We start from the raw sequence: 109432 nt of genomic DNA on the forward strand, positions 1-109432 counted from the left end.
AGATGCCGTAGATGCTGCCGCGCTTGTCGCTGCCGGCGATGACCAGGGCGCGCTGTACGCCGGGCAGCGGGTCCTCGACTGCCTGGATCAGAAAACCTTCCCACTGGCCGGCCAGCGCGCGCGTATCGATCCTGCCCTGTCTGGCCAGTTCGTCGATGAGGGGGTGGCGGCCGAGGGTGCCGACGATGATGACGTCGCTCGCAGCAGCGCTGGTGTGCCACTGCGGCGCCTTCCCGGTCACCTTCTGGATGTCGCGCTGCAGGTCGCGCGCCGCGCGCAGCACGCCGGGGTAGTCGTCCTTGCCCACCACGATCGGGGCGGCGTGCTTGCCGGCGACGAGCTGGACGCCCTCTCCGCCCGCACGTCGACGAAGCGCGCGGTGCCAAGCGCCTGGACCTCGGCCGGCAGCGACAGGCACAGGCCGAGCGCCAGGCAGCACAGCAGCCGTTGCATGATGCGTGTTCCGATCCCGCTGCCGGGCCTCGCTGGTGCTGCCATGTCTCCTCCGATTGTTATAGCCAACAATTAATGTTAGCGCAATCATCAGAGTCTAGTATTGTCCGGGCAAGGAGTCAAACGAAAGCCGGGTTAACGAAAAAGGCCGGCGCCGCTTGCGCGGGCCGGCCTCGTAACGAGGTGACGATATTTACGCTGCGACGCCCGCTTCGTGCGCCTGCTGGTCGGCGTGGTAGGACGAACGCACCATCGCGCCCACGGCGGCGTGCACGAAGCCCATCTCGTAGGCCTTCTCTTCGAACATCTTGAAGGTGTCCGGGTGCACGTAGCGGCGCACCGGCAGGTGCGAGTTCGACGGCGCCAGGTACTGGCCGATGGTCAGCATGTCGATGTCGTGCTCGCGCATGTCGCGCATCACTTCCAGGATTTCCTCGTCGGTCTCGCCCAGGCCCACCATCAGGCCCGACTTGGTGACCGCGGTCGGGTACATCTTCTTGAAGTCGCGCAGCAGCACCAGCGAGTGCTTGTAGTCGGCGCCCGGGCGCGCTTCCTTGTACAGGCGCGGCACGGTTTCCAGGTTGTGGTTCATCACGTCCGGCAGGCCGTCGGCGAAGATGTTCAGGGCCTTTTCCAGGCGGCCGCGGAAGTCCGGCACCAGCACTTCGATCTTGGTGTTCGGGCTCAAGGCGCGGGTCTTGGTGATGCACTCGACGAAGTGGCCGGCGCCGCCGTCACGCAGGTCGTCGCGGTCCACCGAGGTGATCACGACATAGGACAGGCGCAGGTCGGCGATGGTCTTGGCCAGGTTGCCCGGCTCGTTCACGTCCAGCGGATCCGGACGGCCGTGACCGACGTCGCAGAACGGGCAGCGGCGGGTGCACTTGTCGCCCATGATCATGAAGGTCGCGGTGCCCTTGCCGAAGCATTCGCCGATGTTCGGGCAGCTCGCCTCTTCGCACACGGTCACCAGCTTGTTGGCGCGCAGGATGTCCTTGATCTCGTAGAAGCGCGACGAGGCGGTCGCGGCCTTCACGCGGATCCAGTCCGGCTTCTTCAGGCGCTCGGTGTCGGCGATCGGAACGATCTTGATCGGGATGCGCGAGGTCTTGCTGGCGCCCTTCTGCTTTTCGGTGGCGTCGTAGGCTTGGGCCGCGCCGTTGCTGGCATTGCTGGTTTCGGTAGTCATTGGCTCGTGCCCTGGCGGGCTTCCATTCAGAGATTGTTCGGTTCCGGCTCGACCGCTTCGGTCGATGCCAGTTGGCGCACCAGTTCCTGCGCCAGCGCCTGCTGGACATCCGCCAGCGGGGCTTCCACACCCATGGTGCGCATGTCGACCGTGGCCAGCCCCGAATATCCGCACGGGTTGATCCACGTGAACGGGGCCAGGTCCATCGCCACGTTCAGCGACACGCCATGGTAGGTGCAGCCGTTGCCGCGCACCTTGAGGCCGAGAGCGGCGATCTTCGCGCCCTTGCGCGGGCCTTGCGCGATATAGATGCCGGGCGCCCCGGCAACGCGTTCGCCCGCAAGATTATACGCCGCCAGCACCTCGATGACCGCCTGTTCGATTTTTGCCACAAACTGGCGGGCATACAGCTTGCCGCCAGGCTTGTTGCGGCGCAGGTCCATCAGCAGGTAGATCACGACCTGGCCGGGACCGTGGTAGGTCACCTCGCCGCCGCGGTCGGTCTGGACCACGGGAATATCATGGGGCGCCAGCACGTGGGCGCGGTCGGCGCCCAGGCCCAGCGTGTAGACGGGAGGATGCTCGACGATCCACAGCTCGTCCTGCGTGTCGGGCGTGCGCGCATCGGTGAAGGCGCGCATCGCGGCGAAGGTCGGTTCGTAGTCGGCGCGGCCGAGCTCACGGATCAGGGGCGTGGCGGGACGGATAGCGGACATGTGGGTATAGGGCGGGAATATGGACAGCCCTGTGATTATAAGCCAGCGCGATGCATCGTGCCCGCCGGCCGTCCATGCCGCATGGTCTTCAAAGGACCATTTTCACCATATGGTGCGAGGACAGGGCACGGTAGACGTCGTCCAGCATCTCGCGGCTGGTGGCACGTACGGTGACGGTCAGACCAGTGTAGTTGCCCTTGGATGATGGACGGCTTTGCATCTTGCCAGCATGAAAAGTCGGATCCAGTTGCGTAATCACTTCGACGATTGTCGAAGCGAAATCGACATGCGTCGCGCCCATCACCTTGATCGGGAAGTCGCTCGGGTATTCGATGAGGGATTCTTTCTGGTCCATGGTATTTGTCCTGTGCAAAGCGGCATTGTAGCCAATCCCATATGGCGCTGCAGCGGCGAAATAAAAGGCCGGCGCTGTGGCCGGCCTGAACTATTTCTTTGGAATGGGAAGAATAGCGGGACATGGGGTCGCTCGGAGCGCCCCCTCGCGTCAACGCTCCCTTTCGTGGGGCCGGCCATGGTCCAAGGTCTCGGACCGCTGTTCCAGCCTGGCGCGCGCCGGCGGCGCCGCGGGCGGGGCCGCCATCGGCGCAGGCGGCGGGGCCATCACGCGCGCCGGTGGGGGAGCAAGCGCCTGTGGCGGCGGCATGCTGGGCGCGGCCGGCTGCGGCATCGCCATCGGCTGGGGACGCTCGCGGCGGCCCTCGAATCGCTCGCCGCGGTCCCAGCGCTCGGCGCGTTCGGGCCGCTCGGCGCGTTCGGGACGTTCGCGGCGCTCATCGTCGCGTCCGCGTCCCCACTGCGGACGGGCCGGTTCCTGCACCACCGCCGGCGCAGGCGCAGGCGCAGTCGTGATCGCACCCGGCTGAAACGGCTGCTGGCCCGGCGTCGCCGCCACCGGCGGACGCGGCGCCGGGTTGGTCGTCAGCACCGGCGGACGCTGGCCGCGTTCGGCGCGGTCCCGGCCCCAGCCATCGCGGTCGAGCCGGTCCGGAATGCCGTCGCCGTCGCGGTCACGCAATCCCTGGCTACGCTCGACACGCTGGCGCATGCCGTCGGCGTCACGGTCGGCACGGTCGCGGATGCCGCCCGGCCGGCTGTCGACCCGGTTCGGAATGCCGTCACCGTCGCGATCCCGGTCGACGCGGTCGGGAATGCCGTCGCGGTCGCTGTCGCGGCGGGCCGCCCGCTCGCGCCAGGCCAGCGGCGCCGGCGGCGCGGCGCCCGGACCGCCCGGGATGACGCCCGGCAGGGTGGCGCGCGGCGCGTCCGGCACCACGACCTGGCCGCGCTGGCCGAAGTTCGCATGCGGGACCACGGTCAGGCCGCGCTGGCGGTAGTCGGGCACACCGTCGCGGTTGCGGTCGCGGTCGCGGCGGCCCGGTCCGTCGCCACGGTCGTTGCGGTCGCGCCAGCCCCAGCTGTTGAGGCGGCGCAGGCGCTCGTCCGACAGGCGGTAATGCGGCACATAGTGGTCGCGCGGGCCGAGCGGGTACCAGCCGGTGGCGGGGCGCGAACCGTGCTGGTGGAAGCTCGCGCTCCAGCCGCTGCCGCCGACCCAGCCGACCAGCGCCGGCGCCCAGATCGGACGGCGGCCATAGTGTTCCTTGCGGCCCGGGGCCCAGGCCCAGCGGTTCCTGACCTGCACCCAGCGGCCGTAATGGAAGGGCGCATAGCCCCAGGGCGCATTGTCGACCTAGGTCCAGCCCCAGGGAGCGATCCAGCTCCAGCGGCCGTCGCGGTAGGGCACCCAGCTGGCGGTGACCGACGGGATCCACAGCGGACCGTACTCGAGGTCGTCCTGCCAGATGCCGTAGCGGTCCAGCTCTTCATAGCCGGTCATCTCGGTGGTGACGTACTGCGCCGAACGCGCACCATCGAGCTCCCGGTCGCGCGCCAATGCCCAGTCGTCGAAAGCGTCGCGCTGCGCCTGCAGGGTGCGCACGTCGTCGTCGCGCAGCTCGGCGCTGCGGCCGGCGCGGATCGTCAGGCTGGCGCCGCCGCCCTCGACCTGGGCTTCGCCGTCGAACACGCTGACCACGCTGGTATCGCGCACGCGCTCGGCATCCACGCGCAGGCGGCCGGGCCGGAGCATGCGCACGCGGCCCTGGGGCGTGCTCAGTTCGAATTCCGGCAGCACGTCCTCGCTCAGGATGCGGATGCTGGCGCTGCCGTAGTGCAGGCGCAGGCGCAGGCTGTCGTCGTCCAGTTCGGTCACTTCGAGCGAGCTGTCGCCGTCGATGCGGATCGCGGTCGAGCCGATCCGCACTTCGGTGCGCCCGTTCACCTGGGTGGTGATCAGGTTGCGGCTGGTGACCGGCCAGTTGACCAGGGCATCCTGGGCGGACTCGCCCACGTCGCCGCTGATGCTGACCTTGCCCTGGGCGAGCGAAACGCGGCCGACGCGGCCGGGCGGCTCGGTCTCCAGCGTGCCCTGCGCCAGGGCGGCAGTGGATAGAGCCGTGAGCGCGAGCATCACGGCGGTACGGGCGAATCGCTTGTTCATGGGGGCTCCGCTAGGTGGACGAAGAACGGCTACCTGATTACAACGCACGACCGCGTGCGGGGAATACGTAACTTACAGAAAGTTGCAACTGCCGTGTAACGGACACAGCAGGATACATGGCTCAAGCGCGGCGGCCTGGCTCGACCAGGAACAACAGGGTGCCCATGACGACCAGCACGGCGCCGAAGATGCGGTTCTGGAGCTTCACGGCGCGCACGTCGCGCAGGAAGCGCTGCATCATCGATGCCATGCCGGCATAGCCGTGCATGACGATCGAATCGATGGTCACCATGGTCACACCAAGGATGGCCAGTTGCGGCAGCAGGGGCGCTTTCTGGTTGATGAACTGGGGCAGCACCGCGACCATGAAGATGATGCCCTTGGGGTTGGTGGCATTGGTGAGAAAGCCGGTCATCACGCGCTTGCCGAAGCCCGGGTGGGCGGGCAGGCCGGCACTGCCGAGCGCGCCGGCATCGGCGGCCGGCGCCGCCGGCGCGCGCCACTGTGCAATGCCCAGGTAAATCAGGTACAGCGCGCCGACGATCTTCACGGCGGTGAAGGCCACCGAGGAGGCCAGCAGCAGCGACCCCACCCCGGCGCCGGCGATCACCAGCACCAGGATCAGGCCGAGCTGCAGGCCGAGCACGGTGGCGCTGGCTTTCTTCAGGCCGTAGGCGAGGCCGTGCGACATCGACAGCACCGCGCCGGAACCGGGCGAAATGGCGATCAGGGAACCGGCGATGACGAAGGCGATCCAGGTAGCGAAGCTCATGCTGCTAGGGGAAAAGGAAGGGAAAGGGGAGGAGGGTAATGCGAAACGGGCCAGCGCGCGCGTCCGGATCAACCGGAGCGCGGCGCAAGGCCAGGGTACTGCTTACTTCTTCTTTGGGTTGACGGCTGCTTTCAGCGTCGCACCGGCAGCGAAGCGCGGGGTCTTCGATGCTGCGATCTTGATGACATCGCCGGTTGCCGGGTTGCGGCCCTTGCGTGCAGCGCGCTTGGTGACCGAGAAGGTGCCGAAGCCGGTGATGCCGACCGTGTCACCCTTCTTCAGGCGCTCGGTGATGATCTCGATGATCGTGTTGACGGCGGTGTTGGCAGCCGCGCCGGACATCTCGGTGCGCTTCGCGAATTCCGCGATCAGTTCGCCTTTTTTCATAAGTCCCTCCGGGGTTAAAAGAGCGGGAAGATTAGCACAAAAGAATTGCTCTATGTAATCCCGTCCGGAGGCAAACCCTGATGGAGACTCAGGCCAGGCCGTTTTCGACGCCCGACGCCGCCAGGCGGTGACGCAGCGCGGCGTTGATCAGGGTCTGGTAGCCGGTGCCGCAGCGTTCCGACAGGTTGCGGAATTCGTTCAGGACTTCGTCGTCAAGGTAGATCGTGATGCGGGTCTTGCGTTTCGGCGGACGGGCACGGCGCACTGGTGCCGCGATCTTTGCTGCTGGCAGGGTCGATTCGGTATTCATGGCATCTCCTTCGGTGGCGAGGCTGCAGTACCGCAGCCAACAGCCTGCACTATACGTACGCGGTTTTGCGGGCGCCCGGCAAAAGCGACGAGATGCAGATTTACGCGACTGAAATGCATAAAGCCGCGCTGAACCGTGTGACCGGCTTTACGGGCTCGGGTAAGATGTGGTGAACTTGACATGATTGGAGTATGAACAATGGCTGCAGGCAGTTTGCTGGCGTTACTAGACGATATCGCGACGATCCTCGACGACGTCGCGGCGATGAGCAAGGTGGCGGCAAAGAAGACCGCCGGCGTGCTGGGCGACGACCTGGCGCTCAACGCCCAGCAGGTCACCGGCGTCAAAGCCGAGCGCGAATTGCCGGTGGTGTGGGCGGTGGCCAAAGGCTCGTTCAAGAACAAGGCGATCCTGGTGCCGGCGGCACTGGCGATTTCCGCCTTCGTGCCCTGGCTGATCACCCCGCTCTTGGTGATCGGCGGCGCCTTCCTGTGCTACGAAGGTTTCGAGAAGATCGCGCACAAGTTCCTGCACAGTAAGGAAGAAGACGAGCAGCGCCGTGCCGAGCTCGCCGCTGCCGTGGCCAACCCGGCGGTGGACATGTGTGCGATGGAGAAGGAAAAGATCAAGGGCGCGGTGCGTACCGACTTCATCCTGTCGGCAGAGATCATCGTGATCGCCCTCGGCACCGTGGAGAACGCGCCGTTCAGCCAGCAGGTGCTGGTGCTGACCGCCATCGCGCTGGCGATGACGGCCGGCGTGTACGGCCTGGTCGCCGCCATCGTCAAGATGGACGATGCCGGCCTGGCCCTGAGCCAGAAGGCCAGCGGCCTGGCACGCGGCATCGGCAAGCTGCTGCTGGCCTCGGCGCCGAAGCTGATGAAATTCCTGTCGATCGCCGGCACCGCGGCCATGTTCATGGTCGGCGGCGGCATCATCGCCCACGCCTGGGAGCCGCTGCACCACTTCGCCGAAGGCGCGGCGCAGGTAACGGCCGGCGTGCCGGGCATCGGCGGCGTACTGGCGGCGATCACCCCGACCATCGTCGACGCGCTGGCCGGCGTCGTGCTCGGCGCCATCGTGCTGGGGGTCGTGACGGTCGTGCAGCGCATGCGCGGCAAGAAAGCCGCCCACTAAGCACCAGGGCGCATCTCGGACAGTCTACTGGGCTGTCCGGGCCGATCTTCTCTTCCCTGTGGCCTCCCCGGCCAGCCACCCCACATACACGGGCGGGAGGCTGCGCTGCGCCCTGTCGCTTCCCTGCATCAAAGCGCACGCACGGCGCATGATATTTACAGAACATGCTACATACATAGACAACTTCTTGACGAATAGTCAGCATGGATACTCCACCAACAAGTCATTCGCAGTAGCAATATACCTACGGCGACTGATACAACAATATCTATAACCAGGAGCATCTATGCGTTTCTCATCCGGACGCTGTCAGCTTAGCGTCGCCGCAATTGCAGTGGGTATGTTGATTTCCTCTGTCGCCGTCGCACAGAGTTCCGAAGGCTCGATTTATGGCCGCGGCAAGCCCGGTGACAAGGTCACGATCACCAGCATCGAGAACGGCGCGACGCGCCAGATCACCGTCGATGCGAACGGCACCTATACCGCCGCCAAGCTCCAGCCGGGCTCTTACCGCGTCGAAGGCGGCGGCCTCACCCGCGACGTGAACGTCGCGATCGGTTCCGGTACCGCGGTCGACCTGGCGGCCGACAATGTCTCGCGCGTGGTCGTGAAGGGCGTGCGCAGCGTGATCGACGTGTCGAGCGTGGAATCGAACACGGTGTTCACCGCCGAACAGATGGCCGCGCTTCCGGTCGGGCGCGACGCGAACTCGTTCGCACTGCTCGCCCCTGGCGTGATCAAGGGCGACGCCGACCGAGGCGCCGGCGGCCTGCCGTCGTTCGGCGGCTCATCGGTTGCAGAGAACGGCTACTACATCAACGGCTTCGACGTCACCAACATCCGCAACTTCCTGTCCTATGCCGACCTGCCGTTCGACGCGGTCGGGGCGCAACAGGTCAAGTCGGGCGGCTACGGCGCCGAATTCGGCCGTTCGCTGGGCGGCGTGGTGAGCCTGGTGACCAAGCGCGGCACCAACACCTGGAAGGGCGGCGCAGCGGTGTACTAGGAACCGCAGGGACTGCGTTCGAAAGGCAGGAACATTCCTGACCTGAACCATCCGGGCGCCAACAACTACATTTCCTTCCGCAAGGCGCGCCAGGAGACCGACCTGTCCTTCAACGTCTACGGCGGCGGCCCGATCATCCAGGACAAGCTGTTCGTCTTCGGCCTCGTCGAGGGGCGCCACGACCGCACCGACACATTCTCGGAAGCGATGAGCAGCCGCACCACCTCGCGCAAGCCGAACGGCATGATCAAGGTCGACTTCATGCCGACCGACGCGCACCGCCTGGAGCTGACCGCGATCTCGAACGAGCGGGAAGAAGAGATCCTCGACTACAACCGCGACATCGTCACCCGCCCCAACCAGAAGAACCTGACCTACCACCTGGGCGAACCGGCGATCAGCAAGGTCACCTCGGGCGGCGAGATCCTGATCGGCAAGTACACCGGCTACCTGACCGACAACCTGACCGTGTCCGCCCTGGTCGGCGCGGTGAACGACCAGGTCGCCCATACCGTCGGCGCGCGCAACGCGGGCCAGGATTGCCCGGTCGTGCTCGACGTCGACCAGACCGAGATCGGCTGCTGGGCGATGCCGTTCCCGGGCGCGCCGGTGCGCGACGCGAAGGCACGTCCGACCGATGAAGACAAGCGCCGCGCCTTCCGCTTCGACGTCGACTATTCGCTCGGCAGCCACACGCTGCGCGCCGGTGTCGACCACCAGAAGTTCACCTCGTATGCGGGCGGCCAGTCGTCGTACTCGGGCGGCTACTACTGGCGCTATTTCGTCTCCCCGAACGGCACCGTCAACGGCGTGCCGAACGTCGTCGCGCCGGGCGGCCAATACGTGCGCCGCCGCGAGTCGGTGACCACCGGCGGCAGCTTCGAGGTCGAGAACAGCGCCTACTACGAGGAAGACAACTGGAAACTCACCCAGAACGTCCTGCTGTACGGGGGCCTGCGCTCGGAATCCTTCGACAACAAGAACGGCGACGGCGTCAGCTTCGCCAAGGCCGACCACCTGCTGGCGCCACGCCTGGGCTTCGCGTGGGACGTGCAGGGCGATGCGACGCTCAAGGTATATGCCAACGCCGGCCGCTACTACATCCCGATCGCGTCGAACACCAACATCCGCGCTACCCAGGGCGAACTGTTCGAGCAGCGCTTCTACACCTTCACCGGCCGCGATCCGCGTACCCAGGGTCCGGTGGGCGTGAGCGCCAACGACTTCGGCGTGCCGCAGATCGTCGGTGACGGCTCGCTGCCGCACCCGGCGACCATCGCGGACACCAAGCTCAAGCCGATGTCGCAGGACGAATTCATCCTCGGTTTCCAGAAGGCGCTGGCCAGCGGCTGGAGCATGGGCGTGAAGGCAAGCCACCGCAAGGTCCAGAACGGCATGGACGACTTCTGCTCGCACATGGGCTTCGAGCGCTGGGCGGCCGATAACGGCCACAAGAACTTCGACTCCAGCACGATGGCGCAATGCATCCTGCTCAACCCGGGCAACGACGTCAACCTGCAGATGGACCTCAACAACGACGGCAAGCTGACGGAAGTGGTCGTTCCGGCCAAGTACCTCGGCCTGGAGCGGTACACCCGCAACTACTCCTCGCTCGAGTTCACCGCGGAGCGTCCGTTCAACGGCACCTGGGGCGTGGCCGCCTCGTACACCCTGTCCAAAGTCAAGGGTACGGCCGAGGGCTATGTGAACTCGGTCATCAACCAGGAGGATGCCGGTATATCGCAAGACTTCGACTTCGCGTCGCTGACCCACGGCTCGCACGGCTACCTGTCCAACGACCGCCGCCATATGTTCAAGATGTACGGCAACTATGCCCTCACCAGCGAACTGCGCCTGGGCTTCAACGCCGTGCTGTCGTCGGGTCGTCCGGTCAGCTGCATCGGCTTCGTGCCGGAGTCGGCAGACGACTACGCCGACGCGGCCAACTACACCACCGCGTCGTCGTACTACTGCCTGAAGTCGGGCGGCACGTCCACGCTGGTGCCGCGCGGTACCGCGGGCCGTACCCCATGGACCGGCTCGCTCGACCTGCAACTGGCCTACATGCCGCGTATCGGCCAGGGCAAGCTCACCCTCCAGGCTGACGTGTTCAACGTGTTCAACAGCCAGAAAGCGGTCGAGTTCGACGAGCGCCGCGACTATTCGCGCGACACCGTCGGCGAGGGCAAGCTGAACCTGAACTACATGCAGCCGACCTCGTTCCAGATCCCGCGTTCGGTCCGCGTGACCGCACGTTACGAGTTCTGACGCCTCTCGGATAGGGGAATCGGGGGCCGCCTTCGGGCGGCCCTTTTTGTTTCAGGAAGAACGTCGCGTCCAGAAAGCCGATGAGCTCATGTGCTATTAACGCAAAGACATAGGGCGGCACGTTTTTCGCGCCTGCTCTAGACTACTTGCGGCGCATTAGCGCGGCGCCCGCGGCCAGGCCCAGCGCAAAGCCGGCATACACGACGGCCAGCGACGGCTTGGACAGGTGCTTTTCGTAGCCGGGGCGGAAGCGCTTGGGCGTCAGCTTGTAGTCGGCGAAGCAGGCGAAGGCCGAGGTGGCCGCCGCCGCCGTCAGCATGCCGACCGGCGTATTGCGGTCGAGATACTTGCCGGCGAAGCGTTCGAACAGGATCGACCAGAAGGTGGCGCTGGCGTGATGGATCAGGTAGCCCGGCACGGTATAGCGCATCGAAGGTCCGCTGTGGCGCGCCGCCTTGTCGCCATAGATCCAGTGGCTGACCGCATTGGTGGGGGCGAAGGCGCTGCCGGCTTCCTTCTTGCCGAGGGCCGCCAGCGCCACCGTCGACAGGATGCTGGAGGTGGCGCCACCGATGAGGCCGCGCTGTAGTACCGAGTTCCAGGTGTGCGTTTGCATATGGTCCTCTTGCCTGATGGCTCGAACTTTGAATTGCGTGAAAGGAAGCATGGATGCGGATCTTGCTGACGGGAGCCAGCGGTTTCATCGGACAACACCTGTTGCAGGCATTGCTGGCCGAAGGCCACCACGTCGTCTGCGCGGTGCGCCGGCCCAAGACCAGTACCGAACCGCGCCTCGCCTACATCCATGCGGACTTCGCCCAAGATACCGATAAATCCGTCTGGCTGGCGCGCATGCATCAACTGGGCGGCGTCGACGTGGTGATCAACACCGTCGGTATCTTCCGCGAAAGCGGCAGCCAGACTTTCGCGCGCCTGCATACCGACGCCCCGCGCGCCCTGTTCGCCGCCTGCGCCGAATCGCACGAGGTGCAGATGGTGATCCAGCTCTCGGCCCTGGGAGCCGACCGTGGCGCCGACACCCGCTACCACCTGTCCAAGAAGGCGGCGGACGACTACCTGGCCGCGCTTCCCATCCGCGCCTACATCGTGCAGCCCTCGCTGGTATACGGCAGCGAGGGCACCAGCGCCAAGGTATTCCGCACCCTGGCCAGCATGCCGCTCACGGTGCGCTTCGGCAATGCGCCCCAGCTGGTGCAGCCGATCCACGTCGACGACCTGGTGGCGGCCATCGCCGGCCTGCTCAAGCATCGCCTGCCGCTGCCGCCAGGCAACGGCACGGCCCTGCGCGTGCCCCTGGTCGGACCGCAGGCGATGCCGTTCACCGACTATCTGCAGGCGCTGCGGACCAGCATGGGGATGGGACGCCAGCCGGTATTGCCGCTGCCCGGCGCGCTGGCGCGCCTGATGGCGAAGTTCGGACGCGTGCTGCCGGGCGGACTGCTCGACGAGGAGGCGCTGCGCATGCTCGACCGCGGCAATGCCGGCGACGTGTCGATGACTACCCAGCTGCTCGGCCACCCGCCGCGCCCGGTGCAGGACTTCATCCGCCATCCCGGCGCCGAGCGCACCCAGGCCAAGCTGGGCTGGCTGCTGCCGGTCCTGCGCCTGTCCATTGTGGCGGTCTGGATCGTCACCGCCATCGTCTCCTATGGCCTGTACCCGGTCGCGGCCAGCTACGAGCTGCTGGCCCGTACCGGCATTCCGCCCGCCCTGCAGCCCCTGATGCTGTACGGCGCCGCCACCTTCGACCTGTTGCTGGGCTTAGGGCTCCTGCTGCTGGCGCGGCGCCGCTGGTTGTGGCTGGCGCAGCTCGGCCTGATCGGCTTCTATACCGTCGTCATCGCCATCAAGCTGCCGGAATTCCTGCTGCATCCCTACGGGCCGCTCACCAAGAACCTGCCCATGCTGGCGGCCATCTGGCTGCTCTACGAACTGGAGGAAAGATAAATGGACTACGTCGTGGTCAAGTGGCTGCACATCCTGTCGTCCACCTTCCTGTTCGGCACCGGCATCGGCTCGGCCTGGTACATGCTGTTCGCCAACGTCAGCCGCGACGTGCGCGCGATCGCCGTGGTGGCCAAATACGTGGTGATCGCCGACTGGCTGTTCACGGCCACCACCGCGGTCGCGCAGCCGCTGACCGGCTTCTACCTGATCCACCTGGCCGGCTACCCGCTGCACAGCAAGTGGATCATGTGGTCGATCGCCTTGTACGTGCTGGCCGGTGCCTGCTGGCTGCCGGTGGTGTGGCTGCAGATCCGCATGCGCGACATCGCCCAGGAAGCGGCGCGCACGGGCACCGAACTCACGCCGCAGTACTGGCGCTATTTCCGCATCTGGGTCACGCTCGGCGTGCCGGCCTTCATCGCCTTCGTGGTGATTTTCTGGCTGATGGTGGCCAAGCCGATGTGACCTTTCATTCTCAGGAGACCCCCATGAAGGCATACCAGATTCTCCCCGGCGCAAACATCGAGGCGCTGCAGTGCATCGACTACCCCGACCGCGATCTCGGCCACGGCGAAGTGCGCATCCGCGTGCATGCGGTGTCGCTGAACTACCGCGACCTGATGGTCGCCAGCGGCAACTACCTGGTTACCGTGGACGATCCCATCATCCCCTGTTCGGACGGCGCCGGCGAAGTGCTGGAAGTGGGGCCGGGCGTCACGCGCGTGCAGGTCGGCGACCGGGTGGCCGGTTCCTTCTTCCCCTACTGGCAGGACGGCATGACCTCGCCGGAAAAGATCCGCCATGCCCTGGGCGGCGACATCGACGGCATGCTGGCCGAGGAAGTGGTGCTGCACCAGGATGCGCTGGCGAAGATCCCGGCCTCCCTGAGCTTCATCGAGGCCGCCACCATGCCTTGCGCCGGCGTCACCGCGTGGAATGCGATCTTCGTGTCCAGCAACGGGCTCAAGCCGGGCGACACCGCGCTGTTCCTGGGGACCGGCGGCGTCTCGGTACTGGGCATGCAGCTGGCCAAGGCGGCCGGCCTGCGCACCATCATCACCTCCTCGAGCGACGAGAAGCTGCAGCGCGCCCGCCATCTCGGTGCCCACCACACGATCAACTATGGGGCGATCCCCGAATGGCACGAGGAAGTGCTGGCCATGACCCAGGGCCGGGGCGCCAACGTGGTGCTGGAAGTCGGCGGCAAGGGCACGGTGAACCGCTCGGTGTCGGCGGCGGCGATGGGCGGGACGGTGGCGATCATCGGCGGCGTCAGCGGCTTCGGCGGCGAGGTGAACCCGGCTTCGCTGCTGGCCACCGCCAAGCGCATGGTCGGCATCTTCGTGGGCAGCCGCGCGATGCTGGAAGACGTGATGCGCTTTGCCGACGTCACCGGCATGAAGCCGGTGATCGACCGCGTGTTCCCGTTCGCGCGGGCCCAGGAAGCCTACCGCTACATGGAATCAGGCTCGCACTTCGGCAAGGTGGTCATCGACGTGACCAGCCAGGATCACTGACGCTTCTGCGGCACCAGTTCGATCTCGTACAGCCTGGGCCACAGCTTGCCGGTGACGAACAGGCGCTTGCCCTTGGCGTCCCAGGCGATGCCGTTCAGGACCGCGTCGGGGTCGGCGGTGCCGCGCTGCGCGGGCGGCAGCAGGCCTTCGAGGTTGATCACGCCCTTGACCTTGCCGCTGCCAGGGTCGATGCGCAGGATCAGGTCGCTGCCCCAGACGTTCGAGAACAGCTCGCCCTCGACCATCTCGAGCTCGTTCAGCTGGGCGATCGGCGTGCCCTGGTGCGTCACCTGGATGCGCCGCAGTTCCTTCATGCTCTTCGGTTCCAGGACGCGGATGAAGGAGCTGCCGTCGCTCATGTAGACCGCCTTGGCGTCGCTGGCCAGGCCCCAGCCTTCGCCGGCATACTTGAAGGTCTGCTTCAGCTTGAAGGTCTTCATGTCGAACACGTAGCCGACCTGCGAGGTCCAGGTGAGGGCAAGGATGCTGTTGCCGACCGGGGTCGAACCTTCGCCGAAGACATCGGCAGGCATGTCGGCCTGTTGCAGCACCTTGCCGCTCTTGAGCTCCACCTTGCGCAGCGAGGAGCTGCCGTTGCGGCCCGTCGTCTCGTACAGGTGGCCGTCGCGGAAGAACAGCCCCTGGGTGAAGGCCTTGGGATCGTGCGGATAGGTGTTCTTGACGACGAAGCCGTAGACCGGGACGGCTGCCTGGGCCGGGACGGCAATGGCGGCGGCGAGAGCGAAGGTGGCGAGTGGTTTCAGCATGGTACAGAAACTGTACCATGATCGTAGGGTGGGCGGCTTGCAACCCGGGCCACTGGCCCGGGTTACCCCATGCGGTGATAGTTCGCTGCGAGATCATCCGGCACGACAACGGAGCCGTTAGCGATCACCGCGTGGGCGGGAGACCCGCCCACCCTACTAAAACAAGGACAGGTTCGGCGACGGCTCGGGGGTTTTCCTGACCGTCTGCGGCGCCTCCCAGGTCTTCATGCGCTCCGCCGGATAGTGGCGCAGAAAGCTGCGCGCCGTCTCGACGTCGCGGCAGGCCAGCCAGTCCTCGAGTTCCTCCGGCCCGAGCACGACCAGCGAGCGCTTCTCGTCGCCCGGCTTGTGCATGCGCGACATCAGGGGGTGCTCGTCGGCGTTGATCGTGATCTGCGTGAAGGAGGACTCGATCCGGCCGTCGGCCTCGGTCCATTCGCGCCACAGGCCGGCGACAAAGAAGGGGCGGTCGTCGTGCATGCCGATCGCATGGCGCAGCGCACGGCCGCTTTCGTAGCAGGGCTCGTAGAACCAGGTCATCGGCACCGCGCACAGCTGCAGGCGGCGCCAGCTCGATGCGAACGAACGCCGCTCGCCCAGCGATTCGGCGCGCGCATTCATGGTGTCGAAAGGCTTGACGCCGGGCGGGATGTGGCGGCGCGGCACCATGCCGTAGCTGGCCAGGCAGACCGCGGGACTGCCGTCGCGGCCGCGGCGCACGATCGGCGCGCTGTAGTCCTTCCAGACTTCGTCGGGCCAGCGCCAGTCGGCCGGCAGCTCGCTGAAGGCGCCCAGCGTGCCGAACTGTTCACGGGTGGGGGTATGGTAGTTGACGCACATGATCCATCCAGCATAGTGCAAGTGCTAGAAATAGGCCAGCAGACGCCCGCAGGCGATCACGCCGAACCACAGGCCGAGCGAGAGCAGGGCGTGCAGCATGGCGCGCCGGGGCGCGCGCTCCGGCCAGGCGTCGGCCTGGCGGTAAGGTCCGGCATGGAAGGCGAGCGCATTCAGGCCGGCCAGCACCATCAGGCCGAGCTTGAGCAGGAATACCCGGTTGGCCAGCAGCGCCAGCGGATCGGCCACGAACAGCAGCAGGCCGGTGGGAACGACCAGCAGCATGCTGCCGGCCGACCACGGCAGCAGGTGGCGCGCCAGGGCCGTGACCGGCAGCTGGCGGCCGCAGCCGAGCACACGCAGGTCGAACATCGCCACCGCGCCCACCAGCACCGCGAAACCGATGATGTGCAGCGTCTCAACGCCTGGATACAGCCAGGCGCTTTCGCGCAAGGCCTGCGCCAGCGGCATCAGCGCAGTTCCGTGGTCTTGTCCTTGATGGTGATGCGTTCGGCGCGCAGCTCGCTCGCATGGCTGCGGTGTGGATAGCCATAGACCGTGGCCTGGCCACCCACCGCCAGGTTTTCCTTGGGCAGCCCGCGGTTTTCCATCCGTCCCGGCGGCGCCAGCACCACCAGCCAGGTCTTGTCGGCGGTTTTCAGGCGCACGAAGCCGTGCGGCTGCATGTACCCGGACTCCTCGATCGTGCCGGACAGGGTGAGCGGCTTGTCGGCATTGTATTCGCTCCAGCCGTGGTGGGCGGAAGCGGTGGTAGCTACCAGTGCAGCGAGTAAAAACCAGCGTTTCATGGTCAGTCTCCCGTCAAGGAAAAGGCAAATTATTGTACGCCCAGATCTGATGAACCCAGCCTCCCGACCACGTCCAGCCGGTCCGGTCCAGGCCGTGCCACCACGATCTCTCCCTGCGCCACATACTCGTTCACCAGCGCACGGATGTTGACGTCATGCGTGACCAGCACCAGGTTGGCCTTGTTTCCACGCCATGCGTCGGTTTTGTCCAGCACTTCGCGGACCTTGGCGCGTGCCTCGGCCTCGCTGTCGCGGAACATGGAATCGAGCATCGGCGCTTGTTCCACCCGGCCGAAGGCCAGGCGGGCGGTGTCGAGGCAGCGGCACCAGCGGCTCGACAGCACCGGGCCGAGCGGGATGCCGCGCCTGCGGAAGGCTTCGCCGAGCGCGCGCGCCTCGCGCTTTCCCCGGTCCGACAGGTTGCGCTGGGTGCTGCACACGGCCAGCCGGAAGCCGGGCGGATCGCCGATGCCGGGATGGGTGGCGGCATGGCGGATCAGCAGCACGTAGCTGCCGTCCTGCAGGCGCTGCCACAGGTCGCGGTCGGCCGCGGCCAGGCGGCCGCTGGCCAGCAGGGCAGGTATTGCCAGGAAGCGTCGTCGCAGCATGCTTGTCCCCTCGGATCGGCTGGGGGCATTATCCTGCCCCAGCACATGGACGAGCGCACGGCTGCGGGGTAAGCTGACTGACATGGACGGTAGCGGGGCGTCCCGCTACACTGGATCGACGATGAACTGGAGAACACGATGCGCCTGACTGCCACCCTGCTCGCCGCCTGCCTGGCCTTGCCGCTGTCGGCTCTTGCCGAAGAGTCCTGCGACGGTCTTGCCGACGACCTCGCGGTCATGAAGGAGGCCGGCCAGGCACTGCGCAAGCGCATCGACTACCTCGACCCCGAGAGCCCCGTTCAGCAGAAGCTGATGCGGCACATCGAGCTGGTCGATCGCGTCAACACCGGGCGCCTGAAGGACCTGGTGATGCATTGCGGATGGCCCTCGACAGCGACGCATGGCGCGCGGGCGGCGGCGGACGCCTGGCTGCTGGTCGAGCATGCGGAGCGCGACCGCGCTTTCCAGAAGCAGATGCTGGTCCTGGTCGAGCGGGCGGCCGGCGCGAACGGCGAAGGCCTGAACCGGCCCTTCGCCTACCTCGACGACCGCATCGCGGTGGCGGAAAAGCGTCCCCAGCGCTACGGGACACAGCTGTCGGCGCGCGGGGACGATCACTGCGCGCTCGAGTTCGCGCCCTTCGATAACCGGGAGCAGGTCGAGGCGCGTCGCGCGCAGCTCGGCCTGCCTCCCCTGGACACCTACAGACGCATGGTGCTGGACATGCAGAAATGTCCAGGCCTGCTACCGGTTCCCCCAGTTCACTACGTAGGCTCGCAGCCGCTTACACGAAAGTGAAGGTCAGCTCTTCCGGCAGGCGCGACTTCGGCAGGCCGGCATTGAAGTCGGCGCCGGAACGGTAGCCGAAGCTGGCCAGCACCACGCTGGCCAGGCCCTGTTCGTGCAGGCCGAATTCCTCGTCCAGGATCTTCTGGTCGAAGCCTTCCATCGGCGTGGCGTCGATGCCGAGCGAGGCCGCGCCCAGCAGGGCGGTGCCCAGCGCCAGGTAGACCTGCTTTTCCAGCCACTGCGGCAGGTCGCGGGTGGTGTAGCGGTGGGTGCGCACGTAGCTGCGCCGGCCGGCATCCTGGCCCGCACGGGCGGCATCGTCGCGGAAGCGCCCGTCGCGCGCTTCCTGCGCCAGCAGGCGCTCCAGGTGGGCGTCGTCCATGTCGATGCGCGAGCAGAACACGATCACGTGCGACGCATCGAGGATTTTCGACGCGTTGTAGCCATAGCCGCCCTGCGCCGCCTTGGCCACGCGCGCCTTGCCCTCGGGGGTATTGGCGACGATGAAGTGCCAGGGCTGCGAGTTCACCGACGAAGGGCTGTGGCGCAGCAGGCTGTAGACCTGCTGCATGAGTTCCTCGGGGACGCGGCGTTCGCTGTCGTAGGCCTTGGCGGTGTGGCGCTTGCGCGCTGCTGCGAGAATATCCATCTTGTTGACTTCCTTTACTGACTTAACAATGTTCGAGCACGATCTTGCCGACCGCGCGGCCGCTCTCGATCAGGGCGTGCGCGCGGCGCAGGTTCTCCGCCGAGATGCTGCCGTAATGCTCGCCGAGCGTGGTGCGCAGGCTGCCCTCGTCGACCATCTGGGCGACCAGGTTCAGGAGCTTGTGCTGCTTGATCATGTCGTCCGTCTCGAACATCGAGCGCGTGAACATCAGCTCCCAGTGCAGCGAGATCGACTTGCGCTTGAGCGGCACGGCGTCCAGGCTGGCCGGGTCGTCGATCAGCGCGAACTGCCCCTGCGGCGCCAGCACGTCGACGATGGCGGGATAGTGCTTGTCGGTGTGCGTCAGGCTGATGACGATGTCCGCCGCCGGGAATCCCAGCGCTTCGAGCTGCGGACGCAGCGGCTGCGCGTGATCGATGACGTGGTGGGCGCCGAGCTCGCGCACCCAGTTGCGGGTTTCCTCGCGCGAGGCGGTGCCGATCACGGTGAGCGCGGTGAGCTTGCGTGCCAACTGTAACAGGATCGAGCCGACTCCGCCGGCGGCGCCAATGACCAGCAGCGACTTCCCGCTACCGCCGCCCTCGGCGATACGGAGCCGGTCGAACAGCAGTTCCCAGGCCGTGATCGCGGTCAGCGGCAGGGCGGCCGCCTGGGCGAAGTCCAGGGACGCCGGCTTGCGCCCGACGATGCGCTCGTCCACCGCCTGATACTCGCTGTTGGAACCGGGGCGCAGCAGCGAGCCGGCATAGAACACTTCGTCGCCTTCCTTGAACAGGGTGACGGCGCTGCCGACGCCGCGCACGATGCCGCTCGCGTCCCAGCCCAGCACGCGCGGTTCGGTGACCGGGGCGCCCAAGCGGATCTTGGTGTCGACCGGATTGACCGAGACCGCGCGCACTTCCACCAGCAGGTCGTGCGGACCGGCCAGCGGCATCGGCAGCTCGACATCCTGCAGGGATTGGGGGTCACTGATGGGCAAGCCGTGCTGGGTATACACTACTGCTTTCATGTTGAATCTCCGGTAAGTTTTACATTCAATGACGATTCTATGCAGGAGCCCGGCAATGAAAAACCCGGCTGGAGCGATTTCACTTTCTCAGCTGGAGAGAAAATGATCAGGCTGGATGATCTGGCGCTGTTCGTCCGTTCCGCTGCCCTGGGCAGCTTTTCGAAGGCCGCGCGCGAAGTCGATCTGCTGCCCGGGCAGGCCAGCGCGGCGATCGGGCGCCTGGAGCGCGAGCTCGACATCCGATTGTTCGCGCGCTCGACCCGCAGTCTACGCCTGACCGAGGAAGGCAAGCGCTACCTGCCCTTCGCGCAGGACGCGCTGGATGCCTTGCGCGAGGGCTACGAGGGCATCCGGGGCGACGCCGACTGCCTGACCGGCACCCTGCAGATCGCGGCGCCTTCCGACTTCGGGCGCAACCTGCTGCTGCCCTGGATCTCGGAATTTCGCCGCGCCCATCCGGGGCTCGACATCCAGCTCCTGGTGTCCGACCAGGTGGCGGATGTGTTCCGCGACCCGGTCGACATCGCCCTGCGCTACGGGCAGATCATTGATGCCAGCTACGTCGCCCTGCCGGTCGCGCCCGGCAACCGCCGGGTGCTGGTGGCCTCGCCGGCCTACCTCGCCCGGCATGGGCGCCCGGCCTCGCTCGACGCGCTGGCCGATCACAACTGCCTGCAATACCGGCTGCGCGGCCGCACCTACGACCGCTGGTCCTTTCCGGCGGCGGAGGGCGCGCGGCTGGTGCCGGTAGCAGGGCGCCTGGTGAGCGACGATGCCGAGGTGGTGCGGCGCTGGGCGCTGGCCGGCGAGGGCATCGCCTACAAATCCTGGCTCGACGTCAGCCAGGACGTGGCGCAGGGGCGGCTGGAGGTGTTGTTGCCGGAGCTGCCGGGCGAACCCACGCCGTTGAACCTGGTCTGCCCGCACCGCAGGCAATTCTCGCCCGCGGTGAAACTGCTGCACGCTCTGGTCGAGGAGCGCTGCCGGTCATTGGCGCGTGAAACCTAAACGGCTTTGTCCAGCTCCGCCGCCAGTGTGGCGACCAGTTCGCCCGCCGGCATGGCGCGCGCCTGGGCGAAGTTGACGCCGCCCCAGTTGACCGAATAATCCTGGCTGCCCTTGCTGGACGCAGCCGCATGCAGGGCCTTGGCGGCGTCGTAGGCGATCGGATAATTCGGCAGCGGAGGATGGCCGTCCGCGCCGACTTCCAGGAACAGCCTGTTGACGATGCCGCGTGCCGGCCGTCCGGAGATCACGGCCGTGAGTTCGGTCTGCAGGCTTCCTCCTTTCGTGATCAGCGCGCGGTGGTGCGGCGGGGCCGAGGACTCGGGACAGGCGATGAAGGCGCTGCCCATCTGGACCGCGCTGGCGCCGTGATGCAAGGCGGTGCGGATCTGTCTACCGTCCATGATGCCGCCGGCCGCGACCAGCGGCAGCGTCACCTTGTCGCGCAACTGTTCCAGCAGCTCGAAGGTGGGCAAGGCCGGATCGGGCGCGGAAGGATCGAAGATGCCGCGGTGACCGCCCGCCTCGATGCCCTGGGCGACGATCACGTCGATGCCGGCGGCCTCGATGCGTTGCGCCTCTTCCAGCGAGGTCGCGGTGGTGAACAGGGTGATGCCGGCGCCTTTCAGCGCGTCGATCCAGTCCTGCGGCGGCAGGCCGAAGTGGAAGCTGACCACGGCCGGGCGTGTTTCCAGCAGCAGCTCGAGCATCGCCTCGTCGGCCAGGAAGCTGCGGTAGATCTCGGACAGCGCGGCGGGTGGCTCGGCGCCGAACTGCGCGAAGTGCGGGCGCAGCCAGGCGAGCCAGGCGGCTTCGCGCGCCGGATCGGCCTGGGCCGGCGCATGGGTGAACACGTTGGCGTTGAAGGGGCGGCCGGTCCGCTCGCGCACCGCCGCGATGGCGGCGCGCGCCGCCTGCACGGTCGAGGTGCCCAGGGCGATCGAGCCGAGCCCGCCCGCTTCCGAGACGGCGGCGGCCAGCGCCGGGGTGGAGACGCCCGCCATGGGGGCCTGGATGATGGGGTAGCGGATGTCCAGCTTCGACAGCAGGTCGTGGCGCATGATTGCGGCTCCGTCAAGGTGACATCATGAGTATAGCGAGCGCCGCGCGTTCACGCTCCGCGTACCAGCAACCAGGCCAGCACCAGCATCAGCGTGCCGGTCAGGGCTTCGATCGCCCGCCACACCGAGGGACGGCCGAGCACCGTCGCGAAACGCCGGGCGCCCAGGCCGAGCGCCGAAAACCACAGCACCGAGGCCGTCATCGCACCGAGCGCAAAGGACAGGCGCGCCTCGCCCGCCAGGCTGCTGCCGACCGCGCCCAGCAGCACCACGGTATCGAGGTAGACGTGCGGGTTGAGCAGGGACAGCGCCAGCACGGTGGCCAGGGCGCGGCCCAAGGTCTGGGCCTTCTCGTCCGGCGACGCCGCAAGCGACGCGCCGCCGCGCAGGCTGCTCTTCCAACAGCGCCAGCCATACCAGACCAGGAAGGCCGCGCCGCCGTAGCGCGCCACCGCCATCGAGGTGGGCGAGGCTTCCACCAGCGCGCCCAGGCCCGCGATGCCGAGCCCGATCAGCAGCACGTCGACCGCGATGCAGGCGGCCACCGTCGCCAGCACGTGCTGGCCGCGCACGCCGGTACGGATCACGTGCGCGTTCTGCGCGCCGATCGCCATGATCAGGCTGGCCCCCAGGCCCAGCCCCTGCAGGAAAACCTGTTGGGAAAACATGATGCACCTCGATGAAAACCGCCATGTTTGCTTACCCAACAGCAAAATTCAAATATATTCATGTTTTCTAAACTTAGTTAAGCAAAACTGATCCATGCAGATCGATCCCCGCCGCAGCGCGGCCTTCATCGCCGCCGTCGATACCGGCAGCCTGGAAGCGGCGGCCGTGCAGCTGTCGCTCAGTCCCTCGGCCGTCTCGCAGCGCATCTCGGCGCTGGAGCAGGATTTCGGCACGCCGCTGCTGGTGCGCAGCCGGCCCTGCCGGCCGACCGGGCCGGGCACGCGCCTGCTGCAGTACCTGCGCCGTTCCACCCTGCTGGAATCGGAATTCCTGGCCGAGATGGGCATGGACGACGGGCCGGCCCGGGTGGCGATCGCGGTCAACAACGACACCCTGGCCACCTGGCTGCTGCCGGTGCTGGCGCCGATCCTGGCGCAGGAAGCACTGCTGGTGGAATTCGTGCTCGACAACCAGGGCCATACCTTCGCGCTCCTGGCGCAGGGTCGCGTGGTGGCCTGCGTGGCGGGCGAGGCGATGCCGATGCACGGCTGCAGCGTGAGTCCGCTGGGCCAGATGCGCTACCGGATGGTGGCGTCGAAGGACTTCGCGCGCCGGTGGTTCGCCGACGGTTTCAACCGCGAGACGGCGCGGCGCGCGCCGGTGGTGGTGTTCGACCGCAAGGATTCGCTGCAGTCGGCCTTCCTGCTGAAGCATTTCGGCCTGCCCGAGGGTTCCTACCCGTTCCACTACGTGCCGGCCAGCGACCCTTTCGTGGCGGCGATCCGGATCGGCATGGGCTACGGCATGCTGCCGCTGGAGCAGTGCGGCGCCATGCTGGAGGACGGCAGCCTGGTGGACCTGGCGCCCGCGCTGCACGTGGACGTGCCGCTGTACTGGCACGCCTGGCGCGTCCAGCCGCCCCGGCTCGAGCGCATGGGAGCGGCACTGGTCAAGGCCGCGCGCGCGGTGCTGCTGCCGGCTTAGGACGCGTGCACGAGCTTGAGGCCCGGCCGGTTGCCGCGCCGGGCGCTGCGCGAGGGCGCCACCGGCCACCATTGCGCCACGCCCCACAGCAGTTCCGGCACCAGGAACAGCCAGACCAGCGGCAGCCCGCCCTGGGCCAGCGCCCACAGCATCCAGGTCGCGAACAGGAAGCGCCCGGCGCCGTCGTAGCGCCCCAGCGCCAGGCTCGGTTCCAGCAGGCGCCGCACGGACCACAGCAGCACCAGGCTGCCCATCAGGCAGGTGATCAGGATGTGGAGCTGCGCGAAAGGCGGCAGCGCCGCGCCGCCCATCGACAGATTGAGCCGGTCCAGCTGCGGGTACAGCAGCTGGAAGCTCCAGGGCGTGGCGAACGGCGCGACGACGAGGACATCGAACAGGGCGCTGGCGCGCGTGATGCGGAGATAGGTGGACAGCGTGACGGTCGGCATGGCGTGCTCCTGCGGCGTGGAATGGCGCATCCACGATGCTGGCATGCCTGGCGCTCACAGTCCTTGCGATGGACGAAAAAAAGGCTGGACGCTTGCGCGTCCAGCCCCAAAGGATGGAGAAGCTGCCTGGCTCAGGTGCCGATCCTGCCGCCGTCGTTCTTGGTGATCACGATGGTCGCCGAGCGCGGACGCTTGCCGGCGCCGTAGCCGGCGTTCGCCGGCCACTGGCTGGTGTACTTGCTCGGGTCGGCGATGCTGCTTGCGGCCGTGGTCTCGCCCGGGTGCTGGATGTTCACGAACAGCGCCTTGCCGTCCGGGGTCTCGGCGATGCCGGTGATCTCCGAACCGACCGGGCCGACCAGGAAGCGCTTGAGCGTGTCCGTGGTGGCGGCCAGGCCGACGTAGGTGTCCACGCTCAGGGTGCTGCCGTTGGCGCGCGGATAGTTCAAGGTGACCTTCTTGCCGTCGCCCACGCGGCCCGGCACGCCGGCCAGCATCATGCAGTTGGTGACGTCGGTGTAGGCGCCGTCGTCGGTCTGGATCCAGCAGATGCCGGTGGAGGCGCTGAAGGCCAGGCCGTCCGGGCTCGAGAAGTCCTGGTCGGCGGTGAGGCCCGACAGGTTCACGGTTCCCGCCGGCGCACCAGACTCGGCGCCAAACAGGTAGACGTCCCAGGTAAAACCGGTCGCCGTGGAACCCGCGCTGCCTTCCTTGACGCGGATGATGTGGCCGTTCGGGTTGCCCACCTGCGCGCTCGTGCCCTTCATGTCGGTGTAGACGCGCGGATTGACGGCGTCCGGCGCGGCCTGGCTCGCGCTGCTCGGCTCGACGCGGCGGTTGCTGTTGTTGGTCAGCGTGAAGTAGATCTCGCCGGTGCCCGGATGCACCGAGCACCATTCCGGGCGATCCATCTTGGTCGCGCCCACGGCATCGCCGGCTAATCTAGCATTCACCAGCACGTCGGCCTGGTCGGCGAACTTGTAGCCGGCGTAGGCGGCGATGGCCGGATTGCTGATCGACAGTTCGATCCACTGGCCGCTGCCATCGGCGGCAAACTTGGCCACGTACAGCTTGCCGCTGTCGAGGTACTTGTCGCCGGTGGCAATGCGGTCGGCCGCGGTGGCATCGGACGCGCTCCACACTGCGTTCGAGACGAACTTGAAGATGTACTCGTTGCGCGAATCGTCGCCCATGTACACGGCCAGCGGCTGGCCGGCGACCGGCTTGCCGAACACGGCGCTCTCGTGGGCGAAGCGGCCCAGCGCGGTGCGCTTCTTGATCGACTTGGTCTTGTCGTAGGCATCCATCTCGACGATGTAGCCCATGCCGTTCATCTCGTTGCGGTAGTCGTCGCTGCCGTCGCTCGACGCCCCGCTCTTGCTGATGTTCCAGCGCTGGTACTTGTCATCGAGACCGCCGGTTTCCCAGCCGTGGCGCGAGCTGGCGCCCTGGCTGCGGCCGTAGCGGTTGAGCGAGACCACGCTCTTGTCGGCGCGCGCGGCATCGTCGCCGGCGGCGCGGGTGAAGTAGCCGGCCCAGTTCTCCTCGCCCGACAGGTAGGTGTTCCAGGGCGTCTTGCCGGTGCCGCAGTTGTTCAGGGTGCCGCGGATTTTCGTGCCGTTGGTCGAGTATTTGGTCACCACCAGCGCGTTGCCGCGCACCGGGCCCGAGATCTCGACCTCGGTCTGCTGGTGCACGCGGCGGTTGAACGACGAATCCTTCTGGTAGGCCCACTTGCCGCCGCTCTGGCGCACTTCGACCACGGACAGGCCGTGCAGCGCCATTTCCTTGTCCACCTCAAGCGCCGGGCGCGGCAGGGTCATGGTGCCGCCGTTCGCGTGCACGAAGAACGAGGACAGCTTTTCGTCGGTGGTGGCTTCATGGTTCATCGCCAGCAGGCCGCGGTCGCTCACGCTGGTGGAAGCGCCACCGGTGGCGGACAGCGGGAAAAATTCCATGCCGTCGTGGTGGTCGCCGGCGCGGTTTTCGAAGTCGCCGTCGGTGCCGTCGTTCTTGTAGGCGGCGGTATTCGCAGTCAATGGATCACCCAGCGCATACAGGACGCTGGCGGTATAGCCGGCCGGGACCACGACCGTATCGGCCAGGCTCTTGGAGACGGCGCCGAAGGCGAGCAGCTTTTCGGTCGGGGGCGGATTGGACGTGACCGGCGGCGTGGGGGCGGTGACGACGTCGTTGTCGGAGCCGCCGCATCCGCTCAGTCCGATGGCGCCCAGCAGGGCGGAGGCAGCCGTCGCGGCGCCGCCGCGCAGCAGGCTGCGGCGGCTCAGGCGGGCTTCGAGCACGGTGCTGAAGTGTTCGTTCGACGAAACGTTCGTATCGATGTCGTCATGGTCGACAGGGATGCGGGCGAGGTCGGTCGGCTTGTTCACGGTGGATCCTGTTGGTTGTTAGGAAAAGTCAGTGCATGGTAGGAAGCGAACATGACTCCTTTGTGACGATTCGGTAACAGTTCCGTGACATCCGGAAAGCTTGCGACGAGCGCTCATGTATGCAGATCATGTATGCAGATATACTGCCGAGACTCAAACAGGATCCCACCATGCAGGACAGCCGTGACGCCTTCCAGGCGCTCGACCCCGCCACACTCGGCTACCAGCTCTTCGAAGCCAGCCCCGACTGCGTCAAGCTGCTCGACGCGGCGGGCCATATCGTCGCGATGAACGGCAATGGCCTGCGCGCCCTGGAACTGGGCAGCATCGACGCCGTGCGCGGCCAGCCCTGGGCCTCGCTATGGCCGGAGGCGAGCCGGGCCGAGGTCGACGCCGCGATGGCGGCGGCCCGCAGCAGCGGCGTCGGACGCCTGCGCGCGTCCTGCCCGACCGCCGCCGGCACCGTCAAATGGTGGGACGTCACGGTCAGCCGCGTCGGCCGCGACGGCCTGCTGGCGAACTCGCGCGATATCACCGACCAGGTGCGCGCCGACGCCGAGCGCGAAGGCCTGCTGGCCCAGCTGCGCAGCGCCAAACAGCGCCTGGACGACGTGTTCCGCCAGGCGCCGGCCTTCATGTGCGTGTTCAGCGGCCCGGATCACGTGTTCGAGCTGGAAAACGAACGCTACCTGCAGCTGGTCGGCGGCCGCTCCAGCATCGGCGTGCCCCTGCGCGAGGCGCTGCCGGAACTCGCCGGCCAGGGCTTCCTCGAACTGCTGGACGGGGTGTACCGCAGCGGCGAGCCGGCATTCGGCAACGATGTGCCGGTGATGCTGCAGCGCCGTCCGGATGCGCCGCTGGAGCGCCGCTTCGTCGACCAGGTCTACATGCCGTTGCGCGACCCCGCCGGCCGGGTGACGGGCATCCTGGTGCATGGCATCGACGTCACCGACCGCAAGCTCGCCGAGATCGAGCTGTACGAAAGCCGCGAACGCTTCCAGAAGATCGTCAGCCAGGCCGCCACCGGCGTGGTGCAGTTGGACCACGAGGGCCGCATCAGCCTGGTCAACCAGAAGTACTGCGAGATGGTCCAGCGTAGCGAGGCGGAACTGCTGGGCCTCAGCGTGCTCGACGTCACCGCCCCGGATTCGGTGCCGGTGACGCTGGAGGCGGTGCGCCTGCTGGCCGGCGGCGAGGCGGGCATCGTCATGGACAAGGAATACCTGCGCCGCGACGGCAGCCGGATGCCGGCCACCAGCAGCGTCAACGCGCTGCGCGGCCCGAACGGCGAATTCCAGGGCCTGGTGGCGATCGTGGTCGACACCACCGAAAGCCGGCGCGCCGCCGAGAAGCTGCGCGCCAGCGAGGAACGCTACCGCACCCTGTTCGAATCGGTCGACCAGGGCTTCTGCATCTTCGAGATGATCTTCGACGCGCAGGAGCGGCCGGTCGACTACCGTTTCCTCGAGATGAACCCGATGTTCGAGTCCCACACGAGCCTGCGCGACGCGGTGGGCAGGACGGCGCGGGAAATGATCCCGACCCTCGACGCGTTCTGGTTCGAGACCTACGGCCGGGTGGCGACGACCGGCGAGCCGGTGCGCTTCGAGAACGCGGCTCCCGCGATGGGACGCTGGTTCGACGTCTACGCCACCCGCCTGGGCGGGCCGGACAGCCGGCGGGTGGCCCTGCTGTTCAGCGACATCACGGCGCGCAAGCAGTCCGAGGAGACCCTGCGCAAGCTGGCCCGGGACCTGGAAGAAGCCGACCGGCGCAAGACCGAATTCCTGGCCACCCTGGCGCACGAGCTGCGCAACCCGCTGGCGCCGATCCGCAGCGGGCTGTCGGTCATGCGCCTGAAAGGCGACAACGCGGCCTCGGTGACGCGGGTGCGCGAGATGATGGAACGCCAGGTCGGCCACATGGTGCACCTGATCGACGACCTGCTGGACGTCGCCCGCATCAGCGGCGGCAAGCTGGAACTCAAGAAGGAACGCGCCGACCTGCGCGGCGTGCTCGCCAGCGCCGTCGAGACCAGCCTGCCGCTGATCGAGACCGGCCGCCACGAGCTGTCGGTGGACGTGCCGGCGCATGCGGTGCCGGTCGAGGCCGACGTCACCCGCATCGCCCAGGTGGTGGCCAACCTGCTCAACAACGCCGCCAAGTACACCCCGAGCGGCGGGCGCATCGGCCTGTCGCTGCGCACCGACGGCGCCGAGGCGCTGGTCGCGGTCTCGGACAACGGGATCGGCATCCCCCGGGAAGAACTGTCCTCGGTGTTCGAGTTGTTCAGCCAGGTCGGACACCACCTGGAACGCGCCCAGGGCGGGCTGGGGATCGGCCTGTCGCTGGTGCGGCGGCTGGTGGAGATGCACGGCGGATCGGTGACGGCAGCGAGCGGCGGGCCGCAGGCGGGCAGCACCTTCACCGTGCGCCTGCCGCTGGCCGAGGACGCGCAGGACACGCCGCAGCCGGCCGCCTCGGACAACGCGGACAACGCGGATGACGGCGCCGGCGGCACCCGGATCCTGGTGGTGGACGACAACGTCGACGCGGCGATGACGCTGTCGATGATCCTGGAAGCCTGCGGCCACGTGACGCAGGTGGCGCACGGCGGCAGGGAGGCCCTGGCGGCCGCGCAGGCCTTCCGGCCGCAGGTGGCTTTCCTCGACATCGGCATGCCCGGCATGGACGGCTACGACACCGCGCGCGCGATGCGCAAGCTCGACGGTCTGGAAGACATCACCCTGGTGGCCCTGACCGGCTGGGGCGCGGAAAGCGACCGCCGCAAGTCGAACGAGGCCGGCTTCGACCGGCACCTGACCAAGCCGGTGCAGCTGGACGTGGTGCAGGAGCTGCTGGCGAAGCTGGCCGCCTGAAGCCCTACCCCTGGCGCTGGCCCAGCGCGATGCAGGCGGCGCCCGTGAGCGCCAGCGCCACGCCCAGGTAATCGCTCCACACCGGCTTGATGCCGTCCACGATCCACAGCCAGGCCAATGCGGTGGCGATGTAGACCGCGCCATAGCTGGCGTAGACACGCCCGCTGGCGGCCGGGTGCAGGGTCAGGAGCCAGACGAAGACCGCCAGGCTGAGGGCCGCCGGCAGCAGCAGCCAGGCCGAGCCTTTCCCGGTCAGCCACAGCAGCGGCAGGTAGCAGCCGAGCAGCTCGGCGATGGCGGTCAGGAAGAACAGGCCGGCCATGCGGCCGAAGGGCAGGAGATCGAAGGGCATCGGGAACGCGCTTGTGGAAAACGCCCATCTTATCCTCAGTTCACCACGTGGCGCCGCCGATCCGCGATCCGGCGTATCCTGCGGGGACGGATCTTGTTTCGGCGGTGGTTACATGAGCGAGCAGACACTTTCAGCAATCAAGCTCGGCGCGCAGCAGCTGGCGGACGTGGTCACCCTGCCGGCCCGGCAGCGCTATGCGCGCTTCGTGCAGCAGGTGACGGAGTCGGGCGAAGTATGGGGACTGTACCGCGACGGCTGGGCGCTGGCCAAGGCCGACGACGGCACCCTGGTGTTCGCCATGTGGCCGGCCAGCGAATTCGCCGACCTGTGCGCGGAATACGAATGGGACGGCTACGAGCCGCAAGCCTTTGCGCTGGACGACCTGATGAGCGATTTGCTGCCCCAGCTGGAAGAGGACGGGGTATTGCCGGGCATTTTCTACACCCCGGGCGACCGCGGGCTGACGCCGACGGCCACCGCCTTGCGCATGGACCTGGAGCGCGAGACGAGCCGGCGCTGAGCGGCGCTAAAGACTGAGCTCGTAGCGCACGTCGCGCCGGTCCGCGGTCTGCAATCCTTCGACCAGGTAGGCATCCCAGCCCAGCCGCCCCGTATCCCCCTCCAGCCGCACGTTGCGCACGTCGGCCGCCAGCAGCACCAGCTCCACCTCGTACTCGAGCGACAAGCCGGTGAACATCGCCAGCATGCTGCGCAGCGCCCGCGCGGCCAGGCCGCCCGGCAGGAAATCGTTGAAGCCGGCCCGGTCCAGCGGCCCCACCACCAGGCGCAGGCGCAGGTCGCGCTGCCAGACGCGCGCGCCGGCAATGGCGCCGGCGCCGAGCACCGCATTGTCGCTGCCCAGGATGGTCTGCTGGCTTGGGGGCACGTCGTACCAGCAGCCGACGAACTGCTCGGCATGGATGCGCTGCCCAAAATATTCCGACAGCACCCGCCCCAGCTGCACGCTCGAGGCCGGGCGCTGGCGCATGACGCCGGCAAAGTAGGCGATCGACTCGTCCAGCACCGCCCCGTCCTCGGTGCCGGCCAGGCGCCGCCGCAGCGCGCCGCTGCCCAGGCCGGCCAGGCTCAGGAGCAGGGGCAGGAAGGCGTCCTGGCCGTCGAGCTGGTATTGCAGCGCCAGCCGGTACTTGCGCCAGGCGCCATAAAACAGGGCCAGCGTGCGGTTCGAGAAAGTGTCGAGGAAGGCACGCGCGCCTTCGGCTTCCGGTTCTCCCTTTTCCAGCGACTGGTGCTCGGCGATGCGCTCGGTGTAGTGCAGGGGCAGCACGCCCTGGCCGCCCAGCAGGCCCATGAAGGAGGGCGTCAGGCGCACGTACGCCAGCCTTCCCTCCTGCAGCGCGGCCGCCAGTGCCGCAGGCCCGGTATCGATATCGCGCGGCTCGGCCTGGATCGCCTCCAGCTGGCTGGCCGGAAAACCGAGCGACACCGAATTCTGGAAGCGCAGGTAGTGCGCCACCAGCTCGCGCGAGGGCTTGCCGCGCCGGCGCAGCCACAGTTCGAGCATGCGCACCGCCTGAACGTATTCGAAGCGGTAAGGCTCGCGGAACAGGCGCTCGATTACAGCAGGCTCAAATCGCCGCTGCGGGGCTGGCATGTCAATATCTCTTCTCCGGTTTTGCTCGATGCGATCACCAGCTGGGTGAAGCTGTTGGCGTGCACGTACAGCGCCAGGAAACGCTCGACCACCTGGGCAAAGGCATGGATGCCACTGCCGACAAAGGCTTCCTCGTCGATGCTCAGCCGGACTTCGACGCCGCGCACCAGGCAGGTAAAAGGATTCCCGGCCAGCCAGGCGGTGGCAGGACGCTGGGCGATCGCCTTGATGCCGCCGATCTGGCGCTGCGAGGACGGCGAACGCGGCAGGTCGTACAGCGCCAGCATCTCGCGGAAGGCATCGACGCCGCCGTCGGCCAGCGACAGGTGGTTGAGCGCCAGGTGCGAGATCAGGCGCCAGTGCGCGCCGCGTCCGCTGGCGAAGCGGTGGGAAGCCGTGGGCTTGCGCAGGAAGGCGATCGCGCGCAAGTTCGAGCCGCCCTCCAGGAACAGGTCGCCGCCTTCCTGGCCATAGCTCAAGCTGGCCGGCAGGTCGCGGTTGGTGCAGGTGAGTTCGATGTTCAGGGTATCGGTTTCCACCTCGCCCGCGTCGAAGTCGATGTCGACGATCGATACCTGGGTTTCGAAACCGGGACTCTTGTCCGCCAGCGACTCGTCGCGCCGCACCGCGTAGTAGTGGCCGGCGTCGTCCGGCATCTGCGCGTGCTTCAGCGCATAGAAGGGACGGAACTGCACCAGGGTCTCGCCCTGCGGGGTCTGGCGGATCAGGCTCAAGGACTCGATCGCATAGACCTCGTAGGCAAACGCGCGCCGCGCGTCGGCCAGCACCGGGTAGCTGGCGCTGGTATGCGTCACGCGAATCGGTTCGCCGCGCTGGCGGAACAGGTTGATCACCGGGGTGCAGCCCAGCAGCACGTTGTTGGTGGACAGGGTGCCGAGCATGCGCGCCAGGTTCGAGTCCGACCGTATGCCGCTCAAGGCCAGGTGCAGGGTCAGGGTGCGTGCGCCGGGCGGCGCATGCGCGGCCAGCGCCCGCAAGTCGATGTCGACGAAGTTGAACTTCTCGGGGAAACAAAAATATTCGGTCAGCAGGCGATAGGCCGCATGCGAGCGCGCCGGGAAGTCGATCAGCGCTTCCTCTTCGTCGAAGCCGGCCGGCTGCACCGGAATGGCCGGCAATGGCGTCCAGCGGCCGCTGTTGTCGGCTTCGACATACGCCGCGACGCCGCGCATGAAGAGCGCATCGCGCAGGGCCGCGCAGAACGAGGGTTCGCCGTCGATGAAGACGCGCAGCAGCGGCAGCGCGAGCTGGGCAATCGAACCCTGCTCGGCGGTACTGGACACGGTGAGGCTGATGCCGGAGGACGCATTGCCCGGCAGGCGCACGGCGTCGGGCGCGTCGATGATGGCCGAGAAGGCGGCGCGGGTGAGCGCCAGCGGCGCCACCGTGACCGGGTAGACCGTGCGGAAGGTGCAGGCTGCGCCGCGCACCGGGCGCGTGTTCAGCTGGGTGCCGCGCGCGATGATGCTGGTCCCCGGCTGCTTGCCCGCGCCGCCGAAATCCATGTGCGCGATCGAGCACGAGGGAAAGGGGCGCAGGTAGTGCGGATACAGCACCTCGAACAGCGCTTCCGTGAACTCCGGATAGTCGTCGTCGAGGCGTTTGGCGATGCGCGCGTTGAGCAGCGCGCAAGATTCGATCATGCGTTCGGTATGCGGGTCTTCGCACACCTCGCCGCTGATCAGGAGGCGCCCGGCGATGCGCGGATAGCGTTCGGCGAACTCGCGCAAATCGCGCCGCAGGAAGCCAAGCTCGCTCTCGTAATAGGGCAGCATCTGGTCCATCGTCACGCTCCCAGCGGCGCGCTGCGCGCTGCCTTGCCTGATGTCTTGCCGGCCTTGCTGATGCTGTATTGCAGGGTCGACGGCGTCAGGACGGCATCAAAGTTGACCGGCTCCTGCGACACGCTGGCCACCAGTACCGCCGTGATCGAAAAATTCAGCCGGTTGACCGAATCGCCGTGCAGATCGAGCATGGCGCGGATGTTGCGCAGGCGCGGCTCGTGGCAGGCGATGGTCTTCTCGATGCTGGCGCAGATGGCCGCGCGGTCGGTGGGACTGGACAGGCAGCGGTCGGCGAAGTCGTTCAGCCCGTAGGTGACCATCGAGCGGCTGCATTCGGGATAGGCCTTCAGTGCTCCGTCCGGAATGCTGGAACGCGTGTTGAGCAGGGACTCGAGGTCGCGCGCCACGGTGTCCTTCAGCTCTTCGATCGTCAAGCGCTGCGCCGCGTTCTTGCCTGGCCCGCGGTTCGGCATGCCCAGCAGGCGGTCGAACAAGCCTGGCGTGTATCCCTTCATCAGCTTCCCCTCTCAGCCTTGCCTGTGGACGGCAAAAAACGAAATCCGATGTTGCCATGGCAGGCAGCGCCAACCTTTGATCAACTTCACATGGCAACCCTTTCCAGTTGTTATGGTTTCGCGGGTAGGGTCCACCAAATTCGACAAAACCTTGAGGGAAGGCAGAGATGACTACCAAAGTTCTCTGGGGCGAAGGCCTGTTATTGCGTCCACAGCACTTCCAGCGGCAAGACCACTATCACGAGCAATGCCTCCACAAGAGCATCAAGGCCGTGCACCCCTACGCCTGGGGCGTGGAGGCGCTGCAGGTCGACCGCGAGGCGCTAGCCAACAGCGTGCTGCGGCTGCTGTCCCTGGCGGTGCGCTTCCAGGACGGCGAGCTGGTCGACGCGCCGGACGTCGATGCGCTGCCCGAGACGGTGGACCTGAGCCTGCTGCCGCCATCGCAGCAGACCATCACCTATTACGTCGCCCTGCCCGGCATGAAGCCGTTCAGCGGCAACTTCACCCCGCCCGGGCAGGCCAGCAACACGGCGCGCTTCGTGCAGGCAAACCAGGAAACGCCCGACCTCTACACCCAGGCCGCGCCGGTGCAGCTGTCCTACCTGAAGAAGTCGGTGCGGCTGGTGTCGGAGGCGGAGCCGCGCGACTCCTACATCCACTTCCCGCTGCTGCGCCTGCGGCGCGCCTCCACCGGCGGCTTCGAGATGGACGAGAGCTTCGTGCCGCCGACACTGTCGACCGGGGCCGCGCCGGTGCTGTTCCAGCAGTTGCGCCGCCTGCTCGATGCGCTGCAGGCCAAGACCGCCGCCCTGTACGGGCACCAGCGCGAGCCGAGCCGCAACGTGGTGGAGTTCCGTTCGGGCGACATGTCCTCGTTCTGGCTGCTGCACACGGCCAGTTCCGCCTATGCGACGCTGACCCACCACTTCAACCATCCGGCCCTGCACCCGGAGCGCCTGTACGAGCAGCTGCTCGACCTGGCGGGTGGCCTGATGACCTTCTCCAAGAGCTGGCTTCTTTCCGATTTGCCGCCCTACCAGCACAACAACCCGGGACCATCGTTCGCCAAGCTGCATGCGATCATCCGTGAACTGCTCGACACGGTGATCTCCTCGAAATACTTCGCGATCGCGCTGAGCGAGGTGCGGCCGTCCTACCACATCGGCGCCCTCGATTCGGGCAAGATCGACGAGCGCACCACCTTCTACATCGCGGTCTCGGCCGCCATTCCCGCGGTGGAGCTGGTGGACGTGGTGCCGCTGCGCTTCAAGGTCGGCGCGCCGGACGATGTCGAGAAGTTCGTGCTGTCGGCGCTGCCGGGCGTGCGGCTGCAGTACGCGCCGCAACTGCCGGCGGCGGTGCCGGTGCGTCCCGAAACCTGCTACTTCGTGCTGGAGGCGAAAGGGCCGATGTACGAGCGCATGCTCAAGGCCCAGTCGATCTCGATCTACGTTCCGGCCGGCCTGAAGGAGCTGCGGCTGGAGCTGCTGGCCGTCGCCGCATGAACGGCCCTCTGGGCATCTTTGGCACAGGGCTGAGCCAGCACGCGCGGCTCATCACGCTGGCGAGCAGCCAGGAAAGCGGCCTGCCGGAATCCCTGGCCGCGGAAGCGTTCAGCGGCCTCGAGGCGGTCAACGCACTGTTCGCCTTCGACATCGATGCGCTCAGCACCTCGACCGACCTCGACCTGGGACCGTTCATCGGCGAAGAGCTGAGCATCGGGCTGCTGCAGCCGGATGGATCGCGGCGCATGTGGCATGGCCTGTGCACGGCGGCCTCCTGGCTGGGCGCGGATGGCGGCGTGGCGCGCTACCGCCTGCGGCTCGAGCCGGCGCTGTCCATGCTGGCGCTGCGGCGCGACAGCTACCTCTTCCAGGACAAGAACGTCCGCGACATCGTCTGTGAATTACTCGCGGATTATCCACAAGTGCGCTTTGATTTCGACATCACGCAGGAGCTGCTGCCGCGCACGGTCTGCACCCAGTACCGCGAGAGCGATCTCGATTTCTTCACGCGGCTGCTGGCATCGGAGGGCCTGAACTGGCGCTTCGAGCACGACCAGGCAGAGGATGCGGGAGAGGGCGCGCACGGCCAGGCAAAGCACCGGCTGATCGTGTTCGACAGCAGGGCGATTGCACCTGCCACGCCGGGCGGCGAGGTCCTGCGTTTTCACGGCGTGCGCGCTACCGAGCAGGATGATGCAATCGACGGGTTCCGGGCGCGCCGCACCGTACAAGCCAACAGCGTCGCCATCAGCAGCTGGGATCCGGCGCAGCTGCTGGCGCCCGCCTACGAACATGCCTCGCACCTCGACGCGGGGAACCTGCCGGCGCTGCACCTGTACGACGGCAGCGGGGAACGCATCGCCACCGGGCGCGGCGCGGCCGATACGCACAGCGAATTGATGCTGCAGGCGCTGGAGCTCGATAACAAGGTGTTCGAGGGGACCGGGGCGGTGCGCAGGCTGGCGGCAGGGCATGCGTTCTACCTGAGCCATCATGACCGTTATCCCGACGGCGAGAATGCCTTCAAAGTGCTGTCGGTGCGCCACGAAGCGCGCAACAACTTCCGGACCGGCGTCCCCGGCGCCGTCTCGGCTGGTGTCGAGCATGGCACCTACCGCAATACGTTTTCCTGCGTGCGCGAAGTGGTGCCGCTCGTTCCCCGCATGACAGCCCCGCCGCATCGCACCACGGCGCCGGGGCCGCAATGCGCCCTGGTGGTCGGGCTGGCGGATGCGGTATCGACCACCAACCGCGATCACCAAGTCCGGGTGCAGTTCGCCTGGTAGCGGCGCATGCGTCCGAACCCGGGCGGGACGGCACACAACACGGACGGCAAGGGCTGCGCGCCGGGGAACGAGAGCTCCGGCACCTGGGTGCGCGTGGCCGAGGCGCTGGCCGGGCCGAACTGGGGAACGGTGTTCACGCCGCGCATCGGCACCGAGGTGCTGGTGGACTTCATCGAAGGCGATATCGATCGCCCCGTCATCGTGGCGCAGCTCTACAACGGGGTGGATCTGCCGCCGTTTTCGGCCGGCGTCGATTCCGGCGCCAACCATGCGGGCGTGCTGTCGGGGATCCACACCCGCAACTTCGACGGCAGCGGCTACAACCAATGGCAGATCGACGACACGGCCGGGCAGCTGCGCATGCGCTTGGCGAGCAGCGTCGGGCTTAGTCAACTCAATCTGGGTTACCTGATCCATCAGGAGCCAGGCACCGCGCAGCGTGGCACTTATCGCGGCAGCGGCTTTGAACTGCGCACCGATGCCTGGGCGGTGATTCGCGGTGGAGAAGGTGTGTTGTTGTCGACGCGTGCACGGCCTGCACTACCCTGATCATCGACGGTAAACCAGCCGCCCGCCACGGCGACAAAACCGCCTGCGGCGCCACCCTGATCGCCGGCCAACAAGCAACGATCGACAAGGTCTGAGACCAACATGACAACAACTACAATGACACCGGCACGCTTGCCTGCCGAGTGGTTCAAACTGGGTGCGATCTTCATCACGATCTTCATTGCCTGCTGGGCCATCGCGCTATGGTATTGGCGCCGGACGGATCACAGTCCCGGAACCGGTGAACTGGCACTGGGCCTGCTCGTTTTCCCTCTGGGTGTCCTGTTCGCGTTATGGGGCAGCCAGAAAGCCATTGTGGCGCGTGCCGCGTCCATCCCAGCGAGTAGCTCCAAGCCCGCTTCCTCCACGCCGCGCGCTGATGCGGCACCAGGCACGCCAGTGCTGGCCATCCTCGCCACGGCACTGCGCTCCCCGCACGGCAGCTCTGCCGAAGAACTCGCCAGCGCCATCGCCGATAACGAAGCGCGCGCCGACCTGGACAAGGAGCTCGTCGATGACAACGGGTTCCCGGTCATGACGGCACGCAGCGACGATGCGCATGACGAGCGCTGCAGGACGAGATCGCCGACTGGCTGTCGAGCCAGGGCTTGCTAGTCCATCTCTCCGAAGAACAATGGCGTGCACTCACGCTCGCTAGTGGTGTAACGGCCGAACTCGGCAGCATCGCCGCGAGCGACTTGCTGCCCTGCGAGGAAAACCTGCCAACGCTCCAGCTCAGCTTGATGCTGCCCATGGATTGGCCGGCCGACATCCGTCGCGCGGCGACCATGTGGATCAAGCGTACGGTTAGCCAGTACGGCTGGCCGGAAGCCGGCATCGCCGTCCCTGAAGCGCCTGAATACGATCACACTTCGCCGGCAAGCATCGTCACGCGACTGATGCCAGGCACATCAGAGGGTAACGCCCCAACGGTGGCCCTCGTCATCGCCTGCGCTTCGCTGATCGGACAGGAAAGCGTCGACCGCCTGGCGGCGCAGTCGTCCCTGTTCACCTCCTCGCAATCAGGCGGCCAGATTCCTGGCGAAGGCGCTGCCGGATTGCTGTTGATCGACCTGAAACTGGCGCATGCCTGCGGCGCCGAGTTCAGCTTGCTCGACCCCATCACCGAGCGCCGCCGCGACACCTCGGCCGACGACAGCAAACGCGTGGATGCAAGCCTGCTGCTCGCGCTGGTCGAGCAGGCAAGCAAGGCGGCTGCAGTGGATATCTCCCAGATCAGCATGGTTGTCGCGGACACCGCGCACCGCCCCAACCGCGTACTGGAACTGATGGGCCTGAGCGCGCCGGCGATCGCGCAAGTCGATGCCGCGGACGACATCGTCCGCGTCGGTCTCGGCAGTGGAAGCTGCGGCGCCGTGCCTTTCGTGACGGTGCTGGCACTGGCACGGCACTATGCGCTGGAGCGCGGCGCGCCGGTCCTCTGCATCGGCAACGAAGATCCTTACCTGCGCACTGCGGCCCTGGTGCGTCTCCCGGCATAAGCCGCCGGGAGTCGCGATCAGGTCGTGAGCGAATTCACCACCAGCTTGCGCTTGCCGTTCGGCGCCAGCGGAATGTCGCTTTCTTCCTGCAGCGAGATGTCGAAGAAACCGCCCCAGCGGCGTTGCTGGGCATCCAGCACGAAGGCGCGCTGTTCGTCGTTCAGGCTGCCGTGGCGCGGCACCACCGCCAGCGTGATCTCGCCCGCCTTCTTCTGGCGCACCTGGTACAGGCGCACGAAGTCCCAGGTGACTTCGTCGATGACGATCGACAGCCCCGGAATGCGCTTGCCGGAGCGGTCGACCAGGTATTCGTGGCCGCGGCCATCGATGCCGGCGCAGCGGCCGTCAGCATCGATCAGCCCGTAATCATTGGTCCGGTAGCGGATCAGCGGCATCACGTCATTCCACAGCGAGGTCCCGACGATCTCGGGCCGGTCTCCATCCATGCGGTTCTCGTTCCACCCGTACAGCGGCTGGAACTGGTAGTCCGAGGTGCCGCGATCATCGACCTGCAGGAAGGCCAGGTTGGTTCGTTCCGACAAACCATAGTTGAGCGACACGGGCGCACGGAACAGCCGGCGCATCGATGCGAGCTGCGCCGGCGTCGCCGGTTCGGAAGCCAGCAGCACCGCCTTTACCTGTACGTCGAGTTCCCCGGCATCGACCAGCTCGGCCAGTGCCGTCACCGAGCTTGGGTAACCGTGCACATATTCTGGTTGGAAGCGCTTGATTGCTTCCACGATGGCAGCCTTGTGCTGTTCATGCACGTGATAGGGCGACAGCATCAGACGGTTGCCGACCACGCGCGCCGGTTCTTCGTGGGCCAGGCGGCGCGCGTCGGCGCCGATGCGCAGGATGCGCGACTTGTCGAAAGAAAAGCCGAGCTTGCCCCATTCATGGGTAAAGAAGGCTTTCTCGATGTCGGCCAGGCGCTTGGTGCGCCACAGGCCGATACCCTGTCCGGACGAGCCGCCGCTGGTTGCATACATCAGCTTTTGCGGATCGAGCCGGCGGTCGAGGAAGTCGCGCTGCTGCGACATCACGTCTTCCTTGGCCAGGAAGGGGAAGGCCGCCAGCACGTCCTGCACCGGCTCGTTGTTCGCCTCGTCGATGCTCAGTTTCACGGTGCGCCCGTAGTAGGGCACGTGCTCGAGGGCATGGACCAGGATCTTGCGCAGGCGCTGCTGGGCCAGTTCGGCAATCGCGGCCTGGTCGCGTGCCAGCATGTCCTGCACGCTGAAGAAGTCCGGGTGGTACAGCACGCGGCTCGGGATGTAGCGGCGCCAGGCGTAATAGGGTTTGGCGAGCAGGTCGTGGATGCTCATGGCCTCACCCGTTGAGTACGCGCTTGAACTCTTCCGGCGACTTGTCGCCCAGCCCGAGCTTGTCCAGGGTCCGTGCCTCGGCGGCGAAGTCGCGGTCCAGCAGGCCGCTGGCGATGACGGTCAGGGCGTCGGCGGTCGGCGTCGGCACGTTCATCAAACGGCCGATCGAGGACAGCAGCGCCAGGCCCATCGGCACGTCTTCGGTGATGAAACGCGTCTGCAGGGTGGCCGGCCCCTTCGGCCCGCCCTCGCGCGCATAGCGGCGGAACACGGAGATCGACGGTTGCGACAGGTCTTCCTCGTTGCGGAACTTGCACTCGTCAAAATAGGGCGAGGGCTTGCCGCCGGTGGCGGCGATGACCGCGTTCTTCTCGGCATCGAGCTTGTACAGGAGGTTCAGCACCGAGGGCGTGAAGGCTTCGCGGTACATCCAGAATTCGCCTTCCGCATGCTCGATGCGGCTGGCCGACAGCAGGGTGCCGATGGTGTGCACGATCAGGTTCGGATTGTGCATCGCGGACTCGACCACGTTGGTACGGGTCGCGACATAGGTCGGGAACAGGCGCGCGGCGCGTTCCAGCCCTTCGGCGGCGCGCTCGCGCGGCAGGAAGGCCAGGGCGTTGCGCGTGTTGCGGAACAGGACGTTGACGACGCCCGGCTCGACGATGCGCGCGTCGTAGGGCAGGCTTTCGCCTTCCGCCAGCAGGAAGGCTTCCTTTTCCTGGTAGGGCAGGAAGTAGCAGGACCCCATGTAGCCGGGCGCCAGCAGCACCAGCTGGTGCGCTTTCAGATAAGGGCCGATCAGCGCGGCGATCTCGGCATGGCACTGGGTCTGGGTGGTGATGATGATCGCGTCCGGCGTCTCGGCGAACGCCTCGTCGACGTCGCGCGTGGCCAGGGCAATCGATGCCGTGCTGGTTTCGCCGCCTTTGGGATTGCTGATGAGTTTGATCGTGCGGGTTTCGCGCACGATATCGAAATTCTGGTCGTGCAGCGAGTGCGAGGTTTTCAGCAAGGCGACCCGGTGCCCGTCCTGTGCAAGGATCGCGCCGAGCGCGCATCCCGCATTGCCTGCACCTACCATTAACACATTCATGCGTCCTCCATTGGACCGGCCCAAGCGGCACAACGCGGCGAGCGTCAGTGCCAGGTCCACCAGAGGCGGCGGCCCGGTCATCGGGTTCATCAAGGCGGCAACAGCGTCATGGAATGTCGCGCAAACGCTTCCCCAGGAGAAGTCGCAATGCCTCTCTGCGTCACCGCACGAATCGAAAATTATCAAACGAGCACGAATATGGGCTGCTCATCGATGAAATTAAGATAAGTTTGTTTAATTGGGAAGTCAACCGAATTCCCGCTTGGGTGAGGCTGCAAGAAGCGCACAGATCGTCAACAAAGAACACATTTGCCGATTATTAACAATCTTTAGTGCAACTTTCCAATTGAAGGTTTGGCCGTTGTTTCGCTCTGCAGGTAGGGTGGAGGCAGACAGCTGAGCAGTAACACGCGGCATCGTTCATCTGCGTGAACGTGTCTTTGTGAAGCGCGGCAGCAGGATTTAGGAAACGGCACCCATACACATCTTGTTACACTTTTGCTCATGTTTTGGCAGCGTCCACATGTGCTGTGCTTCACCCAACCAACTTGCTAATGAGAAAAATGGCGGGGTAGTATATGAACACCTTCTTATGTCCTGCCCATCCATGTCCACTTCCACGCCTTGCGTTTTCTGCTCACTTTCTCAAGAGCGAATAATCGACAGCAATGAATTGGCAATGACGATCCGGGACGCTTATCCCATAACGCACAGGACACGTGGTGCCGCTGGACGAAGGATATCGGCGGATTCTTCAGGAACGCTCCCCAACTCCCCCGGATGCGGCGGCGACGGCAGCCTGAGCAGCGCCGTTGCTGTTGCGAAGTGGCTCATCACGAGCCACCACTCGTCGGCGATGCCGGAAAAATAAGCCGACCCGCTTACTCCACCGTCACCGACTTCGCCAGATTCCTCGGCTTATCCACATCAGTACCACGCGCCAGCGCGGTGTGATAAGCCAGCAGCTGCAGCGCCGCCACGTGCAGGATCGGCGACAGGTCGCCATAGTGCTCCGGCAGGCGGATCACGTGCAGGCCGTCGCCCGAGGTGATGCGCGAGTCGACGTCGGCGAACACATACAGCTGGCCGCCTCTAGCGCGCACTTCCTGCATGTTCGACTTCAGCTTTTCCAGCAGCGCATCGTTCGGTGCGATCGTGACCACCGGCATCTCTTCGGTCACCAGCGCCAGCGGGCCGTGTTTCAATTCGCCCGCCGGATAGGCTTCGGCGTGGATGTACGAGATTTCCTTCAGCTTCAGCGCACCTTCCAGGGCGATCGGATAGTGCATGCCGCGGCCCAGGAACAGGGCATTTTCCTTGCGCGCGAATTCTTCGGCCCAGGCCATGATCTGCGGCTCCAGCGCCAGCACCGAACCCAGCGCGACCGGCAGGTGGCGCATCATCTTCAGGTGTTCGGCTTCTTCGGCGTCGGTCAGGCGGCCGTTCACTTGCGCCAGGGTCAGCGTCAGGAGGAACAGCGCGGCCAGCTGGGTGGTAAAGGCCTTGGTCGAGGCCACGCCCACTTCGACGCCGGCGCGGGTGATGTAGGCCAGCTTGCATTCGCGCACCATGGCGCTGGTGGCGACGTTGCAGATGGTCAGCGTGTGCGGCATGCCGAGGCTGCGCGCGTGCTTCAGTGCGGCCAGGGTATCGGCGGTTTCGCCGCTCTGCGAGATGGTCACGACCAGGGTCTGCGGGTGCGGCACGCTGTCGCGGTAGCGGTATTCGCTGGCGATCTCGACGTTGACCGGGAGCTTGGCGATGCATTCGATCCAGTACTTCGCGGTCAGGCCGGCGTAGTAGCTGGTGCCGCAGGCCAGGATCAGCACGCGGTCGATTTCCTTGAACACGCCATAGGCGCCGTCGCCGAACAGTTCCGGCATGATGCCGGTCACGCCTTCCAGGGTGTCGCCGATGACGCGCGGCTGTTCGAAGATTTCCTTCTGCATGTAGTGGCGGTACGGGCCCAGCTCGGCCGCGCCGGTGTGGGCGTGCACGGTCTTGACTTCGCGCTCGACCGGACGTCCTTCGCTATCGACGATCCAGTAGCGCGCCAGCTGCAGGTCGACCACGTCGCCTTCTTCAAGGTAGATGATCTGGCTGGTGGTGCCGGCCAGCGCCATCGCGTCCGAGGCCACGAAGTTCTCGTTCTCGCCCACGCCGACGATCAGGGGCGAACCCTGGCGCGCGGCAACCACGCGGTGCGGCTCTTCGCGCGAGAACACGGCGATGGCATAGGCGCCGTGCAGGCGCTTGACGGCCTGCTGGACGGTGTCGAACAGGTCGCCGTTGTACATGTGGTCGACCAGGTGGGCGATGACTTCGGTGTCGGTCTGGCTGGTGAATTCGTAGCCGAGGCCCTTCAGTTCGGCACGCAGCTCGTCGTGGTTTTCGATGATGCCGTTGTGGACAAGTGCGATGCGGGCATTGGTCTCGCTCGGCGAGAAGTGCGGGTGGGCATTGTGCGAAGCCGGCGCACCGTGGGTGGCCCAGCGGGTGTGGGCGATGCCGGTGAAGCCGTCGAGATGGGCTTCGCGCACCTGCTCTTCGAGCTCGGCCACGCGCGAGGTGCTGCGCGCACGGGTCAGTTTGCCATCGAGGTGCACGGCCACGCCGCAGGAATCATAGCCCCGGTATTCGAGACGCTTCAGGCCCTCGATCAGGACTGGGGTGATATTACGCTTGGCAACTGCACCGACGATACCGCACATGGTTGGACCTCATCTAAAAGATTTGCAATGAAATCTATCGTAGAGCAACACTGTTGAAATAAGCTTTCAGAATTCAGTAGTATTTGATAGATTATTTCATGCTCCTAAAAGCATGAAATTTTCTTTCATTTACGGCTAATTTATTAATTTTTATTTCACTCGATGTCAGAACAACCACTTCTTGACGAGCTAGATCGTCGCATTCTGAATACATTGCAGACTGATGCATCGCATACGAATGCGGAATTGGCGGAACTCGTTCACGTCTCCCCACCAACCTGTTTGCGCCGGGTGAAACAGCTGACCGACAGCGGCGTTATCGAGCGCCAGGTGGCGATCGTGAACCCGGCCAAGGTCGGCGCACGCCTGAGCGCCATCGTCGAGATCACGCTCGACGTGCAGGCGGCCGAGCGCATGGACGAGTTCGAAGCCCTGGTGGCGCAGGACGCCGCGGTCCTGCAGTGCTACCGCGTCAGCCCCGGGCCGGATTTCGTGCTGATCGTGCAGGTGGCCGACATGCCGGCCTACCACGCGCTGGCGCACCGCCTGTTCACGGCGCATGCCAACGTGCGCAACGTGAAAGCCTATTTTTCCACCCATCGCTCCAAGTTCGACACCCGGATCGCCGTGTAAGGCCTGTGGATAACTTTGTGGATTGGCACTAGGAGAAGCACAGGATAAGCATGTGATTAGCCTGTGTTTATCCTGTGTCTTTCCTGTTGTTATCCTGTCGATACCCGGTGGATTACTTCTTCGTTTTCACGGGACGCGACCAGCCTTCCACCGTCAGCTGCTTCGATCGCGAAATGGTCAGCTTGCCTGCCGGCGCATCCTTGGTCAGCGTCGTGCCCGCTCCCAGCGTGGCGCCTTTGCCCACCGTCACCGGCGCCACCAGCTGGCTGTCGCTGCCGATGAAGGCGTCGTCCTCGATCACGGTGCGGAACTTGTTGGCGCCGTCGTAGTTGCAGGTGATGGTGCCGGCGCCGATGTTGACGCGCGAACCGACCGTGGCATCGCCGACGTAGGCCAGGTGGTTGGCCTTGCTGTGCGCGGCGACCTGGCTGTTCTTGATCTCGACGAAGTTACCCACATGGACGTCCTCGCCCAGCTCGGTACCCGGGCGCAGGCGCGCGTAGGGGCCGATCTGCGACTTGTCGCCGACTACGGCATCCTCGATGTGGCAGAAGGGCTTGATCTGGGCGCCGGCGCCGATCTTCGCGTTGACCAGCACGCAGTGCGGGCCGACCGTCACGCCGTCGGCCAGTTCCACGCGGCCTTCGAACACGCAGCCGACGTCGATCACGACATCGCGGCCGCACACCAGTTCACCGCGCACGTCGATGCGGGCCGGATCCATCAGGGTCACGCCCTTTTCCAGCAGCGCGTTGGCGATGTTCAGCTGGTGGCGGCGCTCGAGCTCGGCCAATTGCACTTTGCTGTTGACGCCGGCTACTTCCCATTCCGCGGAAGGGTGGGCCGACACGACCGGCACGCCGTCCGCGACGGCCTGGGCCACGATATCGGTCAGGTAGTATTCGCCCTGGGCATTGTTGTTCGACAGCGCCGCCAGCCAGCGCTTCAGATGGACGGTCGGGATGCACATGATGCCGCTGTTGATTTCGCGGATCGCGCGCTCGGCTTCGCTGGCGTCTTTTTCTTCGACGATGCGCACGATGCTGCCGTTCTCGCGCACGATGCGGCCCAGGCCGAAGGGGTTGGCCTGCTCGACCGTCAGGATGGCGAGCTTGTCCGTACCGGCGGCCTCGACCAGGCGGCCGAGCGATGCGGCCGTCGTCAGCGGCACGTCGCCGTACAGCACCAGGGTCGGTACGTTTTCATCGAGCTCCGGTACGGCCTGCATCACCGCGTGGCCGGTGCCAAGCTGCGGCTGTTGCAGGGCGGTGTCGATGCGGATGCCGGTTTGCTCGGCCAGTTTGCCCACCATCTCGGGCACCGCTGCGCCTCCATGGCCGTAAATGACGCATAATTTACTCGGCGATAAGCTGCCGGCGGTATCGATGACGTGCCGCAACAGCGGTTTCCCCGCCAATGGATGCAGGACTTTCGGCAGCGCAGACTGCATGCGCTTTCCCATGCCGGCGGCAAGGATTACAACGTTCATAAAGCCGTCCTCAAAAAGTTGATAATATGAAAAATTTTATCACGCCGGACTCGGTGTTCCGGCGCACTATTGCGTTATGCCTGATCGCACTGTTCGCCCTCGTCGCGGGCTGCAGCTCCGTGCGTTTTACTTATAACCAGGGTGATACCTTACTGTATTGGTGGTTGGATTCCTACGCCGATCTGGAAGGCCAGCAGGCCGACATTGCCAAGCGCGACATTGACAAGTTGTTCCAGTGGCACCGCCAGACCCAGCTGCGCGACTACGCGGCACTGCTCGGCACCATGCAGAAGGAACTTGCCGGTAACCCGACCCAGGCCGACCTGATCGGCATCTACAAGGAAATTCGTGTCCGCGGCGAGCGGCTGGCCGCCCGCGCCGTGCCGGAAATGACCACTCTCGCACTGTCCATCAAACCGGAGCAGATCGCCGATATCGAACGCAAGTTCATTTCAAAAAACGCGGAGTATCGCAAGAAATTTGTTGAAGGCAGTGTCGAGAAGCGCCAGCGTGCCCGCTACAAGAAGGCCATGAGCCAGCTCGAACTCTGGTTCGGCGGTTTCAACAATGAACAGGAAGCCATCCTGCGCAAGGCATCCGACGCCCGCCCGCTCGACAGCGACATCTGGCTGGAAGAACGCGTCTGGCGCCAGCGCCGCATCCTCTCCTTGCTGCGCAAGTTTCAGCAGGAAAAGCCAAACCGCGAGCAGGCCACGGCCCAGATCACGGCGATGCAGCGCGAATTCTTCGGCCGCACCGAATCGCCCGAGCGCAAGGCTTTTTACGACAATTATCTCGATCAGACCACCAAATTCATGCTGACCGCGATCCGCATCGCCACGCCGGCGCAGAAGAAGCACGCGCACGAGCGCATGCAGGGCTGGATCAATGATTTCCAAGCTTTGGCATCTGGCAAATAGCGCCATGAAACAAGGCCGGGCAGGGCGGGGCGCCAGGGTGCTATAGTGCCGCCCATGCAAAAGAAGTCCTCCAAACCCTCCAAACCAGCCCATGGGGCTCCCCGTCTGGCGCCGCGCCAGGTGCGCATCATCGGCGGCGCCTGGAAGCGCGCCCTGCTGCCGGTGCTCGATGCCGACGGCCTGCGCCCGACGCCGGACCGCGTGCGCGAAACCGTCTTCAACTGGATCAACCACCAGCTCGGCGGCGACTGGGACAGCGCCAGCTTCCTCGACCTGTTCGCCGGCTCCGGGGCCCTCGGTTTCGAAGCGGCCAGCCGCGGCGCGGCCTCGGTCACGATGGTCGACAGCCATGGCGCGGCGGCGCGCCAGCTGGAAGCCAACCGCGACAAACTGAAGGCCGGCAATGTGAAGGTGCTGCGCGCCGACGCGCTGGTGCTGGTCAAGGACCTGGCCGCACGTGGCCAGCGCTTCGACGTGATCTTCCTGGATCCGCCCTATCAGCTGGGACTGCTCACCCAGATCCTGCCGCTGTGCCCGGCCATCCTGAATGAAGGCGGCCTGGTCTTTGCCGAGACGGGAGAAGCCTTGCCGCTGGACGCCGAACTGCCCGACTGGCTGGCCGGCTGGGAGGCGATTCGCGCCGACAAGGCCGGCATGGTCTATTACTACCTGCTGAAATTGAACCAGGCCGATACCTGAGCGTCCCGCGGCGATAAAACCTGCACAAAGATTGGGCAAAAACCGCCCCAGGCTGGGGCGGTTGCCGGATTTTCAGGCATAATGCGCGTTCTAACAGCGAGGGTGTGAAAAACCGGCACGGCAAGGCGCCGAGTCGAAGACAGTACGCTAGTACGGCGAGACGAGGCAACGCCGCCGTGGCGGAATTTTCATACCCTCAGGATGATTCTCCAGGGAGCCGCAATGGTTGTAGCCGTATATCCAGGTACTTTCGATCCGCTCACGCGCGGGCACGAAGATTTAGTGCGCCGCGCATCGGGTTTGTTCGAGCGCCTGGTAGTAGGTGTAGCCGACAGCAAGAACAAGAAACCCTTCTTTTCGCTCGACGAACGTCTGGAAATCGCCAACGAGGTGCTCGGCCATTATCCGAACGTGCAGGTCGAAAGCTTCTCCGGTCTGCTCAAGGATTTCGTGCGCCAGCATGATGCGCGCGTGATCGTGCGCGGCCTGCGCGCGGTGTCGGACTTCGAATACGAATTCCAGATGGCGGGCATGAACCGCTATCTGCTTCCCGATGTCGAAACCTTGTTTTTGACCCCTTCCGACCAATATCAGTTCATCTCGGGCACCATCGTGCGCGAGATCGCCATGCTGGGCGGCGACGTATCGAAATTCGTGTTCCCATCGGTGGACCGCTGGCTGCAGAAGAAAATCGCCTCCATCAAGGCGGCCCCCGCGGCCTGACCTAGCAATAACCCGCAGCAAGGAACGAGCAAGACCATGGCACTGATGATTACCGACGATTGCATCAATTGCGACGTCTGCGAACCCGAATGCCCGAACGACGCCATTTCGATGGGCGCCGAGTTCTACCAGATCGACCCGCACAAGTGCACCGAATGCGTCGGCCATTTCGAACAGCCGACCTGCGCGGAACTGTGCCCGGTCGCCTGCATTCCCCTCAACCCCGAGTGGCGCGAAACGCGCGAGCAGTTGCAGGCGAAATATGAACGCCTGACTGCCACCAAGCTAGAGACCTGATCCCCAAGCCGGCTGTTCCGCCGGCTTTTTTTATGGTTCTTCGCGGGGAATGGGGGAAGACGGGGTTGACGATCTAATCGGGAGGTGGTGGCGGTGGCCTGATGTTGGTAGATTGATAGTCGCCAAACAAATCAGTCTATCAAACCACCGCCATGCTCAATGCTATGTCGTCTGTCCCGTTTTGGGAAGGCCATATTGTCGACACCGTCCAAGAACAAGAAGACGGATCACTGTTAATCGTTCTCGATACCTGCCCGGCAAGGGATGCTGTGTGCGGAGCGTGCCACCAGCCTTGCGCCCTGGTGCATGAGCGCCGAAGGCGTAAGGTGCGCGATCGCGACGTTCTGGACAAGCGCGTCTGGCTCGATGTGCCGGTACGGCGGCTGGACTGCCATCACTGCAATGCACGAGTGGCCGAGCACATTGTTTGGCTCGACCGCCGGGCGCGCATCACGCACCGCGTGCGTCTGTGGGTCGAGGCGCTGGCGCAGTTGCTGCCCATAGCCCATATAGCCCGGTTGACCGGGCTGCACTGGCATACCATCAAAGAGATTGATCATCGGCGACTAAAGCAGCTGCACGGCGACTTCTCGGCGGTGGGCGTACGCCGCTTGGTCATGGACGAATTTGCCCTGCACAAGGGCCATCGCTACGCTACCGTGGCCATGGATGCCGAGCGTATGCGCGTCTTGTGGGTTGGGGAAGGCAACAGCCGGGAAGCGATCCGGCCATTCTTTGAGCTGCTGGGCGAGCAAGGCTGCCAGCGAATCGAGGCGGTGGCCATGGATATGAACACGGCCATGGACCTTGAAGTGCGTCAGCAATGTCCAAACGCGGAGGTGGTCTACGATTTGTTTCATGTCGTGGCCCGCTTCGGCCGCGAAGTCGTCGACCGGGTGCGCGTCGATCAAGCCAATACGTTACGGGCCGAACCAAAAGCGCGCCAGGTCATCAAGCGTAGCCGCTGGCTGTTACTACGCAACCGCGACAACCTCAAGGCCGAACAGGCCGTCAAGCTCGAAGAACTGCTCGCCGCCAATCAGCCGCTGGCAACGGTCTACCTGCTCAAGACCGAATTGAAAGAGATCTGGTATGCGCCATCGGTCCGGGAAGGTGCTCGTCGATGGAAGGCTTGGCTCAAACTCGCCTTGGAAAGCCATATCACACCGCTGATCCAGTTTGCCAAACGGCTGGCCAAGTACCGGCGCGGCATTCTGGCTTCGGCCATCTATCCGATGAACTCATCGATCCTGGAAGGCGTCAACAACCGCATCAAAGTCATCAAGCGCATGGCCTACGGATTTCGGGATGCATCCTACTTCTTCCTGAAAATCAAGGATGCGTTTCCCGGCAAAACGCGATGAACCTTTTTTATTCCCGTGTGGTTTGCGCTCACGTGCGCAGGCGAGCGGCCCGCCGCCGGTGCTATGCTGGTTTCATGGAGACCCCAGACCGCAGCCGGGAAGCCCTCCCTTTCGCCTTCCAGGAACACCTCGGTACGGTGGCGGAATTCTACGCGCGGCATAACCAGGACCTGTCTCCGGCGCAACGGGCGGTGGAAAGAATCAGCTTCTTCCTCGGCAGCCCGGCTTATGTGGTCGGCAACCTCGTCTTTGTCGTGCTCTGGATCGCCTGGAACCTGGCGGCGCCCGAACTGGGCTTCGACCAATGGGACGAGCCGCCATTCTTCTGGCTGCAGGGACTCATTGCCCTGAACGCCTTCGTGATCTCCACCACCGTGCTGATTCGCCAGAATCGCATGTCCACCCTCGCCAGCCAGCACTCCCCACCTCGACCTGCAGATCAACCTGCTGGCGGAAGAAAAGAACAGCAAGATTATCCGCATGCTGTAAGAACTGCGGCGCGACCTGCCCAATGTCCGCGACAAGCCCGATCCCGAGGCCGAAGAACTGTCCAAACCGACCGATACCCAAGCCGTCCTGTCCATCATCGAGGACTCGGCGGAACAGCTCAACTGCACCCGGAAATAATTGACTGCGCAGGCTCCTGAAAACGTCCTGGGGCAGGAAGCGGGGCGCGATCGCGCGCGTGATTACCAATACTCATCCATTCTCTGTGATAGAAGTTGAATTGTGTGGAACCTCCTACATCTATGATCTATATAAGGTCTTCATGCCGCCAATTTCTTTCAAATGTCGATTCCTTACCTTCTCTTCTTCAATGGCGGACTGGAGGCTGAGTTTTATGGTATCTCGCTTCATTTATCAATATCACGCAGCTAAACTCGTCCATTGTTCGCGCTTCTTTCATCTCAGCATCAATCACCTTTTTTCGTGATGTTGACTCTTCGTGAACTTTGTTAAATCAACGGCGTGAGAAAACCCCGGTGACGAAGAGTCACCAGGCGTACTACCCTGAATGGTCGGCTACCGTACGAGAAGAGCCCGGAAGCGGGAGAGGCGGGAAAGACGGACGAAAAAAAACGCGGCGTCCGGATCGGAGGCCGCGTTCAAACGGAGAAAGACAGGATCAGTGGTGCTTGGCCAGGTGGGTTTTCGGCGGGCGCGGACGCACGGTCAACACGGCGGCGCGGCCGATACCGACGAGCAGAGGACGGAAAAACATGGCAACGCCGCCCAGCAGCGCGAGGCCGCTGGCGGCAAGGAGGACCTGGCCGACGGGAACGGCGGCAACGGCGGTCTGGATAAGGGTAAGCGAGGCGGACATGATGTGGTAATTGTTCGGTTGCGCCCAATATAGTGCGATGCAACATATAAATCTAATTCCGTTCACTGATGACGCTTATGCATTCTGTGAATACTTGAGGTACACTGCGAACACCTGTATTGCCATCAACCAGTTCCCATGAGCTTTCTGACGCTTGACCTGAACCTGCTGCGCGTTTTCGACGCAGTAATGACCGAGCAAAACCTCACCCGCGCCGCCGGGCACCTCGCCATGACCCAGCCGGCGGTCTCGAATGCGATCAAGCGGCTGCGTGAAAGCCTTGGGGACGAACTCCTGATCCGCACGGCGTATGGCGTCAAGCCGACGCCGCGTGCGGAAGCGCTGTGGCCGGCGGTACGCCAGGCCCTGGCCGCGCTGGAAGCGGCCGTGATGCCGGAAACCTTCGACGTTTCCAAGGCCCAGGCGACCTTCCGGATGGCGATGGCGGACGCCACTGCCGCCCTGTGGCTGCCCTCGCTGATGCGTTCGATCGAGCGCGAGGCGCCGGGCGTGAACATCCGCATGGTGCCGCTGACCACGCGCGAACCGCGGCCGATGCTGCTGCGCGGCGACATCGACCTGGCGGTGGGCTTCTTCCCCGGCGTGGCGGCCCAGCTGTCGTATGAGACGGGTTCGCCGATCCGCCACGAACGCCTGTATTCGGGCGTCTATGTGTGCGTGATGCGCAAGGACCACCCGCTGGCCAAGGAAAAGCTCGACCTCGACACCTACTGCAAGGCCAACCACTTGTTGGTGAGTTTTTCAGGACGCGCCCACGGCCTGGTTGACGAAGCGCTGGCCCAGATCGGCCGCGAGCGCCGCATCCTCTTGACCGTGAACCAGTTCTTCACGGCGGGGCGGGTAGTGGCGAACTCGGACCTGATCACGGTGCTGCCGAAGCACCTGATGGTCTCGACCGGGATGACCGATGCGCTGGTCTGGCGCGAACTGCCCTTCCAGCTGCCCGCCGTGCACCTGGACATGCTCTGGCACGAGCGCGACGGCCGCAGCCCGGCGCACCGCTGGCTGCGCAATAATCTCGAGAATATGGCGGAGAGCGCGGCGCCGAAGACGGGCGCGCGCAAGGTCGTGTGATTGTCCTACCGTAGGGGTGGTCCAGTTCAGTGAACTGGACTACGCTTCGCCGCCCTCCTACCTGATCGGCAGCTTGGTCGTATTCTTGACCTCTTCCATCACCGCATACGTGTGCGTCTCGCGCACCCCCTTCTGCAGCAAGGTCTTGCCGAGGAATTCCCGGTACGCCGCCATGTCCTTGACGCGCGCCTTGACCAGGTAATCGAAGCCGCCCGCCACCATGTGGCATTCCAGCACTTCCGGAATCATCTGGACGCTTTGTTTGAATGCATCGAACACCTCGGGAGTGGTACGATCGAGCACCACTTCGATGAAAACCAGCAGCGACACATCCAGCAGCTGCGGGTTGAGCTGGGCGGTGTAGCCCATGATATAGCCGGACTCGTGCAGCTTGCGCACGCGCTCTAGGCAGGCGGCAGGAGACAGGTTGACGCGCGCCGCCAGTTCGACGTTGCTGATGCGCCCGTCGTTCTGGAGTTCCGCCAGAATTTTCTTACTGATCTTGTCGAGCATGGTCGGTCTCTTGCCATGTAAATATTATTCGGTCAGATTGTCGCACCAAAAACTATCTTTTGCTAGTCTGTCGTAAAAACAGAATTAATCCAGAAGATTTCCTTCTACAATCGAATCATTCCAAGGTATCGCGCAGTACGCCGGCCGCCATTCTCGCGGCACGGCGTTTTTTGCTGCGTCGCGCCTCTGTTTGATTCCTTTTTTAGAAGACCACCATGCACATTGACGCCGCCCTGGCCTCCACTTTCGTTCCCTTCGATGCGCTCCAGCGCGAGGTCAAGCAGGAGCAGACCCCGTTGCGCGAAGCCATCACCGCCGCCTACCGCCGCGATGAAACCGAGGCGGTGCAGTGGCTGCTGGCCCAGGGTGCCAGCGCCAGCGCCGACGCCACCGCACTGGCGCAGCGCCTGGTCGCGAGCGTGCGCGAAAAGCGCACCCGTTCCTCGGGCGTGGACGCGCTGATGCACGAGTTCTCGCTGTCGTCGGAAGAAGGCGTGGCGCTGATGTGCCTGGCTGAAGCGCTGCTGCGCATCCCGGACAGCGAAACCGCCGACCGCCTGATCGCCGACAAGATCAGCCGCGGCGACTGGAAGAAGCACCTGGGCGAATCGCCTTCGCTGTTCGTCAACGCGGCCACCTGGGGACTGCTCATCACCGGCAAGCTGGTCTCGACCAATAGCGAGAAAAACCTGGGATCGGCGCTCACCCGCCTGATCGCCAAGGGCGGCGAACCCCTGATCCGCAAGGGCGTCGACATGGCCATGCGCATGCTGGGCAACCAGTTCGTCACCGGCCAGACCATCGAGGAAGCCCTCAAGAACAGCCGCGAGAACGAGACGCGCGGCTACCGCTATTCGTATGACATGCTGGGCGAAGCGGCGCTGACGGAAAGCGATGCGAAAAACTACTACGCCTCCTACGAGACCGCCATCCATGCGATCGGCAAGGCCTCGAACGGCCGCGGCATCAAGGACGGTCCGGGCATCTCGATCAAGCTGTCGGCCCTGCACCCGCGCTACAGCCGCGCGCAGTACGCGCGCGTGATGACCGAACTGCTGCCGCGCGTGCGCAGCCTGGTCCTGCTGGCCAAGCAGTACAACATCGGCATCAACATCGACGCGGAAGAAGCCGACCGCCTCGAGATCTCGCTCGACATGCTGGAGTCGCTGGCGTTCGATCCGGAACTGGCGGGCTTCGAAGGCATCGGCCTGGTGGTGCAGGCTTATCAAAAACGCTGCCCCTTCGTGATCGACTTCGTGGTCGACCTGGCCAAGCGCAGCGGCCGCAAGTTCATGGTGCGCCTGGTGAAGGGCGCCTATTGGGACGCCGAGATCAAGCGCGCCCAGGTCGACGGCATGCCGGGCTATCCGGTCTACACCCGCAAGGTCTACACCGACGTCTCCTACCTGACCTGCGCGCGCAAGCTGCTCGCTGCGTCAAGCATCATCTACCCGCAGTTCGCCACCCATAACGCGCACTCGCTGTCGGTGATCTACAGCTGGGCCAAGGCGGACGGGGTCGAGAATTATGAATTCCAGTGCCTGCACGGCATGGGCGAGACCCTGTACGACCAGGTCGTCGGCCCGAACAAGCTGGGCAAGGCCTGCCGCATCTACGCGCCGGTCGGCTCGCACGAAACCCTGCTGGCCTACCTGGTGCGCCGCCTGCTGGAAAACGGCGCCAACTCTTCCTTCGTGAACCAGATCGTGGACGAGAAAGTGGCGATCGACACCCTGCTGGCCGACCCGTTCGAGCAGGCGCGCGCCGCCGGCGGAAAACCGCACCCGGCCATCGCCCTGCCGCTGCAGCTGTTCGGCGCCGAGCGCAAGAATTCAAGTGGCCTCGACCTGGTCAACGAACACATCCTGAGCGCCACCGCCGCAGGCCTGGCCCGGCAGCGCCAGCACAGCGCGGCGCCGCTGATCGCCGGCCCGGTAGCCGCCAGCGACACCGCCAAGGTGGTCAACCCGGCCGTATCGAGCGACATCGTCGGGCAGGTGCAGGAAGCCACGCGTGCCGACGTCGACACCGCATTGGCGGCCGCCGCGGCCTTCGCCGGCGAATGGGAAAGCACCCCGGTCGACACCCGCGCCGCCATTCTCGAGCGCAGCGCCGACCTGTTCGAACAGCATGCGACCGAGCTGATGGCATTGGCCGTGCGCGAAGCCGGCAAATCGCTGCCGAACGCGATCGCCGAACTGCGCGAAGCGGTCGACTTCCTGCGCTACTACGCGGTCGAGATCCGCGCAGCCAAGGCGCAAGGCGCACTGGGACCAGTGACCTGCATCTCGCCCTGGAACTTCCCGCTGGCGATCTTCACCGGCCAGGTGGCAGCGGCGCTCGCCGCCGGCAACGTGGTGCTGGCCAAGCCTGCCGAGCAAACCCCCTTGATCGCGCACCGCGCCGTCGAGCTGTTCCTGGAAGCCGGCTGCCCGCGCGCCGCGCTGCAGCTGCTGCCGGGCCGCGGCGAAACCGTGGGCGCCGCCCTGACCTCGGATTCGCGTGTGAAAGGCGTCATCTTCACCGGTTCCACCGAAGTGGCGCAGCTGATCAACCGTACCCTGGCAAAGCGCGCCGAACAGGAAGGCATCGACATCCCGCTGGTGGCCGAAACCGGCGGCCAGAACGCGCTGATCGTCGATTCCTCGGCGCTGCCGGAGCAGGTGGTGCAGGACGTGCTGTCCTCGGCCTTCGACTCGGCCGGCCAGCGCTGCTCGGCGCTGCGCGTGCTGTTCCTGCAGGAAGACATCGCCGACAAGACCGTCAGGATGCTCAAGGGCGCGATGCTGGAACTGCGCGTCGGCTCGCCGGACCGCCTGGCCACCGACATCGGCCCGGTGATCGATGCCGAAGCCCAGCGCAACCTGCTGGCCCACATCGAGCGCATGCGCGCCACCGCGCGCAGCCATTTCGCGCTCGAGCTGCCCGACAGCGTGAACGGGGCCGGCACCTTCGTGCCGCCGACCGTGCTGGAAATCGGCTCGATGGCCGAACTCAAGCACGAAGTCTTCGGCCCGGTGCTGCACGTGGTGCGCTACCGCCGCGCCGACCTGGCGAAGGTGGTCGACACCATCAACGCCACCGGCTACGGCCTGACCCTGGGCGTGCATTCGCGTATCGACGAGACCATCGACTTCATCGTCGCGCGCGCCCACGTCGGCAACATCTACGTGAACCGCAACATCGTCGGCGCGGTCGTGGGCGTGCAGCCCTTCGGCGGCGAGGGCAAATCGGGCACCGGTCCGAAGGCCGGCGGTCCGCTCTACCTGAAGCGCCTGCAGCGCCATGCGGCGCCGCTGATGGAACACGGCCGCACGTTTGACGCCGGCCTGGACGCGCTGCTCGGCTGGCTGCGCAACAACGGCCATCAGGATGTGGCGACGCTGGCGCAGGGCTATGGCCGCACTTCCCTGAATGGCGTCGAGATCGCCCTGCCGGGTCCGACCGGCGAGCGCAATACCCTGGCCTTCACGCCGCGCGGCACCGTGCTGTGCGCGCCGAAGAGCCTTGCCGGCCTGCTCAACCAGCTGGCCGCCAGCCTCGCCAACGGCAACCGCGCGCTGGTGCTGGCCACGCCGGATTTGATTCCGGCCAATCTGCCCGACCTGGTCAAGGAGCGCGTGCGCTTCATCGGGGAAGACGAGATCGACGCCAGCGAGTTCCAGATCGCGCTGCTGGAAGCCGGCCTGGCCGGTTCGCTGCGCAGCAAGCTGGCGGGGCGGCCCGGGGCCATCGTCGGCATTGTCGACACCAGCGCCAGCGAGCCGGTCGCCCTGTGGCGGCTGGTGGCGGAACGGGCGGTGTGCGTCAACACCACCGCGGCTGGCGGCAACGCAAGCCTGATGACACTGGGAGTGTAATCATCAAGGGAGCGCAAGCTCCCTTTTTTTATGCTGAACCCGTAGGGTGGACGGCTGTGCCGTCCGCGCGTTCAAACAGCGTAGAAATGGACGATGCGCCGCATTTCACCTTGTAGCTGAACGCGCGGACGGCACAGCCGTCCACCCTACAAAATCTTCGAAACAGGAGTAGCGTAGCGAAGCAGCTTCACATTCTTATACATCTTGGAGGTAGACATGCTTGTTGGCGTACCAAAAGAGATCAAGAATCACGAATACCGTGTCGGGATGACGCCACCTTCGGTGCGCGAACTGACGTCGCGCGGTGTCGACGTCATCGTGCAGCAGGGCGCCGGCGAGCAGATCGGGCTGTCGGACGAGCAGTACATGGCGGCCGGTGCAAGCATCGTGGCGAAGGCAGAGGAAATCTTTGCGCGCGCCGACATGATCGTCAAGGTCAAGGAACCGCAGCCTCTAGAGTGCGCGATGCTGCGCGAAGGGCAGGTGCTCTACACCTACCTGCACCTGGCGCCCGATCCGGAACAGACCGCCGCCCTGGTGAAGTCCGGCGCGGTCTGCATCGCCTACGAGACCATCACCGGCCCGGGCGGCGGATTGCCGCTGCTGGCGCCGATGAGCGAAGTGGCCGGCCGCATGGCGATCCAGGCCGGCGCTGCGCACCTGGAAAAATCCCGGGGCGGCATGGGCCTGCTGCTGGGCGGCGTGCCGGGTGTCGCCGCCGGCCACGTGGCGATCATCGGCGCCGGCGTGGTCGGCACCAATGCGCTGCAAATGGCGATCGGCACCGGCGCGCGCGTGACGGTGCTCGACAAGAACGTCGACCGCCTGCGCCAGCTGGACCTGGTCTACGGCAACCGCATCTCCACGCTCTATTCCAACGCCCATGCGATCGAGGAAGCGGTGCTGGACGCCGACCTGGTGATCGGCGGCGTGCTGGTGCCGGGCGCCGCGGCGCCCAAGCTGGTCACCCGCGACATGATCGCGCGCATGAAGAAGGGCGCGGTGGTGGTGGACGTGGCGATCGACCAGGGCGGCTGCTTCGCAAGCTCGCACCCGACCACCCATGCCGACCCGACCTTCGTCGTCGATGGCGTGATTCACTACTGCGTGGCGAACATGCCGGGCGCGGTGGCACGCACCTCCACCTTCGCGCTCAACAACGCGACCATCGGCCATGCGGTGGCGCTGGCCACCAAGGGCTGGCGCCAGGCCTTGTCGGACGACGTCCACCTGCGCAATGGCCTGAACGTCTGCCAGGGCAAGATCACCTACGAAGCCGTCGCGCGCGACCTGAAGTACGACTACGTGCCGGCCGAATCGCTGCTGGGCTAGAGCGGCCTTGCCGCCAGATCCCGGCACACGCGCCGGGTGATGTGAAAAGCATACTGCGCGGCCACCGATGTCACGAATCGCATGAAATCGGTGGCCGCGTTTTCGTTGGCATTGTCGGACACGGTGCGGATCACGGCGCAGGGCACGTCCAGCTCGTAGCACACCTGCGCCACCGCAGCGCCTTCCATTTCGACCGCCACCAGGCCGGGAAGGGCGTCGTTGAGCGCGTTCAGGGCCAGGCGATCGTTCATGAACTGGTCGCCGCTCGCCACCAGGCCGCGGTGCACGCGCGGCTGCGCCAGGCGGAATTCGCGCCGCTCTCCCTCGCTGATCGCGCTGTGCAAGTCCTGCTCGAGGAAGTCATGGGCCGCGCGCGACAGGCGCATCGACAGCTGCGGGTCGGGCTGGAAGTGGGTCAGGCCGGTGAGCGGCACCTCGAAACGGGGAAACAGCGGACTGGCATCCATGTCGTGCTGGACCAGGGCTTCCGCGACCACGATATCGCCGACCTGCACCGTTTTATCCCCGGCGCCGCCCACGCCGGTAAAGAGGATGTGGGTAACTCCGAACTTCTCCACAAGCGTGGTGGCTGTCATCGCCGCCGCAACCTTGCCAATTCGCGACAGAACGCACACAGCGTCGATTTCCCACAGCTTCCCTGCCCAGTACTCACGCTTGCCATGGATGAGCTTGGAGGGCCCTTTCAAGGCTTCCACGAGCCCCAGCTGTTCTTCGTACAGCGCGCTGATGATTCCCAGTCGCATGTTTTCCTTGTTTTTATTGCGTTTTTGTTATGAAAGCAGCTTGCGGAAGTAGACCACGCGCTCGGTTTCCTCGAATCCGAGCGCCCGATGCATGGCATGGCTCGCCGTATTCTCGAGCAAGGCATCCGAGGCCATCTCGGTGCAGCCCTGTTTCCTGACCCACTGTTCCGCGGTTTGCACCAGCATGGCAGCGATTCCCTGCCGGCGGAAGGCCGGATCGACATACAAACCTTCCAGGAAGCCGACAGGAGACGAGTTGGTGCCGTTGACGACATCCCCGCGCAGCGCGACTTCGATCAGTCCCTGGGGCTCTCCAAGGCTTGAATAGGCGAGGAACTGTGCATAACGGCCGGGTTGTGCACACAGTTCCTGCATTTCCCGCAGGTGGTCGGCGCGCTGCGCAGGCCACAGGGCCATGCGCAGCTGCAGCCAGCCGGCTTGTTCAACGCTTGTGCACGGTTTGATCGAGCTCATGAGGCTGCCAGATTTTACGCTTGAGTGTCCATTTTGCTTGTCTTACGAGCGTGAGGCCAGTGAAAACCTGATTTTCCTGGTCTTTTCCGGCTTTTCTGGCAGCGCAGTGCTTCACGCTTTTAGTTAACTAAAGTTTGTATATAAACTGGTAGTAGATAGTAAACGCGGCTTCTTCTGTTGATAAGTCAGGTTTACTCCACAGCATCAATGACTTGCAGACGCGTTTACCGGCTGAACAAAGCCTGTGTGAAGTTTGAACGAAACGTGGACAGTTTTCGCGCGAAGCAGAAATGGTCGCGTTCTGCACATACGATCCTGTGGATATGCCTCGGCTTTTCCACAAGCGCATCGCCAACAATGCCTTGAAGAGCGGTTCGACAGGCGATCTGCAGGCAGATGGTGGTCCAGGGAGGATCCTGGCCGACGATGTTGGAGGAGCAGACGGCACACTGCCTTGGTGATCAACAGGTGGTGGAGCCGGGCGCGGTCGCGACTGGATTCGCGCTGTTGGTTTTGTTGTTGTAGTAAACAAGTTTGTATACAAACTGGTAGTAATAGTAAACGCGCATGTTGCTGTGGATAACAAAGGTTTTCTCCACAACGTCAATGGTTTACGGTCGCGTTAACCGGCTGAACAAGGCTTGTTTTAGAACTGGATGAAACTTGGACTATATTTTGGTGGACCGGGTTAACCGGCTGTTCTACACATTCGATCCTGTGGATATCCCAGAGGTTTTCCACAGATGAGGTCAAAATTTGCTGGTTTGCGCGTTTTCCAGGCCGCAGACTTGCAGGTGCGCGTGAACATGCTGGCAGAATCCGGAGAGCGGCGCTCAGGGTATGGCCGCGATAGTCACGCTGTGGTCGACCCTTGCTACCGTCTGTTGATCGCGAGCCGGTCCGGGTTTGCAGCTGAAGCTGGCAAGCAGGTCGCAGGTGTCGACAGACTGCGACGGCGGCTAAAAAATTTCGAAAAAATTTTCTACAGCTTTACAATCAAAGTTTGTATACAACGGTAGTAGTAGTGGTTAACGGCGGCCCTTTTCTGTGGACAAGGCGGTTAACGGCTGAAAAATCATTGGTTTACGCACCGTATAAGGCAGTGCAACACTGGCGCGTGGAGACTGCCTGAAAACTGGACAAGTTTTTGGGCACCCATTAATTCTCCGGTTCTGCACAAAACAGACCTGTGGATATCAAGAGGCTTATCCACAGAGGGCCCCTAGACTTCCGTTTACGATCTGGTAAGCTTGCCTCAACGAATGACGAACGGAGGCTGTGGTGGATCTCGATGCGCTGTTTCGTAAGCCTTTGCCACGTGAACCGAAGTGCGGCGGTTCGCGTTCGTTCGGCCATGACAGTCGTGGCGACGGCGGCAATGGCAACGGCGTGCGGGAACGCTAGCCTTGGAATCTGCCGGCCAGTACGACTACATCATCGTTGGCGGCGGCACCTCCGGCTGTGTGCTCGCCAACCGGCTGAGCCGTAATCCGAAGATCGAGGTCTTGCTGGTGGAGGCGGGCGGTCGTGACGATTACCTGTGGATCCACATCCCGGTCGGCTACCTGCATTGCATCGGCAATCCGCGCACGGACTGGCTGTTTCGCACCGAGGCCGATCCCGGCCTGCACGGCAGGGCGCTGATCTACCCGCGGGGCAAGGTGCTGGGCGGTAGTTCGTCGATCAACGGCATGATCTACATGCGTGGCCAGCCGGCGGATTATGCGCGCTGGGCGACGCTGACCGGCGACGATTCCTGGTGCTGGGAGCAGGTGCTGCCGCTGTTCAAGCGCAGCGAAGACCACTACCTGGGGGCCAGCGAACTGCATGGCGCCGGCGGCGAATGGCGTGTCGAAAAGCAGCGGCTGTCGTGGCAGATCCTCGACGCGTTTCGTGAAGCGGCAGCCGAAACCGGTATCCCGAAGATCGATGATCTGAACGCCGGCCGAGGTGAAGGTTCCGCTTATTTCGACGTCAACCAGCGGCGCGGCATCCGCCTGAATACGGCGAAAGCTTTCCTGAAACCGGCGGCGAAACGGCCCAATTTAACCATCATGACCGGCAAGCGAAGCTGTGCACCGGCATTCAGTTCAGCGGCGGCGGCCACATGTACAGGGCGACGGCGCAGCGCGAGACCCTGTTGGCGGCCGGGGCGGTGGGTTCGCCGCAGCTCCTGCAGCTGTCCGGCATCGGCGCGGCGGAAGATCTGCAGCGCCACGGCATCGCGTCGGTGATGGACTTGCCCGGCGTCGGCGCCAACCTGCAGGACCACCTGCAGCTGCGCATGATCTTCAAGGTCCAGGGCGTGCGGACCCTGAATACGCGCGCCACCAACTGGTTCGGCAAGACGCTGATCGGACTGGAATATGCGTGTTTCCGCAGCGGACCAATGTCGATGGCGCCATCGCAACTGGGCGCATTTGCCAAGTCCTCGCCGGATCTGGCGGCGGCGAATCTGCAGTACCACGTCCAGCCTCTGTCGCTGGACAAGTTCGGCGATCCGCTGCACCGCTTCCCGGCATTTACCGCGAGCGTCTGCAACCTGCAGCCGACATCAACCGGGCAGGTCGGTATCGTATCCGCCGACAGTTACGCGCCGCCCAGGATCACGCCGAACTACCTGAGTACCGAGGCCGACCGCACAACCGCCGCCGCGGCGCTGGCATTGACGCGCCGGATCGTGGCGGCGCCGGCACTGGCGAAATACCGCCCCGAAGAGTTCATGCCCGGCCCGCAATACCAGAGCGAAGAAGAACTGGCCCATGCGGCAGGTCTGGTCGGCACCACGATTTTCCATCCGGTCGGCACCTGCCGCATGGGACGGGCAGATGATCCGCTGGCCGTGGTCGACAGCCGCCTGCGGGTACGCGGCGTCGAAAAATTGCGCGTGGTCGATGCCTCGATCATGCCCTTTATAACATCCGGGAACACCAATTCCCCGACCATCATGATTGCGGAAAAAGCCGCGCAGGACATCCTCGCGCACCAGGCTTGATTCCGTCCACATGTCATCTCCCTTGAAAGGCAGCGATGAGCACTGCAATCTTCAAACGTGGCGCTGCAAGCCGCATGTGCGCCGTCCTGGCGCTGAACTTGATTGGCATCTCCGCCAGTTATGCCTGCAGGACGCCACCGTCCCAGCAGCTAGTGACGCCTGAACAGCAAATTGCGATGGCGACGGATGTGTCTGTCGCCAGGGTGGTCAAGGCGACGCCTTCTCCACTCCCTGCCAATGGCAGGCGTTCTTCGGTAGAGTACGAGTTCGAGGTGCTGGAGCGCATCGCGGGAGCCGCCGACCCACGTTTCACGCTCGTTGGCGCGACCGGACAGACGCGCACCGGGCCTGACTCGAGCGACCACAGCGATGAGGAATTCTGGGAACGCGGCGGCGGACGCCTCCATAACGACTCGGACTGCATGCTGAGGCCGGACTTCACGCTTGGCGAAACCTACCTGGTTTTCCGCGGCAGTCCGCCGACCTGGCGTAGCTTCAAGCACATCGCATCCGTCGGTGGCAAGCCGCATCCCGACGACCGCTGGCTGGCGTATGTAAAGGCGAAACTGACGGAAGCGCAGAAATAGTCCGCGGTCTTGCGGCAGGGACCAGGCCTTTGAGCCGGTATAAGTACATCATGATATTGTTGGGTAACTCGGTGCGCTGCGCGAGCCCATTGCATGTGGAGCGGACATGAATCTGGAATCCCATTACGTCGACGTACACGGCCTGCGCATGCATTACGTCAGCGCGGGCGAAGGCCCGGCCGTGATCCTGATGCACGGCTTTCCGGACACCCATGCGATCTGGCGTCTCCAGATCCCCGTGCTGGCTAAACAAGGGTTTCGGGTCATCGCGCCCGACATGCGCGGCTACGGCAAGACCGATGCGCCACCGTCCACCGGCGCCTACGCGATCGAGTTCCTGTGCGCCGACATCATCGGTCTCATGGACCGGCTCGGCCTGGAAAAGGCCTCGCTCGTGGGTCACGACTGGGGCGGGCTGGTTGGCTGGCAGCTGTGCATGAATGCCCCGCAGCGCTTCGAGCGTTTCGTCGCCCTGTCCACCGGGCACCCGGCGGCGATCGCCCACGCCGGCGTCACCCAGCAGATGCGCTTCTGGTACATCCTGGGTTTCCTGATGCCGGTGGTGGCCGAACATGCGATCCGCGCCAACGACTGGTTCTTCCTGCGCCAGATGACGCGCCGCCCGGAACAGGTGGCGATCTGGCGCGCGGCGCTGGAGCCGGAAGGGCGCCTGACGGCGGCCCTGAACTACTACCGCGCTAACCTCAAGCTGGGCCGGCCGCATCACTGGCGCCCGGTCGAGGTGCCGGTGATGGGCGTCTGGAGCGACCGCGACCCGGCGCTGGGCGAAAAGCAGATGCTAGACTCGCTCCACCACTGCCGCGCCGGTTTCCGCTATGAGCGTCTGAGCGGGGCAGGGCACTGGATGCAGCTGTCGGCGACCGAGCGCCTGAATGCACTGCTGCTCGACTTCTTGCGACCATCCTAGCGGCGTGCCGGCATGTACTCATTGTTGCGTCGCAACAATGAGCGCGGATCCGCTGTGAACCCGAGCTGGGCAAACGCTTCTCTTCTCCCGGCTGCTTAATGCCTGAAGGATGCGGCTGCCGTACAATGCAGCCTCTGCATTCCTCCCACGTTTTCCCCATGATTGATTTTGCTTGGCTCGGCGTCGCGGCTTTCACCGCCGGCCTGGTCGATGCCGTTGTCGGTGGCGGCGGCCTGATCCAGATTCCCGCGATTTTCTCTGTTCTGCCGAAAGAGGTTCCCGCGACCCTGTTGGGGACGAACAAGTTCGCCAGCATCTTCGGCACCAGTGCCGCAGCCGTGAATTACGCGCGACGCGTGCGGGTAGCCTGGAGCACCGCCGCACCGGCGGCACTGGCGGCTTTCGCACTGTCCTTTGCCGGCGCCTGGACGGTCACGCGGGTGCCGGCCGATTTTGTACGTACGCTGCTGCCGATCATCCTGGTAGCGGTGGCGGTGTACACCTTCAAGAAAAAGGACCTCGGATCGGTGCATGCGCCGGTGCACAGCGGTCTGGCTGAGCGTTACTGGGCGATCGGCATCGGCGCCGCGATCGGATTTTATGATGGTTTCTTCGGCCCGGGCACCGGCAGCTTCCTGATCTTCCTGTTCGTGCGCTTCTTCGGTTTCGATTTCCTGAGCGCCTCGGCGGCGGCGAAGATCGTCAACGTTGCCTGTAACTTCTCGGCCTTGCTCTGGTTCGGCTACAGCGGCCACTTGCTGTGGCAGCTCGGCTTGATGATGGCGGCATGCCAGGTGGCCGGTTCGCTGATCGGCACCAGGCTGGCACTGAAGCATGGCAGTGGTTTCGTACGCAAGCTGTTCCTGGTCGTGGTGTCGGGATTGATCCTCAAGACCGCCTACGATGCCTTCACCAAGATTGGTTGGTGATTGTTCCACGTGAAACAGCACAGCCGGGTTCGCCCGGCTTTTTTATTTTTGTTTCACGTGGAACGTTCTGATGAGCTCGATGTTAAATGTTCCACGTGGAACAAAATCTGTCGTTTTCAGCCCCCTAAAAGCTTCCGAAAGAAAAAAGAATCTATAATCGCGCATTAGACTCCTCGCCTTACTCTCCATCATGCTATTTCCAACTGAATTCGACGTCATCGTCGTCGGCGGCGGCCATGCCGGTACCGAGGCTGCGCTCGCGTCGGCACGCACCGGTCAGAAGACCCTGCTGCTGACCCATAATATCGAAACTCTCGGCGCCATGTCCTGCAATCCATCGATTGGTGGCATCGGCAAAGGCCACCTGGTCAAGGAAGTCGATGCGCTCGGCGGCGCCATGGCGATCGCCACCGACGAGTCGGGCATCCAGTTCCGTATCCTGAATTCGTCCAAGGGCCCGGCCGTACGTGCCACCCGCGCCCAGGCCGACCGCCTCCTGTACAAGCAGGCGATCCGCTCGCGTCTGGAAAACCAGCCGAACCTGTGGCTGTTCCAGCAGGCCGTGGAAGACCTGATGCTGGAAGGCGAGCGCGTGGTGGGCGCCGTCACCCAGGTCGGACTGCAGTTCCGCGCCCGCGCCGTGGTCCTCACCGCCGGCACCTTCCTGGACGGGAAGATCCACGTCGGCCTGCAGAATTATTCGGGCGGCCGCGCCGGCGATCCGCCCGCGGTCTCGCTGTCGAGCCGCCTGAAGGAACTCAAGCTGCCGCAAGGCCGCCTGAAGACCGGCACGCCGCCGCGCATCGACGGCCGCAGCATCGACTTCTCGGTGCTGTCCGAGCAGCCGGGCGACCTCGATCCGGTACCGGTGTTTTCAAGCATGGGCAACGCCGCCATGCACCCGCGCCAGGTGCCGTGCTGGGTTACCCACACCAATGAGAAAACCCACGACATCATCCGCGGCGGCCTGGACCGCAGCCCGATGTACACCGGCGTGATCGAAGGCGTGGGCCCGCGTTACTGCCCCTCGATCGAAGACAAGATCCACCGCTTCGCATCGAAAGCGTCGCACCAGATCTTCCTGGAGCCGGAAGGATTGACCACCAACGAGTTCTACCCGAACGGGATCTCGACCAGCCTGCCGTTCGACGTGCAGCTGGCACTGGTGCGTTCGATGCGCGGCATGGAGAACGCCTTCATCCTGCGCCCCGGCTACGCGATCGAGTACGACTACTACGATCCGCGCGGCCTGAAGGCCTCGCTGGAAACCAAGGCGATCAAGGGCCTGTTCTTCGCCGGCCAGATCAATGGCACCACCGGTTACGAAGAAGCGGCGGCGCAAGGCCTGCTGGCCGGCCTGAACGCCGCGCTGCAGACCCAGGGCAAGGACGCCTGGACCCCGGGCCGCTCGGAAGCCTATCTGGGCGTGCTGGTCGACGACCTCACCACCCAGGGCGTGGCCGAACCCTACCGCATGTTCACCAGCCGCGCCGAATACCGCCTGTCGCTGCGCGAAGACAATGCCGACATGCGCCTGACCGAGATCGGCCGCAAGCTCGGCATCGTCGGCGACGCCCAGTGGGCCGCCTTCGAGCACAAGCGCGAATCGGTGGCCCGCGAACTCGAGCGCCTGCGCTCGACCTGGGTCAATCCGCGCATCCTTGCCGCTGCCGAATCCGAGCGCGTGGTGGGGCAGGCGATCGAGCGCGAGTACAACCTGGCCGACCTGCTGCGCCGCCCGGGCGTTGCCTACGACACCCTGATGACGATGACGGGCGCCGAGGGCCAGCCCCTGGCCGGCCCCGGCGTGGAAGACCCGGCGGTGAAGGAGCAGATCGAGATCCAGCTGAAGTACGCTGGCTACATCGACCGCCAGGCGCGCGAGGTGGAGCGTCACGACCATTACGAGAACCTCAAGCTGCCCGACAACCTGAACTACCTGGAGATCCAGGCCCTGTCGTTCGAGGTGCGCCAGAAGCTCGACAAGCAGCGTCCGGAAACCCTGGGCCAGGCCTCGCGCATCTCGGGCGTCACCCCGGCCGCGATCTCGCTGCTGCTGGTGCACCTGAAAAAGCGCGGCGCCAAGGGCTTTACCAATGCGCCGCTGGAGCAGGCTGAATGAAATATTTTGATCGCGCCGCGCTGGCGCTGGTGCTGGCCGACGGCATCCAGGAGATGCATCTCGACGTAACCCAGGCACAGCAGGACAAGCTGCTCGACTACCTGGCGCTGATGAACAAGTGGAACAGCGTCTACAACCTGACGTCGTTGCGCGACCCGATGCAGATGGTGACCCATCATCTGCTCGACTCTCTCGCGGCGGTGCCGGCCTTTGCCGGAGCACGCAATGTGCTGGACGTCGGGGCAGGGGGCGGATTGCCGGGCGTGGTGCTGGCCATCTGTCGTCCCGACATGAAATTGTCGATGATCGATACGGTCCACAAGAAAACCGCCTTCCTCAAGCAGGTCAAAGCGGAGCTGGACCTGGCCAACGTCACCGTGCACACCATGAAAGTGCAGGAGCTGGAAGTGAGCGACAAATTCGACGTGATCACGTCCCGCGCTTTCGCCGACCTGAGCGACTTCCTGGAGTGGTCCGGGCACCTGCTGGCCGAGGGCGGCAAATTCATCGCCCTGAAAGGCACGGCGCCGGCGCAGGAGCAGGAGCGCATACCGGCGCAATGGAAAATAAGCGGTTTGCAGCCGCTGCAGGTTCCGAGGCTGGGCGCGGAGCGTCACCTCATATTCGTCGAGCGATCGGCATAAACAGAATAAACCGTATAAATAGTTTATATCGTTTATAAAATACGAACCGTTTAAATCGTTTTTACGATATGAACGGTATACCACCTTGGCTTCCACGGACAAGAATAGATGGCGAAGATTTTTTGCGTAGCGAACCAGAAGGGCGGGGTCGGCAAGACCACCACCAGCGTGAACCTGTCGGCAGGCCTGGCCAAGCTGGACCAGCGCGTGCTGCTGGTCGACCTCGACCCGCAGGGCAATGCCACCATGGGGGCGGGCATCAACAAGGCTTCGCTCGAAGGCTCGATCTACCAGGTGCTGCTGGGCGAGCTCGACGTGGCGGCGGCGCGCCAGCGCTCCGAGTCGGGGCGCTTCGACGTGCTGCCGGCCAACCGCGAGCTGGCGGGCGCCGAAGTCGAGATGGTGGCGCTCGAGAACCGCGAACGCCGCCTGAAGGAGGCGCTGGCCGCGGTGGACAAGGACTACGACTTCATCCTGGTCGACTGCCCGCCGGCGCTGTCGCTGCTCACGCTCAACGGCCTGTGCGCGGCGCACGGGGTGATCATCCCGATGCAGTGCGAGTACTACGCGCTCGAGGGCCTGTCCGACCTGGTCAACACCATCAAGAAGGTGCACGCCAACCTGAACACCGACCTGCGCATCATCGGCCTGTTGCGGGTGATGTTCGATCCGCGCATGACGCTGTCGCAGCAGGTGTCGAGCCAGCTCGAGCAGCACTTCGGCGACAAGGTATTCAAGACCATCATCCCGCGCAACGTGCGCCTGGCCGAGGCGCCTTCGTATGGCATGCCGGGCGTGGTGTTCGATCCGTCCTCGAAAGGCGCGCAGGCGTACATCGCCTTCGGCGCCGAGATGGTCGAGCGCATCAAGAGCATGTGATTAAGATATAAGCACCGAAAGCTGACACAGATATGGCAACCAAAAAACTCAAAGGCCTCGGACGCGGCCTCGACGCACTGCTCGGCGGCGACAGCCAGCCGGCCCCGGTGAAAGCGCCCTCGTCGCTGCCGATCACCCAGGTCCAGGCCGGCAAGTACCAGCCGCGTACCCGCATGGACGAAACCTCGCTCAGCGAGCTGGCCGCCTCGATCAAGACCCAGGGCATTATGCAGCCGGTGCTGGTACGTCCGCTGGGGGAGGGGGCCGCCGTCCCGTACGAGATCATCGCCGGCGAGCGCCGCTTCCGCGCCGCCCAGATGGCCGGCCTGGAAGAGATCCCGGTGCTGGTGCGCGAAGTGGACGACCAGTCGGCCGCGGCCATGGCCCTGATCGAGAACATCCAGCGCGAAGACCTGAACCCGCTCGAAGAAGCGCAGGGCATCCAGCGCCTGATCAACGACTTTCAGTTCACCCACGAGCAGGCGGCGGCAAGCGTCGGCCGTTCGCGCAGCGCCGTGTCGAACCTGCTGCGCCTGATCAACCTGGCTCAGCCGGTCCAGACCATGCTGATGGCCGGCGACATCGACATGGGCCATGCCCGCGCCCTGCTGGCGGTCGAGAGCGCCCACCAGATCACGCTGGCCAACCAGGTGATCGCCAAGCGCCTGTCGGTACGCGAGACCGAGAAGCTGGTGGCGCGCGCCCTCGAGGAGCAGTCGAGCCCGGCGACACCGGCGCGTGCCAAGGACAAGCCTGGCGACATCGTGCGCCTGGAAGAGGAACTGTCGGACAAGCTCGCCACCCCGGTGATGTTCAAGATGGGCGCGAAAGGCAAGGGGCAGTTGATCATCGACTTCGCCGACCTCGACATCCTGGACGGCGTGCTGGCGCGCCTGCGCGCCTGAAATTGTGTCTTGGCGCGGGGATGTGGAACTGACGTATGCATGCCACGTTCGCTCAACGCACAGACTGTTTGAACGCGTGGGCGGGGGACCCGCCCACCCTACGGGAGTCAGCAGGGACTCCTTCGTTAAGTGACTGAAAATATGGAGAAAACAGCATCCCCGATGTTGCTCCCGTCACATCTTTACGCCGGAGTTATAAGCGCGGAATCGTTTGACTCGCGTCCGTATAACCACTTATAATCCCGCTGATTCATGTAATTACCACATCGTAACTGTCCGAAGCGCGGCGAGAAACCAGAACAACAATGTTGCGCATCGTCTCCCTGCAATTGATTGCAACAGTAGTCGCAGGCGTGATCGCCGCTCTACTGGGGGGATGGTCTGCGATGTTTTCGGCAGTACTGGGCGGTTTGTGTTGTGTTGTGCCCAACGGGATCATGGCAGTACGGCTGTTCGCCAACGCCCATCGGGCCGGTGGCGCCAGTCCTGCAGCATTCTTCATCTGGGAATTTGTAAAGATTGCACTGACGGTCGCGCTTCTGTTCGCGGTCGCGAAGCTGTACCACGATCTGAACTGGTTCGCCCTGATAGGCGGCTTCATCGTGGCGCTGAAGAGTTACATCATCTTATTATTTAGGCACTGACAATGGCGACTCCAACCGCAGACGGCGTAGCACACGCGCCCACCCCATCAGAATACATCACCCACCACCTGGGCCACTTGTCGAACAAGCACCAGGATTTCGTGGTGGACTTCAGTGTCTTCAACTACGACACCATCTTCTGGTCGATCGCCATGGGCGTCGTCGGCTGCCTGGTGATGTGGATGGCGGCACGCAAGGCCACCTCGGGCGTGCCGGGCCGCTTCCAGGCCGCCGTCGAGATGCTGGTCGAGATGGTCGAAGACCAGTCGAAGTCGATCGTGCACGGCGACCGCAGCTTCATCGCGCCGCTGGCACTGACCGTGTTCGTCTGGGTCGCCCTGATGAACTCGCTGGACTTCCTGCCTGTGGATATGTTCGCCAAAGGCTTCGAACTGGTGGGCCTGGGCCACGTTTTCCCGTACCACCGCGTCGTTCCGACCGCCGACCTGAACGGCACCCTGGGCATCTCCCTCGGCGTGCTGGCGCTGATGCTGTACTACAGCGTCAAGATCAAGGGCCTGGGCGGCTGGATCCACGAACTGTTCGCAGCACCGTTCGGCATCTGGATGGCGCCGTTCAACCTGCTCCTGAACATCATCGAATACGCAGCAAAAACCGTGTCGCTCGGTATGCGACTGTTCGGCAACATGTACGCCGGTGAGCTGCTGTTCCTCTTGATTGCTCTGCTCGGCTCCATGGCCACCGCATTTGGTGTGGTTGGTCACATCATCGCGGGTTCGATCTGGGCGATCTTCCACATCCTGATCGTGTTCCTGCAGGCATTCATCTTCATGATGCTGACGCTGGTGTATATCGGTCAGGCCCATGAAGGCCACTGATCGGCGCCGCAAGCATCGAACAGATAGTGGTTGTAAAGAAGTTGTAGTTTTTAATCTAGTTTTTAAATTAACTTTTGGAGTTACACATGACTGACCTTTCTTTTGTTGCACTGGCTTGCGGTTTGATCATCGGCCTCGGCGCTATCGGTGCTTGCATCGGTATCGCAATCATGGGCGGTAAATACCTGGAAGCTTCTGCACGTCAGCCAGAACTGATGAACACCCTGCAGACCAAGATGTTCCTGCTGGCTGGTCTGATCGACGCGGCATTCCTGATCGGCGTCGGTATCGCCATGCTGTTCGTCTTCGCACGTCCGTTCAGCTAATCAAGCACGACTTGATCTGAAGAGCCGAACCGTCCCTGGTTCGGCATCCGTTTTTGTGAGAAGGAATTTACCGTGAACTTGAACGCAACTTTGTTTGTCCAGTTCGTGGTCTTCTTCATCCTGGCGGGCTTCACGATGAAATTCGTGTGGCCGCCACTGATGAAAGCGCTCGACGAGCGCGCCGAGAGGATCGCGAATGGCCTGGCCGCCGCCGACCGTGGCAAGGCCGACCTGGCCGCTGCCGAAAAGCGTGTGCAGGCAGAAATGGCCGGCGCCCGTGACGAAGTCCAGAAGCGCATCGCCGACGCTGAAAAGCGTGCCGCCCAGATCATCGACGCCGCCAAGGCAACCGCTGCCGAAGAAGCCGCCCGTATCGTCGCTGCCGCCCAGGCCGACGCCGAGCAGCAAGTGACCCGTGCCCGCGAAGAACTGCGTGGCCAGGTGGCCGCACTGGCAGTGCAAGGCGCCGAGCAGATCCTGAAGCGTGAAGTGAACCCAGCGGTCCACGCCGACCTGCTGTCGAAACTGTCGACCGAGCTCTGATCATGGCTGAACTCGCAACCGTCGCCCGCCCTTACGCCGAAGCGCTGTTCCGTGTCGCCCAGTCCGGCGACATGGCCGCCTGGTCGGCCGTTACTTCCGAGCTGGGCCAGATCGGCGCCAACCCGGACGTACAGGCTTTCGCCGCCAACCCGAAGGTCACCGCCGCTCAGCTGGCCGACACGATTGCGTCTATGGTCAAGTCGCCGCTGAACGCTGAAGCGAAGAACTTTATCGCGATGCTGGCCGAAAACGGCCGCGTCACCTTGCTGCCCGAAATCGCCGCCCAGTTCGCGGCACTGAAGAACGCCAACGAAGGCGCCGCCGATGCGGACATCGTCAGCGCCTTCGAGATCTCGGGTGACCAGCTGGCCCAGCTGGTCGCAACGCTGGAAAAGAAATTTGGCCGCAAGCTGAACCCGTCGGTGACCGTGGATCCTTCGCTGATCGGTGGTGTGCGCGTGGTCGTCGGCGACGAAGTGCTCGATACCTCGGTACGCGCCAAGCTGCAACAGATGCATGTTGCGCTGGTGTCGTAATCGATCGATATCTAGCAGCACGCGCCGGCCCTAGCGCCCTTGCCCTACGCATCAAAAACATTTGGAGTTAGCACTCATGCAACTTAATTCTTCTGAAATCAGCGAACTGATCAAGAGCCGCATCCAGGGTCTGGAAGGTTCGGCTGAAGTTCGCAATCAAGGCACGGTGATCTCCGTCGCCGACGGTATCTGCCGCATCCATGGTCTGTCGGACGTGATGCAGGGCGAGATGCTGGAATTCCCTGGCAACACCTTCGGCCTGGCGATGAACCTCGAGCGCGACTCCGTCGGCGCCGTCATCCTGGGCGCCTACGAGCACATCTCGGAAGGCGACACCGTCAAGACCACCGGCCGCATCCTGGAAGTGCCGATCGGTCCGGAACTGCGTGGCCGCGTGGTCAACGCACTGGGCCAGCCGATCGACGGCAAGGGTCCGATCAATACCGCCCTGACCGCACCGATCGAAAAGATCGCTCCGGGCGTCATCGCCCGTGAATCCGTCTCGCAGCCGATGCAGACCGGCATCAAGTCGATCGACGCGATGGTGCCGATCGGCCGTGGCCAGCGTGAGCTGATCATTGGCGACCGCCAGACCGGTAAATCGGCTGTCGCAGTCGACGCGATCATCAACCAGAAGGGCCAGGGCGTCACCTGCGTGTACGTCGCAATCGGCCAGAAGGCATCGACCATCAAGAACATCGTCCGCTCGCTGGAACAGCACGGCGCGATGGAGTACACCATCGTTGTCGCCGCCTCCGCTTCGGAATCGGCTGCGATGCAGTACATTTCGGCCTACTCGGGCTGCGCCATGGGCGAATACTTCCGCGACCGCGGCGAAGACGCGCTGATCGTGTACGACGACCTGTCGAAGCAGGCTGTGGCTTACCGCCAGATCTCGCTGCTGCTGCGCCGTCCGCCGGGCCGTGAAGCCTACCCGGGCGACGTGTTCTACCTGCACAGCCGTCTGCTCGAGCGCGCAGCACGCGTGAACGCCGACTACGTCGAGAAGTTCACCAACGGCGCCGTCACCGGCAAGACCGGTTCGCTGACCGCACTGCCGATCATCGAAACCCAGGCAGGCGACGTCTCGGCATTCGTGCCGACCAACGTGATTTCGATTACCGACGGCCAGATCTTCCTGGAGACCTCGCTGTTCAACGCCGGTATCCGTCCTGCGATCAACGCAGGTATCTCGGTTTCCCGCGTCGGTGGCGCAGCCCAGACCAAGGTCATCAAGGGCCTGTCGGGCGGTATCCGTACCGACCTGGCGCAGTACCGTGAACTGGCTGCGTTCGCGCAGTTCGCATCGGACCTGGACGAGTCGACCCGCAAGCAGCTGGACCGCGGCGCACGCGTGACCGAACTGCTGAAGCAGCCGCAGTTCTCGCCGCTGTCGACCTCGCTGATGGCCGCATCGCTGTTCGCCGTCAACAAAGGCTACCTGGACGACATCGAAGTCAAGAAAGTGCTCCCGTTCGAGCACGGTCTGCACAACTTCCTGAAGTCGAGCCACGCTGCCCTGCTGTCGAAGATCGACGAAACCAAGCAACTGGACAAGGACGGCGAAGCTGCGCTGGCCGCCGCCATTGCTGATTTCAAGAAATCCGGCGCATATTAATCGTCAAGCCGGCGTCGTGTGAGCACGGCGCCGGTGCGCGGAAGGAGTAAGGACTCATGGCAGTAGGCAAAGAGATTCGTGGCAAGATCAAGAGCGTAGAGAATACGAAGAAGATCACCAAGGCGATGGAAATGGTCGCCGCATCGAAAATGCGCAAGGCGCAGGATCGCATGCGCGCCGCCCGTCCCTACAGTGACAAGGTTCGTACCATCACCGCCAATCTGGCCGGCGCAAACCCGGAGTACACGCACCCGTTCATGGCGCAAGCCAAGCACGTGCAGGCGAAGGCCGTGGGTTTCATCGTCGTCACGACCGACAAGGGTCTGTGCGGCGGCATGAACACCAACGTGCTGCGCCAGGTGACCCAGAAAGCGCGCGAGATGGAGCAGGCAGGTAACACCGTCGAGGCGGTTGCCATCGGCAACAAGGGCCTGGGCTTCCTGAACCGCATGGGCATGAAAGTTGTTTCGCAAGCGACCCAGCTCGGCGATACGCCGCACCTGGACAAGCTGATCGGCCCGGTCAAAGTGATGCTGGACGCGTACCAGGAAGGCAAGCTCGACGCTGTCTACCTGTGCTACACCAAGTTCATCAACACGATGAAACAGGAACCGATGGTCGAGCAGCTGCTGCCGCTGCCGGCGAAGCACCTGGAAAAGGACGCCGGCGGGATCAGCTGGGACTACATCTACGAACCGGAAGCGCAAGTCGTCATCGACGAGCTGCTGGTGCGTTACGTGGAAGCGCTGGTGTACCAGGCCGTGGCGGAAAACCTGGCGTCCGAGCAATCGGCACGCATGGTCGCGATGAAGGCCGCGAGCGATAACGCCGGCAGTGTCATCAACGACCTGAAGCTGGTCTATAACAAGACCCGTCAGGCTGCGATTACCAAAGAACTCTCCGAGATCGTGTCCGGCGCAGCAGCCGTTTAAACGATCAAGTAAAAGAATTTAACTATATCTGAAGGAACGAAAATGGCTGATGGCAAAATCGTTCAGTGTATCGGCGCAGTGGTCGACGTGGAATTCCCGCGTAACGCCATGCCGAAAGTGTACGACGCACTGAAAATGGAAGGTTCGGAACTGACCCTGGAAGTCCAGCAGCAGCTGGGCGACGGCGTGGTCCGTACCATTGCACTGGGCAGCTCGGAAGGCCTGCGTCGCGGCATGATCATCCAGAACACCGGCAACCCGATCATGGTCCCGGTCGGCACCCCGACCCTGGGCCGCATCATGGACGTGCTGGGCAACCCGATCGACGAATGCGGTCCGGTCAGCCACGAGCGCATGGCATCGATCCACCGCGATGCGCCGGCCTACGACGAACTGTCGCCGTCGACCGACCTGCTGGAAACCGGCATCAAGGTGATTGACCTGGTCTGCCCGTTCGCCAAAGGCGGTAAAGTCGGCCTGTTCGGCGGCGCCGGCGTCGGCAAGACCGTCAACATGATGGAACTGATCAACAACATCGCAAAAGCGCACTCGGGTCTGTCCGTGTTCGCCGGCGTGGGTGAGCGTACCCGTGAAGGTAACGACTTCTACCACGAGATGGCGGACGCCAAGGTCGTCGACCTGGAAAACCCGACCAACTCGAAAGTGGCGATGGTCTACGGTCAGATGAACGAACCGCCGGGCAACCGTCTGCGCGTCGCGCTGACCGGCCTGACCATGGCGGAAGCCTTCCGTGACGAAGGCAAGGACGTTCTGTTCTTCGTCGACAACATCTACCGTTACACCCTGGCCGGTACCGAAGTGTCGGCACTGCTGGGCCGTATGCCGTCGGCGGTGGGTTACCAGCCGACCCTGGCCGAAGAAATGGGCCGCCTGCAAGAGCGTATTACCTCGACCAAGACCGGCTCGATCACCTCGATCCAGGCCGTGTACGTCCCTGCGGATGACTTGACCGACCCGTCGCCGGCAACCACCTTCGCCCACCTGGACTCGACCGTCGTTCTGTCGCGTGACATCGCTTCGCTGGGTATCTACCCGGCAGTCGATCCGCTGGACTCGACCTCGCGCCAGCTGGACCCGCTGGTCGTCGGTGAAGAGCACTACGCCACCGCGCGCGCCGTGCAGGGCACCCTGCAGCGCTACAAGGAACTGCGTGACATCATCGCGATTCTGGGCATGGACGAACTGGCGCCGGAAGACAAGCTGGTCGTCGCTCGTGCACGTAAGATGCAGCGTTTCCTGTCGCAGCCTTTCCACGTCGCTGAAGTGTTCACCGGCTCGCCGGGCAAGTACGTTTCGCTGAAAGACACGATCAAGGGCTTCAAGATGATCGCATCGGGCGAACTGGACCACCTGCCGGAGCAGGCCTTCTACATGGTCGGCACCATCGAGGAAGCCATCGAGAAAGCCAAGAAACTGGCTGCCTAAGCCAATTTCTTCACCTGAAGGACAGACATGGCAAACACGATTCAAGTGGACGTGGTCTCGGCCGAAGAGCAGATCTTCTCCGGCCAGGCCGAATTCGTCGCGCTGCCGGGTGAAGCGGGTGAGCTGGGTATCTACCCGAAGCACACCCCGCTGATCACGCGCATCAGGCCAGGTGCTGTACGAATCCAGGTAGCCGGCGGCGGCGAAGAGTTCGTCTTCGTCGCAGGCGGTATCCTCGAAGTGCAGCCGAACGGCGTGACCGTGCTGGCCGACACCGCGATCCGCGGTGGCGACCTGGACGAAGCGAAGGCACTGGAAGCAAAGAAGCAGGCCGAAGAGCTGATGCTGAACAAGGAATCGAAGATCGACTACGCGAAAGCCCAGGCCGAAATGGCCGCGGCGATCGCGCAGCTGGCGGCGATCCAGAAGCTGCGTTCGAAAGGACGCTAAGCATCCGCTCCAGCGGAACAAAAAAGGCAGCCTCAGGGCTGCCTTTTTTATTGCAAGAGGCGTCTGACGGGCAGCTTGACCATCCACCTGCGCCGCCCCGCCAATGCCAGCAAGGCCAATCCGGACGTCAGCATGCCCATGCCGGCCGGCTCGGGTACCACGCTGACGACTTGCAAGCGCGCGGTCTCGCTCATGCCGCCCATGGTCCAGTAACTTGGATTGTCGGGGTCGACCGGCAACGCCGACAAGCCCACGATGCCGCGGAATGCCGACGTTCCGCCAGCCTCTTGCGGGGCCAGCGGATCCGCGACCAGGCTATTGTCCGGCCCCATCAGCAAAGTATCGATCGCGATGTAATAGTTCCCGGCGGTGACCGGCAGCTCTTCAGTCAGGTAGGCGATATTGTGTTGAAACGAGGAGCTGCTCGCCCGGATCTCGGCGACGCCGTCGCGAGCAGTGAAGCTGACGGTCTTGCCATCGATCGTGAACGTATAGGAAATGTCTGCTGAAAAATCTTCGCACCGGACCTCGTCGCACGACACGCCGCGGGCATCCGAATCGATGATGCTGTTGACCGTCAGCGCGTACGGCAGGAGCCCACCCGGGTGCTGATAGTAGTCACCGAACCCGAGTTGTCCGAGAATAAAGGGGTTGGGATCCATTTGTCCGGTCATGTGGGTCGTCACACGAACCGGTTCGGCCGCCGACGCCAGGGGCAGGGCAAGCAGGACCGGGCACAGCAGCCTGATGAGGTGCATGATGCGCTCCCGAAGATGTAGCCGAACCAGTATAGGCCGGGTGTTCAGGAAGGGCGCACGCATGCCGCGGCCGTTGCGCAAAAGCCGCAGCGCGGGAGCGGGCGACGCAAGGTTGCATGGCGCACTGATGGCTGGCCGTTTCCAACTTAGGATGATTCATTCCCCGAACTACCAGCGCCGAGCCGACCATGGCCAGTTCTCCACCACAAGACGACGACAGCCCCGCGCCGCAGGAAGATTGCTTCGGCCGCACCCTGTACCGCTTCCTGTTCTTCGACTGGCTGTTCCGCGACGTCAGCAGGGCGCGCAACCTGTATGAGCGGCACGCCGCGCGCGAGCACAACCGGCGCATGAGCCGCTACCTGCCGGTCTACATGCGGCGCTGGTCGGTGCTGGCCACCTTCGACTTCGCACTCGGCTTCCTGTTCGAGCGCGTGCTGTCGGCCACGGTGTTGTCGGCCCTGTTCTTCACTGGTACCTGCGTCACCGTCACCGGCATCCTCGTGATGAGCGTGATCTGGCTGTTGCTCGCCGCCCGCCTGCCTTGAAGCCTGCCGGGGCGCTCCCGTTCGCCCCCGCATAGCCACCACTCGACCCATCCGAACGACCACTAATCGGTTGCCGATTGCGGCAGGCCCGGCATCGTACGTACAGTCACGGCACTCCACAACAACAAGGAATGCCGACCATGTTCATCCGTACCGCGCTTTGCGCCGCCGCGCTGCTCCTGTGCCAGCCGCTTGCCGCTGTCGCCGCCGATCCAAGCCCGGGCAAGCCGCTCACCAAGCGCGCCCTCGAGGACCTGTCCTTCCGCCTGCACGCCACCGTCGCTCCCTATTTCCCTCTCGATGCACCCGGCGGCATCGTCCTGGTCGTGAAGGACGGCCAGACCGTCCTGCGCCGCGCCTACGGCATGGCCGACACCGTCAAAGGCGTGAACATGGCGCCCGAGATGGCCATGCGCATCGGTTCGATGACCAAGCAGTTCACCGCCACCGCCATCCTGCTGCTGGCGGACGAAGGCAAGCTCTCGGTCGAGGACGAGATCGGCAAGTACCTGCCGGACTACCCGACCCAGGGCAAGAAAATCACCATCGAGCACCTGTTGACCCCGCGGCCTTGGACGCGGTGGCGGGCGTGTACAGCCTCGACAAGGATACGCAGCGGGTATTCCGCCGCGACGGCGAGTTCCTGTCCTTGCTGCGCACCGGCCGCGGGCCGCTGGTCTTGAAAGCCATGTCGGCCGACGCATTCTTCGTGCCGGATACGGTGGACTGGTTGGTGTTCCAGCGCGATGGCGGTGGCAAGGTCACGGGCGTGACCTACCACCAGGACGGCAGGGCGCTGGATCACCTGCGCAGCGGCGCGGCGCCGCCGCCGCGGATCGTGGCGAAGATCGCCGACGCCGCTTTTGACGCGCACGCCGGCCGCTACGAGATCCAGCCCGGCATGGTGTTCGAGGTGAGGCGCGAGGGCAGCCGCTACTTCGTGCAGCCGACCGGCCAGCGCCGGCTCGAAATCTTCCCGCTGAGCGAAACCCGCTTCTTCGCGCGCGACGTCGATGCCGAGCTCAGTTTCGACGGCCAGAGCCTGCGCTTCCAGCAGGGCGGCCGCAACTTCACCGGTCGCCGGATTTGACCGCCTGGGCCGACTAAACGGCCGTTTGTCGCCCGGCGTTTGCCGTCCAGGCAAGCCGGGCTTATGCTTTTCACACCACTACAACAGGGAAAGGGACCGACCATGCTGCTTCGTACCGCCATCTGCGCCGCCGTGCTGCTGCTGTGCCATCCACAGGCTGCCTTGGCCCGGGATGCCGTCACCTCCGCGACCGCGGAGCAGGACCTGGCCAGCCGCATCGATGCGTCGATCGCGCCGTATTTCCAGGCCGATGCGCCGGGCGCCACCGTCATCGTGGTCAAGGACGGCAAGCCCGTGCTGCGCCGCGCCTACGGCATGGCCGATACCGCGAAAGGCGTGAAGATGCGCCCGGAGATGGTGCTGCGCCTCGGCTCCATCACCAAGCAGTTCACCGCGACCGCCATCCTGATGCTGGCGGAGGATGGCAAGCTGTCGCTGGACGACGACATCACGAAGCACCTGCCGGACTACCCGGCCAAGGGAAAGAAGATCACGATCGAGCACCTGTTGACGCATACCTCGGGCATCCCCAGCTATACCGGCAAGCCGGGCTACATGCTCAACATGGCGCAGGACATCAGCGTGGCCCGGATGATCGACACGTTCAAGAACGATCCGCTCGAGTTCGAACCGGGCAGCCAGTACCGCTACAACAACTCGGGTTACTTCCTGCTCGGCGCGATCATCGAGAAGATCTCGGGCCAGAGCTACGCCAGCTTCCTGGAACAGCGCCTCTTCAAGCCGCTCGGCATGCGCGACACCTATTACGAAGGCGTCAAGACCAGCAAGGCGCCGGTGGCGGCCGGCCACAGCCGCGCCGAGCAGGGCTATGGCGCCGCCGCGCCGCTCAGCATGACCCAGCCCTATGCGGCCGGCTCGCTGGTGTCCACGGTGGACGACCTGGCGCGCTGGGATGCAGCGATCGCCGCGGGCCGCCTGCTCAAGCCCTCCAGCTGGCAGCGAGCGTTCACTTCGTACCGCCTGAGCGATGGCAAGGCCACCGGCTACGGCTATGGCTGGGAGGTCGGCAAGGTGCAGGGCGAGACCGCGATTGGCCATGGCGGCGGCATCAACGGCTTCTCGACGCATGCGCTGCGCTTCCCGGATCAGAAGGTGTATGTCGCGGTGCTGACCAACAGCGACAGCGGTCCGGCCAATCCGGCCCTGATCGCGCGCAAGGCGGCCGGCATCGCCATCGGCAAGCCTTACCGCGAGTTCAAGGAGGTGGCGCTGGATGGCGCGGCGCTCGACGCGGTCACCGGCACCTATGAGGTCGAGAAGGGCGTGCAGCGTGTGTTCCGCCGCAGCACCGATGGCCTGGTGATGCAGCGCAGCGGCCGGCCGCCGGTAGCGCTGAAGGCCGCGTCGGACAACAGCTTCTTCGTGCCGGGAGGCCTCGACTGGTTCGAATTCCAGCGTGACGCGGGCGGCAAGGTGACGGCAGTGACCTTGCACCAGGATGGCAACGCGCTGGTCAATCAGCGTATCGGCGACGCACCGGCCGGCCGCAAGGCGGTGAAGATCGCCAGCGCGGCCTTCGATGCCCGCGTCGGCCGGTATGAACTGCGTCCGGGCTTCGTGATGGAGCTGAGCCGCGAGGGCGAGCGCTATTTTGCCCAGGCCACCGGGCAGCCGAAGCTGGAAATCTTCCCGATGAGCGAAACCGTGTTCTTCTCGAACGACGTCGATGCCGAAATCAGTTTCGAGCCGGCGGCCGGACAGGGCCTGGTGCTGAAGCAGGGCGGGCGCAGCATCCCGGCGCGCAAACTCTGATTTTCGTAGGGTGTGCGGCTGTGCCGCACGCGCGTTCAAACTTGGACAATGCTGCCTGTACAGCTATTCCAATGCCGGTTGAACGCGCGGACGGCGGAGCCGTCCACCCTACGGTTTCGCAGCTTGCTCACCCGCCAGGCGCAGCGCCACCTTGTGGCGGAACCAATTCTCTTTCACGTAGCGGTACAGGTTCGCACCGGGACACACGGTCTTGCTTGAATAGTCGCGGTGGCTCTTGATATCGTCCAGCGAGACCTTGTACCTGGCCGCCAGCAGCGCCATCAGGTCGACCACGGCCTCCAACTGCTGCTGGTTCGGCTCCACTTCCTCGAAGTTGCCGACCACCTCGATCAGGGCGTGGCCGCTCGGGTCGTATTCGGTATTGGTATCGCCCGCGAAGTCGATGTTGCGCGCCTCGTAGATGCGGCCGTCGAGGTCGATGACGTAGTGGTAGGGGATGTCGAGCCAGCCCTTGCTGCTGCGCGACCACGACTGCAGGCGCCGCAGGTAGGCTTGCGGATCGGTGCCCGGCTTGAAGGGCTCGCCCTGGTGATGCAGGGTGATCTGGCTGATGGTGTGGCGGCGCGCCTTGGCCGCGTCGGCCGGGGTGCCGCCCCAGGCGGCGACGGGGACGATGGCGCGTTCGACCGCAGCCAGCGGTTCGGCCGCGTGGGCGGGCAGCGAGAGAAGCAGGGCGGCGAGCAGGGAAAGGGCGGTAAGGCGCATGTTGGGCATGGAAATCGACAGTGTCCGCATCTTTTCACGTTTGCGCCCGCGACGCCAGCAGCGATGCGAATCTGATAAGCTAGAAGCCGAATCCATACCGAGCCAAGCCACCATGAGAAGCATTGCCCAGATCCTCAACGACAGCAAGACCATCGCCATCATCGGCCTGTCGAACAAACCCGACCGCGCCAGCCACGAGGTGGCGGCCTACCTGCAGGAGCACGGCTACCGCATCGTGCCGGTGAACCCGAGCTATGCCGGCCAGACCATCCTGGGCGAACAGGTAGTCGCCACGCTGCAGGAGGCCGCCGACGCCCTCGCCGGCAGCGGCCAGCGGATCGACATCGTCGACTGCTTCCGCAAGTCCGAGGACATCCCGCCGATCGCGCGCGAAGCGATCGCCGTGCGCGCCGGCTGCCTGTGGATGCAGCTGGACATCGAGAACCAGGCTGCCGCCGATCTGGCGCGCGCCGCCGGCCTCGACGTCGTCATGAACCACTGCATCAAGATCGAACACCGCAGCCTGAACGCGGGCTGAACGGATATCGTCCGGGCGCCGCGGGCGGGCGGCGATCTTTACAGGGGGCGGCTGCGTTACAATCGTGGCATCACCAACCAGGGAACTCCCCGCCATGATCAAGACCACCGCCCTGCTGTTCGCTGCCCTTGCCGCAGCCAGCGTCTCCCTGCCTGCCGCCGCACAGGCCACGTCCGCGCCGGGCGCCCCGGCTGCCGCGCGCATGCCGATGAGCTGCCCGGCCATCCTCAAGCAAAATTTCAAGCGCCTGCAGGACGACGCCCCGCAGGACCTGTGCCAGTACGCCGGCAAGGTGGTGCTGGTGGTGAACACGGCCAGCTACTGCGGCTTCACCAAGCAGTACGAAGGACTGGAGAAGCTGTACGCGAAGTACGGCGGGCGCGGACTGGTGGTCCTGGGCTTCCCTTCGAACGACTTCGGCAAGCAGGAGCCGGGCAATTCCAAGGAGATCGCCGACTTCTGCTTCAATACCTACGGGGTCAAGTTCCCGATGTTCGCCAAGAGCTCGGTCACCGGCCCGGAAGCCAATCCGCTGCACGCCAGCCTTGCCAAGGCCACCGGCCAGGCGCCGAAGTGGAACTTCACCAAGTATCTGATCGGCCGCGACGGCAAGGTCATCGACCACTTCCCGAGCAAGGTGACGCCGGAAGATCCGGCCCTGGTCGGCAAGATCGAGCAAGCGCTCGCCATGTGAGCCGAGAGCCAATAACCACAATATCAATGTGGTTATTTTGATCCAGATCAACGATTTTTTTGCGCTGCATCAATATTCTTCCTTTCGTCACCATGACGAAAGGAAGAAAAAAAATGAATAGCTTGTTGAAGCATCTGCTGGCTATGTCGCTCGCGCTCGCCGGCAGCCAGGCCCTGGCACAGGACAGCAACTGGTTGGTGCGTGCGCGCGCCGTCCACATCGATCCGGCGAATCAATCCGCGCCCCTGGCCGGGACCGGCGCCGCGGACCGCATCCACGTAGCCAGCAAGACCATCCCCGAAGTCGACATCTCCTACTTCTTCACGCCGCACCTGGCGGCCGAGCTGATCCTGACTTATCCACAGAAGCACGCGGTCACCCTGGACAGCGCCCGCATCGGCAGCTTCCGCCACCTGCCGCCGACCCTGACGGCCCAGTACCACTTCGCGCCCCAGGCGACAGTGAGTCCTTACTTAGGCGCCGGCCTCAACTATACGCGCATCTCGCGCGTGAAACTGCTGGGCGGCGCGGGCGACCTTGAACAGGACAGCTGGGGCCTGGCCCTGCAGGCCGGCGTGGACGTCCGCCTCGATGCGCGCTGGTCGCTCAACCTCGACGTGAAGAAAGTGAACATCCGCAGCGACGTGATGGTCGGCGGCGCGAAGGCAAGCGTGGTCAAGGTCGATCCGGTGCTGTTCGGCCTCGGCCTCGGCTACAAGTTCTGATCAGCCCAGCGGGTCGTCCAGCAGGACCGCCCGCAGCGGCCCGCGCAGCGCATTGCAGACGACGATGTCGTCCGCCTCCGCCAGCATCGCGCGCGTGATCACGCGCTCGCTCGCGTTCCAGGCCGGCGCCTGCAACAGGATGCTCCGCATCACGCCCGGCAGCAGGCCGCTCGACACGGGCGGCGTGATCCACTCGCTGCCGACACGCAGGAACACGTTGCTGCGTCCCCCTTCCGTCAGTTCCCCGCGCTCGTTGAAGAACAGGGCGTCAAACGCGCCTTGCGCCTCGGCGGCGCGCCAGGCCGCGTCGTAGCGGCCGCGCACGCTCGTCTTGTGGCGCAGGAAGACGTCGCCCGAATGGGTCGTTTCCTGCGCCAGCAGCAGCGCCACCGGTTCGCCCAGGGGCGCCAGCGGCGCCGCCTGCACGGCCAGCGCGCCGTCGGGGGCCACCGCCAGGCGCAGCCGGTGCAGCTGGCCGTGGGGCAGGGCCAGGCAGGCCTCGTTCAGGGCCGCGCGCGCGGCCCCATAGTCGAACGGATAGCCGAAGTAGCGGCAGGAGGCGGCCAGGCGGTCGAGGTGCTGCTCGACGTGGCGGCAGCCGTCGTCCCAGGAAGCGCGCAGGGTCTCGAAGATCTCGAATTCGTTGGGCAGGCCGGTGAGGAAGCGCGCCTTGAGCCGGCATTCGGCGTACTCGGAGGCGGCATCGCTGTCGTACACGATACCGGCGCCGACGCCCAGTTCGCCCTTGCGGGTGCCGCCCTCCGGTGCGCCCAGCGCCAGGGTGCGGATCGGGACCGACAGGCAGAAGTCGCCAAAGTCCCTGGCGCTACCCGCCGCCGGCGGATCGAACCAGCCGATCGCGCCGGTATAGATGCCGCGCGCGCTCGGCTCCAGTTCATGGATGATCTCCATGCTGCGGCGCTTCGGCGCCCCGGTGATCGAGCCGCAGGGGTAGAGCGCGGCGAATACTTCCTCCAGTGAGGCATCCTCGCGCAGGCGCGCCTGCACGGTCGAGGTCATCTGCAGCACGCTGCCATAGCGGCGCACCTCGAACAGCGCCGGTACCTCGACGCTGCCGGTGACGGCTACCCGTCCCAGGTCGTTGCGCAGCAGGTCGACGATCATCAGGTTCTCGGCGCGGTTCTTGGTGTCCAGAGCGAGGGCCTGGGAGCGCTCCTGGTCGACCGCATCGTCACCGCTGGCCGGCGCGGTGCCTTTCATCGGACGCGCCTGCAGCCTACCGGCCTCGTGGCGCACGAACAGTTCGGGCGAGAAGGACAATACCGCGCCGCCGTCCGGCAGGGCCACCAGGGCGCCGTAGGGTACGCGCTGGCGCGCGCGCAACCGCGCATACAGGTTGACGAGCGCGCCATAGGTCTCGAAGCGCAGGCGGTAGGTGTAATTCACCTGGTAGGTGTCGCCGGCGGCGATGTAGTCGCGGATGCGGCGGATCGCATCGCTGAAGGCGGCTTCGTCGACGTCGGGCGCAATGCCGGCCACGCCCGCCAGTGCGTCGGCAGGCGCGCGGGTGGCGATCCAGGCCTCGACCTGGCTGGCATCCAGGTGCTCGCATTGTTCGAACAACAGCACCTGCGCCAGCGCACCCGGCACCGGGTGCGCCGGCACGCCTTGCAGCTGCGCGCCCAGTTCGTAGGTGAGCAGCGGCACCGCGTACAGGCCGCGTCCGAGCGCCTCCTGCAGCGCGCGCAGCAACTGCGGCCAGCCGGCGGCATCGAGGCAATGCAGGGTGCCGGTGTGGCGGCTGTAGAGGCGCGACCGGGCCTCGCCGACGGCGCCGGCGTCGTCCAGCAGCGCGAATACTTCCTGGGTGTCCATGATGCCTGTGTGGCGCCTTTATGCCGCCAGCAGCAGCGACAGCTGCAGGGACGTGCCTTCGGCCGGGTTCTGCTTGAAGCCGGTCTTGGCGAAGCGGTGCCAGCGTCCGGTCACGTAGCTCACCAAGAGGCTGGCGCGCGCCGCGACGTCGGTCTCCAGGCCGTGGCCTTGGGTGACGGCAACCCGCAAGGCGCCCTTGAACGCCATTTCGATCCGGTCGTAGAAGCCGTTCATGCGCAGCTGCAGGCGTTCGTCCTCGCCCACCAGCGCGTCGCCGATCAGCACCCGGGTCATGCCCGGGTTGTTGGCGGCGAAGGACAGCAGCATCTGCAGGATCGCATGCGCCTGGTGCACCCCGTCTTCCTCGCGTTCGGCGATCTGGTTGATCAGGCCGAAGACGCTCGACTCGATGAACTCGATCAGGCCCTCGTACATCTGCGCCTTGCTGGCGAAGTGGCGGTACAGCGCCGCCTCCGACACCGACAGGCGCGCCGCCAGCGCCGCCGTGGTGATCTTTTCGCCCTTCGGCTGCTCGAGCATCGCGGCCAGGGCCTGGAGGATTTGCAGCTTGCGCTGACCTGGCTTGGTGCTTGCCATGTATTCCCTAGTTTGGTGTTGTTGTAGGTATTAGCGCAACCGGTGCAGACGCGCCGGTAGCTGCCGCACGGATTTTACTTTGACATCGACGTAACCGGGGCGTTTCAGGGTCCTTGGCAGCGGCGCTTTTCCGATCGGATCGCTCATGCGCAGGTATTGCGTCACCCAGACGGTGCGCAGGCCGAGACGGCTGGCGCTTTTCAGGTTGGCCAGCGTGTCCTCGACCAGGATGCAGCGGCGCGCCGCCACGCCGTGCTTGCGCAGCAGGCGGCGCAGCATCAGGCTTGAAGGCTTGGGGCGCAGCTGGCGGTGCACGTGCATGTGCTCGATCGCCACGTGGTGGGCGAAATGGCGGCTCAGGCCCAGGTGGCGCATCACGTCGGTCGAGTAGCGCGTCGGCGCGTTGGTGAGCAGGATCTTGCGGCCCGGCAGGCGGCGCAGCAGCGTGCCCAGTCCCTTCTCCGCCCGCACCAGCTTGTCGAGGGCGCCGAGATCGTGCGTGACGTGCAGGAAGTCGGCCGCCGAAACCCCGTGGTGGCGGATCATGCCGAGCAGGGTGGCGCCGTAGCGCTTCCAGTAGCCCAGGCGCGCCGCATCGACCTGGGCCTGGGTGGCCGGGCTGGTGCCGTCGCCCAGCACGCGCGCGATGTAGGTGTTCATGTTGGCGCTGATGGCCGGGAAGATGGCATGCGAGGCATCGTGCAGGGTATTGTCGAGGTCGAACAGCCAGACGGGGGAGGGGAGGGTATGATTTGCCACAATTTCAGCTTAACAGCGCGAATACAACAAGGAGAAATGAATGCAACGACGTCCGATTATAGTGGTGTTCCTCAGCTTGTTCCTGCTGGCCTTCCAGGCGATGGCGGCGGAAGTGGGCACAGCGCGGGGCGCGCTGTTCAAGGCCACCGACAAGGGCAATACCTTGTACCTGTACGGCACCATGCACGTCGGCCGCGCGGACTTCTATCCCCTCGAGCCGCGCATCCGGGCGGCGATCGCCGCCGCCCCCACGCTGGCGCTGGAAATCGACATGAAGAGCGACCCGGCCGCGATCGCCGCCGCGGTCCAGCAGCACGGCATGTTCCCGCCCGGCAGCCCGGGCTATGCGGCCCTGGCGCCCGAGCGCCGCGCGCGCATCGAGGCCGCGCTGCGCAAGCACGGGCTGGAGCCGGCCGCCGTGGCGCAATTCAAGCCCTGGATGCTGGTGACGATGCTTGCCGTGTTCGAGACCGTCAAGCTGGGCTACGACCCGGCCCTCGGCGTCGACGACCACCTCGCCACGCTGGCGCGCCAGGGCAAGACCCGTATCGCCGAGCTCGAGACCATGCACTACCAGGCCGGTCTGCTGAACCGCTTGTCTGACGAAGAGCAATGGCGCCTGCTGGAAGAAACGCTGGAAGACATGGCCTCGGGCCGCCAGTTGCGCGAGACGCGCGAGCTGCTCGACGCCTACGAGCGTGCCGACCGGCGTGCGCAGGAAGACCTGATGCGGCGCGTGGACAGCGACGACAGCCTGACCGGGAAGTTCACGCGCGACATCCTGCTCCACGAGCGCAACGGACCGATGGCCGACAAGGCGGCTGCCCTGCTGGCGCGCGAAAACAATGCGGTGGTGGCGGTGGGCCTGCTGCACCTGCTGGGACAAGGCGGACTGCCCGAGCTGCTGCGCAAACGCGGCATCAAGGTGGAGCGGATCTACTAAGGGGGGAGTATTGCAGAGGGGAGGTGGTGCCCTTGACGTGGATTGAACACGTGGCCTCTCCCTTACCAAGGGAGTGCTCTACCACTGAGCTACAAGGGCATTCAGGTCATTTCTTGTGGCGGATATTTCCGCCACAAAAAAATTAGTGAGACCGGATCATAGTGCCAAATGCCTGCTCGGTCAAGACTTCCAGCAACAAACTGTGTTCGATGCGTCCGTCGATGATGTGCACGGTATTCACGCCGGACTTGGCGGCGTCCAGTGCCGACGAGATCTTCGGCAGCATGCCGCCGGAAATCGTGCCGTCTTCGAACATCTCGTCGATCTCGCGCGCCGACAGGTCGGTGACCAGGTTGCCTGCCTTGTCCTGCACGCCGGCGATGTTGGTCATCATGATGAGCTTTTCGGCCTTCAGGATCTCGGCGATCTTGCCGGCGACGACGTCGGCATTGATGTTGTAGGCCTGGCCGTCCTGGCCGAAGCCGATCGGCGAGATGATCGGGATGAAGGCATCGTCCTGCAGCGCCTTGACGACGGCAGGGTTGATCGCCTCGATCTCGCCGACGAAACCGATGTCCAGGAATTCGCCCGGCTTTTCCTTGTCGGGCATGCTCATGCGACGAGCGCGGATGAGTCCACCGTCCTTGCCGGTAAGGCCCACGGCCTGGCCGCCGTAGTGGTTGATCAGCATGACGATGTCCTGCTGGACTTCGCCGCCCAGCACCCACTCGACCACTTCCATGGTCTCTTCGTCGGTGATGCGCATGCCCTGCACGAAGGTGCCCTGCTTGCCGATCTTCCTCAGCGCATTGTCGATCTGCGGACCGCCGCCGTGCACCACGACCGGGTTCATGCCCACCAGCTTGAGCAGGATGACGTCGCGCGCGAAGCCGTGCTTCAGGCGCTCGTCGGTCATGGCGTTGCCGCCGTACTTGATGACGATGGTCTTGCCGTGGAAGTTGCGGATATAGGGAAGCGCCTCGGCCAGGATCTGCGCCTTGATCTGCGGCGATACTTTGGTCAGATCGTTAGGCTGGTCGTCGGTGTTCAGGCTGGTCAGAGTAGCGTTCATGGAGGGTCCAAAATAAATGTCGCAAGATTTTAAGGCAACAGGGTAGTACTTGTGCTGATTATATGGCGTCTTGTTGTATTTTATGGGCTCGATCCTCACCGTAAAGAACCATGCGTAGCCTTCCCACCCCGAGTACATGCAGCCGCTGCGGCGCCGAATTCGGCTGCGCGATGCTCCAGGGCAGCCTTGAACCCTGCTGGTGTACCACGCTGCCGCCGGCCGTGCCGGTGCCGCAGGAGGCCGCCGGCTGCTGGTGCCCGGCCTGCCTGCGCGCGCATATCGAAGCCGAGCTCGCGAAGCGCCGGGGGTCGTAGGGTGGTCGGCTCTGCCGACCGCGCGTTCAACTACCAATGAAGTTGCTGCACAGGCAGCAGCACTGTGATTTGAACGCGCGCACGGCCGTGCACCCTACGCATCACCGCCGTGTGCGAAAGAACCGCAGCATCTCCCGGCTCGCATCCGGCCCGCGCCCGTCGGTATAGCTGCCGCGCGCGCGGCCGCCCGACCAGGCATGGCCGGCCCCGTGGATCAGCCAGTGCTCGGCATGCACCGCCCCGTCCTCGCGGTGGTGCAGGGTGCGCGTGTACGCATGGCCGTCCGGCACCCGTCCCGGCTCGGCGGCGCGGCGTGCCGCCTGGCGCGCGACCTGGGCGATCAGTTCATCGGCATTCGCCGGGTGCACGGTGGTGTCCTGGTCGCCATGGAAGACGATGATCGGGAGCGGCCGCCCGGGCAGCTGGGCTTGTGCCTGCGCGTGCCGGAACTCGCCCTTCATGGCCGCCAGCGCCGAGGGCAGGTCGTGCGCCGACGCGAACGGCAGGCCCGAATGCACCCCCACGGCCGCGTACAGGTCCGGATAGAGCGTGCCCATGATGGTCGCCATCGCACCGCCCGCCGACAGGCCCGCCACGTAGACCTGTTCCGGATCGACCGGGTACTGCTCCATGACCGCGCGCGTCATGCCGGCGATGATCGAAGGCTCGCCCTGGCCGCGCTGCTGGTCGACTGCGTTGAACCAGTTCCAGCAGCGCGACGGGTTGGCCGCCTTGCTCTGGGCCGGATACAGCACCAGGCAGGACGCTTCCTCGGCCAGCTCGTTCATGCCGGTGCCGTTGGCGAAATCCTCCGGATCCTGGGTGCAGCCGTGCAGCATCACCAGGAGCGGCAGCGGCTTGCCGGAATCATTGCCGGGGACGTAGAGCTTGTAGTCGCGGGTGCCGGCCGGGGCGGTATGGCTGCCGTCCATGAACCTGCCCGGCAGGCTGACGCCGAGTTCGGCTTCGAAGGGATCGCTTGCCGCCGCGGCGCTCCCCACACCGACGCTGCGCATCCGGCGCTGGGCGTCGCGCTGCAGGGCGCTGGCGTTCTTCAGTGTTTCCTGGATCATGGTGTCGGCCGCCGCCGGTACCGTGTGCAGGAACGAGCGCAGCGTCGAGCGGGTGGCGGCGCGCATCTGCGCCATCAGTTTCTTGTTCAGCTTCATTGGCCCTCCTGTTCGTGCCATTGCTTGCAATCTCCCTGCCCAGGCTTACGTCAGCCTTGCACTCATGTCCGTGCAGCAAGCCAGGCAGCGCGGCATGCGCTAAGCTTCACCCATGCATCCCACTTTCCAGCCCGGCCTTCGCTTCGAATGGCACTACACCGTCCCGGAGCGCGCCAGCGTGCCCCAGCTTTACCACGATACCTTGTTTTGCCGCGATATGCCGGATGTGCTGGCCACCGGTTACCTTGTTGGCATGATGGAACTTGCCTGCCTGCACGGAATGATGCCCTACGTCGACTGGCCGCGGGAGCAGAGCCTGGGGACGATGGTGAACTTCCGCCACCTGGCGCCGACGCCGCCGGGCATGCGCCTGCGAATCGAAGGCGAGGTAGTGGAAGTGGAGGGGCGCCGGGTGCGTTTCCGGGTCGAGGCCTGGGACGAGGTGGAAAAGGTGTGTGAAGGCACACACGAACGTTGTTTGATCGATACAAGCCGCTTCGCCGACAAGCTGGTCCGCAAACAGCTGTCGCATAGCGTCGTTATTGATAGCCAATAAATCAATACCAGAATTACAATTGACCCCTTACCGGCATTTCTGCATAGTGGAAAATGTCGTTCTTCGAATTTCTCCTTGTTGAGTGTGTATGTTGAATTCCCACCAGGCTGAACCAGTGTCTGCCGCCGTGCCGCTGGTCGTCGATCTCGACGGCACCCTCACTCTGACCGATACGCTGGTCGAGTCCGTCGTGCTGCTGGCTCGGCAATCGCCATCGAGCCTGCTGCGCTTGCCTTTCTGGCTGCTGCGCGGCCGTGAAGCGTTGAAATCCGAAATCGCCCGCCGTGTCGAGCTGCCGGCGGCGCAGTTGCCTTACCGCGAAGAGCTGCTCGATTATCTGCGGGCCGAAAAGGCGGCCGGCCGTGAAATCGTGCTGGCCACGGCCGCGCACCGCAAGATTGCCGATGATGTTGCAGCCCACCTCGGCCTGTTCGACCGCGTATTGGCCACCGACGAGACGCGCAACCTGAAGGGATCCAACAAGCTGGCCGCGATTCGCGAAGAAGTCGGGCCGGAGTTTGCGTATGCCGGCGACAGTCCGGCCGACCTCGCGGTATGGAAAGGCGCCCAGGCGGCGCTGCTGGTCGGCGCGTCCGAGTCGCTGGCGCGCCAGGTGCGCAGGGAACATGTGGTCGAGAAGGAGTTTGCGCGTCCCGCCGCCGGGCTACGGGTGTGGCGCAAGGCTTTGCGCGTGCACCAGTGGGCCAAGAACGTCCTGCTGTTCGTGCCGATGCTCACCGCGTTCTCGTTCGCCCCGGCCGACATCGCCACCATGCTGCTGGCCTTCCTGTGTTTCTCGTTGGCGGCTTCGGCGACCTACATCGCCAACGACCTGTGGGACCTCGGCAACGACCGTCAGCATCCGCGCAAGCGCCTGCGCCCCTTCGCCAGTGGCGTGCTGCCGATCACCTCGGGCGTCGCGGCCGCGGCCGGCCTGATGGCGGTCGCGTTCGGGCTTGCCGTCCTTGGGGTCAACGCAGGCTTCGCCGCCATGCTGCTGGCCTACGTCGTCATGACCACCACTTACAGCTGGAGCCTGAAGGAATACGTGCTGGTGGACGTCATGGCGCTGTCGATCCTCTATACCATGCGCATCGTGACTGGCTCGGTGGCGGTGGGCATCGAAACCAGCTCCTGGCTGCTGGCCTTCTCGCTGTTCGTCTTCCTCAGCCTGGCGCTAGTCAAGCGCTGTTCCGAGCTCAAGGCCCTGCAGGGCAGCGGCGGCAACAGTACCCGCGGGCGCGATTACCGCGTCAGCGACCTGGCCGTGCTGTGGCCGATGGGCCTGGCCTCGGCAATGTCGGCGGTGGTGGTGTTCGGCCTCTACATCCACGCACCTGAAACCCAGGCGCGCTACGCCACCCCTACGCTGCTGTGGGCTGCCGTGGCGCTGCTGATCTACTGGCTCGGACGCTTGTGGATCAAGACCGGGCGTGATGAAATGGACGACGACCCGGTCCTGTATGCACTCAAGGACCGCGGCAGCCGGCTGGTCGTGATCGCGATGGGCGTGGTCATGGGCTGTGCCTACTTCTTCGACTTGGCTGCGATCTTCTGATGTCCCTGCCGCAAAAACCGCCGGTGCCGAGCGCACCGGAACTGCACAGCCCCGTCCCCTCTCCCTGCATCAACGTATGCCAGATGGAGCCCGCCACTGGCCTGTGCCGGGGCTGCCTGCGCACGATCGAGGAGATCGTCGCCTGGGGCAGCGCCAGCGACGAGGACAAGCGCGCCGTGTGGGCCGAGATCCGGCGCCGCCAAGCCGAGATCGACTGGGGCTGAGGTGGAAGCGCGCCTGCCGCCGTCGATCCACGTCTTCGAGCGCGGCTGGCTCTCGTCCAACAACATCCTGTTCACCGGCGCCGAGGACACGGCGCTGGTCGACAGCGGCTACGTGACGCATGCGGCGCAGACCCTGGCGCTGGTGCGCCAGGTGCTCGGTTCCCGCCCGCTCGAACGCCTGCTCAACACCCACCTGCACTCCGACCACTGCGGCGGCAACGCCCTGCTGGCGCAGGCCTATGGCTGCCGGATCGCGATCCCGGCGCTGGACGCCGCCAAGGTGGCCGCGTGGGACGAAGAGGCGCTCAGCTACCGCGCCACCGGCCAGCAGTGCGCGCGTTTTCATTTCGATGTCACCCTGGCCCCGGGCGATATCCTGATGCTCGGTGATCTGCGCTGGCAGGTCCTGGCGGCGCCCGGCCACGACCCGCATGCGCTGCTGTTCTTCTGCGCAAGCGAAGGCATCCTGATTTCCGGCGACGCGCTGTGGGAGAACGGTTTCGGGGTGGTGTTCCCGGAACTGGCCGGCGAGCCGGGCTTCGACGAGGTCGGCGCCACCCTCGAGCTGATCGCCAGCCTGGATGCGCGCGTGGTCATTCCCGGCCATGGGGCGCTGTTCGGCGACGTGCCGGGGGCGCTGGCGCGGGCGCGGACGCGCCTGGATTACCTGAGTGCGGACCCGGTGCGCAACGCACAGAACGCGGTCAAGGTGCTGTTGAAATTCCTGCTGCTGGAGCGGCGCGCGCTGGCGCTGGAGGCGCTGCCCGGCCTGCTGGCCTCGATCCCGCTGGTGGAACGGGTGCGCACCGGGGTGCTGGCCATGGACGAGGACGCGCTGGCGCAATGGGCCTGCGCGGCACTGGTGCGCGCCGGCGCCGCCCGCATCGATGGCGGCGCCCTGGCTGACGTTTAGAGTCCAGAATCTAGCACGATCGTTCTTTTTTCACGGCATAATGCCCTGGATACGTTTGATCAACCGACAACCGAGAGCTTCCCATGACGCTGCCACCCGTGCTGCAAGACCTGTCCCTCCCCGTCATCGCTTCGCCGATGTTTATCGCCAGCGGTCCCGCGCTGGTGGCGGCCCAGTGCAAGGCCGGCATCGTCGGTTCCTTCCCCGCCCTGAACGCGCGGCCGGCCGAACTGCTGGACACCTGGCTGACCGACCTGCAGCGCGAGCTGGCCGAGTACCAGGACGCCAACCCGGGCGCGAAGGTGGGCCCGATCGCGGTGAACCAGATCGTGCACGCCTCGAACGACCGCCTGGCGCACGACGTCGAGGTCTGCGTGAAGCACCAGGTGCCGATCATCATCTCCTCGCTGCGCGCGCCGCCGAAGGAGATGCTCGATGCGGTGCACGCCTACGGCGGCATCGTGATGCACGACGTGGTCTCGATCCGCCACGCGCAGAAGGCGCTGGAAGCCGGCGTGGACGGCCTGATCCTGGTGGCGGCCGGCGCCGGCGGCCATGCGGGCGCGCTGTCGCCCTTCGCGCTGGTGGGCGAGGTGCGCAAGTTCTTCAAGGGGCCGATCGCCCTGTCCGGCGCGATCGCCACCGGCGACGCGATCCTCGCGGCCCAGGCCATGGGCGCCGACTTCGCCTACATCGGCTCGCGCTGGCTGGCGACCCGGGAATCGAACGTCAGCGACGCCTACCGCGACGCGATCGTGGAATCGTCGGCGGCCGACGTGGTGTACACCAACCTGTTCACCGGCGTGCACGGCAACTACCTGAAGAAATCGATCGTCGCCGCCGGGCTCGATCCGGACAACCTGCCGGAATCGGACAAGAGCAAGATGAGCTTCGGTGCGGGCAGCGCCAAGGCCTGGCGCGACATCTGGGGCGCCGGCCAGGGCGTGGGCCTGATGGACGACGTGCCGAGCGTGGCCGAGATGGTCGAGCGCCTGAAGGCGGAATACGCGGCGGCGCGCGCGCGCCTGGCGCTGTAGGGTGGTCGGCTCTGCCGACCGCGCGTTCAAATCCGGCTTGAGCAGACGCTGCGGTTATTTTTCAGCTGGTTGAACGCGCGGACGGCGAAGCCGTCCACCCTACATTAATCCAGGCGCTTGGCGTCGGGCGTCGGGAAGGGCGGCGGCGGTTCCGCCGCGCTCAGGTCGTCCTGGTTGATCGACCACAGCCCCGGCAGGTTGCGCCAGTAGTTGTACACGTCCATGCCGAAGCCGACCACGAATTCGTTCGGCAGGCTCAAGCCGACCAGGTCGGCCTTGATCGGCTTGGCGCGCTTGAGGTCCTTGTCGGCGAACACCGCGACGACCACTTCGGCCGCGCCCATGTCGAGCAGGCGCTGCTTCACGTGGGCGAGGGTCTCGCCTTCGTCGAGGATGTCGTCGACCACGACGATGGTGCGGCCCGCCACGTCCTGGCGCGGGATGACCTTCCACACGATCTGGCCGCCGCGGTCGGCGTCGCCGTAGCGGCTCACGTGGATGTAGTCGAATTCGAGCGGGAAGTCGAGCTGCGGCAGCAGGTGGCCGGTGAACACGACGGCGCCGCCCATCACGCCCAGCACCAGCGGGAAGGACTTCTCGTCGGGATTGCCGAAGCGCTTGTTCAGCTCAGTGGCGACACGCGCCACCGCGGCCTGGACTTCTTCGGGCGTGACGATCTGGGTGGCGTTGGCGAGCAGCGCGCGGGCGCGGTCATGGTGGTAGTCTTGCATGGTCGGTCTGTCTCTGGTGTCGGGATGGCGCTGCGATTATGCGCCAATCAGGTAGGCGGGCGCGTTCCTGTTGGAATCAGGCGCCCTGGATCTCACGCTGCAGCTTGCGGGTGAGCTTGGCGAAAACGAGCTCATACGAGCGGCGCAGCAGGGCTGCGAACTCCTCGTCGTCGAGCCGGGCCTCCGGCGTCACGAAGACCCACTTGGCGCGCGCCAGGTAGGGGGCAGGGAGGATGCCGGGGCGGTCGGTCAGTTCAAGAAAGCGCTCGTCGTCGGCCTTCAGGCTAAAGCCGGTCGAGGGGCCGTCCTTGTTGGTGACGGCAAACATCTTGGCGCCGACCGAAAAGACGGTGTCGTGGTCCCACTTGGTGTCTTCAGTGCAGCCGGGGAAGCTGCGGCAGAGTGTCTTTGCCGCTTCAAAATCCATTCTGTCTCCTGTGCCGGCGTGCGCGCCGGTCGTTTGTTCGTCTCGGACAACATTGTAACGCGCCGTTCGGCGTATCATACGTGGCTAGGATAACAACCCAAGACCCAAGCCATGTCCACTGAATTTGAACAAGCCCGCAGCAAGCGCCTGGCCCAGCTGCGCAGCGCAATGGCGCGTGCCGGCATCGACGCCTTTGTCGTGCCGTCGAGCGACCCGCACCTGTCGGAATACCTGCCCGGGCACTGGAAGGGCAGGGAGTGGGTGTCGGGCTTCACCGGCTCGGTCGGCACCTTCATCGCCACCGCGGACTTTGCCGGCGTGTGGACCGACGGCCGCTACTGGACCCAGGCCGAGACCGAGCTGGCCGGCAGCGAGATCGCCCTGATGAAGATCCCGGGTGCGGCGAGCCAGATGCACGTGGACTGGCTGGCGGCCAACCTGGCGCCCGGCCAGACCGTCGCGGTGGATGCGCGCGTGCTCGGCCTGGCCGGCGCACGCCTGTTGACGGACGCCCTGTCGGCCAAGGGCATCCGGCTGCGTACCGACATCGACCTGCTCGACGAAGTCTGGCAGGACCGTCCGGCATTGCCGGCCGACCCGGTGTTCGAGCACCTGCCGCCCTACGCGACCACCAGCCGCGCGGACAAGCTGGCCGCTACCCGCGCCGCGATGGAGCAGCATGGGGCCGGCTTCCATGTCATCTCGACGCTGGACGACATCGCCTACCTGTTCAACCTGCGCGGCGCCGACGTCAGTTTTAACCCGGTGTTCCTGGCGCATGCGCTGATCGGCCGCGCCGATGCCACCCTGTTCGTCGGCGAGGGCAAGGTGCCGCCGGAAGTCCGGGCGCGCCTCGAGTCCGACGGCGTGCACCTCGCGCCGTACGCGAACGCCGCCACCGCGCTCGGTGCGCTGCCGGACGGCGCCACCCTGCTGCTCGACCCGCGCCGGGTGACCGCCGGCATGCGCGCCGCGGTAGCGCAAGGCGTGCACGTGGTCGAAGCGATCAACCCGACCACCTTCGCCAAGTCGCGCAAGCTCGATAGCGAAGCGGTCAACGTGCGCGCCGCCATGGAGCAGGACGGCGCCGCGCTGTGCGAATTCTTCTCCTGGCTGGAGGCCGAACTGGCCAACAGCGCCCGTATGCCGCTGGATGAAGTCGCGATCGACACCCATATCACGGCAAGCCGTGCGCGCCGTCCCAACTTCATCAGCCCGAGCTTCTCGACCATCGCCGGCTTCAACAGCAACGGCGCGATCATGCACTACCGCGCCGCGCAAGCAACCTGCGCGACGATCGAAGGCGACGGCCTGCTGCTGATCGACTCGGGCGGCCAGTACCTGGGCGGCACCACCGACATCACGCGCGTGATCCCGGTCGGCACCCCGAGCGAAGCGCAGAAGCGCGACTACACCCTGGTGCTGAAGGGCCTGATCAACCTGTCGGCGACGCGCTTCCCGCGCGGCACCCGTTCGCCGATGCTGGACGCGATCGCGCGCGCGCCGATCTGGGCCGCCGGCATCGACTACGGCCACGGCACCGGCCACGGCGTCGGCTATTTCCTGAACGTGCACGAAGGCCCGCAGACCATCTCCCCTAGTGTGCCGCCGGATCCGCACACCGCGATGGAGCCGGGCATGATCACCTCGATCGAGCCGGGCATCTACCGTCCGGGCCGCTGGGGCATCCGCATCGAGAACCTGGTGCTGAACCGTGTGGTGGACAGCACCGAGTTCGGCGAATACCTGGGCTTCGAGACGCTCACCCTGTGCCCGATCGATACCCGTCCCCTGGTGCGCTCCCTGCTGCGCGAAGACGAGATCGCGTGGCTGAACGCCTACCACGCCACCGTGCGTGCGCGCCTCGAGCCTATGGTCGCCGGCGCGGCGCGCGACTGGCTCATCGAACGGACGGAGGCGATCTGATGGCGAGCTCCCGTTCCACCCGCGCCAGCGCGGCGGTCGAACGCCTCAAGAAGCGCACCGGGAACGCCGCGTATTCGATGGCGCGCACCGGCGACGGGCTGTTCTACCTGTCCGAGGCCCCGGGCGCGCCCGCGCTCAATGCGCCGCTCGAGCTGGACGACTTCGTCGCCTTCGTGAACGGCCTCGGCCCGCAGGAGGTCAAGCGGATCAGCAAGCACGACGAAGCCTTCGAAAAGCAGCTGGTGCGCAAGAAACCGGGAGCGTGACGACCCGCCATGCCCTCCCATGCCCTGCTGGCCAATTACTGGTCCGAATCCAGCATCTACACCAACGGCCTGATCCTGCTGCACCTGGCCGGCGCGCTGGCGCTCGGCCTGCTGGTCGGCTATGAACGCGCCTACCACGGCCGCGCCGCCGGCATGCGCACCTATGGGCTGGTGTGCATGGCCTCGGCCGCGCTGACCATCCTGGCCGGCTACCCGGACTTCTGGTACGGCGGCCATGGCGGCGTGCTGGCGCCGGTCGACCCGACCCGCATCATCCAGGGCGTGGTGACCGGCATCGGCTTCCTCGGCGCCGGCGTGATCATGCGCGAAGGCTTCAACATCAGCGGCCTGACCACGGCCGCCTCGATCTGGGCCTCGTCCGCGATCGGCATCCTGGTCGGCGTCGGCTTCTACCTGGCGGCGATGGGCCTGGCCTTCTTCTCGGGCATGATCATGATCTACCTGAACCGCCTGGAGACCATCCTGCCTTCGCGCCATGCAGTGGCGGTGCGCATGCGTTTCAAGCCCCAGGTGCTGCCGCGCGAAGAGGTCCTGCGCCAGGCCGCGCTCGAGCGCGGCTACGAGATCGCGGGCAGCTCGCTCACCATCAGCAGCGACGAAGGCCGCCAGGAATGGCGCTTCGTGGCGCTGGCGCTGTCGAACCACAGCGGCGCGCCCTTGTCGGAACTGGCGCAGGAGCTGGCCGCCTTCGAAGGACTGGAAGCCTTCCAGCTGTCGCACGCCCGTAATTAAGAAAAATCCAACAACAATAAATCGGTTTATTCAGAACTGGGGGTCATCAATGCAAGCACAAGACGTTCTCGATTTCTGGTTCCTGCCGGAAGGCAGCGAAGGCCATGGCAAACAGCGCATCGAATGGTTCCGCAAGGACGAAGCCTTCGATGCGGCGCTGCGCGAGCGCTTCGGCGCCCTCATCCACCAGGCGGTGGCGGGCGGGCTGCGCGAATGGGACGAGCTCGGACCGCGCGGCGCGCTGGCGCGCATCCTGGTGCTCGACCAGTTCACCCGCAACGCCTTCCGCGGCAAGCCGGAATCCTTCGCCGGCGACACGCTGGCGCTGGCCAGCGCGCAGCAGCTGGTGGATTCGGGCGAGCATCTGACGCTCTCTCCGGTTGAGCGCCAGTTCGTCTACATGCCCTTCGAGCACGCGGAGGACGCGCGCATGCAGGAGCAGGCCGTGACCCTGTTCACCGAGCTGGCCAGCCAGCATGAGGGTTTCGCAGAGGCCCTGGATTATGCGCACCGCCACCGCGGCGTGATCGCCCGCTTCGGCCGTTTCCCGCACCGTAACCCTATCCTCGGCCGCGCCTCCTCGCCGGAAGAGCTGGCCTACCTCGCGCTGCCCGGTTCCGGTTTCTGACGTGGCGACGCTGAACCTGGTCGGCGCCGGCCACGTCGGCCGCGCGCTCGGGCGCCTGTTCGCCTCCAGCGGCGCTTTTGTCGTGCAGGACGTCCTGACCCGCAACGCGGCCAGCGCCCGCGAGGCGGTGGACTTCATCGGCGCCGGCCACGCCTGCGCCACGCTGGCGCAGATGCGCCCGGCCCAGGTGTGGATGCTGGCGGTGGGCGACGACGCCATCGTGCCGGCCTGCAAAGCCCTGGCGGCAAGCGGACCGCTGGCGGGGGCGGTGGTGTTCCACTGCAGCGGCGCCAAGGCTTCCGGCGAATTGCAGGCGGCGCGCGCGGCCGGCGCCCATGTCGCCAGCGTGCACCCGGTGCGCAGCTTCGCCGACCCCCAAGCCGTGGCCGCGGATTTCGCCGGCACCTTTTGCGGGATCGAGGGCGACGACGCGGCGCTGGGGCTGCTGGAGCCGGCCTTCGCGGCGATCGGGGCACGCCTGGTGCGCATCGACCCGGCCGCCAAGACGGTCTACCACGCGGCCGCCGTGTTCGCGTCGAACTACCTGGTGACGGTGCTCGACGCCGCCCTGCGCGCGTACGAGGCGGCCGGGGTGCCGGCGGAAGTGGCGCGCGAACTGGCGCGGCCGCTCGCGAGTGAAGCCTTGGCCAACGTATTCCGCCTCGGCCCGGAAGCGGCGCTCAGCGGACCGGTCGCGCGCGGCGACTTCGCCACCGTGGCACGCCAGCAGGATGCCGTGACGCGCTGGGATGCCGCCACCGGCCGCCTGTACGAAGCGCTGGTGCCGCCGACCGCCGAGCTGGCACGCCGCAAACGTGGGGCAGCCTGAACTTATCCAGGGCTTGTCCAGCGCTTTTCCAAGGCTTATCCCTCCCCTTATCCCAAGCTTATCCAAGCACTTTTCCCGGGTTTTTCCAAGGCCTTTCCATGTTCTTATCCAAAGCATTATCCACAGGAGTTCCCATGTTCTTCACCGCCTGGGCCACCCTGGCCGTACTTGGCGTCTACTTCTGGACCGGTGTGAATGCCGGCCGCGCCCGCATCCGCCACGCGGTGCCGGCGCCCCTGATGGAAGGACCGGAAGAATTCCTGCGCTGCCAGCGCGTACAGGCCAATACCCTCGAACAGCTGCCCCTGGTCCTGGCGCCGCTGTGGCTGTGCGCCTTCTACCTGGGCGACCTGTGGGCGGCGGCGGGCGGCCTGCTGTGGTGTCTGGGCCGCATCGCCTATGCGCTCGGCTATTACCGCGATCCGGCCAAGCGCGAACTCGGGTTTATTACGGGAATGCTGGCCTGCGCGTTGTTAATTGGCGGCACCGTTTGGGGCCTGTTACTGCGCTAACGCCAAAAAAAGTGCAGTCAGTGATCGACAAAGTTCCTGTAGGGCAATAAGCTAGGACGCTGAGACCAATCAGCGATCCGCCCGCCACCCATGGCCGCGCGGGCAACAGGAGAAGGAGAACCCATGCTGTTCCTGAAGAGCACCAGCGCCACCAAGGCCCCGGGCATCTATGAAGTCGACGTCGCCGCCAAACCGCCGGGCAAGACCTTCGGTGTCTTCCTGGCGACCGATCCGGACAATCCGCCCCAGACCGTGCTGGCGGGCCTGGCCGAACTCGGCTTCAAGAACACCCACCAGCAAAGCTATGTCCACAAGGACAAGGGCAAGGTGCTGGACCTGCACTTCCAGAAAGACGGCACCGACCTGTTCAACGGCTGGAAGGCCGAGGAATGCAAGACCAACCTGGCGGCGATCGAAGCCTTGTTCGGCAACGTCGGCATCGCCATCACGCCGCGCGTCATGAGTTTGGCCGAAGCCTACGCCTGATCCGCTAACACGTCGATGTGATACAGCGCCCAGGGGCAGGCGCCAAAACGCTCCTTGACCGGCCGCGCCGCCATCTCCGGCACGCGGTCGGCGTCGTACACCGCCCACAAGGGCCCCAGCCCGCCCAGCGCCATCGGCTGTCCGTCGAGATGGGTCGCGACGATGAATTTCCAGGCGCGCAGCTGGCCCATCGGGACGGCGGCGGCATAGCCGTCCACCGCACGCAACAGCAGCTGGCTGGCGTCGGCGGGACGCGTGCCGGCCAGGGCCAGGACGTCCGCCAGCAGGGGCCCGCGCAGCGTATGCGGTTTGCCGTCGTATTCCAGCGTGGGCCGGATGGTCTGGGCCGGCAAGGCCGCGATCGCCGCGAAGTCCAGCGCGAAAGCCCGCTTGAATGCCAGCTTGTGCTTGAACATCATCTGGTCGCGCACCGGGTCGAGGCCGCCGCGGTTGCTGCGCGTGACGGCGCCGGTGATGGTGAGCAGGGCAGGGCCGCCCGTTGGAACCACGGCTGGCGCAGCGATGGCGGGCAGGGTGCCGGAGGCGAGTGCCGCGCCCAGGAAGTGACGTTTGTCCATGCGAAAATGCGGTGGTGGGGAAAACCCTCATCGTAGCCATAGATATTGCACAATGGACTTGTTTACCTCGGCCAGCACGCTTGCCCCGATTCCGATTCGCGACGGCGAACTGGCTTTTCTTCCCCAGCTGCCGCTGCCCTGGCCCAACGCGGTGGTGCTGGCGCGCCTGATCGCGGAAACCGCCTGGCGCGAGGAAACCGTCGTCGTCTACGGCAAGCGCCACCTGCAGCCGCGCCTGAGCGCCTGGCATGGCGAGAAGGCGTACCGCTATTCCGGCCTGAGCCTGGCGCCGCTGCCGTTCACGCCGCTGCTCGACACCATCCGCGCGGCAGCCGAGGCGGCCACCGGCCGGCACTACAACAGCGTACTCCTGAACTATTATCGCGACGGCCGCGACAGCATGGGCATGCACAGCGACGACGAGCCGGAGTTGGGCCCGCAGCCAGCCATCGCCTCGGTCAGTTTCGGCGCAACCCGGCCCTTCATCCTGCGCCACAAGGGCACGAAAGAGACCCTGACACTGCCGTTGACCGACGGCAGCCTGTTGTTCATGGCCGGTCCGATCCAGGCCAACTGGATGCATGGAATCAACAAAACGGCCAAGCCGATCGGGCCGCGAATCAACCTAACTTTCCGCAACATCGCCTAACGAGCGCGCTATTTTCTGTATCTTTTTGGAGAATTAACTTACGCTTGAGTCAGTAATTTACAACTGCTTACAGTTTTTACGGCCTGGGGACTTTAATAAAACGAAACCGATGCTACCTTGGCAGTATCGCGATTCAATGGGAATCGCGAATCAGCCAAATAAAAAGGATTCGCATGAAAAAGCTCATCGTTGCACTGATCGCATCCGTCGCCGCCATGTCGGCGGCCCAGGCTCAGACCACCGCACCACGCGCCTATGTCGGCGCCGGCGTGGCTAGCGCCGATCATGATTTCAAGATGTCCGGCGCGACCAATGTCGATACCGACGGCTACAAGGCTTCCGGCAAGATCTTCGGCGGGTATGAGTTCGACCAGAACTGGGCTGTCGAAGCGGGCTATACCGACTTCCGTAAGGCGGACGTCAACTACTCGATCGGCGGCGTGAACAACCGCGGCGAGACCGATGGCCACGCCTACTACCTGGCGGCCAAGGCGACCCTGCCGGTCAATGAACAGTTCTCGGTCTACGGCAAGCTGGGCGCGGCGCGCACCAAGAGCGAGCTGGAACTGATCAATGCCTCGCAGAACATGAGCCGTAGTAAGACCGAAGCCTATGGCGCGCTCGGCGCGGAGTACAAGCTGAACCAGAACGTGTCGCTGATCGGCGAATACGAGCGCTATGGCAAGAGCAAGGACTTCGGCGCCAAGGCCGACGTCTGGACCATCGGCGCCAAGTACGCTTTCTAAGCACCCATCGCTCCAACAACAAAAGGCCCTGCGGGGCCTTTTGTTTTGCCTACAGGCGCGCGTAGCCGTGCGGCTGCGGCCGGTGCACCCAGGGCGGTACGATGAGTTCCGGCACCGGCATCGCATGGCCGCTACTCAAGAAGCGGTGCAGCGACGACCAGGGCCACTCGCGCGGATGGCTGCAAAAGCCATGCCGTACCGCGTCGAGGTGGGTGTAGTCGACCAGCGCCGCGTACTCGTCGTCGTCGCCAACCCGGTAGTGCTGGTAGTGGCGTTCCCAGATCGTGCCGTCGGCCTCCGGCACGGTGGACTTGCGCAGCGCCTTGGAGAAGGCGATCTTGACCGCGCGCCAGCGGCTCGCGCAGTCGTGGTCGCCCGGCGGCAGCGTCCACATCGCATGCGCATGGTCCGGCAAGACCACCCAGGCATCGACATGGAAGGGTTTGCGCACGCGCGCCAGGCGCATGGCTTCACCAAAGGCGGAAATATGGTCTGTCAACAAGGTGCTGCCCCGTTCGAGCAGGCGCACCGTGAAAAAAAACGTCCCGCCCGGGACGCGGTTGTCGCGGTAATCAATCATAGGCTGTGTCAACGCGTGCCTTGCAAAGGCCACGGACATGCGGGCCATTCGGCCCAACGCCAAGGATTCTACACACGGCGCTTCGTTGGCCGCGTTCGTTTCCGGGTATAAAAAAGCCCCGCGATCGCGGGGCTTTCCTTTACGAAATAAACACTTACTGCTGAGCTCAGGTCGTCAGCGGCTTGTAGCGGATACGCTTCGGCTTGGCGCCTTCCTCACCCAGGCGCTTCTTCTTGTCGGCTTCGTATTCCTGATAGTTACCGTCGAAGAAGGTAACCTGCGAATTGCCTTCGAAGGCCAAGATGTGGGTCGCGATGCGGTCCAGGAACCAGCGATCGTGCGAGATCACCATCACGCTGCCGGCGAACTCGAGCAGGGCGTCTTCCAGCGCGCGCAGGGTTTCCACGTCGAGGTCGTTCGACGGTTCGTCCAGCAGCAGCACGTTGCCGCCTTGCAGCAGGGTCTTGGCCAGGTGCAGGCGGCCGCGTTCGCCGCCCGACAGGTTGCCGACTATCTTCTGCTGATCGGAGCCCTTGAAGTTGAAGCGGCCCAGGTAGGCGCGCGACGGCATTTCGAAGCGGCCCACGCTCAGCATGTCGGCGCCGCCGGTGACGTCCTCGAACACGGTCTTGTTGTTGGCCAGCTCGTCACGGCTCTGGTCCACCAGCGAGACCTTGGCGGTCTTGCCGATCACGACTTCGCCGCTGTCCGGCTGCTCTTTGCCCGCGATCATCTTGAACAGGGTCGACTTACCGGCGCCGTTGGGGCCGATGATGCCGACGATCGCGCCCGGCGGCACGGTGAAGGACAAGTTGTCGATCAGGAGGCGGTCGCCGAAAGCCTTGGAGACGTTCTTGAACTCGATGACTTCGTTGCCCAGGCGCTCGGCCACGGGGATGAAGATCTCCTGGGTCTCGTTGCGCTTCTGGTATTCGTATTCGCTCAGTTCGTTGAAGCGGGCCAGGCGTGCCTTGGACTTGGCCTGGCGTGCCTTCGGGTTCTGGCGCGCCCATTCCAGTTCCTTGGCCAGCGCCTTCTGGCGCGCCGATTCGGTCGCTTCTTCCTGCTTCAGGCGCGCCTGTTTCTGGTCCAGCCAGGACGAGTAATTGCCCTTCCAGGGGATGCCCGAACCGCGGTCCAGTTCCAGGATCCATTCGGCGGCGTTGTCGAGGAAGTAGCGGTCGTGGGTGATGCCGACCACGGTGCCCGGGAAGCGCAGCAGGAACTGCTCCAGCCACTCGACCGATTCGGCGTCCAGGTGGTTGGTCGGTTCGTCCAGCAGCAGCATGTCTGGTTTACTCAGCAGCAGCTTGCACAGCGCCACGCGGCGCTTTTCGCCGCCCGACAGCACGCCGATTTTCTGGTCCCAGGGCGGCAGGCGCAGCGCGTCGGCGGCCATTTCCATCTGCAGGTTCAGGTTGCCGCCGTCGGCCGCGGCGATGATCGACTCCAGGCGCTCCTGTTCCTTGGCGAGGGCGTCGAAGTCCGCGTCTTCTTCCGCATAGGCGGCGTACACGGCTTCCAGCTTGGCTTGCGCTTCAAACGCTTCGCCCAGGCCGCTTTCCACTTCCTGGCGCACGGTCTTTTCCGGATCGAGCTGCGGTTCCTGCGGCAGGTAGCCGATGTTCAGGCCCGGCATCGGACGCGCTTCGCCCTGGATGTCGGTGTCGATGCCGGCCATGATCTTCAGCAGGGTCGACTTGCCCGAGCCGTTCAGGCCGAGCACGCCGATCTTCGCACCTGGGAAGAAGGACAGCGAAATATCTTTCAGGATTTGACGTTTTGGCGGGACAATTTTGCCCACGCGATTCATGGTATAGACGTAGTTGGCCATGCTTTAACTCTGGTGTTGTTTAAGGTGCACAGGATACGACAGAACCGCGCCGGACACAGGACTTTATGCGCCGGCGCGGAAGGGGTCAGCTTGTCTTCGCGGTGCGGCTGCGCAGCAGGCCTTCGCCCGCGAACAGCGCCAGCGCCGCCCAGATCATCAGGAAGCCGACCAGGCGCTCGCTGCTGAAGGCTTCGTGGAACAGCCACACGCCCAGCAGGAACTGGATGGTGGGCGACAGGTACTGCAGCAGGCCCAGGATCGACAAGGGGATCTTGCGCGCGCCGGTGGCGAACAGCAGCAGCGGGATCGCCGTGATCGGGCCGGCCAGGATCAGGAGGATGCGGGTCGCATCCAGCGGCGCATTGACGAAGGCATTGTCGCCGGTCACGCTCAGCCAGCCGACATAGGCGGCCGCGAACGGGAACAGCACCATGGTCTCGAAGGACAGGCCCTCGAGGGCGCCGAGCGCCGCGGTCTTGCGCAGCAGACCGTAGGCGCCGAAGGTGGCGGCCAGCACCAGCGCGATCCAGGGCACCGAGCCCGACTGCCAGGTCAGCCAGCCCACGCCCAGCGCGGCGATCGCGATCGCGCCCCATTGCGCAGGGCGCATGCGTTCCTTCAGCAGCAGATAGCCGAACATGATGTTTACCAGCGGATTGATGAAGTAGCCGAGGCTGGCCTCGATCACGTGCCCGTTTTTCACTGCCCAGATGTACACCAGCCAGTTGGCCGACAACAGCAGAGCCGAGGCGGCGAAGCTCCAGAAGACGCGCGGCTGGCGTACCAGAGATAACCATTTCCATTGGCGCCGCAAGGCCAGCACGACCAGCAGGAAGCCGAGTGACCACAGCACCCGATGCGCCAGGATCTGCACCGGCGGAACGTCGCCCAACGCATGGAAATAAATAGGGAACAGGCCCCAGCACAGAAAGGCGAGGGCGGCGGACAGGATACCGGAGCGCATGGGGGACAAGGAGGGCGATTGCTGAGATGCCATTATCCCTGATGCGCAATTTCTCTGCAGGCGCAAGCGGTTTTCGAGAGGGTGTATTATAAATACGAAATCTTCTTGCAATTTTCTTGCTGTTATTTTATGGTGCGCTGCACCAAGAACAGAACAATGGTGCAAACTTGAGTACCGAAAACAAGAAGAGCAGCGTCGCGGCGCTGACGCTGGCCGCCATCGGCATCGTCTACGGCGATATCGGCACCAGCCCGCTCTACACCCTGCGCGCGATCTTCCACCACGAGCACGGCCTCCCCCTCAACACCCCCAACATCCTCGGCATCATTTCCCTGATTTTCTGGAGCCTGACGATCATCGTCTCGCTCAAGTACGTCACGCTGGTGCTGCGCGCCGACAACCGTGGCGAAGGCGGCATCATGGCCTTGATGGCGCTGGCCACCAATTCGGTCACCAAGGCCTCGCGCTGGCATTTCCCGCTGCTGGTCATCGGCGTGCTGGGCGCCACCATGTTCTATGGCGACAGCGTGATCACGCCGGCGATCTCAGTGCTGGGCGCGATCGAGGGCCTGGAAGTGGCGGCGCCCGGCATGTCGCACTACGTGGTGCCGCTGGCGGTGGTGGTGCTGGTGCTTCTCTACAGCGTGCAGCGCCACGGCACCGCCGGCATCGGCCGCTTCTTCGGGCCGGTCATGCTGGTCTGGTTCATCACGCTGGCGACCATGGGCGTCATCAACATCATCGCCTCGCCGGTGATCCTGAACGCGCTCAATCCGTACCATGCGCTGCACTTCATGCTCGAGAACAGGCTGCTCGCATTCGTGGCGCTGGGCGCGGTGGTGCTGGCGATCACCGGGGCCGAGGCCCTGTACGCCGACATGGGCCACTTCGGGCGCAAGCCGATCCGCCTGGCCTGGTTCGCGATCGCCTACCCGGCCCTGGTGCTGAACTACCTCGGCCAGGGCGGCCTCCTGATCAATGACCCGGGCGCGGTCGAGAATCCCTTCTTCCACCAGCTCGGCACCTGGAGCGTGATCCCCCTGGTGATCCTGTCGACCATGGCGGCCGTGATCGCCTCGCAGGCGACCATCTCCGGCACCTATTCGATGACCAAGCAGGCCATCGCGCTGGGCCTGCTGCCGCGCATGCGCATCCTGCACACCTCGGAAAGCGAGATCGGCCAGATCTACATCCCGGCCGTCAACTGGCTGCAGCTGGCCATCGTCCTGATCGCCGTGATCGGCTTCGGTTCCTCGGACGGGCTGGCCGGCGCCTACGGCATCGCCGTGACCGCGACCATGATGGCGACCACCATCCTGACCTTCTTCGTCACCCGCTACCGCTGGCACCTGCCGCTGGTGGTGTGCGTGGGCGCGACCGGCTTCTTCCTGGTCATCGACGTGCTGCTGTTCTCGTCGACCACGCTCAAGCTGCTGCACGGCGGCTGGTTCCCGCTGTTGCTCGGCACCATTCTGCTGACCCTGATGCTGACCTGGAAGCGTGGCCGCGAGCTGGTGTTCGAGAACCTGGAAAAGCATGCGATCCCGCTCGACGCCTTCATGGAGTCGCTGTTCGTGGCGCCGCCGGCGCGCGTGCCCGGCACCGCGCTGTTCCTGCGCGGCGAGAGCGACGGCGTGCCGCATGCGCTGCTGCACAATCTGTCGCACAACAAGGTCCTGCACGAGCGGGTCGTGTTCCTCACGGTGCACATGCGCGAAGTGCCCTGGGTGCCGGCGGATGAGCAGGTCGAGGTGGCGGAGCTCGGCCACAACTGCTTCCAGCTCGACGTCCAGTACGGCTTCAAGGACGAGCCGGACATCCCCGGCATCCTGCGCCAGTGCGGCGGACTGGGCTTGAGCTTCGAGATGATGGAAACCTCCTTCTTCATCGCGCGCCAGACCGTGATCTCGGCCCCGGGCGGCGGCATGGCGCCATGGCGCGAGCACCTGTTCGTGATGTTGTCCCGCAATGCGCGGGCCGCGGCCGACTATTACCAGATCCCGCCCAACCGGGTGATCGAGCTCGGCACGCAGGTGGAAATCTAGTACGCATTACAGAAAAATACAAAAGGCGGACAGTCCGGGGATAGACGCCCATGGAGGGCTCGGGTATGGTTCAGGGTTTCGCTGCATAAACTTTTTCGCCTCTTTCGCCGCCCAAGGACCCGCCCCATGAAATTGAAGTTTCCCCTGATCGCCGCCTTTGTCGCCCTCCTGAGCCTGACCGCCTGCGGCGGTGGCGGCGGCGATTCCAATTCGACGATCGTCAACCCGAACAACCCGGCCGCACTGGTCAAGACCGACAACGTCCTGGGCACCGGCGCCGAAGCCGTCAATGGCAAGACCGCCACCGTCACCTATACCCTGTGGCTGTACAACACCGTGCTGGCCGACCACAAGGGCACCCAGCTCGAGTCGAACAGCTTCTCCTTCCTGCTGGGCTCGACGAGCGTCATCCCCGGCTTCCAGCAGGGCGTGCTCGGCATGAAGGTGGGCGGCAAGCGCACCATCGAAGTGCCGGCAAGCCTGGGCTATGGCGATAAAGGCTCCAACGGCATTCCGGGCGGTAATGGCCTGGTCTTCGAGATCACCCTGACCAAGATCGAGTAAACGTCTTGCTGGCCAGGACCGGGGCGCTGCCCCGGTTTTTTTTGCGCGCACGTCTGCGCTGGCGCACAGGCCGGGTCCGCTTCATGCCTGAAGCTGCTGATCCCGACCAGCCTCCTGTGCGCCATGCGTATCCTTCTTTTCCTCCCCGTTTTTCTCTTGAGTTCCTTGCCCGCCGGCGCGGCGGCGCCCAGCGTGCCCCCGGCATGCCTGCCGCTGCCCGCAGTGCACACCGAGCCGGACGGCTGGTTGCTGCTGGCGGGGCTGGTCGTGTGCATGGCGGGGCGGCTGGCGGCGCAGCGGCACTGATGAGTCGCTATTACGCTACTCAGCCAGGACCGGATTACGCTCTGAAGAAATGAGATTTTGGACATTGATCTATCTCAAACCTGCTGGCTCGGCTATTCGAGATGCTGAAAGTCCTCTTCACTCAAGCATCAAAGGAAAGTCATGCGTCATTCCCTGCTCGCCCTCGTCCTGTCCTCCTCGCTTGCCGCTCCGCTCGCCGCGCACAGCCAGCCTTACTACACAATGACTTTCCTCCCGCCCGACACCACGCCCCACGCCATCGACGCCAGCGGGCGCATCGTCGGCGTCGGGGCCGACGGCCGCGGCTTCCTGTGGGCGCGCGGCGTCATCACGCGCCTGGGCACGCTCGGCGGCAACGGGAGCGCGGCCGCAGCCATCGGCGCGAACGCCCAGGTCGCCGGTTCCTCGGAGGCGAAGAACGGGGTGTCCCACGCCTTCGTGTACCAAGGCGGCGTGCTGCGCGACCTCGGCATGCTGAACGGCCGGCCGAGCTTTGGCACGGCCATCAATGCCAGCGGCCAGGTGGCCGGCTAT

114 protein-coding genes, 1 tRNA gene and 3 pseudogenes (2 of these 118 running past the window's edge) are annotated in these 109432 nt (G+C 65.0%); 72 read left to right on the forward strand and 46 right to left on the reverse strand.

Annotation, left to right across the window (positions count from 1 at the left end; all coding sequences use genetic code 11):
* The 8 genes and pseudogenes from MasN3_RS01020 to MasN3_RS01060 all read right to left on the reverse strand — a co-directional run.
* Nucleotides 1-418: the 5' portion of an alpha-glucuronidase family glycosyl hydrolase gene (locus tag MasN3_RS01020; RefSeq protein WP_281911533.1), read on the reverse strand. Its footprint begins 44 nt before the window's first position; the window shows 418 of its 462 coding nt (coding positions 1-418); the start codon lies at nt 416-418; its stop codon lies beyond the left edge, outside the window.
* Between the two features lie 228 nt (nt 419-646).
* Nucleotides 647-1642 carry a lipoyl synthase gene (gene lipA / locus MasN3_RS01025; RefSeq protein ID WP_281911534.1) on the reverse strand — a complete coding sequence of 332 codons (996 nt, stop codon included), beginning with the start codon at nt 1640-1642 and terminating at the stop codon, nt 647-649.
* A 26-nt stretch (nt 1643-1668) separates the two neighbouring features.
* Nucleotides 1669-2358 (reverse strand): lipoyl(octanoyl) transferase LipB, encoded by a 690-nt coding sequence (lipB, locus tag MasN3_RS01030; RefSeq protein ID WP_281911536.1) that lies wholly within the window; start codon nt 2356-2358, stop codon nt 1669-1671.
* An 88-nt stretch (nt 2359-2446) separates the two neighbouring features.
* Nucleotides 2447-2713 carry an HP0495 family protein gene (locus MasN3_RS01035; protein WP_209589938.1) on the reverse strand — a complete coding sequence of 89 codons (267 nt, stop codon included), beginning with the start codon at nt 2711-2713 and terminating at the stop codon, nt 2447-2449.
* Between the two features lie 150 nt (nt 2714-2863).
* Nucleotides 2864-4879, reverse strand: a pseudogene (locus MasN3_RS25160) (DUF6600 domain-containing protein).
* A 121-nt stretch (nt 4880-5000) separates the two neighbouring features.
* Nucleotides 5001-5651: a LysE family transporter gene (locus tag MasN3_RS01050; protein WP_281911543.1), complete on the reverse strand. Its 651-nt coding sequence runs from the start codon at nt 5649-5651 to the stop codon at nt 5001-5003.
* A gap of 102 nt (nt 5652-5753) precedes the next feature.
* Nucleotides 5754-6038: an HU family DNA-binding protein gene (locus tag MasN3_RS01055; protein ID WP_027864703.1), complete on the reverse strand. Its 285-nt coding sequence runs from the start codon at nt 6036-6038 to the stop codon at nt 5754-5756.
* An 88-nt stretch (nt 6039-6126) separates the two neighbouring features.
* Nucleotides 6127-6348, reverse strand: a complete 222-nt coding sequence (locus tag MasN3_RS01060; RefSeq protein ID WP_281911548.1) for a BrnA antitoxin family protein — start codon at nt 6346-6348, stop codon at nt 6127-6129.
* 198 nt (nt 6349-6546) lie between these two features.
* Here MasN3_RS01060 and MasN3_RS01065 point away from each other — a divergent pair, with 198 nt between their 5' ends.
* The 3 genes from MasN3_RS01065 to MasN3_RS01075 all read left to right on the forward strand — a co-directional run bounded on the left by MasN3_RS01065 (nt 6547) and on the right by MasN3_RS01075 (nt 10759).
* Nucleotides 6547-7485 carry a DUF808 domain-containing protein gene (locus MasN3_RS01065; RefSeq protein ID WP_281911550.1) on the forward strand — a complete coding sequence of 313 codons (939 nt, stop codon included), beginning with the start codon at nt 6547-6549 and terminating at the stop codon, nt 7483-7485.
* 340 nt (nt 7486-7825) lie between these two features.
* Nucleotides 7826-8491, forward strand: coding sequence for a TonB-dependent receptor (locus tag MasN3_RS01070; protein ID WP_281911553.1), 666 nt, complete (start codon nt 7826-7828; stop codon nt 8489-8491).
* 207 nt (nt 8492-8698) lie between these two features.
* Nucleotides 8699-10759: a hypothetical protein gene (locus MasN3_RS01075; protein ID WP_281911555.1), complete on the forward strand. Its 2061-nt coding sequence runs from the start codon at nt 8699-8701 to the stop codon at nt 10757-10759.
* A gap of 142 nt (nt 10760-10901) precedes the next feature.
* Here MasN3_RS01075 and MasN3_RS01080 read toward each other — a convergent pair whose 3' ends face one another.
* Nucleotides 10902-11375: a hypothetical protein gene (locus MasN3_RS01080; RefSeq protein ID WP_281911556.1), complete on the reverse strand. Its 474-nt coding sequence runs from the start codon at nt 11373-11375 to the stop codon at nt 10902-10904.
* A 53-nt stretch (nt 11376-11428) separates the two neighbouring features.
* Here MasN3_RS01080 and MasN3_RS01085 point away from each other — a divergent pair, with 53 nt between their 5' ends.
* From MasN3_RS01085 to MasN3_RS01095, 3 genes are read left to right on the forward strand one after another with little or no spacing between them, the layout of a single operon-like run.
* The gene (locus MasN3_RS01085) at nt 11429-12727 is read left to right on the forward strand and encodes an SDR family oxidoreductase (RefSeq protein WP_281911557.1); all 1299 of its coding nucleotides are present in this window, start codon (nt 11429-11431) and stop codon (nt 12725-12727) included.
* A complete protein-coding gene (locus MasN3_RS01090; protein WP_281911559.1) occupies nt 12728-13192 on the forward strand; it encodes a DUF2269 family protein in 465 nt (154 codons plus the stop codon). It begins immediately after the preceding gene.
* Nucleotides 13193-13215: 23 nt separating this feature from the next.
* On the forward strand, nt 13216-14244 hold the full coding sequence (locus tag MasN3_RS01095; protein ID WP_281911561.1) for a zinc-dependent alcohol dehydrogenase family protein: 1029 nt from the start codon (nt 13216-13218) through the stop codon (nt 14242-14244).
* Here the strand turns inward: MasN3_RS01095 and MasN3_RS01100 are convergent.
* From MasN3_RS01100 to MasN3_RS01120, 5 genes are all read right to left on the reverse strand, one after another.
* Nucleotides 14238-15011 (reverse strand): glutaminyl-peptide cyclotransferase, encoded by a 774-nt coding sequence (locus MasN3_RS01100; protein ID WP_281911563.1) that lies wholly within the window; start codon nt 15009-15011, stop codon nt 14238-14240. The two genes, MasN3_RS01095 and MasN3_RS01100, sit on opposite strands and share 7 nt — an antisense overlap.
* A gap of 156 nt (nt 15012-15167) precedes the next feature.
* Complete coding sequence (locus MasN3_RS01105; RefSeq protein ID WP_281911565.1) at nt 15168-15851, reverse strand: SOS response-associated peptidase; 684 nt, start codon at nt 15849-15851, stop codon at nt 15168-15170.
* 24 nt (nt 15852-15875) lie between these two features.
* Nucleotides 15876-16319 carry a DUF6644 family protein gene (locus MasN3_RS01110; RefSeq protein ID WP_281911566.1) on the reverse strand — a complete coding sequence of 148 codons (444 nt, stop codon included), beginning with the start codon at nt 16317-16319 and terminating at the stop codon, nt 15876-15878.
* Complete coding sequence (locus tag MasN3_RS01115; RefSeq protein ID WP_281911567.1) at nt 16319-16657, reverse strand: DUF6152 family protein; 339 nt, start codon at nt 16655-16657, stop codon at nt 16319-16321. Before MasN3_RS01115 ends, MasN3_RS01110 begins: the two co-directional genes overlap by 1 nt.
* A gap of 29 nt (nt 16658-16686) precedes the next feature.
* Nucleotides 16687-17265, reverse strand: coding sequence for a histidine phosphatase family protein (locus MasN3_RS01120; protein ID WP_281911569.1), 579 nt, complete (start codon nt 17263-17265; stop codon nt 16687-16689).
* A 138-nt stretch (nt 17266-17403) separates the two neighbouring features.
* On the opposite strand from MasN3_RS01120, the gene MasN3_RS01125 reads away from it, so the two are divergent.
* Nucleotides 17404-18063, forward strand: coding sequence for a DUF6624 domain-containing protein (locus MasN3_RS01125; protein WP_281911571.1), 660 nt, complete (start codon nt 17404-17406; stop codon nt 18061-18063).
* Here MasN3_RS01125 and nfsB read toward each other — a convergent pair.
* Both nfsB and MasN3_RS01135 read right to left on the reverse strand, forming a co-directional pair.
* A complete protein-coding gene (nfsB, locus tag MasN3_RS01130; protein ID WP_281911572.1) occupies nt 18050-18703 on the reverse strand; it encodes an oxygen-insensitive NAD(P)H nitroreductase in 654 nt (217 codons plus the stop codon). The two genes, MasN3_RS01125 and nfsB, sit on opposite strands and share 14 nt — an antisense overlap.
* Before the next feature lie 22 nt (nt 18704-18725).
* Entirely contained in the window at nt 18726-19733 is a 1008-nt protein-coding gene (locus MasN3_RS01135; RefSeq protein WP_281911573.1) for a zinc-binding alcohol dehydrogenase family protein, read from the reverse strand.
* A 102-nt stretch (nt 19734-19835) separates the two neighbouring features.
* On the opposite strand from MasN3_RS01135, the gene MasN3_RS01140 reads away from it, so the two are divergent.
* On the forward strand, nt 19836-20741 hold the full coding sequence (locus MasN3_RS01140) for a LysR family transcriptional regulator (RefSeq protein WP_281911574.1): 906 nt from the start codon (nt 19836-19838) through the stop codon (nt 20739-20741).
* On the opposite strand, the gene MasN3_RS01145 is transcribed toward MasN3_RS01140, so the two are convergent.
* Together MasN3_RS01145 and MasN3_RS01150 are read right to left on the reverse strand one after the other, a co-directional pair.
* A complete protein-coding gene (locus tag MasN3_RS01145) occupies nt 20738-21799 on the reverse strand; it encodes an NAD(P)H-dependent flavin oxidoreductase (protein ID WP_281911576.1) in 1062 nt (353 codons plus the stop codon). The genes MasN3_RS01140 and MasN3_RS01145 overlap by 4 nt on opposite strands.
* A 50-nt stretch (nt 21800-21849) precedes the next feature.
* Nucleotides 21850-22467 (reverse strand): LysE/ArgO family amino acid transporter, encoded by a 618-nt coding sequence (locus MasN3_RS01150; protein ID WP_281911577.1) that lies wholly within the window; start codon nt 22465-22467, stop codon nt 21850-21852.
* A 94-nt stretch (nt 22468-22561) separates the two neighbouring features.
* Here MasN3_RS01150 and MasN3_RS01155 point away from each other — a divergent pair, with 94 nt between their 5' ends.
* On the forward strand, nt 22562-23452 hold the full coding sequence (locus tag MasN3_RS01155; protein WP_281911579.1) for a LysR family transcriptional regulator ArgP: 891 nt from the start codon (nt 22562-22564) through the stop codon (nt 23450-23452).
* Here MasN3_RS01155 and MasN3_RS01160 read toward each other — a convergent pair.
* Both MasN3_RS01160 and MasN3_RS01165 read right to left on the reverse strand, forming a co-directional pair.
* The gene (locus MasN3_RS01160) at nt 23449-23946 is read right to left on the reverse strand and encodes a hypothetical protein (RefSeq protein WP_281911582.1); all 498 of its coding nucleotides are present in this window, start codon (nt 23944-23946) and stop codon (nt 23449-23451) included. The two genes, MasN3_RS01155 and MasN3_RS01160, sit on opposite strands and share 4 nt — an antisense overlap.
* 86 nt (nt 23947-24032) lie before the next feature.
* A complete protein-coding gene (locus MasN3_RS01165) occupies nt 24033-26291 on the reverse strand; it encodes a PhoX family protein (RefSeq protein ID WP_281911583.1) in 2259 nt (752 codons plus the stop codon).
* A gap of 170 nt (nt 26292-26461) precedes the next feature.
* Here MasN3_RS01165 and MasN3_RS01170 point away from each other — a divergent pair, with 170 nt between their 5' ends.
* The gene (locus tag MasN3_RS01170; RefSeq protein ID WP_281911585.1) at nt 26462-29170 is read left to right on the forward strand and encodes a PAS domain-containing hybrid sensor histidine kinase/response regulator; all 2709 of its coding nucleotides are present in this window, start codon (nt 26462-26464) and stop codon (nt 29168-29170) included.
* 4 nt (nt 29171-29174) lie between these two features.
* Here the strand turns inward: MasN3_RS01170 and MasN3_RS01175 are convergent, their stop codons facing one another.
* The gene (locus MasN3_RS01175) at nt 29175-29522 is read right to left on the reverse strand and encodes a YnfA family protein (RefSeq protein ID WP_281911586.1); all 348 of its coding nucleotides are present in this window, start codon (nt 29520-29522) and stop codon (nt 29175-29177) included.
* Nucleotides 29523-29634: 112 nt separating this feature from the next.
* Between MasN3_RS01175 and MasN3_RS01180 the strand changes: the two genes are divergently transcribed.
* On the forward strand, nt 29635-30042 hold the full coding sequence (locus tag MasN3_RS01180; protein ID WP_281911587.1) for a DUF2750 domain-containing protein: 408 nt from the start codon (nt 29635-29637) through the stop codon (nt 30040-30042).
* 6 nt (nt 30043-30048) lie between these two features.
* Here the strand turns inward: MasN3_RS01180 and tssG are convergent, their stop codons facing one another.
* Genes tssG through tssE form a run of 3 tightly spaced genes read right to left on the reverse strand, consistent with a single transcriptional unit; the run spans nt 30049 to nt 33457 of the window.
* The gene (gene tssG / locus MasN3_RS01185; protein WP_281911588.1) at nt 30049-31137 is read right to left on the reverse strand and encodes a type VI secretion system baseplate subunit TssG; all 1089 of its coding nucleotides are present in this window, start codon (nt 31135-31137) and stop codon (nt 30049-30051) included.
* Complete coding sequence (gene tssF / locus MasN3_RS01190; RefSeq protein WP_281911590.1) at nt 31101-32942, reverse strand: type VI secretion system baseplate subunit TssF; 1842 nt, start codon at nt 32940-32942, stop codon at nt 31101-31103. The genes tssG and tssF overlap by 37 nt, the downstream gene beginning before the upstream one ends.
* A 2-nt stretch (nt 32943-32944) precedes the next feature.
* Complete coding sequence (tssE, locus tag MasN3_RS01195; RefSeq protein WP_281911591.1) at nt 32945-33457, reverse strand: type VI secretion system baseplate subunit TssE; 513 nt, start codon at nt 33455-33457, stop codon at nt 32945-32947.
* Between the two features lie 167 nt (nt 33458-33624).
* Here tssE and tssK point away from each other — a divergent pair, with 167 nt between their 5' ends.
* From tssK to MasN3_RS01220, 6 genes and pseudogenes are all read left to right on the forward strand, one after another.
* On the forward strand, nt 33625-34965 hold the full coding sequence (gene tssK / locus MasN3_RS01200; protein ID WP_281911592.1) for a type VI secretion system baseplate subunit TssK: 1341 nt from the start codon (nt 33625-33627) through the stop codon (nt 34963-34965).
* The gene (locus tag MasN3_RS01205) at nt 34962-36251 is read left to right on the forward strand and encodes a type VI secretion system Vgr family protein (protein ID WP_307730397.1); all 1290 of its coding nucleotides are present in this window, start codon (nt 34962-34964) and stop codon (nt 36249-36251) included. The genes tssK and MasN3_RS01205 overlap by 4 nt, the downstream gene beginning before the upstream one ends.
* A gap of 6 nt (nt 36252-36257) precedes the next feature.
* On the forward strand, nt 36258-36800 hold the full coding sequence (locus tag MasN3_RS25165) for a type VI secretion system Vgr family protein (RefSeq protein ID WP_307730398.1): 543 nt from the start codon (nt 36258-36260) through the stop codon (nt 36798-36800).
* Nucleotides 36800-36895 (forward strand): annotated as a pseudogene (locus MasN3_RS01210) (PAAR domain-containing protein); the annotation flags it as partial. The gene MasN3_RS25165 and the pseudogene MasN3_RS01210, both read left to right, overlap by 1 nt.
* Before the next feature lie 7 nt (nt 36896-36902).
* Nucleotides 36903-37415, forward strand: a complete 513-nt coding sequence (locus MasN3_RS01215; protein ID WP_281911593.1) for a hypothetical protein — start codon at nt 36903-36905, stop codon at nt 37413-37415.
* The gene (locus tag MasN3_RS01220) at nt 37409-38302 is read left to right on the forward strand and encodes a hypothetical protein (RefSeq protein WP_281911597.1); all 894 of its coding nucleotides are present in this window, start codon (nt 37409-37411) and stop codon (nt 38300-38302) included. Before MasN3_RS01215 ends, MasN3_RS01220 begins: the two co-directional genes overlap by 7 nt.
* A gap of 17 nt (nt 38303-38319) precedes the next feature.
* On the opposite strand, the gene MasN3_RS01225 is transcribed toward MasN3_RS01220, so the two are convergent.
* The 3 genes from MasN3_RS01225 to glmS form a co-directional block, all read right to left on the reverse strand.
* Nucleotides 38320-39627: a hypothetical protein gene (locus MasN3_RS01225; protein WP_281911601.1), complete on the reverse strand. Its 1308-nt coding sequence runs from the start codon at nt 39625-39627 to the stop codon at nt 38320-38322.
* Nucleotides 39628-39631: 4 nt separating this feature from the next.
* Entirely contained in the window at nt 39632-40723 is a 1092-nt protein-coding gene (locus tag MasN3_RS01230; RefSeq protein WP_281911603.1) for an NAD/NADP-dependent octopine/nopaline dehydrogenase family protein, read from the reverse strand.
* An 881-nt stretch (nt 40724-41604) separates the two neighbouring features.
* The gene (gene glmS, locus MasN3_RS01235) at nt 41605-43434 is read right to left on the reverse strand and encodes a glutamine--fructose-6-phosphate transaminase (isomerizing) (RefSeq protein ID WP_281911606.1); all 1830 of its coding nucleotides are present in this window, start codon (nt 43432-43434) and stop codon (nt 41605-41607) included.
* Nucleotides 43435-43596: 162 nt separating this feature from the next.
* Here glmS and MasN3_RS01240 point away from each other — a divergent pair, with 162 nt between their 5' ends.
* Entirely contained in the window at nt 43597-44067 is a 471-nt protein-coding gene (locus MasN3_RS01240) for an Lrp/AsnC family transcriptional regulator (protein ID WP_281911607.1), read from the forward strand.
* Nucleotides 44068-44179: 112 nt separating this feature from the next.
* On the opposite strand, the gene glmU is transcribed toward MasN3_RS01240, so the two are convergent.
* Nucleotides 44180-45556 (reverse strand): bifunctional UDP-N-acetylglucosamine diphosphorylase/glucosamine-1-phosphate N-acetyltransferase GlmU, encoded by a 1377-nt coding sequence (gene glmU, locus MasN3_RS01245; RefSeq protein WP_281911610.1) that lies wholly within the window; start codon nt 45554-45556, stop codon nt 44180-44182.
* 26 nt (nt 45557-45582) lie between these two features.
* On the opposite strand from glmU, the gene MasN3_RS01250 reads away from it, so the two are divergent.
* The 6 genes from MasN3_RS01250 to MasN3_RS01275 all read left to right on the forward strand — a co-directional run bounded on the left by MasN3_RS01250 (nt 45583) and on the right by MasN3_RS01275 (nt 50206).
* A complete protein-coding gene (locus MasN3_RS01250) occupies nt 45583-46476 on the forward strand; it encodes a DUF6279 family lipoprotein (protein WP_281911611.1) in 894 nt (297 codons plus the stop codon).
* A gap of 54 nt (nt 46477-46530) precedes the next feature.
* A complete protein-coding gene (gene rsmD, locus MasN3_RS01255; RefSeq protein ID WP_281911612.1) occupies nt 46531-47175 on the forward strand; it encodes a 16S rRNA (guanine(966)-N(2))-methyltransferase RsmD in 645 nt (214 codons plus the stop codon).
* A gap of 222 nt (nt 47176-47397) precedes the next feature.
* The gene (gene coaD / locus MasN3_RS01260; protein ID WP_281911615.1) at nt 47398-47898 is read left to right on the forward strand and encodes a pantetheine-phosphate adenylyltransferase; all 501 of its coding nucleotides are present in this window, start codon (nt 47398-47400) and stop codon (nt 47896-47898) included.
* A gap of 36 nt (nt 47899-47934) precedes the next feature.
* Entirely contained in the window at nt 47935-48195 is a 261-nt protein-coding gene (locus tag MasN3_RS01265) for a YfhL family 4Fe-4S dicluster ferredoxin (protein ID WP_281911616.1), read from the forward strand.
* A gap of 164 nt (nt 48196-48359) precedes the next feature.
* The gene (locus MasN3_RS01270) at nt 48360-49559 is read left to right on the forward strand and encodes an ISL3 family transposase (protein WP_370662345.1); all 1200 of its coding nucleotides are present in this window, start codon (nt 48360-48362) and stop codon (nt 49557-49559) included.
* Nucleotides 49560-49633: 74 nt separating this feature from the next.
* Nucleotides 49634-50206: a DUF1003 domain-containing protein gene (locus MasN3_RS01275; RefSeq protein WP_281911617.1), complete on the forward strand. Its 573-nt coding sequence runs from the start codon at nt 49634-49636 to the stop codon at nt 50204-50206.
* Between the two features lie 479 nt (nt 50207-50685).
* On the opposite strand, the gene MasN3_RS01280 is transcribed toward MasN3_RS01275, so the two are convergent.
* Nucleotides 50686-50883, reverse strand: coding sequence for a hypothetical protein (locus MasN3_RS01280; protein ID WP_281911618.1), 198 nt, complete (start codon nt 50881-50883; stop codon nt 50686-50688).
* Nucleotides 50884-51021: 138 nt separating this feature from the next.
* Between MasN3_RS01280 and MasN3_RS01285 the strand changes: the two genes are divergently transcribed.
* The gene (locus tag MasN3_RS01285) at nt 51022-51978 is read left to right on the forward strand and encodes a LysR family transcriptional regulator (protein ID WP_281911619.1); all 957 of its coding nucleotides are present in this window, start codon (nt 51022-51024) and stop codon (nt 51976-51978) included.
* Between the two features lie 57 nt (nt 51979-52035).
* Here the strand turns inward: MasN3_RS01285 and MasN3_RS01290 are convergent, their stop codons facing one another.
* Nucleotides 52036-52491 (reverse strand): Lrp/AsnC ligand binding domain-containing protein, encoded by a 456-nt coding sequence (locus MasN3_RS01290; RefSeq protein WP_005664065.1) that lies wholly within the window; start codon nt 52489-52491, stop codon nt 52036-52038.
* 215 nt (nt 52492-52706) lie between these two features.
* Here MasN3_RS01290 and putA point away from each other — a divergent pair, with 215 nt between their 5' ends.
* Complete coding sequence (gene putA / locus MasN3_RS01295; protein ID WP_281911623.1) at nt 52707-56351, forward strand: trifunctional transcriptional regulator/proline dehydrogenase/L-glutamate gamma-semialdehyde dehydrogenase; 3645 nt, start codon at nt 52707-52709, stop codon at nt 56349-56351.
* Between the two features lie 216 nt (nt 56352-56567).
* Complete coding sequence (gene ald / locus MasN3_RS01300; protein ID WP_281911624.1) at nt 56568-57683, forward strand: alanine dehydrogenase; 1116 nt, start codon at nt 56568-56570, stop codon at nt 57681-57683.
* Here ald and MasN3_RS01305 read toward each other — a convergent pair.
* Nucleotides 57680-58447 carry a 5'-methylthioadenosine/adenosylhomocysteine nucleosidase gene (locus MasN3_RS01305; RefSeq protein ID WP_281911625.1) on the reverse strand — a complete coding sequence of 256 codons (768 nt, stop codon included), beginning with the start codon at nt 58445-58447 and terminating at the stop codon, nt 57680-57682. The genes ald and MasN3_RS01305 overlap by 4 nt on opposite strands.
* 27 nt (nt 58448-58474) lie before the next feature.
* Nucleotides 58475-58921 carry an aminoglycoside 6'-N-acetyltransferase gene (aac(6'), locus tag MasN3_RS01310; RefSeq protein ID WP_281911627.1) on the reverse strand — a complete coding sequence of 149 codons (447 nt, stop codon included), beginning with the start codon at nt 58919-58921 and terminating at the stop codon, nt 58475-58477.
* A gap of 1281 nt (nt 58922-60202) precedes the next feature.
* Here aac(6') and MasN3_RS01315 point away from each other — a divergent pair.
* From MasN3_RS01315 to MasN3_RS01400, 18 genes and pseudogenes are all read left to right on the forward strand, one after another.
* Nucleotides 60203-60325 carry a hypothetical protein gene (locus tag MasN3_RS01315; RefSeq protein WP_281911628.1) on the forward strand — a complete coding sequence of 41 codons (123 nt, stop codon included), beginning with the start codon at nt 60203-60205 and terminating at the stop codon, nt 60323-60325.
* A 2-nt stretch (nt 60326-60327) separates the two neighbouring features.
* Nucleotides 60328-61916: pseudogene (locus MasN3_RS01320) on the forward strand (GMC family oxidoreductase).
* Between the two features lie 35 nt (nt 61917-61951).
* Nucleotides 61952-62503 (forward strand): hypothetical protein, encoded by a 552-nt coding sequence (locus tag MasN3_RS01325; protein ID WP_281911630.1) that lies wholly within the window; start codon nt 61952-61954, stop codon nt 62501-62503.
* 106 nt (nt 62504-62609) lie between these two features.
* On the forward strand, nt 62610-63431 hold the full coding sequence (locus MasN3_RS01330; RefSeq protein ID WP_281911632.1) for an alpha/beta fold hydrolase: 822 nt from the start codon (nt 62610-62612) through the stop codon (nt 63429-63431).
* 158 nt (nt 63432-63589) lie between these two features.
* Nucleotides 63590-64360 (forward strand): sulfite exporter TauE/SafE family protein, encoded by a 771-nt coding sequence (locus MasN3_RS01335; protein ID WP_036216830.1) that lies wholly within the window; start codon nt 63590-63592, stop codon nt 64358-64360.
* A gap of 190 nt (nt 64361-64550) precedes the next feature.
* Nucleotides 64551-66482, forward strand: a complete 1932-nt coding sequence (gene mnmG, locus MasN3_RS01340; protein WP_281911634.1) for a tRNA uridine-5-carboxymethylaminomethyl(34) synthesis enzyme MnmG — start codon at nt 64551-64553, stop codon at nt 66480-66482.
* The gene (rsmG, locus tag MasN3_RS01345) at nt 66479-67126 is read left to right on the forward strand and encodes a 16S rRNA (guanine(527)-N(7))-methyltransferase RsmG (RefSeq protein WP_281911637.1); all 648 of its coding nucleotides are present in this window, start codon (nt 66479-66481) and stop codon (nt 67124-67126) included. The genes mnmG and rsmG overlap by 4 nt, the downstream gene beginning before the upstream one ends.
* Before the next feature lie 108 nt (nt 67127-67234).
* Nucleotides 67235-68005: a ParA family protein gene (locus MasN3_RS01350; RefSeq protein ID WP_281911639.1), complete on the forward strand. Its 771-nt coding sequence runs from the start codon at nt 67235-67237 to the stop codon at nt 68003-68005.
* Nucleotides 68006-68037: 32 nt separating this feature from the next.
* Nucleotides 68038-68910 (forward strand): ParB/RepB/Spo0J family partition protein, encoded by an 873-nt coding sequence (locus MasN3_RS01355; RefSeq protein WP_281911641.1) that lies wholly within the window; start codon nt 68038-68040, stop codon nt 68908-68910.
* A gap of 305 nt (nt 68911-69215) precedes the next feature.
* A complete protein-coding gene (locus MasN3_RS01360; protein WP_209589396.1) occupies nt 69216-69554 on the forward strand; it encodes an ATP synthase subunit I in 339 nt (112 codons plus the stop codon).
* Between the two features lie 2 nt (nt 69555-69556).
* The gene (gene atpB, locus MasN3_RS01365) at nt 69557-70393 is read left to right on the forward strand and encodes a F0F1 ATP synthase subunit A (protein WP_281911644.1); all 837 of its coding nucleotides are present in this window, start codon (nt 69557-69559) and stop codon (nt 70391-70393) included.
* Between the two features lie 86 nt (nt 70394-70479).
* A complete protein-coding gene (gene atpE, locus MasN3_RS01370; protein WP_056340707.1) occupies nt 70480-70719 on the forward strand; it encodes a F0F1 ATP synthase subunit C in 240 nt (79 codons plus the stop codon).
* 72 nt (nt 70720-70791) lie between these two features.
* Nucleotides 70792-71262 (forward strand): F0F1 ATP synthase subunit B, encoded by a 471-nt coding sequence (locus MasN3_RS01375; protein ID WP_281911647.1) that lies wholly within the window; start codon nt 70792-70794, stop codon nt 71260-71262.
* 2 nt (nt 71263-71264) lie between these two features.
* Nucleotides 71265-71798 (forward strand): F0F1 ATP synthase subunit delta, encoded by a 534-nt coding sequence (locus MasN3_RS01380; protein WP_281911648.1) that lies wholly within the window; start codon nt 71265-71267, stop codon nt 71796-71798.
* A gap of 76 nt (nt 71799-71874) precedes the next feature.
* Nucleotides 71875-73416, forward strand: a complete 1542-nt coding sequence (atpA, locus tag MasN3_RS01385) for a F0F1 ATP synthase subunit alpha (protein ID WP_281911650.1) — start codon at nt 71875-71877, stop codon at nt 73414-73416.
* Nucleotides 73417-73472: 56 nt separating this feature from the next.
* Nucleotides 73473-74348 (forward strand): F0F1 ATP synthase subunit gamma, encoded by an 876-nt coding sequence (atpG, locus tag MasN3_RS01390; protein ID WP_281911653.1) that lies wholly within the window; start codon nt 73473-73475, stop codon nt 74346-74348.
* A gap of 42 nt (nt 74349-74390) precedes the next feature.
* Nucleotides 74391-75794 carry a F0F1 ATP synthase subunit beta gene (gene atpD, locus MasN3_RS01395; RefSeq protein ID WP_027864640.1) on the forward strand — a complete coding sequence of 468 codons (1404 nt, stop codon included), beginning with the start codon at nt 74391-74393 and terminating at the stop codon, nt 75792-75794.
* Between the two features lie 27 nt (nt 75795-75821).
* Nucleotides 75822-76244 carry a F0F1 ATP synthase subunit epsilon gene (locus MasN3_RS01400; RefSeq protein ID WP_281911657.1) on the forward strand — a complete coding sequence of 141 codons (423 nt, stop codon included), beginning with the start codon at nt 75822-75824 and terminating at the stop codon, nt 76242-76244.
* 47 nt (nt 76245-76291) lie between these two features.
* Here MasN3_RS01400 and MasN3_RS01405 read toward each other — a convergent pair whose 3' ends face one another.
* Nucleotides 76292-77002 carry a hypothetical protein gene (locus MasN3_RS01405; RefSeq protein WP_281911658.1) on the reverse strand — a complete coding sequence of 237 codons (711 nt, stop codon included), beginning with the start codon at nt 77000-77002 and terminating at the stop codon, nt 76292-76294.
* 188 nt (nt 77003-77190) lie between these two features.
* On the opposite strand from MasN3_RS01405, the gene MasN3_RS01410 reads away from it, so the two are divergent.
* The 4 genes from MasN3_RS01410 to MasN3_RS01425 all read left to right on the forward strand — a co-directional run bounded on the left by MasN3_RS01410 (nt 77191) and on the right by MasN3_RS01425 (nt 80413).
* Nucleotides 77191-77550, forward strand: coding sequence for a hypothetical protein (locus MasN3_RS01410; RefSeq protein ID WP_281911659.1), 360 nt, complete (start codon nt 77191-77193; stop codon nt 77548-77550).
* Nucleotides 77551-77690: 140 nt separating this feature from the next.
* Nucleotides 77691-78233, forward strand: coding sequence for a serine hydrolase domain-containing protein (locus tag MasN3_RS01415; protein ID WP_281911660.1), 543 nt, complete (start codon nt 77691-77693; stop codon nt 78231-78233).
* 5 nt (nt 78234-78238) lie between these two features.
* Nucleotides 78239-78640 (forward strand): DUF3471 domain-containing protein, encoded by a 402-nt coding sequence (locus tag MasN3_RS01420; protein ID WP_281911661.1) that lies wholly within the window; start codon nt 78239-78241, stop codon nt 78638-78640.
* Nucleotides 78641-78742: 102 nt separating this feature from the next.
* Nucleotides 78743-80413, forward strand: a complete 1671-nt coding sequence (locus tag MasN3_RS01425) for a serine hydrolase (protein WP_281911662.1) — start codon at nt 78743-78745, stop codon at nt 80411-80413.
* A gap of 108 nt (nt 80414-80521) precedes the next feature.
* Here the strand turns inward: MasN3_RS01425 and MasN3_RS01430 are convergent, their stop codons facing one another.
* Nucleotides 80522-81148, reverse strand: a complete 627-nt coding sequence (locus MasN3_RS01430; RefSeq protein WP_281911664.1) for a peptidoglycan recognition protein family protein — start codon at nt 81146-81148, stop codon at nt 80522-80524.
* 103 nt (nt 81149-81251) lie between these two features.
* Between MasN3_RS01430 and MasN3_RS01435 the strand changes: the two genes are divergently transcribed.
* The 3 genes from MasN3_RS01435 (at nt 81252) to MasN3_RS01445 (ending at nt 83096) form a co-directional block, all read left to right on the forward strand.
* On the forward strand, nt 81252-81677 hold the full coding sequence (locus MasN3_RS01435) for a CoA-binding protein (RefSeq protein WP_281911666.1): 426 nt from the start codon (nt 81252-81254) through the stop codon (nt 81675-81677).
* A 94-nt stretch (nt 81678-81771) separates the two neighbouring features.
* Entirely contained in the window at nt 81772-82371 is a 600-nt protein-coding gene (locus tag MasN3_RS01440) for a glutathione peroxidase (RefSeq protein WP_281911667.1), read from the forward strand.
* Between the two features lie 113 nt (nt 82372-82484).
* A complete protein-coding gene (locus MasN3_RS01445) occupies nt 82485-83096 on the forward strand; it encodes an OmpW/AlkL family protein (protein WP_281911668.1) in 612 nt (203 codons plus the stop codon).
* On the opposite strand, the gene pabB is transcribed toward MasN3_RS01445, so the two are convergent.
* The 3 genes from pabB to MasN3_RS01460 are packed head-to-tail and all read right to left on the reverse strand — an operon-like array spanning nt 83097 to nt 86288.
* Nucleotides 83097-84932, reverse strand: a complete 1836-nt coding sequence (gene pabB, locus MasN3_RS01450; RefSeq protein ID WP_281911669.1) for an aminodeoxychorismate synthase component I — start codon at nt 84930-84932, stop codon at nt 83097-83099.
* A gap of 18 nt (nt 84933-84950) precedes the next feature.
* Nucleotides 84951-85529: a nucleoid occlusion factor SlmA gene (gene slmA / locus MasN3_RS01455; RefSeq protein WP_281911671.1), complete on the reverse strand. Its 579-nt coding sequence runs from the start codon at nt 85527-85529 to the stop codon at nt 84951-84953.
* A gap of 30 nt (nt 85530-85559) precedes the next feature.
* Complete coding sequence (locus MasN3_RS01460) at nt 85560-86288, reverse strand: pyrimidine 5'-nucleotidase (protein ID WP_281911672.1); 729 nt, start codon at nt 86286-86288, stop codon at nt 85560-85562.
* Nucleotides 86289-86328: 40 nt separating this feature from the next.
* On the opposite strand from MasN3_RS01460, the gene MasN3_RS01465 reads away from it, so the two are divergent.
* A complete protein-coding gene (locus MasN3_RS01465; RefSeq protein ID WP_281911674.1) occupies nt 86329-87231 on the forward strand; it encodes a TraB/GumN family protein in 903 nt (300 codons plus the stop codon).
* 24 nt (nt 87232-87255) lie between these two features.
* Here the strand turns inward: MasN3_RS01465 and MasN3_RS01470 are convergent.
* Nucleotides 87256-87330 (reverse strand) — tRNA-Thr (locus MasN3_RS01470).
* 43 nt (nt 87331-87373) lie between these two features.
* Complete coding sequence (gene argB, locus MasN3_RS01475) at nt 87374-88303, reverse strand: acetylglutamate kinase (RefSeq protein ID WP_281911676.1); 930 nt, start codon at nt 88301-88303, stop codon at nt 87374-87376.
* A gap of 110 nt (nt 88304-88413) precedes the next feature.
* Between argB and MasN3_RS01480 the strand changes: the two genes are divergently transcribed.
* Nucleotides 88414-88617: a cysteine-rich CWC family protein gene (locus MasN3_RS01480; protein ID WP_281911677.1), complete on the forward strand. Its 204-nt coding sequence runs from the start codon at nt 88414-88416 to the stop codon at nt 88615-88617.
* Between the two features lie 101 nt (nt 88618-88718).
* On the opposite strand, the gene MasN3_RS01485 is transcribed toward MasN3_RS01480, so the two are convergent.
* Nucleotides 88719-89786, reverse strand: a complete 1068-nt coding sequence (locus MasN3_RS01485) for an extracellular catalytic domain type 1 short-chain-length polyhydroxyalkanoate depolymerase (RefSeq protein ID WP_281911678.1) — start codon at nt 89784-89786, stop codon at nt 88719-88721.
* Nucleotides 89787-89898: 112 nt separating this feature from the next.
* On the opposite strand from MasN3_RS01485, the gene MasN3_RS01490 reads away from it, so the two are divergent.
* The 5 genes from MasN3_RS01490 (at nt 89899) to MasN3_RS01510 (ending at nt 94074) form a co-directional block, all read left to right on the forward strand.
* The gene (locus MasN3_RS01490; protein WP_281911680.1) at nt 89899-90342 is read left to right on the forward strand and encodes a thioesterase family protein; all 444 of its coding nucleotides are present in this window, start codon (nt 89899-89901) and stop codon (nt 90340-90342) included.
* An 88-nt stretch (nt 90343-90430) separates the two neighbouring features.
* The gene (locus MasN3_RS01495; RefSeq protein ID WP_281911681.1) at nt 90431-91900 is read left to right on the forward strand and encodes a UbiA family prenyltransferase; all 1470 of its coding nucleotides are present in this window, start codon (nt 90431-90433) and stop codon (nt 91898-91900) included.
* Nucleotides 91900-92124, forward strand: a complete 225-nt coding sequence (locus tag MasN3_RS01500; protein ID WP_281911683.1) for a DUF1289 domain-containing protein — start codon at nt 91900-91902, stop codon at nt 92122-92124. The genes MasN3_RS01495 and MasN3_RS01500 overlap by 1 nt, the downstream gene beginning before the upstream one ends.
* Before the next feature lies 1 nt (nt 92125).
* Nucleotides 92126-93037: an MBL fold metallo-hydrolase gene (locus MasN3_RS01505; protein ID WP_281911684.1), complete on the forward strand. Its 912-nt coding sequence runs from the start codon at nt 92126-92128 to the stop codon at nt 93035-93037.
* Nucleotides 93038-93120: 83 nt separating this feature from the next.
* Nucleotides 93121-94074 carry an NAD(P)H-dependent flavin oxidoreductase gene (locus tag MasN3_RS01510; RefSeq protein WP_281911685.1) on the forward strand — a complete coding sequence of 318 codons (954 nt, stop codon included), beginning with the start codon at nt 93121-93123 and terminating at the stop codon, nt 94072-94074.
* A 104-nt stretch (nt 94075-94178) separates the two neighbouring features.
* Here MasN3_RS01510 and MasN3_RS01515 read toward each other — a convergent pair whose 3' ends face one another.
* Together MasN3_RS01515 and MasN3_RS01520 are read right to left on the reverse strand one after the other, a co-directional pair.
* Nucleotides 94179-94805 (reverse strand): hypoxanthine-guanine phosphoribosyltransferase, encoded by a 627-nt coding sequence (locus MasN3_RS01515; protein ID WP_281911687.1) that lies wholly within the window; start codon nt 94803-94805, stop codon nt 94179-94181.
* A gap of 76 nt (nt 94806-94881) precedes the next feature.
* The gene (locus MasN3_RS01520; RefSeq protein ID WP_281911689.1) at nt 94882-95232 is read right to left on the reverse strand and encodes an MmcQ/YjbR family DNA-binding protein; all 351 of its coding nucleotides are present in this window, start codon (nt 95230-95232) and stop codon (nt 94882-94884) included.
* Nucleotides 95233-95343: 111 nt separating this feature from the next.
* Between MasN3_RS01520 and MasN3_RS01525 the strand changes: the two genes are divergently transcribed.
* The 7 genes from MasN3_RS01525 (at nt 95344) to MasN3_RS01555 (ending at nt 100632) form a co-directional block, all read left to right on the forward strand.
* Nucleotides 95344-97158: an aminopeptidase P family protein gene (locus MasN3_RS01525; RefSeq protein ID WP_281911691.1), complete on the forward strand. Its 1815-nt coding sequence runs from the start codon at nt 95344-95346 to the stop codon at nt 97156-97158.
* Nucleotides 97158-97424: a hypothetical protein gene (locus MasN3_RS01530; RefSeq protein ID WP_036216788.1), complete on the forward strand. Its 267-nt coding sequence runs from the start codon at nt 97158-97160 to the stop codon at nt 97422-97424. The genes MasN3_RS01525 and MasN3_RS01530 overlap by 1 nt, the downstream gene beginning before the upstream one ends.
* Nucleotides 97425-97433: 9 nt before the next feature.
* Complete coding sequence (locus MasN3_RS01535) at nt 97434-98177, forward strand: MgtC/SapB family protein (RefSeq protein WP_281911694.1); 744 nt, start codon at nt 97434-97436, stop codon at nt 98175-98177.
* A 49-nt stretch (nt 98178-98226) separates the two neighbouring features.
* Entirely contained in the window at nt 98227-98805 is a 579-nt protein-coding gene (locus MasN3_RS01540) for a DUF924 family protein (RefSeq protein WP_281911695.1), read from the forward strand.
* A gap of 1 nt (nt 98806) precedes the next feature.
* Nucleotides 98807-99634, forward strand: a complete 828-nt coding sequence (locus tag MasN3_RS01545; RefSeq protein ID WP_281911697.1) for a Rossmann-like and DUF2520 domain-containing protein — start codon at nt 98807-98809, stop codon at nt 99632-99634.
* A gap of 134 nt (nt 99635-99768) precedes the next feature.
* Nucleotides 99769-100146 carry an MAPEG family protein gene (locus tag MasN3_RS01550; protein WP_281911698.1) on the forward strand — a complete coding sequence of 126 codons (378 nt, stop codon included), beginning with the start codon at nt 99769-99771 and terminating at the stop codon, nt 100144-100146.
* Nucleotides 100147-100269: 123 nt separating this feature from the next.
* A complete protein-coding gene (locus MasN3_RS01555) occupies nt 100270-100632 on the forward strand; it encodes a hypothetical protein (protein WP_281911699.1) in 363 nt (120 codons plus the stop codon).
* Here MasN3_RS01555 and MasN3_RS01560 read toward each other — a convergent pair.
* Nucleotides 100623-101210 (reverse strand): molybdopterin-dependent oxidoreductase, encoded by a 588-nt coding sequence (locus MasN3_RS01560; protein WP_281911701.1) that lies wholly within the window; start codon nt 101208-101210, stop codon nt 100623-100625. The genes MasN3_RS01555 and MasN3_RS01560 overlap by 10 nt on opposite strands.
* 52 nt (nt 101211-101262) lie before the next feature.
* Here MasN3_RS01560 and MasN3_RS01565 point away from each other — a divergent pair, with 52 nt between their 5' ends.
* Both MasN3_RS01565 and MasN3_RS01570 read left to right on the forward strand, forming a co-directional pair.
* Nucleotides 101263-101859, forward strand: coding sequence for an alpha-ketoglutarate-dependent dioxygenase AlkB family protein (locus MasN3_RS01565; RefSeq protein WP_281911704.1), 597 nt, complete (start codon nt 101263-101265; stop codon nt 101857-101859).
* A 173-nt stretch (nt 101860-102032) separates the two neighbouring features.
* Nucleotides 102033-102605 (forward strand): porin family protein, encoded by a 573-nt coding sequence (locus MasN3_RS01570; protein WP_281911705.1) that lies wholly within the window; start codon nt 102033-102035, stop codon nt 102603-102605.
* Between the two features lie 49 nt (nt 102606-102654).
* Here the strand turns inward: MasN3_RS01570 and MasN3_RS01575 are convergent, their stop codons facing one another.
* The 3 genes from MasN3_RS01575 to rarD form a co-directional block, all read right to left on the reverse strand.
* Nucleotides 102655-103185 (reverse strand): REP-associated tyrosine transposase, encoded by a 531-nt coding sequence (locus MasN3_RS01575; protein ID WP_281911707.1) that lies wholly within the window; start codon nt 103183-103185, stop codon nt 102655-102657.
* A 166-nt stretch (nt 103186-103351) separates the two neighbouring features.
* A complete protein-coding gene (gene ettA, locus MasN3_RS01580) occupies nt 103352-105019 on the reverse strand; it encodes an energy-dependent translational throttle protein EttA (RefSeq protein ID WP_281911708.1) in 1668 nt (555 codons plus the stop codon).
* 85 nt (nt 105020-105104) lie between these two features.
* Nucleotides 105105-105983 (reverse strand): EamA family transporter RarD, encoded by an 879-nt coding sequence (rarD, locus tag MasN3_RS01585; protein ID WP_281914604.1) that lies wholly within the window; start codon nt 105981-105983, stop codon nt 105105-105107.
* 167 nt (nt 105984-106150) lie between these two features.
* Here rarD and MasN3_RS01590 point away from each other — a divergent pair, with 167 nt between their 5' ends.
* The 4 genes from MasN3_RS01590 to MasN3_RS01605 all read left to right on the forward strand — a co-directional run.
* The gene (locus tag MasN3_RS01590; protein ID WP_281911711.1) at nt 106151-108028 is read left to right on the forward strand and encodes a potassium transporter Kup; all 1878 of its coding nucleotides are present in this window, start codon (nt 106151-106153) and stop codon (nt 108026-108028) included.
* Between the two features lie 126 nt (nt 108029-108154).
* Complete coding sequence (locus MasN3_RS01595) at nt 108155-108592, forward strand: FKBP-type peptidyl-prolyl cis-trans isomerase (RefSeq protein ID WP_281911712.1); 438 nt, start codon at nt 108155-108157, stop codon at nt 108590-108592.
* Nucleotides 108593-108715: 123 nt separating this feature from the next.
* Entirely contained in the window at nt 108716-108898 is a 183-nt protein-coding gene (locus MasN3_RS01600; RefSeq protein WP_281911713.1) for a hypothetical protein, read from the forward strand.
* 141 nt (nt 108899-109039) lie between these two features.
* Nucleotides 109040-109432, forward strand: the 5' portion of a protein-coding gene (locus MasN3_RS01605) for a hypothetical protein (protein WP_281911715.1). It continues 186 nt past the right edge of the window; only the first 393 of its 579 coding nucleotides appear in the window; the start codon lies at nt 109040-109042; the stop codon falls past the right edge of the window.

It is taken from the genome of Massilia varians (genome assembly GCF_027923905.1).
In the GTDB taxonomy this organism is placed as follows: domain Bacteria; phylum Pseudomonadota; class Gammaproteobacteria; order Burkholderiales; family Burkholderiaceae_D; genus Telluria; species Telluria varians_B.

Bases quoted from the DNA above. Each gene is read 5' to 3' on its own strand.
- MasN3_RS01415 (WP_281911660.1), top strand. From the start codon at position 77,691: ATGTTCATCCGTACCGCGCTTTGCGCCGCCGCGCTGCTCCTGTGCCAG.
- MasN3_RS01600 (WP_281911713.1), top strand. From the start codon at position 108,716: ATGCGTATCCTTCTTTTCCTCCCCGTTTTTCTCTTGAGTTCCTTGCCC.
- MasN3_RS01215 (WP_281911593.1), top strand. From the start codon at position 36,903: ATGACAACAACTACAATGACACCGGCACGCTTGCCTGCCGAGTGGTTC.
- ald (WP_281911624.1), top strand. From the start codon at position 56,568: ATGCTTGTTGGCGTACCAAAAGAGATCAAGAATCACGAATACCGTGTC.
- MasN3_RS01250 (WP_281911611.1), top strand. From the start codon at position 45,583: ATGAAAAATTTTATCACGCCGGACTCGGTGTTCCGGCGCACTATTGCG.
- MasN3_RS01285 (WP_281911619.1), top strand. From the start codon at position 51,022: ATGAGCTTTCTGACGCTTGACCTGAACCTGCTGCGCGTTTTCGACGCA.
- tssE (WP_281911591.1), bottom strand. From the start codon at position 33,457: ATGAAGGGATACACGCCAGGCTTGTTCGACCGCCTGCTGGGCATGCCG.
- MasN3_RS01225 (WP_281911601.1), bottom strand. From the start codon at position 39,627: ATGAGCATCCACGACCTGCTCGCCAAACCCTATTACGCCTGGCGCCGC.
- MasN3_RS01095 (WP_281911561.1), top strand. From the start codon at position 13,216: ATGAAGGCATACCAGATTCTCCCCGGCGCAAACATCGAGGCGCTGCAG.
- ettA (WP_281911708.1), bottom strand. From the start codon at position 105,019: ATGGCCAACTACGTCTATACCATGAATCGCGTGGGCAAAATTGTCCCG.
- pabB (WP_281911669.1), bottom strand. From the start codon at position 84,932: ATGGACACCCAGGAAGTATTCGCGCTGCTGGACGACGCCGGCGCCGTC.
- rarD (WP_281914604.1), bottom strand. From the start codon at position 105,983: ATGCGCTCCGGTATCCTGTCCGCCGCCCTCGCCTTTCTGTGCTGGGGC.
- MasN3_RS01150 (WP_281911577.1), bottom strand. From the start codon at position 22,467: ATGTTTTCCCAACAGGTTTTCCTGCAGGGGCTGGGCCTGGGGGCCAGC.
- atpE (WP_056340707.1), top strand. From the start codon at position 70,480: ATGACTGACCTTTCTTTTGTTGCACTGGCTTGCGGTTTGATCATCGGC.
- MasN3_RS01440 (WP_281911667.1), top strand. From the start codon at position 81,772: ATGATCAAGACCACCGCCCTGCTGTTCGCTGCCCTTGCCGCAGCCAGC.
- MasN3_RS01035 (WP_209589938.1), bottom strand. From the start codon at position 2,713: ATGGACCAGAAAGAATCCCTCATCGAATACCCGAGCGACTTCCCGATC.
- MasN3_RS01430 (WP_281911664.1), bottom strand. From the start codon at position 81,148: ATGCCCAACATGCGCCTTACCGCCCTTTCCCTGCTCGCCGCCCTGCTT.
- MasN3_RS01495 (WP_281911681.1), top strand. From the start codon at position 90,431: ATGTTGAATTCCCACCAGGCTGAACCAGTGTCTGCCGCCGTGCCGCTG.
- MasN3_RS01060 (WP_281911548.1), bottom strand. From the start codon at position 6,348: ATGAATACCGAATCGACCCTGCCAGCAGCAAAGATCGCGGCACCAGTG.
- MasN3_RS01500 (WP_281911683.1), top strand. From the start codon at position 91,900: ATGTCCCTGCCGCAAAAACCGCCGGTGCCGAGCGCACCGGAACTGCAC.
- MasN3_RS01145 (WP_281911576.1), bottom strand. From the start codon at position 21,799: ATGCGCCACGACCTGCTGTCGAAGCTGGACATCCGCTACCCCATCATC.
- MasN3_RS01140 (WP_281911574.1), top strand. From the start codon at position 19,836: ATGATCAGGCTGGATGATCTGGCGCTGTTCGTCCGTTCCGCTGCCCTG.
- MasN3_RS01080 (WP_281911556.1), bottom strand. From the start codon at position 11,375: ATGCAAACGCACACCTGGAACTCGGTACTACAGCGCGGCCTCATCGGT.
- MasN3_RS01110 (WP_281911566.1), bottom strand. From the start codon at position 16,319: ATGCCGCTGGCGCAGGCCTTGCGCGAAAGCGCCTGGCTGTATCCAGGC.
- MasN3_RS01280 (WP_281911618.1), bottom strand. From the start codon at position 50,883: ATGTCCGCCTCGCTTACCCTTATCCAGACCGCCGTTGCCGCCGTTCCC.
- MasN3_RS01480 (WP_281911677.1), top strand. From the start codon at position 88,414: ATGCGTAGCCTTCCCACCCCGAGTACATGCAGCCGCTGCGGCGCCGAA.
- MasN3_RS01075 (WP_281911555.1), top strand. From the start codon at position 8,699: ATGAGCAGCCGCACCACCTCGCGCAAGCCGAACGGCATGATCAAGGTC.
- MasN3_RS01325 (WP_281911630.1), top strand. From the start codon at position 61,952: ATGAGCACTGCAATCTTCAAACGTGGCGCTGCAAGCCGCATGTGCGCC.
- MasN3_RS01595 (WP_281911712.1), top strand. From the start codon at position 108,155: ATGAAATTGAAGTTTCCCCTGATCGCCGCCTTTGTCGCCCTCCTGAGC.
- MasN3_RS01555 (WP_281911699.1), top strand. From the start codon at position 100,270: ATGCTGTTCCTGAAGAGCACCAGCGCCACCAAGGCCCCGGGCATCTAT.
- MasN3_RS01510 (WP_281911685.1), top strand. From the start codon at position 93,121: ATGACGCTGCCACCCGTGCTGCAAGACCTGTCCCTCCCCGTCATCGCT.
- MasN3_RS01565 (WP_281911704.1), top strand. From the start codon at position 101,263: ATGGACTTGTTTACCTCGGCCAGCACGCTTGCCCCGATTCCGATTCGC.
- glmU (WP_281911610.1), bottom strand. From the start codon at position 45,556: ATGAACGTTGTAATCCTTGCCGCCGGCATGGGAAAGCGCATGCAGTCT.
- MasN3_RS01100 (WP_281911563.1), bottom strand. From the start codon at position 15,011: ATGCTGAAACCACTCGCCACCTTCGCTCTCGCCGCCGCCATTGCCGTC.
- rsmD (WP_281911612.1), top strand. From the start codon at position 46,531: ATGCAAAAGAAGTCCTCCAAACCCTCCAAACCAGCCCATGGGGCTCCC.
- putA (WP_281911623.1), top strand. From the start codon at position 52,707: ATGCACATTGACGCCGCCCTGGCCTCCACTTTCGTTCCCTTCGATGCG.
- MasN3_RS01535 (WP_281911694.1), top strand. From the start codon at position 97,434: ATGCCCTCCCATGCCCTGCTGGCCAATTACTGGTCCGAATCCAGCATC.
- MasN3_RS01530 (WP_036216788.1), top strand. From the start codon at position 97,158: ATGGCGAGCTCCCGTTCCACCCGCGCCAGCGCGGCGGTCGAACGCCTC.
- MasN3_RS01570 (WP_281911705.1), top strand. From the start codon at position 102,033: ATGAAAAAGCTCATCGTTGCACTGATCGCATCCGTCGCCGCCATGTCG.
- MasN3_RS01230 (WP_281911603.1), bottom strand. From the start codon at position 40,723: ATGAATGTGTTAATGGTAGGTGCAGGCAATGCGGGATGCGCGCTCGGC.
- MasN3_RS01400 (WP_281911657.1), top strand. From the start codon at position 75,822: ATGGCAAACACGATTCAAGTGGACGTGGTCTCGGCCGAAGAGCAGATC.
- MasN3_RS01305 (WP_281911625.1), bottom strand. From the start codon at position 58,447: ATGCGACTGGGAATCATCAGCGCGCTGTACGAAGAACAGCTGGGGCTC.
- MasN3_RS01120 (WP_281911569.1), bottom strand. From the start codon at position 17,265: ATGCTGCGACGACGCTTCCTGGCAATACCTGCCCTGCTGGCCAGCGGC.
- MasN3_RS01270 (WP_370662345.1), top strand. From the start codon at position 48,360: ATGTCGTCTGTCCCGTTTTGGGAAGGCCATATTGTCGACACCGTCCAA.
- MasN3_RS01485 (WP_281911678.1), bottom strand. From the start codon at position 89,786: ATGAAGCTGAACAAGAAACTGATGGCGCAGATGCGCGCCGCCACCCGC.
- MasN3_RS01350 (WP_281911639.1), top strand. From the start codon at position 67,235: ATGGCGAAGATTTTTTGCGTAGCGAACCAGAAGGGCGGGGTCGGCAAG.
- MasN3_RS01525 (WP_281911691.1), top strand. From the start codon at position 95,344: ATGTCCACTGAATTTGAACAAGCCCGCAGCAAGCGCCTGGCCCAGCTG.
- atpD (WP_027864640.1), top strand. From the start codon at position 74,391: ATGGCTGATGGCAAAATCGTTCAGTGTATCGGCGCAGTGGTCGACGTG.
- MasN3_RS01490 (WP_281911680.1), top strand. From the start codon at position 89,899: ATGCATCCCACTTTCCAGCCCGGCCTTCGCTTCGAATGGCACTACACC.
- MasN3_RS01205 (WP_307730397.1), top strand. From the start codon at position 34,962: ATGAACGGCCCTCTGGGCATCTTTGGCACAGGGCTGAGCCAGCACGCG.
- tssF (WP_281911590.1), bottom strand. From the start codon at position 32,942: ATGGACCAGATGCTGCCCTATTACGAGAGCGAGCTTGGCTTCCTGCGG.
- mnmG (WP_281911634.1), top strand. From the start codon at position 64,551: ATGCTATTTCCAACTGAATTCGACGTCATCGTCGTCGGCGGCGGCCAT.
- MasN3_RS01425 (WP_281911662.1), top strand. From the start codon at position 78,743: ATGCTGCTTCGTACCGCCATCTGCGCCGCCGTGCTGCTGCTGTGCCAT.
- MasN3_RS01055 (WP_027864703.1), bottom strand. From the start codon at position 6,038: ATGAAAAAAGGCGAACTGATCGCGGAATTCGCGAAGCGCACCGAGATG.
- MasN3_RS01070 (WP_281911553.1), top strand. From the start codon at position 7,826: ATGTTGATTTCCTCTGTCGCCGTCGCACAGAGTTCCGAAGGCTCGATT.
- MasN3_RS01180 (WP_281911587.1), top strand. From the start codon at position 29,635: ATGAGCGAGCAGACACTTTCAGCAATCAAGCTCGGCGCGCAGCAGCTG.
- MasN3_RS01275 (WP_281911617.1), top strand. From the start codon at position 49,634: ATGGAGACCCCAGACCGCAGCCGGGAAGCCCTCCCTTTCGCCTTCCAG.
- MasN3_RS01265 (WP_281911616.1), top strand. From the start codon at position 47,935: ATGGCACTGATGATTACCGACGATTGCATCAATTGCGACGTCTGCGAA.
- MasN3_RS01090 (WP_281911559.1), top strand. From the start codon at position 12,728: ATGGACTACGTCGTGGTCAAGTGGCTGCACATCCTGTCGTCCACCTTC.
- MasN3_RS01115 (WP_281911567.1), bottom strand. From the start codon at position 16,657: ATGAAACGCTGGTTTTTACTCGCTGCACTGGTAGCTACCACCGCTTCC.
- MasN3_RS01105 (WP_281911565.1), bottom strand. From the start codon at position 15,851: ATGTGCGTCAACTACCATACCCCCACCCGTGAACAGTTCGGCACGCTG.
- argB (WP_281911676.1), bottom strand. From the start codon at position 88,303: ATGAACGCTACTCTGACCAGCCTGAACACCGACGACCAGCCTAACGAT.
- MasN3_RS01560 (WP_281911701.1), bottom strand. From the start codon at position 101,210: ATGGACAAACGTCACTTCCTGGGCGCGGCACTCGCCTCCGGCACCCTG.
- MasN3_RS01065 (WP_281911550.1), top strand. From the start codon at position 6,547: ATGGCTGCAGGCAGTTTGCTGGCGTTACTAGACGATATCGCGACGATC.
- MasN3_RS01575 (WP_281911707.1), bottom strand. From the start codon at position 103,185: ATGATTGATTACCGCGACAACCGCGTCCCGGGCGGGACGTTTTTTTTC.
- MasN3_RS01445 (WP_281911668.1), top strand. From the start codon at position 82,485: ATGAATAGCTTGTTGAAGCATCTGCTGGCTATGTCGCTCGCGCTCGCC.
- MasN3_RS01405 (WP_281911658.1), bottom strand. From the start codon at position 77,002: ATGCACCTCATCAGGCTGCTGTGCCCGGTCCTGCTTGCCCTGCCCCTG.
- slmA (WP_281911671.1), bottom strand. From the start codon at position 85,529: ATGGCAAGCACCAAGCCAGGTCAGCGCAAGCTGCAAATCCTCCAGGCC.
- glmS (WP_281911606.1), bottom strand. From the start codon at position 43,434: ATGTGCGGTATCGTCGGTGCAGTTGCCAAGCGTAATATCACCCCAGTC.
- MasN3_RS25165 (WP_307730398.1), top strand. From the start codon at position 36,258: ATGCGTCCGAACCCGGGCGGGACGGCACACAACACGGACGGCAAGGGC.
- MasN3_RS01155 (WP_281911579.1), top strand. From the start codon at position 22,562: ATGCAGATCGATCCCCGCCGCAGCGCGGCCTTCATCGCCGCCGTCGAT.
- MasN3_RS01380 (WP_281911648.1), top strand. From the start codon at position 71,265: ATGGCTGAACTCGCAACCGTCGCCCGCCCTTACGCCGAAGCGCTGTTC.
- atpA (WP_281911650.1), top strand. From the start codon at position 71,875: ATGCAACTTAATTCTTCTGAAATCAGCGAACTGATCAAGAGCCGCATC.
- MasN3_RS01050 (WP_281911543.1), bottom strand. From the start codon at position 5,651: ATGAGCTTCGCTACCTGGATCGCCTTCGTCATCGCCGGTTCCCTGATC.
- MasN3_RS01240 (WP_281911607.1), top strand. From the start codon at position 43,597: ATGTCAGAACAACCACTTCTTGACGAGCTAGATCGTCGCATTCTGAAT.
- MasN3_RS01520 (WP_281911689.1), bottom strand. From the start codon at position 95,232: ATGGATTTTGAAGCGGCAAAGACACTCTGCCGCAGCTTCCCCGGCTGC.
- tssK (WP_281911592.1), top strand. From the start codon at position 33,625: ATGACTACCAAAGTTCTCTGGGGCGAAGGCCTGTTATTGCGTCCACAG.
- MasN3_RS01290 (WP_005664065.1), bottom strand. From the start codon at position 52,491: ATGCTCGACAAGATCAGTAAGAAAATTCTGGCGGAACTCCAGAACGAC.
- MasN3_RS01125 (WP_281911571.1), top strand. From the start codon at position 17,404: ATGCGCCTGACTGCCACCCTGCTCGCCGCCTGCCTGGCCTTGCCGCTG.
- rsmG (WP_281911637.1), top strand. From the start codon at position 66,479: ATGAAATATTTTGATCGCGCCGCGCTGGCGCTGGTGCTGGCCGACGGC.
- MasN3_RS01335 (WP_036216830.1), top strand. From the start codon at position 63,590: ATGATTGATTTTGCTTGGCTCGGCGTCGCGGCTTTCACCGCCGGCCTG.
- MasN3_RS01160 (WP_281911582.1), bottom strand. From the start codon at position 23,946: ATGCCAGCATCGTGGATGCGCCATTCCACGCCGCAGGAGCACGCCATG.
- MasN3_RS01330 (WP_281911632.1), top strand. From the start codon at position 62,610: ATGAATCTGGAATCCCATTACGTCGACGTACACGGCCTGCGCATGCAT.
- atpB (WP_281911644.1), top strand. From the start codon at position 69,557: ATGGCGACTCCAACCGCAGACGGCGTAGCACACGCGCCCACCCCATCA.
- nfsB (WP_281911572.1), bottom strand. From the start codon at position 18,703: ATGGATATTCTCGCAGCAGCGCGCAAGCGCCACACCGCCAAGGCCTAC.
- MasN3_RS01435 (WP_281911666.1), top strand. From the start codon at position 81,252: ATGAGAAGCATTGCCCAGATCCTCAACGACAGCAAGACCATCGCCATC.
- MasN3_RS01355 (WP_281911641.1), top strand. From the start codon at position 68,038: ATGGCAACCAAAAAACTCAAAGGCCTCGGACGCGGCCTCGACGCACTG.
- atpG (WP_281911653.1), top strand. From the start codon at position 73,473: ATGGCAGTAGGCAAAGAGATTCGTGGCAAGATCAAGAGCGTAGAGAAT.
- MasN3_RS01515 (WP_281911687.1), bottom strand. From the start codon at position 94,805: ATGCAAGACTACCACCATGACCGCGCCCGCGCGCTGCTCGCCAACGCC.
- lipB (WP_281911536.1), bottom strand. From the start codon at position 2,358: ATGTCCGCTATCCGTCCCGCCACGCCCCTGATCCGTGAGCTCGGCCGC.
- MasN3_RS01410 (WP_281911659.1), top strand. From the start codon at position 77,191: ATGGCCAGTTCTCCACCACAAGACGACGACAGCCCCGCGCCGCAGGAA.
- MasN3_RS01175 (WP_281911586.1), bottom strand. From the start codon at position 29,522: ATGCCCTTCGATCTCCTGCCCTTCGGCCGCATGGCCGGCCTGTTCTTC.
- MasN3_RS01540 (WP_281911695.1), top strand. From the start codon at position 98,227: ATGCAAGCACAAGACGTTCTCGATTTCTGGTTCCTGCCGGAAGGCAGC.
- tssG (WP_281911588.1), bottom strand. From the start codon at position 31,137: ATGCCAGCCCCGCAGCGGCGATTTGAGCCTGCTGTAATCGAGCGCCTG.
- MasN3_RS01465 (WP_281911674.1), top strand. From the start codon at position 86,329: ATGCAACGACGTCCGATTATAGTGGTGTTCCTCAGCTTGTTCCTGCTG.
- MasN3_RS01420 (WP_281911661.1), top strand. From the start codon at position 78,239: ATGTCGGCCGACGCATTCTTCGTGCCGGATACGGTGGACTGGTTGGTG.
- MasN3_RS01085 (WP_281911557.1), top strand. From the start codon at position 11,429: ATGCGGATCTTGCTGACGGGAGCCAGCGGTTTCATCGGACAACACCTG.
- coaD (WP_281911615.1), top strand. From the start codon at position 47,398: ATGGTTGTAGCCGTATATCCAGGTACTTTCGATCCGCTCACGCGCGGG.
- lipA (WP_281911534.1), bottom strand. From the start codon at position 1,642: ATGACTACCGAAACCAGCAATGCCAGCAACGGCGCGGCCCAAGCCTAC.
- MasN3_RS01135 (WP_281911573.1), bottom strand. From the start codon at position 19,733: ATGAAAGCAGTAGTGTATACCCAGCACGGCTTGCCCATCAGTGACCCC.
- MasN3_RS01360 (WP_209589396.1), top strand. From the start codon at position 69,216: ATGTTGCGCATCGTCTCCCTGCAATTGATTGCAACAGTAGTCGCAGGC.
- MasN3_RS01170 (WP_281911585.1), top strand. From the start codon at position 26,462: ATGCAGGACAGCCGTGACGCCTTCCAGGCGCTCGACCCCGCCACACTC.
- MasN3_RS01550 (WP_281911698.1), top strand. From the start codon at position 99,769: ATGTTCTTCACCGCCTGGGCCACCCTGGCCGTACTTGGCGTCTACTTC.